This is a genomic window from Methylophaga thalassica MP (assembly GCF_000214595.1).
GTDB classification, from domain to species: domain Bacteria; phylum Pseudomonadota; class Gammaproteobacteria; order Nitrosococcales; family Methylophagaceae; genus Methylophaga; species Methylophaga thalassica.
Genome location: NZ_AFIG01000001.1, coordinates 690,403 through 805,745, shown reverse-complemented (window position 1 = coordinate 805,745; position 115,343 = coordinate 690,403). Strand labels below are relative to the sequence as shown.

General features: G+C 43.3%; 105 protein-coding genes and 4 tRNA genes (1 of these 109 running past the window's edge). 22 read left to right on the top strand and 87 right to left on the bottom strand.

Annotated features, from left to right (window positions below; all coding sequences use genetic code 11):
- The 13 genes from rpoC to MAMP_RS03750 form a co-directional block, all read right to left on the bottom strand.
- Positions 1-162 carry the 5' portion of a DNA-directed RNA polymerase subunit beta' gene (gene rpoC, locus MAMP_RS03810; protein WP_007144667.1) on the bottom strand. 4,038 nt of this gene lie to the left of the window's left edge, so the window shows 162 of its 4,200 coding nt (coding positions 1-162); it begins with the start codon at positions 160-162; the stop codon falls past the left edge of the window.
- Between the two features lie 63 nt (positions 163-225).
- Positions 226-4,302 (bottom strand): DNA-directed RNA polymerase subunit beta, encoded by a 4,077-nt coding sequence (gene rpoB / locus MAMP_RS03805; RefSeq protein WP_007144666.1) that lies wholly within the window; start codon positions 4,300-4,302, stop codon positions 226-228.
- Between the two features lie 172 nt (positions 4,303-4,474).
- Positions 4,475-4,846, bottom strand: a complete 372-nt coding sequence (gene rplL / locus MAMP_RS03800) for a 50S ribosomal protein L7/L12 (protein WP_007144665.1) — start codon at positions 4,844-4,846, stop codon at positions 4,475-4,477.
- A 58-nt stretch (positions 4,847-4,904) separates the two neighbouring features.
- A complete protein-coding gene (gene rplJ, locus MAMP_RS03795) occupies positions 4,905-5,432 on the bottom strand; it encodes a 50S ribosomal protein L10 (RefSeq protein WP_007144664.1) in 528 nt (175 codons plus the stop codon).
- A 211-nt stretch (positions 5,433-5,643) separates the two neighbouring features.
- The gene (rplA, locus tag MAMP_RS03790) at positions 5,644-6,336 is read right to left on the bottom strand and encodes a 50S ribosomal protein L1 (RefSeq protein WP_007144663.1); all 693 of its coding nucleotides are present in this window, start codon (positions 6,334-6,336) and stop codon (positions 5,644-5,646) included.
- On the bottom strand, positions 6,336-6,770 hold the full coding sequence (gene rplK / locus MAMP_RS03785) for a 50S ribosomal protein L11 (RefSeq protein ID WP_007144662.1): 435 nt from the start codon (positions 6,768-6,770) through the stop codon (positions 6,336-6,338). Before rplK ends, rplA begins: the two co-directional genes overlap by 1 nt.
- A gap of 80 nt (positions 6,771-6,850) precedes the next feature.
- On the bottom strand, positions 6,851-7,384 hold the full coding sequence (gene nusG / locus MAMP_RS03780) for a transcription termination/antitermination protein NusG (RefSeq protein WP_007144661.1): 534 nt from the start codon (positions 7,382-7,384) through the stop codon (positions 6,851-6,853).
- A 13-nt stretch (positions 7,385-7,397) separates the two neighbouring features.
- On the bottom strand, positions 7,398-7,736 hold the full coding sequence (secE, locus tag MAMP_RS03775) for a preprotein translocase subunit SecE (RefSeq protein WP_007144660.1): 339 nt from the start codon (positions 7,734-7,736) through the stop codon (positions 7,398-7,400).
- 36 nt (positions 7,737-7,772) lie between these two features.
- A tRNA-Trp gene (locus MAMP_RS03770) sits at positions 7,773-7,848 on the bottom strand.
- 59 nt (positions 7,849-7,907) lie between these two features.
- Complete coding sequence (gene tuf / locus MAMP_RS03765; protein ID WP_007144659.1) at positions 7,908-9,098, bottom strand: elongation factor Tu; 1,191 nt, start codon at positions 9,096-9,098, stop codon at positions 7,908-7,910.
- Positions 9,099-9,175: 77 nt separating this feature from the next.
- Positions 9,176-9,251: transfer RNA gene (locus tag MAMP_RS03760), tRNA-Thr, on the bottom strand.
- 21 nt (positions 9,252-9,272) lie between these two features.
- Positions 9,273-9,346 (bottom strand) — tRNA-Gly (locus MAMP_RS03755).
- Positions 9,347-9,370: 24 nt separating this feature from the next.
- Positions 9,371-9,455, bottom strand: a tRNA-Tyr gene (locus MAMP_RS03750).
- Between the two features lie 191 nt (positions 9,456-9,646).
- Here MAMP_RS03750 and hslV point away from each other — a divergent pair.
- From hslV to djlA, 7 genes are read left to right on the top strand one after another with little or no spacing between them, the layout of a single operon-like run.
- Positions 9,647-10,189 (top strand): ATP-dependent protease subunit HslV, encoded by a 543-nt coding sequence (gene hslV, locus MAMP_RS03745; protein WP_007144658.1) that lies wholly within the window; start codon positions 9,647-9,649, stop codon positions 10,187-10,189.
- Positions 10,190-10,197: 8 nt separating this feature from the next.
- Complete coding sequence (gene hslU, locus MAMP_RS03740; RefSeq protein ID WP_007144657.1) at positions 10,198-11,517, top strand: ATP-dependent protease ATPase subunit HslU; 1,320 nt, start codon at positions 10,198-10,200, stop codon at positions 11,515-11,517.
- Between the two features lie 10 nt (positions 11,518-11,527).
- Complete coding sequence (locus tag MAMP_RS03735) at positions 11,528-11,887, top strand: gamma-butyrobetaine hydroxylase family protein (protein WP_192807080.1); 360 nt, start codon at positions 11,528-11,530, stop codon at positions 11,885-11,887.
- An 11-nt stretch (positions 11,888-11,898) separates the two neighbouring features.
- Positions 11,899-12,645 carry a bifunctional demethylmenaquinone methyltransferase/2-methoxy-6-polyprenyl-1,4-benzoquinol methylase UbiE gene (gene ubiE / locus MAMP_RS03730; RefSeq protein WP_007144655.1) on the top strand — a complete coding sequence of 249 codons (747 nt, stop codon included), beginning with the start codon at positions 11,899-11,901 and terminating at the stop codon, positions 12,643-12,645.
- A 4-nt stretch (positions 12,646-12,649) separates the two neighbouring features.
- A complete protein-coding gene (locus tag MAMP_RS03725; protein ID WP_007144654.1) occupies positions 12,650-13,240 on the top strand; it encodes a ubiquinone biosynthesis accessory factor UbiJ in 591 nt (196 codons plus the stop codon).
- Between the two features lie 46 nt (positions 13,241-13,286).
- On the top strand, positions 13,287-14,957 hold the full coding sequence (gene ubiB, locus MAMP_RS03720; protein ID WP_007144653.1) for a ubiquinone biosynthesis regulatory protein kinase UbiB: 1,671 nt from the start codon (positions 13,287-13,289) through the stop codon (positions 14,955-14,957).
- A gap of 5 nt (positions 14,958-14,962) precedes the next feature.
- The gene (gene djlA, locus MAMP_RS03715; protein ID WP_007144652.1) at positions 14,963-15,796 is read left to right on the top strand and encodes a co-chaperone DjlA; all 834 of its coding nucleotides are present in this window, start codon (positions 14,963-14,965) and stop codon (positions 15,794-15,796) included.
- 130 nt (positions 15,797-15,926) lie between these two features.
- Here the strand turns inward: djlA and MAMP_RS03710 are convergent, their stop codons facing one another.
- The 6 genes from MAMP_RS03710 to MAMP_RS03685 form a co-directional block, all read right to left on the bottom strand.
- Positions 15,927-17,597: a formate--tetrahydrofolate ligase gene (locus tag MAMP_RS03710; protein ID WP_007144651.1), complete on the bottom strand. Its 1,671-nt coding sequence runs from the start codon at positions 17,595-17,597 to the stop codon at positions 15,927-15,929.
- 69 nt (positions 17,598-17,666) lie between these two features.
- A complete protein-coding gene (locus tag MAMP_RS03705; RefSeq protein WP_007144650.1) occupies positions 17,667-18,275 on the bottom strand; it encodes a UbiX family flavin prenyltransferase in 609 nt (202 codons plus the stop codon).
- 2 nt (positions 18,276-18,277) lie between these two features.
- Positions 18,278-19,621 (bottom strand): UDP-N-acetylmuramate:L-alanyl-gamma-D-glutamyl-meso-diaminopimelate ligase, encoded by a 1,344-nt coding sequence (gene mpl, locus MAMP_RS03700; protein WP_007144649.1) that lies wholly within the window; start codon positions 19,619-19,621, stop codon positions 18,278-18,280.
- Positions 19,621-20,157: a hypothetical protein gene (locus tag MAMP_RS03695; protein ID WP_007144648.1), complete on the bottom strand. Its 537-nt coding sequence runs from the start codon at positions 20,155-20,157 to the stop codon at positions 19,621-19,623. Before MAMP_RS03695 ends, mpl begins: the two co-directional genes overlap by 1 nt.
- A 95-nt stretch (positions 20,158-20,252) precedes the next feature.
- Positions 20,253-21,206 carry a glutaminyl-peptide cyclotransferase gene (locus tag MAMP_RS03690; protein ID WP_007144647.1) on the bottom strand — a complete coding sequence of 318 codons (954 nt, stop codon included), beginning with the start codon at positions 21,204-21,206 and terminating at the stop codon, positions 20,253-20,255.
- A 22-nt stretch (positions 21,207-21,228) separates the two neighbouring features.
- The gene (locus MAMP_RS03685) at positions 21,229-22,035 is read right to left on the bottom strand and encodes an ABC transporter substrate-binding protein (protein ID WP_007144646.1); all 807 of its coding nucleotides are present in this window, start codon (positions 22,033-22,035) and stop codon (positions 21,229-21,231) included.
- Positions 22,036-22,317: 282 nt separating this feature from the next.
- Here MAMP_RS03685 and MAMP_RS03680 point away from each other — a divergent pair, with 282 nt between their 5' ends.
- Positions 22,318-22,572, top strand: a complete 255-nt coding sequence (locus MAMP_RS03680; protein WP_007144645.1) for a hypothetical protein — start codon at positions 22,318-22,320, stop codon at positions 22,570-22,572.
- A gap of 28 nt (positions 22,573-22,600) precedes the next feature.
- On the opposite strand, the gene secF is transcribed toward MAMP_RS03680, so the two are convergent.
- The 4 genes from secF to tgt form a co-directional block, all read right to left on the bottom strand.
- Positions 22,601-23,551 carry a protein translocase subunit SecF gene (gene secF, locus MAMP_RS03675; protein ID WP_007144644.1) on the bottom strand — a complete coding sequence of 317 codons (951 nt, stop codon included), beginning with the start codon at positions 23,549-23,551 and terminating at the stop codon, positions 22,601-22,603.
- A gap of 11 nt (positions 23,552-23,562) precedes the next feature.
- On the bottom strand, positions 23,563-25,416 hold the full coding sequence (gene secD / locus MAMP_RS03670) for a protein translocase subunit SecD (protein WP_007144643.1): 1,854 nt from the start codon (positions 25,414-25,416) through the stop codon (positions 23,563-23,565).
- A gap of 48 nt (positions 25,417-25,464) precedes the next feature.
- Positions 25,465-25,800 carry a preprotein translocase subunit YajC gene (gene yajC, locus MAMP_RS03665; RefSeq protein ID WP_007144642.1) on the bottom strand — a complete coding sequence of 112 codons (336 nt, stop codon included), beginning with the start codon at positions 25,798-25,800 and terminating at the stop codon, positions 25,465-25,467.
- 79 nt (positions 25,801-25,879) lie between these two features.
- The gene (gene tgt / locus MAMP_RS03660; RefSeq protein ID WP_007144641.1) at positions 25,880-26,986 is read right to left on the bottom strand and encodes a tRNA guanosine(34) transglycosylase Tgt; all 1,107 of its coding nucleotides are present in this window, start codon (positions 26,984-26,986) and stop codon (positions 25,880-25,882) included.
- A gap of 110 nt (positions 26,987-27,096) precedes the next feature.
- Between tgt and pyrF the strand changes: the two genes are divergently transcribed.
- Positions 27,097-27,789, top strand: coding sequence for an orotidine-5'-phosphate decarboxylase (pyrF, locus tag MAMP_RS03655; protein ID WP_007144640.1), 693 nt, complete (start codon positions 27,097-27,099; stop codon positions 27,787-27,789).
- 55 nt (positions 27,790-27,844) lie between these two features.
- Here pyrF and MAMP_RS03650 read toward each other — a convergent pair whose 3' ends face one another.
- The 37 genes from MAMP_RS03650 to MAMP_RS03470 all read right to left on the bottom strand — a co-directional run bounded on the left by MAMP_RS03650 (position 27,845) and on the right by MAMP_RS03470 (position 69,841).
- A complete protein-coding gene (locus MAMP_RS03650; RefSeq protein ID WP_007144639.1) occupies positions 27,845-29,038 on the bottom strand; it encodes a methyl-accepting chemotaxis protein in 1,194 nt (397 codons plus the stop codon).
- A 43-nt stretch (positions 29,039-29,081) separates the two neighbouring features.
- Entirely contained in the window at positions 29,082-30,482 is a 1,401-nt protein-coding gene (locus tag MAMP_RS03645; protein WP_007144638.1) for a flagellar hook-length control protein FliK, read from the bottom strand.
- Positions 30,483-30,552: 70 nt separating this feature from the next.
- Entirely contained in the window at positions 30,553-31,725 is a 1,173-nt protein-coding gene (locus MAMP_RS03640; protein ID WP_007144637.1) for a methyl-accepting chemotaxis protein, read from the bottom strand.
- A gap of 39 nt (positions 31,726-31,764) precedes the next feature.
- The gene (locus MAMP_RS03635) at positions 31,765-32,832 is read right to left on the bottom strand and encodes a protein-glutamate methylesterase/protein-glutamine glutaminase (RefSeq protein ID WP_007144636.1); all 1,068 of its coding nucleotides are present in this window, start codon (positions 32,830-32,832) and stop codon (positions 31,765-31,767) included.
- Between the two features lie 7 nt (positions 32,833-32,839).
- On the bottom strand, positions 32,840-33,478 hold the full coding sequence (cheD, locus tag MAMP_RS03630) for a chemoreceptor glutamine deamidase CheD (RefSeq protein WP_007144635.1): 639 nt from the start codon (positions 33,476-33,478) through the stop codon (positions 32,840-32,842).
- A complete protein-coding gene (locus MAMP_RS03625) occupies positions 33,475-34,311 on the bottom strand; it encodes a CheR family methyltransferase (RefSeq protein ID WP_007144634.1) in 837 nt (278 codons plus the stop codon). The genes cheD and MAMP_RS03625 overlap by 4 nt, the downstream gene beginning before the upstream one ends.
- 33 nt (positions 34,312-34,344) lie before the next feature.
- A complete protein-coding gene (locus tag MAMP_RS16505) occupies positions 34,345-37,113 on the bottom strand; it encodes a methyl-accepting chemotaxis protein (protein ID WP_007144633.1) in 2,769 nt (922 codons plus the stop codon).
- Entirely contained in the window at positions 37,100-37,882 is a 783-nt protein-coding gene (locus tag MAMP_RS03615; RefSeq protein ID WP_007144632.1) for a ParA family protein, read from the bottom strand. The genes MAMP_RS16505 and MAMP_RS03615 overlap by 14 nt, the downstream gene beginning before the upstream one ends.
- Entirely contained in the window at positions 37,882-38,388 is a 507-nt protein-coding gene (locus tag MAMP_RS03610; protein ID WP_007144631.1) for a chemotaxis protein CheW, read from the bottom strand. The genes MAMP_RS03615 and MAMP_RS03610 overlap by 1 nt, the downstream gene beginning before the upstream one ends.
- Positions 38,389-38,391: 3 nt before the next feature.
- A complete protein-coding gene (locus MAMP_RS03605; RefSeq protein WP_040576169.1) occupies positions 38,392-40,548 on the bottom strand; it encodes a chemotaxis protein CheA in 2,157 nt (718 codons plus the stop codon).
- 4 nt (positions 40,549-40,552) lie between these two features.
- The gene (locus MAMP_RS03600; protein WP_007144629.1) at positions 40,553-40,915 is read right to left on the bottom strand and encodes a response regulator; all 363 of its coding nucleotides are present in this window, start codon (positions 40,913-40,915) and stop codon (positions 40,553-40,555) included.
- Positions 40,916-40,953: 38 nt separating this feature from the next.
- Entirely contained in the window at positions 40,954-41,232 is a 279-nt protein-coding gene (locus MAMP_RS03595) for an STAS domain-containing protein (RefSeq protein WP_007144628.1), read from the bottom strand.
- 153 nt (positions 41,233-41,385) lie between these two features.
- The gene (gene fliJ, locus MAMP_RS03590; RefSeq protein WP_007144627.1) at positions 41,386-41,832 is read right to left on the bottom strand and encodes a flagellar export protein FliJ; all 447 of its coding nucleotides are present in this window, start codon (positions 41,830-41,832) and stop codon (positions 41,386-41,388) included.
- Positions 41,833-41,859: 27 nt separating this feature from the next.
- A complete protein-coding gene (gene fliI, locus MAMP_RS03585; protein WP_007144626.1) occupies positions 41,860-43,284 on the bottom strand; it encodes a flagellar protein export ATPase FliI in 1,425 nt (474 codons plus the stop codon).
- A complete protein-coding gene (locus MAMP_RS03580) occupies positions 43,277-43,969 on the bottom strand; it encodes a flagellar assembly protein FliH (RefSeq protein WP_007144625.1) in 693 nt (230 codons plus the stop codon). Before MAMP_RS03580 ends, fliI begins: the two co-directional genes overlap by 8 nt.
- A complete protein-coding gene (gene fliG / locus MAMP_RS03575; RefSeq protein WP_007144624.1) occupies positions 43,956-44,966 on the bottom strand; it encodes a flagellar motor switch protein FliG in 1,011 nt (336 codons plus the stop codon). The genes MAMP_RS03580 and fliG overlap by 14 nt, the downstream gene beginning before the upstream one ends.
- Positions 44,966-46,654 (bottom strand): flagellar basal-body MS-ring/collar protein FliF, encoded by a 1,689-nt coding sequence (fliF, locus tag MAMP_RS03570; protein WP_007144623.1) that lies wholly within the window; start codon positions 46,652-46,654, stop codon positions 44,966-44,968. The genes fliG and fliF overlap by 1 nt, the downstream gene beginning before the upstream one ends.
- 30 nt (positions 46,655-46,684) lie before the next feature.
- Positions 46,685-47,020, bottom strand: coding sequence for a flagellar hook-basal body complex protein FliE (gene fliE / locus MAMP_RS03565; RefSeq protein WP_007144622.1), 336 nt, complete (start codon positions 47,018-47,020; stop codon positions 46,685-46,687).
- A 42-nt stretch (positions 47,021-47,062) separates the two neighbouring features.
- Positions 47,063-48,448 carry a sigma-54-dependent transcriptional regulator gene (locus MAMP_RS03560; protein ID WP_007144621.1) on the bottom strand — a complete coding sequence of 462 codons (1,386 nt, stop codon included), beginning with the start codon at positions 48,446-48,448 and terminating at the stop codon, positions 47,063-47,065.
- Positions 48,445-49,632, bottom strand: coding sequence for a sensor histidine kinase (locus MAMP_RS03555; RefSeq protein WP_007144620.1), 1,188 nt, complete (start codon positions 49,630-49,632; stop codon positions 48,445-48,447). The genes MAMP_RS03560 and MAMP_RS03555 overlap by 4 nt, the downstream gene beginning before the upstream one ends.
- 129 nt (positions 49,633-49,761) lie before the next feature.
- A complete protein-coding gene (locus MAMP_RS03550; protein ID WP_007144619.1) occupies positions 49,762-51,243 on the bottom strand; it encodes a sigma-54 dependent transcriptional regulator in 1,482 nt (493 codons plus the stop codon).
- Between the two features lie 121 nt (positions 51,244-51,364).
- On the bottom strand, positions 51,365-51,667 hold the full coding sequence (locus MAMP_RS03545) for a flagellar protein FliT (RefSeq protein WP_007144618.1): 303 nt from the start codon (positions 51,665-51,667) through the stop codon (positions 51,365-51,367).
- 2 nt (positions 51,668-51,669) lie between these two features.
- On the bottom strand, positions 51,670-52,068 hold the full coding sequence (gene fliS, locus MAMP_RS03540) for a flagellar export chaperone FliS (RefSeq protein ID WP_007144617.1): 399 nt from the start codon (positions 52,066-52,068) through the stop codon (positions 51,670-51,672).
- Positions 52,069-52,102: 34 nt separating this feature from the next.
- Positions 52,103-53,461, bottom strand: coding sequence for a flagellar filament capping protein FliD (fliD, locus tag MAMP_RS03535; protein WP_007144616.1), 1,359 nt, complete (start codon positions 53,459-53,461; stop codon positions 52,103-52,105).
- Between the two features lie 52 nt (positions 53,462-53,513).
- Positions 53,514-53,912, bottom strand: coding sequence for a flagellar protein FlaG (locus tag MAMP_RS03530; RefSeq protein WP_007144615.1), 399 nt, complete (start codon positions 53,910-53,912; stop codon positions 53,514-53,516).
- A 90-nt stretch (positions 53,913-54,002) separates the two neighbouring features.
- Positions 54,003-54,794, bottom strand: a complete 792-nt coding sequence (locus MAMP_RS03525) for a flagellin N-terminal helical domain-containing protein (protein WP_007144614.1) — start codon at positions 54,792-54,794, stop codon at positions 54,003-54,005.
- Positions 54,795-54,983: 189 nt separating this feature from the next.
- On the bottom strand, positions 54,984-55,778 hold the full coding sequence (locus tag MAMP_RS03520) for a flagellin N-terminal helical domain-containing protein (protein WP_007144613.1): 795 nt from the start codon (positions 55,776-55,778) through the stop codon (positions 54,984-54,986).
- Between the two features lie 116 nt (positions 55,779-55,894).
- The gene (locus tag MAMP_RS03515) at positions 55,895-59,551 is read right to left on the bottom strand and encodes a glycosyltransferase (RefSeq protein ID WP_007144612.1); all 3,657 of its coding nucleotides are present in this window, start codon (positions 59,549-59,551) and stop codon (positions 55,895-55,897) included.
- Positions 59,552-59,590: 39 nt separating this feature from the next.
- Positions 59,591-60,232 carry an HAD family hydrolase gene (locus MAMP_RS03510; protein WP_007144611.1) on the bottom strand — a complete coding sequence of 214 codons (642 nt, stop codon included), beginning with the start codon at positions 60,230-60,232 and terminating at the stop codon, positions 59,591-59,593.
- Positions 60,233-60,280: 48 nt separating this feature from the next.
- Entirely contained in the window at positions 60,281-61,060 is a 780-nt protein-coding gene (locus MAMP_RS03505) for a hypothetical protein (RefSeq protein WP_040576365.1), read from the bottom strand.
- 58 nt (positions 61,061-61,118) lie between these two features.
- Positions 61,119-62,234 carry a radical SAM/SPASM domain-containing protein gene (locus MAMP_RS03500; RefSeq protein WP_007144609.1) on the bottom strand — a complete coding sequence of 372 codons (1,116 nt, stop codon included), beginning with the start codon at positions 62,232-62,234 and terminating at the stop codon, positions 61,119-61,121.
- 39 nt (positions 62,235-62,273) lie between these two features.
- Positions 62,274-63,164 (bottom strand): NAD-dependent epimerase/dehydratase family protein, encoded by an 891-nt coding sequence (locus MAMP_RS03495; protein ID WP_007144608.1) that lies wholly within the window; start codon positions 63,162-63,164, stop codon positions 62,274-62,276.
- Between the two features lie 6 nt (positions 63,165-63,170).
- Positions 63,171-64,520 carry a radical SAM protein gene (locus MAMP_RS03490; RefSeq protein WP_007144607.1) on the bottom strand — a complete coding sequence of 450 codons (1,350 nt, stop codon included), beginning with the start codon at positions 64,518-64,520 and terminating at the stop codon, positions 63,171-63,173.
- A 5-nt stretch (positions 64,521-64,525) separates the two neighbouring features.
- A complete protein-coding gene (locus tag MAMP_RS03485; protein WP_007144606.1) occupies positions 64,526-65,719 on the bottom strand; it encodes a class I SAM-dependent methyltransferase in 1,194 nt (397 codons plus the stop codon).
- A gap of 4 nt (positions 65,720-65,723) precedes the next feature.
- Positions 65,724-67,103: a radical SAM protein gene (locus MAMP_RS03480; RefSeq protein WP_007144605.1), complete on the bottom strand. Its 1,380-nt coding sequence runs from the start codon at positions 67,101-67,103 to the stop codon at positions 65,724-65,726.
- Positions 67,090-68,670 carry a glycosyltransferase family 2 protein gene (locus MAMP_RS03475; protein ID WP_007144604.1) on the bottom strand — a complete coding sequence of 527 codons (1,581 nt, stop codon included), beginning with the start codon at positions 68,668-68,670 and terminating at the stop codon, positions 67,090-67,092. Before MAMP_RS03475 ends, MAMP_RS03480 begins: the two co-directional genes overlap by 14 nt.
- A 28-nt stretch (positions 68,671-68,698) precedes the next feature.
- Positions 68,699-69,841, bottom strand: coding sequence for a class I SAM-dependent methyltransferase (locus tag MAMP_RS03470; RefSeq protein ID WP_007144603.1), 1,143 nt, complete (start codon positions 69,839-69,841; stop codon positions 68,699-68,701).
- 31 nt (positions 69,842-69,872) lie between these two features.
- Here MAMP_RS03470 and MAMP_RS03465 point away from each other — a divergent pair, with 31 nt between their 5' ends.
- Positions 69,873-70,403 (top strand): NUDIX hydrolase, encoded by a 531-nt coding sequence (locus tag MAMP_RS03465; protein ID WP_007144602.1) that lies wholly within the window; start codon positions 69,873-69,875, stop codon positions 70,401-70,403.
- Here the strand turns inward: MAMP_RS03465 and MAMP_RS03460 are convergent.
- From MAMP_RS03460 to flgB, 16 genes are all read right to left on the bottom strand, one after another.
- On the bottom strand, positions 70,374-72,188 hold the full coding sequence (locus MAMP_RS03460; RefSeq protein WP_007144601.1) for a thiamine pyrophosphate-binding protein: 1,815 nt from the start codon (positions 72,186-72,188) through the stop codon (positions 70,374-70,376). The genes MAMP_RS03465 and MAMP_RS03460 overlap by 30 nt on opposite strands.
- A complete protein-coding gene (locus MAMP_RS03455) occupies positions 72,185-73,705 on the bottom strand; it encodes an N-acetylneuraminate synthase family protein (RefSeq protein WP_007144600.1) in 1,521 nt (506 codons plus the stop codon). Before MAMP_RS03455 ends, MAMP_RS03460 begins: the two co-directional genes overlap by 4 nt.
- A gap of 3 nt (positions 73,706-73,708) precedes the next feature.
- Positions 73,709-75,355, bottom strand: coding sequence for a lipopolysaccharide biosynthesis protein RfbH (rfbH, locus tag MAMP_RS03450; RefSeq protein WP_007144599.1), 1,647 nt, complete (start codon positions 75,353-75,355; stop codon positions 73,709-73,711).
- Positions 75,352-76,440: a CDP-glucose 4,6-dehydratase gene (rfbG, locus tag MAMP_RS03445; RefSeq protein ID WP_007144598.1), complete on the bottom strand. Its 1,089-nt coding sequence runs from the start codon at positions 76,438-76,440 to the stop codon at positions 75,352-75,354. The genes rfbH and rfbG overlap by 4 nt, the downstream gene beginning before the upstream one ends.
- Positions 76,425-77,195, bottom strand: a complete 771-nt coding sequence (gene rfbF, locus MAMP_RS03440) for a glucose-1-phosphate cytidylyltransferase (RefSeq protein WP_007144597.1) — start codon at positions 77,193-77,195, stop codon at positions 76,425-76,427. The genes rfbG and rfbF overlap by 16 nt, the downstream gene beginning before the upstream one ends.
- Before the next feature lie 38 nt (positions 77,196-77,233).
- Positions 77,234-78,139, bottom strand: coding sequence for a flagellar hook-associated protein FlgL (gene flgL, locus MAMP_RS03435; protein ID WP_007144596.1), 906 nt, complete (start codon positions 78,137-78,139; stop codon positions 77,234-77,236).
- A 9-nt stretch (positions 78,140-78,148) separates the two neighbouring features.
- Entirely contained in the window at positions 78,149-79,585 is a 1,437-nt protein-coding gene (gene flgK / locus MAMP_RS03430) for a flagellar hook-associated protein FlgK (RefSeq protein WP_007144595.1), read from the bottom strand.
- A gap of 27 nt (positions 79,586-79,612) precedes the next feature.
- Positions 79,613-80,587 (bottom strand): flagellar assembly peptidoglycan hydrolase FlgJ, encoded by a 975-nt coding sequence (flgJ, locus tag MAMP_RS03425; protein WP_007144594.1) that lies wholly within the window; start codon positions 80,585-80,587, stop codon positions 79,613-79,615.
- A gap of 2 nt (positions 80,588-80,589) precedes the next feature.
- The gene (locus MAMP_RS03420; protein WP_007144593.1) at positions 80,590-81,681 is read right to left on the bottom strand and encodes a flagellar basal body P-ring protein FlgI; all 1,092 of its coding nucleotides are present in this window, start codon (positions 81,679-81,681) and stop codon (positions 80,590-80,592) included.
- A 12-nt stretch (positions 81,682-81,693) separates the two neighbouring features.
- A complete protein-coding gene (locus tag MAMP_RS03415) occupies positions 81,694-82,401 on the bottom strand; it encodes a flagellar basal body L-ring protein FlgH (RefSeq protein WP_007144592.1) in 708 nt (235 codons plus the stop codon).
- 132 nt (positions 82,402-82,533) lie between these two features.
- Positions 82,534-83,319 carry a flagellar basal-body rod protein FlgG gene (flgG, locus tag MAMP_RS03410; RefSeq protein ID WP_007144591.1) on the bottom strand — a complete coding sequence of 262 codons (786 nt, stop codon included), beginning with the start codon at positions 83,317-83,319 and terminating at the stop codon, positions 82,534-82,536.
- Positions 83,320-83,366: 47 nt separating this feature from the next.
- Positions 83,367-84,110 (bottom strand): flagellar basal-body rod protein FlgF, encoded by a 744-nt coding sequence (flgF, locus tag MAMP_RS03405; RefSeq protein WP_007144590.1) that lies wholly within the window; start codon positions 84,108-84,110, stop codon positions 83,367-83,369.
- A gap of 52 nt (positions 84,111-84,162) precedes the next feature.
- A complete protein-coding gene (flgE, locus tag MAMP_RS03400) occupies positions 84,163-85,518 on the bottom strand; it encodes a flagellar hook protein FlgE (protein ID WP_007144589.1) in 1,356 nt (451 codons plus the stop codon).
- Between the two features lie 11 nt (positions 85,519-85,529).
- Entirely contained in the window at positions 85,530-86,207 is a 678-nt protein-coding gene (locus tag MAMP_RS03395; protein ID WP_007144588.1) for a flagellar hook assembly protein FlgD, read from the bottom strand.
- A gap of 13 nt (positions 86,208-86,220) precedes the next feature.
- Positions 86,221-86,634: a flagellar basal body rod protein FlgC gene (gene flgC / locus MAMP_RS03390; protein WP_007144587.1), complete on the bottom strand. Its 414-nt coding sequence runs from the start codon at positions 86,632-86,634 to the stop codon at positions 86,221-86,223.
- 5 nt (positions 86,635-86,639) lie between these two features.
- On the bottom strand, positions 86,640-87,044 hold the full coding sequence (flgB, locus tag MAMP_RS03385; protein ID WP_007144586.1) for a flagellar basal body rod protein FlgB: 405 nt from the start codon (positions 87,042-87,044) through the stop codon (positions 86,640-86,642).
- Between the two features lie 289 nt (positions 87,045-87,333).
- Here flgB and MAMP_RS15610 point away from each other — a divergent pair, with 289 nt between their 5' ends.
- The 7 genes from MAMP_RS15610 to MAMP_RS03350 are packed head-to-tail and all read left to right on the top strand — an operon-like array spanning position 87,334 to position 94,278.
- Positions 87,334-87,867, top strand: a complete 534-nt coding sequence (locus tag MAMP_RS15610) for a GspH/FimT family pseudopilin (RefSeq protein WP_007144584.1) — start codon at positions 87,334-87,336, stop codon at positions 87,865-87,867.
- Positions 87,864-88,325 carry a type IV pilus modification protein PilV gene (pilV, locus tag MAMP_RS03375; protein WP_007144583.1) on the top strand — a complete coding sequence of 154 codons (462 nt, stop codon included), beginning with the start codon at positions 87,864-87,866 and terminating at the stop codon, positions 88,323-88,325. The genes MAMP_RS15610 and pilV overlap by 4 nt, the downstream gene beginning before the upstream one ends.
- Positions 88,322-89,413 carry a PilW family protein gene (locus tag MAMP_RS03370; RefSeq protein ID WP_007144582.1) on the top strand — a complete coding sequence of 364 codons (1,092 nt, stop codon included), beginning with the start codon at positions 88,322-88,324 and terminating at the stop codon, positions 89,411-89,413. Before pilV ends, MAMP_RS03370 begins: the two co-directional genes overlap by 4 nt.
- Entirely contained in the window at positions 89,410-89,934 is a 525-nt protein-coding gene (locus MAMP_RS03365) for a pilus assembly PilX family protein (protein WP_007144581.1), read from the top strand. The genes MAMP_RS03370 and MAMP_RS03365 overlap by 4 nt, the downstream gene beginning before the upstream one ends.
- 4 nt (positions 89,935-89,938) lie before the next feature.
- On the top strand, positions 89,939-93,580 hold the full coding sequence (locus MAMP_RS03360; protein WP_007144580.1) for a pilus assembly protein: 3,642 nt from the start codon (positions 89,939-89,941) through the stop codon (positions 93,578-93,580).
- Between the two features lie 10 nt (positions 93,581-93,590).
- Entirely contained in the window at positions 93,591-93,884 is a 294-nt protein-coding gene (locus MAMP_RS03355; protein WP_007144579.1) for a hypothetical protein, read from the top strand.
- Positions 93,877-94,278 carry a type IV pilin protein gene (locus MAMP_RS03350; RefSeq protein ID WP_040576167.1) on the top strand — a complete coding sequence of 134 codons (402 nt, stop codon included), beginning with the start codon at positions 93,877-93,879 and terminating at the stop codon, positions 94,276-94,278. Before MAMP_RS03355 ends, MAMP_RS03350 begins: the two co-directional genes overlap by 8 nt.
- Positions 94,279-94,345: 67 nt before the next feature.
- On the opposite strand, the gene MAMP_RS03345 is transcribed toward MAMP_RS03350, so the two are convergent.
- From MAMP_RS03345 to MAMP_RS03305, 9 genes are all read right to left on the bottom strand, one after another.
- Complete coding sequence (locus MAMP_RS03345) at positions 94,346-97,669, bottom strand: retention module-containing protein (protein ID WP_007144577.1); 3,324 nt, start codon at positions 97,667-97,669, stop codon at positions 94,346-94,348.
- 213 nt (positions 97,670-97,882) lie between these two features.
- A complete protein-coding gene (locus MAMP_RS03340) occupies positions 97,883-98,323 on the bottom strand; it encodes a hypothetical protein (protein ID WP_040576166.1) in 441 nt (146 codons plus the stop codon).
- Positions 98,320-98,937, bottom strand: coding sequence for a nucleoid occlusion factor SlmA (slmA, locus tag MAMP_RS03335; RefSeq protein ID WP_007144575.1), 618 nt, complete (start codon positions 98,935-98,937; stop codon positions 98,320-98,322). The genes MAMP_RS03340 and slmA overlap by 4 nt, the downstream gene beginning before the upstream one ends.
- The gene (gene argB / locus MAMP_RS03330; RefSeq protein ID WP_007144574.1) at positions 98,934-99,833 is read right to left on the bottom strand and encodes an acetylglutamate kinase; all 900 of its coding nucleotides are present in this window, start codon (positions 99,831-99,833) and stop codon (positions 98,934-98,936) included. Before argB ends, slmA begins: the two co-directional genes overlap by 4 nt.
- Positions 99,834-99,848: 15 nt before the next feature.
- Positions 99,849-102,674: a phosphomannomutase/phosphoglucomutase gene (locus tag MAMP_RS15840; protein ID WP_007144573.1), complete on the bottom strand. Its 2,826-nt coding sequence runs from the start codon at positions 102,672-102,674 to the stop codon at positions 99,849-99,851.
- Positions 102,675-102,692: 18 nt separating this feature from the next.
- Positions 102,693-103,148 carry a dUTP diphosphatase gene (gene dut, locus MAMP_RS03320; RefSeq protein WP_007144572.1) on the bottom strand — a complete coding sequence of 152 codons (456 nt, stop codon included), beginning with the start codon at positions 103,146-103,148 and terminating at the stop codon, positions 102,693-102,695.
- Entirely contained in the window at positions 103,120-104,349 is a 1,230-nt protein-coding gene (gene coaBC / locus MAMP_RS03315) for a bifunctional phosphopantothenoylcysteine decarboxylase/phosphopantothenate--cysteine ligase CoaBC (protein WP_007144571.1), read from the bottom strand. The genes dut and coaBC overlap by 29 nt, the downstream gene beginning before the upstream one ends.
- Positions 104,346-105,704 carry a YihY/virulence factor BrkB family protein gene (locus MAMP_RS03310; protein ID WP_007144570.1) on the bottom strand — a complete coding sequence of 453 codons (1,359 nt, stop codon included), beginning with the start codon at positions 105,702-105,704 and terminating at the stop codon, positions 104,346-104,348. Before MAMP_RS03310 ends, coaBC begins: the two co-directional genes overlap by 4 nt.
- Before the next feature lie 6 nt (positions 105,705-105,710).
- Positions 105,711-106,469 carry a Nif3-like dinuclear metal center hexameric protein gene (locus tag MAMP_RS03305; RefSeq protein ID WP_007144569.1) on the bottom strand — a complete coding sequence of 253 codons (759 nt, stop codon included), beginning with the start codon at positions 106,467-106,469 and terminating at the stop codon, positions 105,711-105,713.
- A gap of 58 nt (positions 106,470-106,527) precedes the next feature.
- Between MAMP_RS03305 and MAMP_RS03300 the strand changes: the two genes are divergently transcribed.
- The gene (locus MAMP_RS03300; protein WP_007144568.1) at positions 106,528-107,205 is read left to right on the top strand and encodes a DUF4126 domain-containing protein; all 678 of its coding nucleotides are present in this window, start codon (positions 106,528-106,530) and stop codon (positions 107,203-107,205) included.
- On the opposite strand, the gene MAMP_RS03295 is transcribed toward MAMP_RS03300, so the two are convergent.
- The gene (locus MAMP_RS03295; protein ID WP_007144567.1) at positions 107,202-108,035 is read right to left on the bottom strand and encodes a CheR family methyltransferase; all 834 of its coding nucleotides are present in this window, start codon (positions 108,033-108,035) and stop codon (positions 107,202-107,204) included. The genes MAMP_RS03300 and MAMP_RS03295 overlap by 4 nt on opposite strands.
- Before the next feature lie 114 nt (positions 108,036-108,149).
- Here MAMP_RS03295 and MAMP_RS03290 point away from each other — a divergent pair, with 114 nt between their 5' ends.
- From MAMP_RS03290 to cynS, 4 genes are all read left to right on the top strand, one after another.
- Positions 108,150-108,980: an SDR family NAD(P)-dependent oxidoreductase gene (locus MAMP_RS03290; protein ID WP_007144566.1), complete on the top strand. Its 831-nt coding sequence runs from the start codon at positions 108,150-108,152 to the stop codon at positions 108,978-108,980.
- Positions 108,981-109,015: 35 nt separating this feature from the next.
- The gene (locus MAMP_RS03285; protein WP_007144565.1) at positions 109,016-111,121 is read left to right on the top strand and encodes a putative bifunctional diguanylate cyclase/phosphodiesterase; all 2,106 of its coding nucleotides are present in this window, start codon (positions 109,016-109,018) and stop codon (positions 111,119-111,121) included.
- Positions 111,122-111,312: 191 nt separating this feature from the next.
- Positions 111,313-112,155: a formate/nitrite transporter family protein gene (locus MAMP_RS03280; protein ID WP_007144564.1), complete on the top strand. Its 843-nt coding sequence runs from the start codon at positions 111,313-111,315 to the stop codon at positions 112,153-112,155.
- A gap of 47 nt (positions 112,156-112,202) precedes the next feature.
- Complete coding sequence (cynS, locus tag MAMP_RS03275) at positions 112,203-112,643, top strand: cyanase (RefSeq protein WP_007144563.1); 441 nt, start codon at positions 112,203-112,205, stop codon at positions 112,641-112,643.
- Positions 112,644-112,703: 60 nt separating this feature from the next.
- On the opposite strand, the gene clpB is transcribed toward cynS, so the two are convergent.
- Entirely contained in the window at positions 112,704-115,289 is a 2,586-nt protein-coding gene (clpB, locus tag MAMP_RS03270) for an ATP-dependent chaperone ClpB (RefSeq protein ID WP_007144562.1), read from the bottom strand.
- Positions 115,290-115,343 lie beyond the last annotated feature (54 nt).

Below are 115,343 nucleotides of genomic sequence, written 5' to 3'. Positions count from 1 at the left end.
TTCACGTTCCGGTTTAAAAGTACGGTAGTTGATGGTTTCTGGTTTTTTGACTTCGCCAAATGACCATGACCTCACCATTTTAGGTGAGGCAAGGCCGATGCGAATGGCGTCAAATTCTTCTGGCTGAGTTTGTTGCTTTAACAAATTAAGCAAGTCTTTCATCTTTCATTCTCCGCTGCCGTTAGACGGCTAATATCTTGATTATCTGTAACAACCCGGTATGTCTTATTCATCGACCAAGTCGACATCGATACCAAGTGAGCGAATCTCACGGGTTAATACTTTGAATGACTCAGGCATACCTGCGTCCATTCGATAATCACCATCAACGATGTTTTTATAAATCTTAGTACGACCGTTAACATCATCTGACTTCACAGTTAACATTTCTTGCAAGGTGTAAGCAGCACCATAAGCTTGTAGTGCCCAGACCTCCATCTCACCGAAACGTTGACCACCGAACTGTGCTTTACCACCCAGCGGTTGTTGTGTAACCAAGCTGTATGGGCCAGTAGAACGAGCATGCATTTTGTCATCAACCAAGTGATTCAGTTTCAGCATGTGCATGTAACCAATCGTCACTGGACGGTGGAAGAAATCACCTGTTCTACCGTCAATCAGTCTTGCCTGACCACTACGTGGCAGACCAGCCAGTTCCAGCATGTTTTTGATTTCTTCTTCGTCAGCACCATCAAATACGGGTGTTGCCATCGGCACACCACCTTTGAGGTTTTTCGCTAACTCAATAATTTCATCGTCGGTTAATGAGTCAAGATCTTCTTTGGTCCCGCTTGTGTTGTAGACCTTATCCAAGAAACCTCGCAGCTCAGCAATACCTTTTTGCTGTTCTAACATTTCTTCAATACGGTAGCCCAGTCCACGAGCAGCCCAGCCTAAATGCACCTCAAGAATCTGACCGATATTCATACGTGAAGGTACACCCAGTGGGTTCAACACGATGTCTACTGGACGACCATCTTCTGTGTATGGCATATCTTCAACAGGTACGATGTTAGAGATAACACCTTTGTTACCATGACGACCCGCCATTTTATCACCTGGCTGGATACGACGTTTAACAGCTAAGAAGACTTTAACCATACGTTGAACGCCTGGCGCTAAATCATGACCTGAAGTCAATTTCTCTTTCTTCAGTTCAAAAGCATCTTCCATTTCCTGACGGTACTGTTTCAGATGAGCATTAGCATGTTCAAGTTGCGTATTGAGGTCTTCTGACTCCATACGTAAATCAAACCACTTAGCATGCTCCAAACCGTCTAAATATTCTTTAGTCAGTTTAGTACCCGCTTTCAAGTTTGGACCACCTTCAGCAACTTTGCCAACCAAAGCACGTTCCAGACGCTCAAATACGTCTTCAACCATAATACGGTTCTGATCTTTTAAGTCAGCCCAAACTTTCTCAAGTTCCGCTTTCTCAATTTCACGTGTACGTTCATCTTTTTCTACACCATCACGTGTGAAGACTTGAACGTCAATAACCGTACCGTATGTGCCAGATGGAACACGTAAAGACGAATCTTTAACATCAGCCGCTTTTTCACCAAAGATCGCTCTTAACAGTTTTTCTTCTGGTGTTAATTGCGTTTCACCTTTTGGCGTGACTTTACCAACCAAAATGTCGCCAGGTTTGACTTCGGCACCCACATAGACAATGCCAGACTCATCCAGTTTTGCCAGGGCACTTTCACTGACGTTCGGAATATCACTAGTGATTTCTTCCGTACCCAGTTTGGTATCACGCGCTAAGCAGTTCAGTTCCTGAATATGAATAGTTGTGAAGCGATCTTCTTCAACCACACGCTCAGAAACAAGGATTGAATCCTCGAAGTTATAACCATTCCAAGGCATGAATGCGACCAGGATATTTTGTCCCAGTGCTAACTCACCTTTATCTGTAGATGGACCATCAGCAAGAACATCACCAGCACCTACCACATCACCCGGTTTCACAATAGGGCGTTGGTTAATACAGGTACTTTGGTTAGAACGTGCATATTTAATCAGGTTATAAATATCGACGCCTGATTCTGAACCTTCAGTTTCATCATCATTAACACGGATAACGATACGGCTGGCATCAACTGAATCCACGATACCACCACGTTTTGCTGTGACCATCACGCCTGAGTCTTGTGCTACAACACGTTCGATACCTGTACCAACTAATGGTTTATCTGCACGTAGTGTAGGAACAGCCTGACGTTGCATGTTCGAGCCCATCAAAGCACGGTTCGCGTCATCATGCTCAAGGAATGGAATCAACGAAGCAGCGACAGATACTACCTGACGAGGCGATACGTCCATCAATTGTACTTGTTCAGATGGCGTCAGTGATGACTCATTGCGGTAACGACAGTGAACCATGTTCTCTGCAATTGAATTATCTTCATTCAGTGCAATGGTTGCCTGAGCGATTTTATATTCGCCTTCGTCAATAGCTGATAGGTAAACAATTTCATCGGTCGCTTTACCATCAATCACTTTACGGTATGGCGTTTCGATGAAGCCATATTCGTTAGTACGTGCATAGGTAGCAAGAGAGTTAATCAAACCGATGTTTGGACCCTCAGGTGTCTCGATTGGACATACACGACCATAATGTGTCGGATGTACGTCACGCACCTCAAAGCCAGCGCGTTCACGAGTCAGACCACCTGGGCCTAAAGCAGATACACGGCGTTTGTGAGTCACTTCAGATAATGGATTGTTTTGATCCATAAACTGTGAAAGCTGGCTTGAGCCAAAGAACTCTTTAATTGCTGCAGCAACAGGTTTTGCATTAATCAGCTGTTGTGGCATTAAGCCTTCTGACTCAGCAATACTCAAGCGTTCACGTACAGCACGCTCAACACGAACCAGACCAACACGGAATTGGTTTTCGGCCATCTCACCTACGCTACGTACACGACGGTTGCCTAAGTGATCGATATCATCAACGACACCATTACCGTTACGGATAGCGATTAACTCTTTCAAGACATCCAGGATGTCTTCTTTTGACAGCGTACCTTCACCTTCCATCTCTTCACGACCAAGGCGACGGTTGAACTTCATGCGACCGACGTTAGAAAGATCATAGCGATCCAGTGTGAAGAATAGGCTGGTGAATAAATTCTCAGCAGCGTCTTCTGTAGGTGGTTCACCAGGACGCATCATGCGGTAGATTTCAACTTTCGCTTCTAATGGCGAGCGAGTTTCATCCAGACGCATAGTATCTGACATAAACGGACCATCATCGAGGTCGTTTGCGTAGATAGTTTCGATTTCATTGATATCAAAACGAGCCAAAGCTTCTAACAGATCTTCAGTGATTTCATCATTGGCAGAAGCAAGTAATTCACCCGTTTCAGGATCAATCATATCTTTGGCAATCACTTTACCAACAAGATAAGACGAAGGAACCGTTAGTGAAGAAATATCTGACTTCTCCATACGACGAATATGACGTCCAGTAATTTGACGCTCAGCTTCGACAATAACTTCACCATCAGTATCAACAATTTCGAAAGGCACTGATTGGCCCCTCAAACGTTGTGGTTCGAGTTTCATTTCGAAGTTATCGCCTTTTCTGACGAAACTATCTGTACTGAAGAAAATCTCCAGAATTTCCTGGTTGTTATATCCCAGGGCTCTTAATAGAACGGTCGCGGGTAATTTACGGCGACGGTCAATACGCACGAAAACAGCATCTTTAGGATCAAACTCGAAGTCGAGCCATGAACCACGATAGGGAATAACGCGTGCGTTAAATAAGATTTTACCGGAAGAGTGTGTTTTACCTCGATCGCTGTCGAAGAACACACCAGGTGAACGGTGTAGTTGCGACACGATAACGCGCTCTGTACCGTTAATGACAAAGTTACCTTTTTCTGTCATTAACGGGATCTCTCCCATATAGACTTCCTGCTCTTTAATGTCTTTGACAACTTTTGATTTTGCAGGGGCATCTTTGTCATAAATGACAAGACGCATTTTTACTCTCAAAGGTGCGGCATAGGTTACACCGCGCAATTGACATTCTTTGACGTCAAAAGATGGAGTGCCTAAACGATAGCTGACATATTGTAGCTCTGCCATGCCTGTATGGCTCTTGATAGGGAACACAGATTCAAAAGCGGCATGTAACCCTTTTGCTCCGCGCTCATCTGCAGCGACGCCCATCTGCAGGAAATCCTGATAGGAATTCACCTGGGTAGCTAGAAGGTTTGGAACTTTCAAGACACTTGGACGCTTGCCAAAATCTTTACGAATCCGTTTTTTCTCGGTAAACGTATAGGCCATTTATTACACCTCGAAGAACGTCCTGAGTTCACGCTTGTGGACTTCAGGAAAGATTGTTTTCTTAATGGTCAGTAATATGCACTGACCAGCAACGGAAAAAGGCCGGTGACCAAAGTCACCAGCCATTTTCTTTTTCGCAGTGGTCAGATGACCATTGCGATATATGAGACGCTTACTTAAGTTCAGCAGTCGCACCAGCTTCAGTAAGTTGTTTAACAACGTCTTCAGCTTCAGCTTTTTCAACGCCTTCTTTAACTGTAGCAGGTACGCCTTCAACCATGTCTTTAGCTTCTTTCAAGCCAAGACCTGTAATGCCACGAATAACTTTGATTACAGCAACTTTGTTGTCACCGAAGCTAGTCATTACAACGTTGAATTCGCTTTGCTCTTCAGCAGCCGCAGCAGCTGGAGCAGCAGCAACAGCCGCAACTGGAGCAGCAGCAGTTACACCAAATTTTTCTTCCATTGCTTCGATCAGATCAACGATCTCTACAACTGTCATATTGGAAATCGCTTCCAAAATATCGTCTTTAGATACAGCCATGATAATTTTCCTATTTCAAGCTTACAGAATTTATTAACTTGCCCAATCCAATAGTGGATTAAGCTGCGTCTTTCGCATCGCGAACAGCCGCGAACGTACGAACCATCTTGCTGGTAGGTGCTTGCAAAGTACGAACAAATTTCTCGATAGGGGCTTTGATGGTGCCCATGAACATGCTGATAGCTTGTTCTTTGGTTGGCATCTTCGCCAGTCTTTCAAGTTCGCTGGCAGGGAATAATTTTCCACCCAGAGAAACCATTTTGACTTCGAGTTGTTTTTTATCTTTCGCAAAATCACCCATGACCCGTGCTACTGCACCTGGATCTTCCATAGAGAAGCCAAGAATCAGAGGACCTGTCATTCCTTCCTGCATGCAGGCGAAATCAGTACCTTCTACAGCACGGCGAGCTAATGTGTTACGAACTACACGCAAGTAAACATTTTGTTTACGAGCTGCAACACGTAGCTCGGTCATTTCAGAAACTGTCAATCCACGATATTCTGCAGCAATTGCAGAATAAGCATTGGCAGCAACTTCAGCGACCTCAGCAACGACGGCCTTTTTACCTTCAAGATTTAAAGCCACCTAAGACCTCCTTAGGTTCATTCATTTTCATGAATGAATAGTTGCTAAAAAAGAGAGTGATAACACTCCCACCTTTACGGTATTCAACGTCAGAGATTCTGCAGCTGAACCCGTCTGCGCAGGCTCGCTCATAGTTAATGAGCCAATTAAAATTTCTTACCTGCGGTCTTAGACGACTCAGCCATAAGGCTGAGCGGTCCAAATTTTTAATCTATCCTAAGAAAGATTTGTCTACAGTGACACCAGCACCCATTGTGCTAGAGACACTGATACGTTTGATATAAACACCTTTTGCTGAGCTTGGTTTAAGCTTATTCAGGTCATCAATCAACGCTTGTAAGTTTTGACGTAATGCGTCTGTATCAAAGCTCGCATTACCAATTGGGCAATGGATGATACCAGCTTTATCAGTACGGTAACGAACCTGACCCGCTTTTGCATTTTTTACTGCTTCAGCAACATTCGGTGTCACAGTACCCACTTTAGGGTTAGGCATCAGACCACGTGGACCTAAAACCTGACCAAGTGTACCAACGATACGCATAGCATCAGGTGATGCAATAACGACATCAAAATCCATATTGCCTTTTTTGATGTCTTCAGCCAGATCTTCAAAACCAACGATATCAGCACCGGCTTCTTTTGCTGCATCTGCATTCGCGCCTTGTGCAAACACTGCAACGCGAACCGTTTTACCAGTACCGTTAGGTAAGACTGTTGAACTACGTACAACCTGGTCAGATTTACGTGGGTCAACACCTAAGTTAATTGAAACATCGATTGATTCAACAAATTTTGCTGAAGCGTTTTCTTTGACGAATGTTAAAGCATCATCAATTGAGAATACTTTGCCATTTTTTAATTTTTCGCGGATAGCGCGAGTTCTTTTACCTAAAGCAGCCATTACTCAACACCCTCCGTGTTCAGACCCATGCTACGTGCAGTACCTGCAATTGTTCTTACAGCAGCGTCTAAGTCAGCAGCTGACAAGTCAGGCATTTTAGTATTTGCAATTTCTTCTAATTGAGCGCGAGTCACTGTACCGACTTTGTCAGTATTTGGACGGCTGCTGCCGCTTTTCAAACCAGCTGCTTTTTTCAACAGAACTGAAGCAGGAGGTGTTTTAGTGATAAAAGTAAAACTTTTATCATTATAAACAGTGATCACGACCGGGATTGGCAGGCCGTTTTCCAGATTTTGTGTTTGCGCGTTGAAGGCTTTACAGAACTCCATGATGTTCACGCCTTTCTGACCTAACGCTGGACCAACTGGTGGGCTTGGATTCGCTCCGCCTGCTGGCACTTGTAGCTTGATGTAAGCTTCAATTTTCTTTGCCATGATTTCTCCTTATGGGTACAAACGCTTTTCAGCTCCCCGCTAAATATAGTCAACGCAATTAGGGTTGACCTTTGTCGAACTTAGCCTTTAGCTACCTGGCTAAATTCTAATTCCACTGGTGTTGAACGTCCGAAAATAACCACCTCAACACACAATTTACTTTTCTCGTAATTCACTTCTTCAACAACGCCTGTAAAGTCGTTGAATGGGCCATCAGTAACACGAACCACTTCACCGGGTTCAAACAAGACTTTAGGTCTTGGACTTTCAGCACCATCTTGAACGCGTTGTAAGATTTGATTAGCTTCTGCTTCACTAATTGGCGCCGGCCTGTCGCCTGTGCCACCAATAAAGCGAAGTACACGTGGTAGATCATTCACCACATGCCATGTTTCGTCATCCATTTCCATGTTGACGAGAACATAACCAGGGAAGAATTTACGTTCACTCTTCCGCTTTTGACCTTCTTTCATCTCAACGACTTCTTCAGTCGGAACGAGGATTTCACCGAACTTATCTTGCAGCTCAAGGCGATTAATACGCTCTTCAAGAGATCGTTTTACTTGTGCTTCAAAGCCTGAATAAGCCTGAATTACATACCAACGTTTACTCATTTGAAACCCTGTTTTATAGTGTCAGAGCGCGGACGCCCCAACCTAATAACGAATCAACGCCCCATAGCATCAATGCGACCATCATCACCATTAAGATAACGACCAAAGTCGTTTGGACTGTTTCTTGACGCGTAGGCCATACAACTTTTCTTACTTCAACATTGGTATCTCTAACATAAGATAAAACTGTTGAACCGATAGTTGTTTTTGAAGCGATAAACAATGATACACCTGCAACTACTAACAAGCCTAACACGCGTAACAATGTTGAATACTCTGCGTATGTATAAAACAAAGTAATCGCAGCCGCCATTAAGACAACTGCGATAATTAGTTTAATATTGTCTGCCATTTTATTCGTTATATCCGCTTTGAGGAAAACATATGATGGCAGGCCAGGAGGGAATCGAACCCCCAACCTACGGTTTTGGAGACCGTCGCTCTGCCAATTGAGCTACTGGCCTATCATATGCTCTCAAAAATTGCTGAGTGCCTATGCACTCAGCATCGTGGCATCCTTATACTATTCGACTATTTTACTAACGACACCGGCACCAACAGTGCGGCCGCCTTCACGAATAGCAAAACGTAACCCTTCTTCCATCGCAATCGGTGCAATTAAAGTTACGTCCATCTTAACGTTATCACCAGGCATAACCATTTCTACACCTGATGGTAATTCACATGCGCCTGTCACGTCAGTTGTACGGAAGTAGAACTGTGGACGGTAACCATTGAAGAATGGCGTGTGACGACCACCTTCATCTTTTGACAGCACATATACTTCTGCTTCAAAACGTGTGTGTGGTTTGATTGTGCCTGGGTGTGCCAGTACTTGACCACGGTCGACGTCTTCACGTTTTGTACCACGTAATAGAACACCTACGTTGTCGCCTGCTTGACCTTGATCTAACAGCTTGCGGAACATTTCAACACCAGTACAGGTGGTTTTTTGGGTGTCTTTGATACCAACGATTTCTAATTCGTCACCCACTTTAACAATACCGCGTTCAACACGACCAGTAACAACCGTACCACGACCTGAGATTGAGAATACGTCTTCAATCGGCATCAAAAACGCACCGTCAATTGCACGTTCTGGTTCTGGGAAGTAGGTATCCATTGCTTCAGCTAAACGAATGATTGATGGTGCACCAATTTCACTTGTGTCGCCTTCTAACGCTTTCAGTGCTGAACCAACGATGATTGGGGTGTCATCACCTGGGAAGTCATAGCTGTCTAACAACTCACGCACTTCCATTTCTACCAATTCAATCAGTTCTTCGTCGTCAACCATGTCAGCTTTGTTCAGGTAAACGATGATGTAAGGTACACCAACCTGACGTGATAACAAAATGTGTTCACGTGTTTGTGGCATCGGACCGTCAGCTGCGTTTACAACCAGAATCGCGCCGTCCATTTGTGCCGCACCGGTGATCATGTTTTTAACATAGTCAGCATGGCCTGGGCAGTCTACGTGTGCGTAGTGACGGTTGGCTGTTTCGTATTCCACGTGAGCGGTTGAGATTGTGATACCACGTTCTCTTTCTTCTGGTGCGTTATCAATATCCGCGTAATCTTTGAATTCACCACCACTTAATTCACCCAACACTTTGGTGATCGCCGCTGTCAGCGTAGTTTTACCATGGTCAACGTGACCTATGGTGCCCACGTTGACGTGGGGTTTAGAACGTTCAAATTTTGCTTTAGACATGAGTAGTATCCCCGGCACTAAATTTTATTGAGCCAAAAAATCAAAACAGGCAGGAACCCCCTGCCTAAGACAAATTGTGGAGCCCGCAATCAGAATCGAACTGATGACCTCATCCTTACCATGGATGCGCTCTACCGACTGAGCTATGCGGGCCTAAATTCTTCCAATCAAAAATGGAGCGGGTGATGGGAATCGAACCCACGTGATCAGCTTGGAAGGCTGGAGTTCTACCATTGAACTACACCCGCAATTCAGTCATCTTGTTTATTTAATGGTGGAGGGGGAAGGATTCGAACCTTCGAAGGTAGAACCGTCAGATTTACAGTCTGATCCCTTTGGCCGCTCGGGAACCCCTCCACTAAAGACGTGGCATTTTCCGTAAAACTCACACTAATGTCAACACTTAAATCAGTAATTCTCGATTAGCTGAGGTCTGAGTGATTAGCTTGGCTAAATCTGTAGTGTGATTAACTGAAGTATGAAAGCCGTAATAGTATATTATTAGCCGATATAAATCTGTATTAATTTTTACAAAACAGGAGACATTTATGGAGCAGTACCGCGGTACGACCATCCTTTCGTATCGCCGTGACGGTCAGGTCGTCATTGGTGGTGATGGGCAAGTCAGTCTTGGCAACACAATAATGAAAGGTAATGCGCGCAAAGTCCGACGGTTATATCACGGTAAAGTCATTGCTGGTTTCGCCGGTGGCACAGCGGATGCTTTCACACTATTTGAACGGTTTGAAGCAAAATTAGAAAAGCATCAGGGCAATCTGACGCGCAGTGCGCTTGAACTTGCCAAAGATTGGCGCACAGACAGAATGATGCGTCGACTTGAAGCCTTACTTGCTGTTGCAGATAGAGAAGCTTCCCTAATTATTTCTGGTAATGGTGACGTCATTGAACCAGAGCATGGCCTTATTGCTATTGGCTCTGGTGGCCCTTTTGCTCAGGCCGCAGCAACCGCTTTGTTACAAAATACGGCTCTCAGCGCCAGAGAAATTGTGGAAAAAGGCTTGAATATTGCCGCTGACATCTGCATCTATACCAATCACAACCTTACAATCGAAACTCTGGACTCAAACTGATATCTATCATGCAATCATTAACTCCGAAACAAATTGTTAACGAACTCGATAAACGCATCATTGGACAACAGGCAGCTAAAAAAGCCGTCGCCATTGCACTCCGTAACCGCTGGCGTCGTAAGCAGCTCGATGCTGCACTTCAACATGAAGTGACTCCTAAAAATATTCTTATGATTGGTCCCACTGGCGTCGGTAAAACAGAGATCGCCCGAAGACTCGCCGCTTTAGCTAATGCGCCATTCATTAAGGTAGAAGCCACCAAATTTACTGAAGTGGGTTATGTAGGCCGTGATGTCGAATCAATCATTCGTGATCTTGCTGAAACAGCCATGAAAATGCTGCGTGAAGAGGCGATATCATCGGTAAAGAACAAAGCAGAAGATGCCGCTGAAGAACGTATTCTGAATGCCCTGCTTCGCCCTGCCCGCGATGTTGAAACAGAAGATGAATCCACCACTCGGCAACGTTTCCGCAAAATGCTGCGTGAGGGAAAACTTGACGATCGTGAGATAGAACTGGAACTGAATGCCCCTAACGTCGGCGTTGAAATCATGTCGCCTCCAGGCATGGAAGAAATGACCAGCCAGTTACAAGAAATGTTTCAGAGTATGGGCTCACAACGTAAAAGTATGCGCAAAATTACTGTCGCTCATGCCATGCGACTGCTGTCTGAAGAAGAAGCACTGAAACTTATCAATGAAGAAGAATTGAAAGCCAAAGTGTTAGACAGTGTTGAACAAAATGGCATCGTTTTTCTGGATGAAATCGATAAGATTACCGGTCGAGGTGAAAGCAGTAACAATGCAGATGTATCTCGTGCTGGTGTGCAACGTGACCTTTTACCTCTGGTAGAGGGAAGCACTGTTTCGACCAAATATGGCATGATCAAAACCGACCATATTCTGTTTATCGCATCAGGTGCATTCCACTTAAGCAAACCCTCCGACTTAATACCTGAACTGCAAGGTCGCTTACCTATTCGCGTTGAACTGGATGCGCTTTCCTCTGCCGATTTTGTTCGCATTTTGACTGAGCCTGACGCTTCTCTGACGGAGCAATATATTGCGCTTCTGGCAACAGAAGGGGTTGAGTTGAGCTTCACCGACGACGGTATTGAGCGCATTGCTGAGCTGGCATGGGAAGTCAATGAAAAGACAGAAAACATTGGTGCCCGCCGTTTACATACCATGCTAGAAAAGTTGTTAGAACAGATTTCATATGAAGCTGGCAGCGAAGAAAATCTCTCTGTCACCGTCGATAAAGACTATGTCAATGAGCAACTTTCCGTGGTTGCTGAAGACGAAGATTTATCACGTTATATCCTATAAGGCATTCTTGATGGCAGAAATACCACTACCAACAGAGATTACGTTACACAAACAATCCAAGTGTCTATCTCTGAGCTATGGTGATAAGCAGTATCGTTTGTCAGCAGAATATCTCCGTGTCCACTCACCTTCAGCAGAGGTTCGTGGGCATGGTCCCGGACAGGAAGTTTTGCAGACACATAAAGAAAACGTCGGTCTCGATAAAATAGAGCCTGTTGGTCATTATGCACTCAAATTGTTTTTTGATGACGGACATGACAGTGGTCTTTTCACATGGGACTATTTGTACGAACTTGCCATCCATCAGGATTCTTTATGGCAAGACTACCTTAACCGACTTCAGAAAGCCGGTTATCAGCGCCAACAGTAATAGGTCAAGTTATGGAAGCCAAAGACACCACCCATTTCGGTTATAAAGAAGTACCCACGGCCGAAAAAGCCAAACATGTCGCCGAGGTTTTTCACTCGGTTGCAGGTAAATATGATCTGATGAACGACTTAATGTCGCTCGGTATTCATCGCTTCTGGAAGCACTTTACCATCATGAACAGTGGTGTTCGTCGTGGGGCAACCGTATTGGATATTGCCGGCGGTACAGGCGATCTGACCCGACAGTTTTCAAAACTGGTAGGTGATACAGGCAAAGTTGTATTAGCTGATATCAATGCGTCTATGCTTAATGTTGGTCGTGACCGCCTGACGGATGACGGCATTGTTGGGAATATTGAATACGTTCAGGCCAATGCTGAAGCCCTGCCGTTTCCTGACAACAGTTTCAACTGTATTACCATTGCTTTTGGTTTACGTAATGTCACGGATAAAGATAAAGCACTGGCATCAATGTTTCGTGTACTCAAGCCAGGCGGCCAACTGATGGTCTTAGAGTTTTCCAAGCCAGCTGAGTGGATGGCACCGATTTATGATGCTTATTCATTTAAGATTCTGCCGCAGCTGGGCAAAATTTTTACTGGGGACGAAGACAGCTATCGCTATCTGGCTGAATCCATCCGTATGCATCCGGATCAGGAAACCTTAAAACAGATGATGACGGATGTCGGTTTTGAACGTTGTGAATATCACAATATGACCGCCGGTATCGTCTCACTTCATCGCGGTTATAAATTCTAGACTCATGGCCATTTTATTACGTCCAATCGAATTGGCTGTTAATCAGGCATTGAAACAGGACCCTGAAACGCGCGAACGGCTTAATACTTTTGAAAATCGTGTGATCGTGATTCATATTCAGGACTGGCAGCAATATTTACACGTCTCATTTCATCAGTCAGCAATCAAGCTGACTCATAATGATGAAGAAAATGCGGATTTATTAATCACCGCTAATGCGATAAGTCTGCTGAAGCTGGCCAAACACCCAGAGCACTTGTTCTCCAATGAGATACATATCCATGGGAATGTACAATTTGCCAAACAGTTGCAAGACGTTCTCGACGGGTTTGACTTTGACTGGGAACAGCAAATTGCCAATGTCACAGGGGACGTGATTGCTCAGCCGCTAAATTATGCCATCAAACAAGGTTTTTCATGGCTAAATGCGACCCAACGCTCCTTATCGATGTCACTTTCTGAATACCTGAGAGAAGAAGCTCACATCTTGCCAGACAAGATTCAAATCGACGATTTCATGAGTGATGTAGATAAGATCAAGGCAGATATTGATAGGCTTGAGGCACGTATAAACCGCCTGGAAACACATCATTGACGCACTTGAGCATTGACCTCAGCTATATCCATGTAAGGAGCCATTAATGAAGGCTAATCAGTTATCCAGACTGATTCAAATCAATCATGTCCTGGCAAAACATCGCCTGGACGAAGTGATAAAAGCGATTCATCTGTTACGTCCACTTCGATATTTCAGTTTTTTATCTCCTCATCGCTGGCGCAATAAACAATCGACACTTCCCAGAGGCGAAAGATTAAGACTGGCGCTACAAGACTTAGGCCCTATTTTTGTCAAATTTGGTCAGGTGCTTTCCACTCGCCGGGATCTGCTGCCACCGGATATTGCCAACTCACTGGCCAAATTACAGGATCAGGTTGCCCCCTTTCCTGCGGAACAAGCCAAACAACTCATCGATAAAGCGTATGAAGCAGAATCACTGAATGAATTATTCGCTCATATTGAACCAGAGCCTCTTGCCTCAGCCTCTATTGCACAAGTCCATGCCGCGACCTTGAAAAATGGTGAACAAGTTGTAATAAAGCTGGTACGTCCCGGCATAGAACCTATTATTAAACGTGATATTGCCTTGTTATATACTCTGGCATCCTTCGCCGAACGATATTGGTCTGAAGGCAAACGCCTACGTCCGAGAGAAATCGTTGCTGAGCTGGAAAAGAACCTGTTTGATGAACTCGACATGCTGCGTGAAGCATCCTCGGCATCACAACTACAGCGTAATTTTGAAGGCACCACTTTACTCTACGTGCCGAAGATATATTGGAAACTGACAAAACCCAATATTCTGGTTCAAGAACGTATCTATGGCACCCCTATTAGCGATACTGAAGGTTTGATTGCCAAAGGGGTGGATATGGCTAAGCTCGCAGAAATGGGCGTTGAAATATTTTTCACCCAAGTCTTCAAACATAGTTTTTTCCATGCCGATATGCATCCCGGCAATATCATGGTGGATATTCATGATCCAAAAAAACCGAAATATGTGGCTGTCGATTTCGGCATTATGGGAACCTTGTCACCAGATGATCAGCGTTATCTCGCAGAAAACTTTCTTGCCTTTTTTAATCATGATTATCGTCGTGTGGCAGAGTTACATGTGCAATCTGGTTGGGTGCCAGCTGACACACGCTTGGATGAGTTTGAAGCCGCTATACGCAGTGTTTGTGAGCCTATTTTCGCAAGGCCACTAAAAGAAATTTCTTTCGGACAGTTGTTATTAAGACTGTTTCAAACAGCGCGTCGTTTCAATATGGAAGTCCAGCCACAACTGGTTTTACTACAAAAAACCCTACTCAATATTGAAGGCTTGGGCCGTGACCTCTATCCCGATCTGGATCTCTGGAAAACAGCCAAACCGATTTTAGAAACATGGATGAAAGAAAAAATGGGCTGGCAAGCCGCTTTAAGAACATTACAACAAGAAGCGCCACATTGGGCTGAAACCTTACCTGAAATGCCACGTCTATTATATGACTTGAGCAAACGTGCTCAGGAAGGTCAATTCAACGTAAATTTAGCATCAGCCGATATTCAGCAATTACGTAAAGAAATCAAGCAAGCCAGCTACCGTAGTGCCGCTGTTACAGCCGGCGCTGCTTTCCTGGTTGGTGCCGCAGTGATTACCGGGCTTGATGGTTATGCGACGACGATGTTTGCCGGCCTCCCAATTCTCAGCTGGGTGTTTGGTTTATGGGGGCTTGGCCTCATTTATTTTAGTATTTCAAAGAAAAGTTAATCGTTATGTTTAAGTGGATAGGCCTGATTTTAGGCTTCTTATTATTAAGCACCATGAGTGTTGGTTTACTGATTCTGGGTATTTTTGGTGCCCTGATAGGGCTTATATTTGGTGGTTTTGCTGATCGTGTACGGGCTTATGGACTTGGTGGCGCGAATCCTTTTACCAACCAAACTCGTCAAGCCGTCTTCCTGGAAACAGTCTTTGTATTGATGGGGAAATTAGCAAAAGCTGATGGCCGTATCAGTCAAATTGAAATCGACCATGTTGAAGCCTTTATCAAAAAAATGGGCATGTCTGGTGAGCACAGACAAGAAGCTATTCGTCAGTTCAAACGTGGCGCTGAACCCGACTTTGATATCAACGAAACAGTGACGAAATTTAAACAGCACTGCGGCAACACCTTTAATCTAAAACAAGTCTTACTGGTCTATCTGACAGTGATGGCTTTGGCTGATGGTAAACTCGACCCACAAGAAAGACAGATTCTGGAACAGGTTTCATCACAACTGGGTTATAGCCGAGCAGAGTTTAATCGAATCCTCGATATGGTGTTAAGTCAGGCTAATTTTTCAAGCGGCTATCAACAACAATATTCATCTGGCCAGCATCGCTCGTCAGTGAATGATCTTGCGGAAGCCTATAAGGCACTGGGCGTAACAGAACAGAGTTCCAATCAGGAAATTAAACGCGCTTATCGCAAATTAATGAGCCAATACCATCCTGATAAATTAATGGGTCAAGGTGTACCTGAAGATATGATTGCTGTTGCAACTGAGCAAGCAAAAGAAATTCAGCTGGCTTATGATCTCATCAAGAAATCTCGTGGATTGAACTGATTTTCCCAAGCCAGCTTTAACCTTTAATCTACTATTATTTCTATAGTCACACGCCACAGCGGGAGCGTGTGACTTTAAATCAAGAAACTATTTATTGGGTTCTTCTCTCTTACCCCAACCTAGAACTAAATTAGAATAAGCCAACGATTGAACCGTTCTCATCAATATCAATCCGCTCTGCTGCAGGATGTTTTGGTAATCCAGGCATCGTCATCACATCACCACAAAGCACCACCAGAAAACCTGCACCGTTTGACAGACGAACATCACGAATGGTTAGCGTATGGTTCTCAGCCGTGCCACGTAAGCTCGGATCACTGCTAAAAGAATACGGCGTTTTTGCCATACAAACCGGAATATCTCCGTGCTGCTCATTCAGCATGGCGATCTTATCCATCACTTTTTTATCAGCTACGACCTGACCTGTACCATATAAACGTTTAGCGACTTCGTTGATTTTGTCCCAAAGCGGCAAGCTATCCGGGTATAACAACTGACAAGGTTCGGCATCAGCATCCAGCATTTCAACCACACGCTGTGCTAATGTTTCAGCACCAGCACCACCTTCGGCCCAATGGCGAGCAAGAATAGCCTCTGCGCCCATCTCTTTCACTGCTGTTTTAATCAATTCAATCTCAGCATCGCTATCATTGACAAAATGATTGATGGCGACAACACAACGCAAGCCGAACTCGTTTTGCAGATTGCTTAGGTGACGTTTTAAATTAGCCAGTCCCGTATTCAGTGCATTAAGATTTTCAGCAGTCAGCTCTTTCAGCTCCAGACCACCGTGATATTTCAGGGCTTTTACTGTGGCGACAACCACAGCCATATCCGGTTTAATTCCCGCTTTACGGCACTTAATATTGATGAATTTTTCTGCACCTAAATCAGCACCAAAGCCGGCTTCAGTGACAACATAATCACCCAGTTTTAGTGCCATCTTGGTTGAGATGACAGAATTACAGCCATGCGCGATATTGGCAAAAGGCCCGCCGTGTACAAAAGCCGGGTTATTTTCTAAAGTCTGAACCAGGTTCGGCTTAATCGCTTCTTTCAATAAAGCCGCCATCGCACCATGCGCCATAATGTCACGGGCATAACGAGGCGTCCCATCTACCGAATAAGCGATTAAAATTTCGCCAAGACGTTGCTTCAATTCCTGTAAAGAATTGGACAAACAAAAAATGGCCATCACTTCTGAGGCCACCACAATATCAAAACGCTCTTCACGTAAATAACCGTTAGCAGGGCCCCCCATACCAACGACGATGTCCCGCAGCGCACGATCATTCATGTCCATCACTCGTTGCCAGACAATACGTCTAGCATCTAACTGCAGTGCATTGCCATGATGAATATGGTTATCAATCATTGCTGATAATAAATTATGCGCTGAGGCAATCGCATGTAGATCGCCGGTAAAGTGAAGATTAATATCTTCCATCGGCACGACCTGCGCATAACCGCCACCGGCGGCCCCACCTTTCATACCAAAACACGGTCCCATTGATGGTTCGCGCACACAGACAATCGATTTTTTGCCAATTCGGTTAAGCGCATCACTCAAGCCAATGGTTGTAGTGGTTTTGCCCTCACCTGCCGGCGTCGGGCTAATGGCTGTCACTAAAATCAACTTGCCATCCGCTTTCGATGCCATATCATCCATTACTTCCAAAGAGACTTTGGCTTTGAAACGTCCATACGGGTCAATATGATGTGAGGCAAGACCAAGCTTTTCCTCAGCGAGACTAGTGACTTCCTGCATTGAAGCTTGTTGGGCAATTTCAATATCTGACATGGTTTTCCTGAGTGGCGTTAAATTTGAGCCCTATTATACGTGAGTTACGAGGGAATCCCGAATAGCACATCAGTCTCCCCAACGAGGCATCAGATTATGTTCTATTTTCGCCTGATCCAGTATCCGAGCGACAACAAAGTCGACCAATTCATTCAAGGATGTAGGATTAAAATAAAAGCCGGGATTGGGGGGTAAAATACACACGCCAAGCTTAGCAAGCTTCAGCATATTTTCCAGATGAATCACTGAAAATGGTGCTTCCCTCGGCACTACGATCAATTTGCGATCTTCTTTGAGCATGACGTCGGCAGCGCGGTTTATCAAATTATCACTCTGCCCGCAGGCGATAGCCGATAAGCTCCCCATGGTACATGGACACACAATCATGGTTGGCACGCGATGAGATCCGCTTGCCAATGGTGATGACCATTGCTGTTCACCATACACCAGTAATTGTTCAGGGTGGCAGTTAAACTCTTGAACTAATTTCGTTTGAACATCACTGGCCCGCGCCGGTAATTTCCAATCAAGCTCATCAGCAAGCACGATTCTGCCTGCAGTGGAAATCATTAAATGCACAGTGAGACCTTGTTGTAACAGCACCTCCAGTAAACGCTTTGCATAAGGTGCACCTGAAGCGCCTGTAATGGCTAATGCGATCTGCTGATGATCTAACATAATTAGGCAATCGCCTCTAAAATCCGCTGATGAATACCACCAAAACCACCATTACTCATCACTAAAATTTCATCACCAGACTGTGCTTCATTGCTAATTGTTTTAACAATAGCGTCGACAGAATCAAATACACTGACATGATCGCCCAGTGTTTCTGTGACTTGTTTTAGTGACCATTTCAAATCAGCATCCTGAAGCAATAACACTCTGTCTGCCTGAATTAAAGACTGAGCCAATGTCTCCTGATGCACGCCCATTTTCATGGTATTCGAGCGAGGCTCAAGCACAGCAATCAGCCGACGGTTTCCTACTTTGGCTCTTAATCCAGCAATAGTGGTGGCAATGGCTGTTGGGTGATGAGCAAAATCATCATACACTCGAATATTATTAATTTCGCCTTTCAGCTCCAGCCGTCGTTTAACACCGGCAAACACTGATAAAGCTTCACAGGCATGTTCAAGCGTGACACCCACATGATGAGCTGCCGCTATTGCCGCAAGGGCATTACTCACATTATGCTGACCGAGCATATCCCATACAACGCGGCCAGTGGCTTCACCATGGCGTACTTCAAACTCGCTACCATCATTCTTCAATAATGTCGCTTGCCAATCCCCATCAGCGCCCAGTGTTTGGCGTGGCGTCCAACAGCCCATATTGAAGACATGCTCAATTGCTTTCTCTTGTGGCGAAAGAATCAAACCTTGCTCAGGCACAGTCCGAACTAAATGATGAAACTGCTTTTGAATAGCGGCCAAATCATCAAAAATATCAGCGTGGTCAAATTCAAGATTATTAATAATCAACGTTCTGGGCATGTAATGGACAAATTTAGAACGCTTATCAAAAAACGCCGTATCGTACTCATCTGCCTCAATTACAAAAAAGGGCGTTTTACCGAGTCTTGCTGTTTCCCCAAAATTATCAGGCACCCCGCCGATAAGGAAACCAGGCGCCATATCGGCATGCTCGAGAATCCAAGCTAATAAACTACTGGTGGTTGTTTTTCCATGTGTACCAGAAACAGCCAACACCCATTTCCCTTGCAGCACATGTTCATTCAGCCACTGTGGACCAGAAACATAGGGGAGACCTTTATTTAACACATACTCTACGGCCGGATTACCTCGTGACATGGCATTGCCCATCACCACTAAGTCAGGGGCAGGCTCTAAATGTTCAGGTTTGTATCCTTCCCTGACATCAATGCCTGCGGCAGCAAGCTGATCACTCATCGGTGGATACACATTGGCATCTGAACCACTCACTGTCATGCCAAGCTCTCTGGCTAAAATGGCCAGTCCGCCCATAAACGTGCCACAAATCCCCAGTATATGAATATGCATTACGCAACTCCTGAAATAGTGAGTCCAACCACAATCAACGAAGCAATGGTATAAACCGTCGTTATAACTGCTGCTAAACCGGGTCGGATATCAAGTGCATACCTGAAGATATGTGCAACAACAAATAAACTCCAGAAAATAACAATAAGTACCAGTAATAAGATAATACTGGTTAGCTGACTATGAGGCTCTACCTGTCGAAATAATACAAAGACTGGCCAGCTAATCATGCCAATTAATGCACCAGTCCCTGCCATAGCTGTTAAGGTTTGCTCGAAGCGAGAAGGCAATCCGCGGATAAATAATAAGCCTTTGGTAACGATAACCAGCATGGCAGTATCAGCCAGTGCTGCCACCAAGCTAATCGTCCAGCTATGATCAATATGGCTAACCAGTACGCCGACGATAAAATACGTGACAACACTAAAGTTCAGTAATATTGAAGATGCCGGAATATCGGCTGGACTTGCCTGAAATAAACAAACCTGGAAAAACCGCAGAATCACTTTAATCATCACGGCATAATAACGTGTCACTTAAACGGAACAAAGTATTTAATGATTTTTTTCGTAGAGATATAAAAAAACCCGGCAAAATAGCCGGGTTTTTTAGTCGAAATATCAATAAAATATTAATCGTCAACAACGACACCCCATGGGAATTTGCCCACTTCGATCGTTTTAATTGTTTTATTTGTAGCTGTGTCCACGACAGAAACGGTACTACTAACACCATCAGCTGTGTATAAACGTGAGCCATCACGCGTCATACCCAAGCCCCATACACGTTTACCAACAGGTACATTTGCTTTCATTTCCAGTGTTTTAGCATCTAAAACAGCGACGGAGTTACCACGCCCCGTTGTTACATAGATGGTTTTATCATCTGGGCTAACAGCAATATCCATAGGCTTGGAGTTAGGTAAGTCGATAGAAGCCTGTTTGATAATTGATAATGATTTTGTATCAATAATCGTCACTTCATTACCTACTTCACTGGTTGAGTAAGCCAACGAGCCGTCACTGTTAAATGCCAGACCACGAGGACGGGCAGCAACTAAAATGTTTTTTACCACTTTATGTTTAGCCGTATCAATCACATGAACCATATTAGTGGATTCACTAGTAACAAGTGCCAAGCTACCATCAGGTGAAACGGCAACACCTTCGGGTTCCAAACCAACAGGAATGACTTCAATGATTTTGCCTGTTTTCGGATCAATAACACTGGCTTGAGCATCATCCTCGTTAGATATATAAATATTGCCATTCGGTGCTACATCAAATGTTTCAGGATCGTCTCCCGCTTCCAACTTTTTCACCACTTTCAGCGTATCTAAATCAACAACGGCTATCGCACCTTCTTCACTAATAGCAACGTAGAGTTGTTTTTGATCCGGTGATAAACCAATCCCTCTTGGCCGCTCCCCAATATTAATGGTGTTTATCACTTCATTGGTTTTTGTATCAATGACGCTGACCGTATTGTCTTTTTCATTAGTGACAAAAACACGGTGTGATGGCTCAGCCCAAACGGTTGTACTGGCCATAATCAATGTGGCTAATAATATATTTTTTAATTTCATCATGTTTCCTTCTTCTCTCTAATTATTTTTTACAGGTAACCATTCCAAGACTATCTAAACCACCTTTTACACCTCTCAATGGTGCTTCGGCGACAATGTTATCGTCCTTGTCAATCAGTAAAACAATCTGACGTAATTGCCCTGTTTCTCTGAATGTCGCGGTATCCCCTTTCTGCCCATCAAATGACAAGTCATTCTTGAGGTAGTTCAACATTCCTGCAGCATCAATTTTTTGCGTTCTGGCAACAGTATCTGACAACATCTTCACCGCTGCCCAACCAGCCCAAGCATCATCATCCATTTGTGTTTTGTGATTTCTGGTGAATCGTTTATTCAATTGTGAAGCAGCAAACTTAACAAAATCATGATGCCATGCATGAGCCGTCACCAATGTATCAGGATGCTTTGCCTGCCATTGAGCAAGTGCATCGGCTTTCATTTGTTTACTCAAAGGGATATTCAATAAATTCGACAAACATGCCTGACGTAATCCATCAGCATCAGAGCTCAGGTTAAACACTGGTACATGGGCTAATTTTTTCATTTTGGCAACGTCGAGAATATGTTTAGCATCTGTTCCCACCAGTACCGCCGTTATTTCAGATTCTGGCAGAGCAGCAAGTTCTTGTTCGGTGACATTTTTGACTTGATAATTTTGTCCTAAAAACTGTCCCTGCAGATTAGCCTCTGTTAGTCCTTGCTGAACCCCAGCCCAAACCTGCCCATCTGTTGGACCAATATAATGAAGAGTGACATTAATTGGGTTGGCAAAGATAATTTGTGGCCAGATAAATAAAACCATAAGGCCCAGCTTTTTTAACTTACTCATAATCTCTCCATCTTTATTTTGCTTCTTATTTTCCACCATACAGAATCAGGAAGCTGATTAAATCAGCAAATTCCTCAATCTTGTAGAGCACTTCTCATTTAGAAAGTTCAACCATCCACACTATTGTGTCAGTAAAACAGGCCGTTACACCTTAGGAGTTTTTCCTGTTTTGTTGATGGCAGCCATTATTGGTTTAAATCAACCATTCTATGAGCAAAGCTTTATATTCAAGAAATCAAAATGAAGGTCGATAGCTTGATTATCACAACAGGTTAGTTTTTTATGAATAAGCAATATCGCCTTCAGGTTCAACAAACACAGGAAAGTCTTGAAGAGTTTGTCACCTTCATGAGTTTCCGTTGTGACTGTAGTGGTGTACGAATATTGTCTATCGAGACAAAAGAGCAAGCCGCCATACGAGATGAAGCAGAACAGTCAGGAAAAGTGGTGTCCATTCAATCACGACGGCGTTCTAAATCATCCACTGTAACGATTAGCAAAGAATTACGTTTTAACGACCAAAATCTTCACTCATAAAAAAAGCCCGATTTCTCGGGCTTTTTTGTTAGACCTGACTACCGTCTTCGCCAATTTCCTGATCGCTGTCTTTCACTGGCGGAAGTAAATCCTCTTTACTCACCCCCATAAACAGTACAGCAGAACTCGCCACATAGATTGAGGAGTAGGTACCAATCATGATGCCCAGCAATAATGCCTCAGCAAATGAATGAATCACCTCACCACCCAGGATAAATAAAGCAAACACCACTAATAACGTTGTGAATGATGTCATTAAGGTTCTGCTCAACGTCTCGTTCAGAGAGGTATCAATCACTTCTTCCGATGTCGCTTTTCGGATTTTAAGGAACCCTTCACGCACCCGGTCAAAAACAACAATCGTATCATTCAATGAATAACCAATAATGGCCAGAACGGCAGCCAACACCGTCAAATCAAATTCGACATGGGTAATTGAGAAGAAACCTAAGGTGATAATGACGTCATGCACCAAGGCAGCGACTGACGCAATCGCAAAGCGATATTCAAAACGGAATGCCACATAAATCAGAATACCAATTAAGGCATATAAAACCGCTAAGCCTCCCTGTTCTGTCAGATCATCTCCGACTTGAGGCCCAACGAACTCGACACGACGAACATCGATCGGACTACCAGAATCAACTTGTAATAAGGAAACGATATTATTACTCATCTCCGCCATGTTCTCGGTTTCAACGATAGGTAAACGAACGAGAACATCATGGATTGAACCAAAATTCTGCACGACTGCTTCTGGATAACCACCATTTTGGAGACTTGAACGAATCTTATCCAAGTTAGCTGGCTCCTGATAACCCAGCTCGATCATGGTGCCGCCAGTAAAATCAATACCAAAGGTCAAACCTTGCGTCACCAATGAGCCTATAGACACAATAAGTAATATGCTTGAAAACGCTATGGCAAACCAGCGTTTGGACATGAATTTGATATGCGTTTGTTTATTAAAAAACTGCATGAACATGATTCCTAAATTGATAGCTTAGGTTTATTTTTACGACCATAGAACAAGTTAACTAAAGCACGTGTTCCCATAATGGCCGTAAACATAGAAGTGATAATGCCGAGTGATAATGTCACAGCAAAACCTTTAATCGCCCCCGTTCCGAAGCCAAATAACACAATGGCTGCAATCAAGGTGGTGATATTCGCATCAGCGATGGTAGAGAACGCTTTATCATAACCGGCGCTGATACTGGCTTGAGGGCTATTACCATTTCGTAGCTCTTCACGAATACGTTCATAAATAAGTACGTTGGCATCAACCGCCATACCCACAGTCAGCACGATACCAGCAATACCGGGCAAGGTCAGTGTTGCCTGTAATAACGAGAGTAATGCCACAATGAAAATAAGGTTCGCGGCTAAAGCGACGTTGGCAAATAAACCAAATACGCGATACCAGACAAGCATAAATACCAGCACCAGTACAAAACCAATAATGACTGACTCAAAGCCTTGTTCGATATTCTGTTGCCCCATGCTTGGTCCAACAGTCCGTTCTTCGACAATTTCAATCGGAGCCGCTAAAGCACCCGCCCGTAACAGCAGCGACAAATCACGCGCTTCTGTTGTGCTGTCTAAACCAGTAATCTGGAATTTTTTACTGAGTTGATCGCGGATGGTGGCGACATTGATAATCTCAGGCACCTGACGTCTGACAGAAACCAATTCACCATCAATCTCTTTTGTTTCCATTTTTGACTCAATGAAAACCACCGCCATTGGATTACCGATATTATCGCGGGTCACATTACTAAATGCTCTCGCACCTTTACCATCCAAGGTGACAGAAACAGCTGGGGTACCAGATTGCGGATCTAAAGTTGATGCCGCATTGATCACATGCTCACCCGTCAGCATGACGCGCTTATCCAGCAAATAAGGGCGTCCATCACGGCTGTAATAAAGTTCTGAGTTCGGTGGAATGCGTCCATTCACCGCATCTTTAACATCATGCTCTGTATCAACCAGTCTGAACTCAAGGGTAGCTGTCGCTCCCAGGATCTTCTTCGCTTGCGCAGTATCCTGCACACCAGGCAGTTGAACGACGATTCGGTCATCACCCTGCTGCTGCACCGTTGGCTCTGCCACACCCAGCTCATTAATACGATTTCTTAATGTAGTGATGTTTTGTTGTAAGGCGAGTTGTTTGGTCTCACGAATACTCTTTTCAGACATATTCATGATGATTTCAGGGCTAGCCTCATTATCAGATACTGTGACCTGAAGATCATTGAAGTTTTTCAGAATCAAAGATTCAGCTTTGTCTCTGTCTTCGGTGTTGCGTAACACCAAAATCAGTTTCTGACCTTCTACTTTGATTTGTTTATAACGAATTTTTTCTTCGCGAAGTGATAAACGAATATCACTGCCATAAGTATCAAGGCTTTGCTTCACAGCGGCGTCCATATCCACTTGCATTAGAAAGTGAACACCACCACGCAAGTCTAGGCCAAGATTCATCGGTTCTGCGCCCAGAGACGCTAACCAATGCGGTGTAGTAGAAGCCAGATTCAAGGCAATAATGTAATCGCCTACTAAGGCTTTGCTTAAAGCGTCTTTAGCTTTTAATTGATTGTCTGCAGAGGTTAATCTGATAAGTAGCTTGTCATCTTCAAGCTGAGCACCTTTATATTCAATGCCAGCCGTTTTAAGTGCTTTTTCCGCTTTATCTGCTAAAGCCAAATCCACCGTGGCAGTTCTACCAGCAGAAATCTGCACTGCCGGGTCATCCCCGTATAAATTAGGGAGTGCATATAGTCCTGCGACTAATAACACAATAAGAACAAGTAAGTTTTTCCACAGTGGATATCGGTTCATAATTCATTCCTGACTTTTACTTCAAGCCATCCTTCAGATGGCAAGACCTTATAGTTTTTTCAATGTACCTTTGGGTAAAACAGCATTGACTGATTCACGACGTACTTTTACTTCAACATTTTCAGCAATTTGAACAGTGATAGCATTATCGGTAATTTCAATAATTTTCCCCATCAAACCACCGTCTGTTACCACTTCGTCGCCTTTTGATAAGGCAGATTGCATTGCTTTATGTTCTTTTGCACGTTTTTGCTGAGGTCTGATCAGCATGAAATAAAACAGCACTAACAGAATAATGGGAAAAGCAAAATCCATCAGGCCTGGAGAACCTGCTGTTGTCGTTGCTGCATCAGCAGCGGCAGCTGGAGAGATAAAAAAGTCCATCGTTAATCCTCAAAATCAACAAGAAAAAAGAAACCGATTATGCCACAGCTGACAGGGTGTTCGATAGCATTGAACCGTTTTAAACAATTTCAGTTTCTCTGAGGGCATAAAACTCCTCACGAAATTGCGTGAGTGTATTGTTTTCTATTGCCTGCCTCAGACCACTCATCAATGTCTGGTAGTAATGAAGGTTGTGAATGGTATTCAGTCTCGGCCCCAACATTTCCCCGGTTTTATCTAAATGATGCAAATAGGCCCGGCTATAGTTCTGACAGGTGTAACAATCACAATAGGGGTCTAATGGTTTAGTGTCCGACTTAAAGCGGCTATTACGAATCTTAATCACGCCCTGATGCACAAATAAATGGCCATTGCGTGCATTACGGGTAGGCATGACACAGTCGAACATATCTACGCCCCGCATCACACCTTCCACTAAATCTTCGGGACGTCCTACGCCCATAAGGTAATGGGGTTTATCCTGCGGCATCACCGGCGCCAGAAAGTCGAGTATCCGCAGCATATCTTCTTTCGGTTCACCCACTGATAAGCCACCAATGGCATAACCATCAAAACCAATCTCCATTAGTCCGTCTAAGGATATATGACGTAATTGCTCATGCATTCCTCCCTGCACAATGCCAAATAATGCTGAAGGATTATCGCCATGCGCTTCTTTACTGCGTTTTGCCCACCGAAGTGATAACTCCATGGATTTTGCTGCGGTATCCACATCAGCAGGATACGGTGTGCATTCATCAAATATCATGACGATATCACTGCCTAAAGCGCGCTGTACCGCCATTGACTCTTCTGGTCCGAGAAAGACCTTACTGCCATTCACTGGTGAACTGAAATGCACACCTTGCTCAGTAATTTTTCGCAGCTCTCCCAGACTAAACACTTGAAAACCGCCGGAGTCAGTCAGGATAGGTCCCTGCCACTGCATAAAGTCATGTAAATCACCATGGGCTGAGATAATCTCTGTCCCAGGGCGCAGCATTAAATGAAATGTATTGCCTAATATTATTTCAGCACCAGTCGCTTTCACCTCTTCGGGTGTCATCGACTTTACTGAACCATAGGTACCAACAGGCATAAACGCAGGGGTTTCTATTGTTCCCCGTTCAAACGTTAATCGTCCCCGACGGGCAAAGCCGTCCTGCGCAAGTAAATCAAATTTCATTCATTTAATCTCAGCAAAAAACGCCGGACAGAATAACATTTTCTTGATATTAACGGCGAAACTGACGCAATTGAGGTAGGATCCCGGTCATTGTCAGTTTGGAGAAATCAATGTCAGACCCGAGAATTATTGTTGCCCTTGACTATGCTACAGCCAATGATGCCCTGCAGATGGCCGATCAAATTGATCCAAAGCGTGCACGCGTAAAAGTAGGGAAAGAGTTATTTACCCGCTCTGGTCCAAGTGTAGTCACTGACCTAGTCTCCCGCGGTTTTGATGTATTTCTCGATCTGAAATATCACGATATTCCTCATACCGTTGCCAAAGCCTGTGCAGCCGCTGCTGATCTGGGTGTCTGGATGCTCAATGTACATACTTTAGGTGGTGCAGCAATGATGGAAGCAGCCAGAGAAGCTGTTGACAGCGCTTCTACTCAACCAATTCTGATTGGTGTTACCTTGCTTACCAGTATGGATCAAACTACGTTTGAGCAAATAGGTCTCAGCGGTAATATGTCTGATACGGTAATTCGTTTGGCAAAAATGGCTAAAAGCAGCGGCTTAGATGGCATCGTATGTTCTGCTCAGGAAGCTAGTGCGCTTCGTGAAAATCTAGGCGACGCTTTCCAATTAATCACGCCGGGTATTCGTCCTGCAGGTAGTGATGTTGGAGATCAACATCGGATTATGACACCAAAACAAGCAATAGAAGCTGGAAGCCATTATCTGGTGATTGGCAGACCAATTACCGCGGCAAGTGATCCAATGCAGGCGTTGGCAGATATTGAAAAAAGTCTTCTCTGAATAAAAAAAGCCCGGTAAACCGGGCTTTTTTTTATCTCTATATTTTAAAGCACATTTATACTTTAAATTTACTTGCCGCTTCTTGTAACTGCGTCGCCAGATTACTCAAGGTTTCTACTGCAATAGAAGACTCTCTCGCCCCCTCAGCGGTATGCTCAGCAACCTGACTGATATTCACAATACCACGGTTGATATCTTCAGCCACTGAAGACTGTTCATTCGCTGCACTAGAAATTTGTGCACTCATTTCATCCATGGTGGAAATCATCGCAGTGATTGAATCCAAAGCAGCACCAGCACTGGATGCTTTTTCAACACTGTGTTTTGCTCGCTCGCGACCTTCGTTCATGACTTTTACCGCAACCTGAGCACCTTGCTGCAGGCGTTCAACCATCTCTTCTATTTCATGAGTAGATGATTGTGTTCTGGCAGCCAGCGTGCGGACTTCATCGGCGACCACCGCAAAGCCTCGACCGTGTTCACCTGCACGGGCAGCTTCAATAGCTGCGTTCAGTGCAAGTAAGTTGGTTTGTTCAGTAATGCCGCGAATGACATCAACGATTGCACCGATATTGCCGATATCTGATTCCAGGCTGCTCAATTGTTCTGCCGCTTTTTCAACTTCGGTAGCTAGGGAGTCAATGGCCTGCATGGTTTCCATTACCACCTGCTTACCTGCTTTAGCTTCTGTATCTGCATTTCGAGCAGCTTCTGCCGCACTGGAAGCTGTTCGAGCCACTTCTTGAACTGAAGCGGTCATTTCATTCATAGCTGTCGCCACCTGTGTCGTTTCTGACTGTTGGCGTAATACGCCATCAACCGTTTCTTTACTGATAGCTTGCATATTCTGACTAGCTGACGTGAGCTGAGTTACACCACCAACTAAAGTGTGAACCAGGTTAGCAACATTTTTTCTGGCACTGTCCAGTTCAAATGCCATCCAGCTAAAATCACTTTTTCCAGAGATAGCTACTTTATGAGTCAAATCACCTTTTTTGATGTTCTGAATTGCACCAACTAAGGTCATCGCGCGCTTGTCACCGAATCGACCGATGTAGTGGGCAATAGCCACCACTAAAATACTTGCTACCACAACATACATTGCTGCAATGTACAGTGCTTCTATTTCCTTGATACCAGAGTGATACATATAGCCTTCAAGCAGCAGTAGTCCCAATAAGGCAACCACACCAAGACCACCAATGATATACATGCGTTTTCTCAAAGAGAAATTTTCAAGTTTGAACACGTCCGTCTCTCCCGGATTGAACTTAATATTATTATTTTATGCCTCAGACGTACAAACTAAGACCACTTTCTTCTCTAGCAGAACCTAGCGTTTCCTCGGCTTCAGTCATTATATCGTCACTTTGACCACGGGCTTGAGTAAAATTCTGAGAATTCTGTGTTTGCTGTGGCTGATCTTCTCGTTGCTGTTGATGCTGTTGCTGCCCCACCTCAGCATGCGTCAGCTGAATACCATTTTCTGCAAAGCTATCTCGTAATTTTGGCAAAGCCTGTTCCAACGCATCTCTTGTTGTGGAGTGTTGTGCGAGAAAAGTTACACTGGCCTGATCATTTTGTACATGGAGTTTTACTTCAACTGGACCTAAATTAGCCGGGTTCATTTTCAACTCAGCCTGCTGAATACCTTCTTTAGCCATCCAGATGACACGGCTATTCATCACTTGTGACCATGCTGAGCTTTGTATATTCGGCTGAACGGGCAGGCTGACCACAGACGTGCTTGGTGTTGAAGTGGATCCTGTCTGTGATGATGTTGCGCTAGTGTTCACAGAGGTCGCAGTAGCCGATGTACTTCCAACTATCCGCTCTTGAATTGTTTTATCAGCACGAATACCAAGCAGATCAACATCTGTTTTATCTTTGTTTTCGGCTTGTGCTGCCATCATATTCCTAACATTAGTAACCTGCTCACCATCACCTCTTTGGCGTTGTCGTTTAATGGCATCCATGATGTCGGCACGAATTTCACTGGTTTTGCCGTCAGCTTCATTCATCGACTGCAGTGCCTTAGCAAAATTGGGCACTTTTTCATCTGTCGAATTTTGAGTTTGTTTAATGACCGCTTTTTCTGTCTCCGTTACCGTAACCAGGCTGGCGTCAGCTTGTTTTTTATTAAGCGCATTGGTTTCTGAGTTAGTCTCAGTAGATGATGTTGATTGTTTTTGAGGTTCTAAAGTTGATGTGACAGACGGCGCAGTCACTGATTTTTTTACGGCAGCGTCACCTTCGGCCGCGACATTAACTTCATTGTTGCTGGTTACGGGTACTTTTGTTTCTGGCGATTGGACAACGACAAAAGTTGTTTGCGAATCTGCTGTGTCAGAATCCTCAGAAGGTGATTCCGCATCATTTTTAGGTTCAGTATCTTTATCACTGACCTTGTCCTCAGACGGCAATTTCTTGCCGTCATCGTTGTCGCTTTTTTCCGTCTTTTTGTCCGCTTCCGTTGTGACAGACTCATCCTTTTCCGTTTTATCGGTCGCCTTATTATCGCGGCTTTCAACTGATTTTGTTTGCGACTTATTTGACTCGGTAGACCTCTGTTCTGCTGTATTGATATGTTTATCAAGCGTTTCAGAGAAAGAGTTATCCTTCGATACTTCTTTGGTATGTGCTAGCTTAGTGCTGACAACACTATCGGTTTGTATAGAAACACTTTGTGGCATAACGCCTCTCCCTACTCTATCGTCGTTATCGACCTGTTCATGGAGTTAAGAGCAAGCAATGTGCCAGTATTTAGAAGAGTTCGATATCTCCGGCATCGACACTTTTTTGTGAGACCGATTTGTGTTTTGTTTCATCTATTTTATTCTGGAGTTCAGCTACTGTTTTTTTGACCTCTAGAAATTTCTGCTGACATGCTGCTAGATCACCATCGCTATCCGATGACAAGGGTATCTCACTAATTACATTGATAAGTGCTGACACTGTATTTAAACGCTTATCCATATGCTCGCTTAACTGATGACACATATCTTCAAACTGAAGTGATGTTACCGCCTGGTTTACCAAGCCAGATATCTGATGACTAATCTCACTCGTACCAGATATCACGGATTGCGTTTTATCATTCAGTGCTGACATGGTAGTGGTCATTTCTGCTACTTTGGCTTTACTGTTCATTACTAAATCTGTATCGGCAGAGACTAACTCAGAAATGACATCACTTGCCTCGTCAATGGTTGACTTAACCTGCATAGTGATTTTATTTATTTCATCACTAAAGTCATCAGATTTTTGTGATAGTTTTCTGACTTCATCAGCAACAACAGCAAATCCACGCCCGGCATCTCCTGCTCTTGCTGCTTCTATCGCCGCATTTAGGGCTAATAAGTTTGTTTGAGATGCGATATCTTTTACGTCGTCCAGCAAAGAAATTACGCCGTCAACTCTCTGATTAATTTCATCCAGTTTATCCATTACCAAACGGCTATCATCTGAGTTTTTTAGCAAGGTTTGCACAAGAAAGCTCATAACCGATTCGGTTTCTTTTATAAACTCAGACAGACCTTGCTGACCATCTCTATGATCAACCAAGCTATGAAGCATATCATCCTCATTTGAAGCTTGTTCATTCAAACCTTGGAAACTATCACCCAAAGATTGCACGGCATTTGTCAACAATGCAGAAATTTGCTCATTCTCTGCACGTTTATTTTCAATCTGAAGCGTGATATCACCGACTACTTCATTTTTTAAATCATCGATATCCGCCGAAGATAACTGTGTCGTAGCAACCGCTGTCTGCATTTGAACTGACACATTCTCACGCAATAAAAAAAATACTGAAACAGAGGCAAATAGAACCAATAACGCCGCCAGCCAGTTCACGAAAAATAAGGCGGCTATAACAAACCCTATGGACGATAGGAAAGCAATAATATGTTTTTTATCAAACGGATTTTTCATCATATCGTCCTTAATTAACTCTCGCGTATGTATCGAACATTATCGACCCTGTTTCATGATCTCTTGAGCAATTTTATCCAGCGGTAGCATCAATTCCGCCGCCCCCAGCTTGTAGGCCGCGCCGGGCATACCCCAGACAACACTGCTTTTTTCATCCTGAACAATGTTACTCGCCCCATTATCCTTCATCTCCATCATGCCCCTAGCGCCATCATCGCCCATTCCGGTCAACATAATACCAATCGCATTTGCTCCAACATTTTGAGCAACCGAACGAAAGAGAACATCAACTGAGGGTTTATGACGTGATACTGCGGGACCATCATTCAATCGACAATAGTAACGAGCTCCACTACGCTCAACTAAAAGATGTTTGTCTCCTGGGGCAATATATACATGTCCAGGCAGTATTTGCTCACCATCTTCTGCCTGACTGACATTCAACACCGACATTTTATTCACACGATCCGCAAAAGGCGCACTGAAGCTCGCAGGTATATGTTGTGTAATCACAATACCTGGCGCATTGGCTGGCAATGCACACAAGACTGTTTTTATTGCTTCTGTTCCGCCAGTGGAAGCCCCGATTGCAACAATTTTTTCAGTGGTTTTTAAAGGAATATTTTTTGAACTCTTAGCAATAATCGCATCGGCTGTTAAACGCTCATCTACTTGCAGCATCGCTTTTTGGTTCAATTGTTCAGGTTGAACGCCCGCCGCTGCTTTCACTTTACTGATAATTTCATCGGAGTAGGTGGCCAGAGTTTGAGATAAATCCAATTTGGGTTTTTCTACAAAATCAAATGCGCCCAAGGCCATAGCTTCAAGGGTGATTTGTGCGCCTTTTTCTGTCAGTGTTGACACCATAACTACAGGCATTGGCCTCAACCGCATCAGATTACGTAAAAATGTCACCCCATCCATTTTTGGCATTTCAACATCCAGCGTTAACACATCTGGATTAAACTGTTTAATCTTTTCTCTAGCCTGATAAGGGTCTCCAGCTGTCGCAACTACTTCCAGTTCAGGGTCGGAATTGAGGATCTCTGATAGTAGCTTTCTGACTAAAGCCGAATCATCAATGACAATAACAGAAATCTTTTTCATTCCTTCCCTACCTGTCGAATAACTCTACGCCACCACTCTGGGGCGCGGCTTTTAATTGTTCATGATACTGAGACTCCCGCTGGTAAACAGTATCATTGTGAAGTTGTTGAATACGTTTGACATACATCTGTCCGGTGCTGGGGTAATACATCAGTTTTCGAGGATGAATGTCTCCAAGATCATAAGCAATCAGAGGGATGCCCTCGGTTTGAGCGAAGCTAAGAATAAAGTCACTATTTTTACGTCCAATATCATTCGATATTCCGTTTATGATGCGAGCCCCACCACAAACCTTCATCTCTAAGTTACAGCGTTCGCCACCAGCCTTTAAAATCTCATTTATCAAAGACTCCATGGCAAAACTGCCATAACGTGTTGCCATGCCTTTCCATGTTTCACTTGGCGCATTTTCTGTCCATGGCAGCATAAAGTGATTTACGCCACCAATACCCTTTATTCGATCACGAATACAAGCCGCAACGCAAGACCCCAAGGTTGTTGAAATCACCTCATCATCACTACAACTCACATAGAGTTGTCCAGGTAGAATTTTTGCAACCCAGGCTTGAGCGTAGCTATCCCAGTAACGATTAACGTCTTCAAACCCCTTTATTGCATCTGGTAGAACAGGAAGTAAAGCCATCATGACTGTCGTCTGTATATTGTGTTTCCAACAGAAACGAACTGTTCACTAATGTTAAATAGCGTTTCTGAGTGCCCTATAAACATATAACCACCGGGCAGTATCTTTTCAGCAAATCGATGGAATAAATCTCTTTGAGTGGCTTTGTCAAAATAAATAATGACATTTCGACAAAATATCACATCAAATGGCCCACGCATTGGGAAGGTGTGTAACAGGTTTAATCTTTTAAAAACAATATATTTCTGTAAGAAACTCTTGACCTTCACTAAGTCAGTATTCACTTTGCCTCGGGTGAACCAAGATTTTTTTTCATTCTCTGAGAACTGGGTGAGACGTTCAATGGCATAGATACCCGACGCAGCTTGCTCTAGAACATTGGCATCTAAGTCGGTTGCCAGAACTTTTACATCCCAGTCTTTTTTGTCATTGAAAAACTCATGTAAGCATATAGCTAAACTGTAAGGCTCTTCTCCAGTCGAACATCCTGCAGACCAGATACGTATTCTTTTAGTCGTTTTATTTTTGAGCATTAGCTCTGGAAAAACATATTGTTTTAAATAATCAAAATGATGCTTTTCCCGAAAAAAAGCTGTCAGATTGGTTGTAATGGCATTGATTAATAGCTCTTTTATTTCATCATCACCATTTTCGATAGCATCGCAAAACGTGTCAAAGCTTCCCTGAAACAATTTCCGAACATGTTTCGATAACCGGCTATACACCATGTCTTTTTTTGCCGGTGGCAATAAAATTCCGGTGTGCGCGGTTACGAAAGCACTTATTTTAGAAAAATGCCTGTCCGAGAACTCAAATTCCCGCGCAGTTCTATCCATGAGAATACAGCTCCAGAACCTGACCCGCTGGCCTTAAAACTCTTCCCACTCATCACTTTCTTGATGATTTGACATGACCTGACGACTTGCTGTTTTTGCTGTCGCCATCGACTCTGGCCTTGCTTTGATGGCTTTTACTTCTTTTCTTGGTGCCGCGGCATCAGCTAATACAGCACGTTGTTTGGGGGATGCCACATCAGAATCTGTTTTGAAAAACATCATCATTTCTTCCAGATGCTTCCCTTGTTCATCTAAGGATTCACTCGCCGCCGCCGCTTGCTCTACTAGCGCTGCATTTTGCTGCGTCATTTCATCCATCTGAGTCACTGCCTGATTAACTTGCTCGATACCTGATGTTTGCTCTATACCGGCAGCGGCGATTTCAGAAATAATGTCCCCAACCTTTTTCGCTCCCTCGACAATTTCTTCTAAGGTTTTGCCAGATTCATTGACTAAAACAGAACCTTCCCTGACTTTTTCACCACTGTCATTAATCAACTCTTTAATTTCTTTTGCCGCAGCGGCTGAACGCTGTGCCAAGTTACGTACTTCTGACGCAACCACGGCAAATCCACGGCCTTGTTCACCTGCTCGAGCCGCTTCTACAGCGGCATTTAATGCGAGCAAGTTAGTTTGAAAGGCGATTTCATCAATAACACCAATAATATCTGCAACGCGCTTACTGGAAGTGCTGATTGCCGCCATCGCTTGAATGGCCTCTTGAATGACGCTTCCCCCTTTTTCAGCCTTACTCCTTGCATCCACGGCAAGCTGGTTAGCCTGACGAGCATTATCGGAGTTTTGTCTGACGGTACTGGTGAGCTCTTCCATACTCGCTGCGGTTTCTTGCAGTGAGGAAGCTTGTTCCTCTGTTCGCTGACTTAAATCAGTATTACCTTGTGAAATTTCACTCGCTGCAGAAGAAATGCTGATCGACGCTTCGATGATGTCCTGCACAATGGATGAAATTTTTGTAATTGAACCATTCACCGCTTGCTGAAGTAGCGCAAACTCGCCCTCAAACTCACCATCCATTAACTTGGTGAGGTCACCTTGCGCCAATGCATTCATCACGGTGGATGTCGCTGATAACGCTTGTTGAACGGCAAACTGCAAGTGTTTTTGATCAGTAATATCTGAAGCGTATTTAACCACTTTATAAGGCTTACCATTTAGATCAAAAATGGGGTTATAGCTGGCTTGTAACCAGATATCTTTTCCATCTTTTCCTACACGTTGATATTCCCCGGCGTCAAACTCTCCACGATTGAGTTTTGCCCAAAACTCTGCATACTCAGGACTTTTCGCTAACTCAGGTGTAGCAAACATACGGTGATGTTTACCCACAACCTCCTCACGCTGATAACCGACAGCATTGAGGAAATTATCATTCACGCTGCGAATGGTGCCGTCCATATCGAAACTGATTACACCCATTGCTTTGTTAATGGCAGAAATTTGACCTTCAAAATTGGCGCGCTGCAATTTTGTTTCTGTAATTTCCGTTGCAAATTTAACGACTTTAAAAGGTTTGCCATTAATATCCAGAATAGGATTGTAACTAGCTTGTAGCCAAATATCCTTGCCACCTCTGGCAACCCGTTTATATTCACCACTATCAAATTCGCCACGGTTTAATTTTGCCCAGAACTCAGCATATTCGACGCTTTGAGCAGATTCAGGCGAAACGAACATTCGATGATGCTTCCCTATGACATCCTCTCGACTATAGCCCACTACTTTGAGAAAATTATCATTGACATCGATGATGGTACCGTCCAATTCAAAACTGATGACGCCCATCACTTTATTCAAGGCATCAAACTGGCCATGAATATCAGCATTTCGCAGCTTCTCTGCAGTGACGTTATGCCATTCGAGCATATTACCAATGTAGTTGCCTTCTTCATCCATCATTGCCGTGACATTCAGTCTAAAAGCCAGTGGTCCCACTTTAATGTCAGCCTGATGTGGCAGATTATCAGGATTACTAAGCATCTGCCTTTGATGAGCTGGATTTTTATGAAAAAGATCAATGTTGCTGCCAACCAGACCTTTGACAGAGAATCCAGGATAGACCGATTTTAGGGTTTCTTCATGCTCACCCAACATGTTTAGTGTTGATTGGTTGGCGTACGTAATAGTGAAATCTCTATCAATCATCATCACAGCCGTTACCGCATTATCAAGCGCATTGGCTCTATTTAGGATTTCTTTATCAGCTTTTTGATTAACAGCCATGTCTCTCTCCTCCACGGACTCTTCGTCCGTCGTCATTTTTTTAATAACGCTATCCAGTGTTTCATTCCAGGCTGAAGCAACAGCTTGTGACCAAGCAGATACAGCATATTTTTCCAGCACAGTGAGCAGGCAATTTTTAACGGCTTGGTAATCCGCCTCTTTCACGCCATATGAAACATGGCGTTTACCTAATTCTGTCAAATAACTGTCCAGTAAAGCTGGATGACGCAGGTTTTGTACCAACAGTACTATCGCTGCTAATAATTTTTTCTGTTGCCCCTGTTGTGACACACCACTAAACAAGCGCTGTAACTGTGGTTGTGATGCAAAAAGTTCACTATAAAAATCAGCAACCAATAGTTCACCTTTAGCGGCGATGAAAGTAAAACTCTCCTCCACTAACTCAATAGGTGTTTTTTCAGGAAGTTCAGTCTCAGTAGATGAATCAACCTCAGCCGCCTGTTCAGTTTCATCAGCATGCACACTTTGAGTCGACGTTTTACTATCAACCGTTAACCAGGCGAGCGGGTCGTTACCCATGACGTTTTTACTCTTGGCCATCAGCCGCTCTCCTGTTTAATACATCGCTGGCCAGAGTGAAGTAATCCTCCGCACCAGCACTTTTTTTCCGATAATCAAAAATTGTTTTACCAAAACTGGGACACTCTGCTAGTGCAACGTTTTCACGAATAGGGGTAAATAACACCCTGCCTGGGAAATATTTAAGCACTCGCTTGCGGACCTCAGCAGTCAAATTCCGACGCAATTGCATACGGGTCGAAACCAGCCAAAGTCGAATGCGATGTCCTGAAATTTCCTCTGACCGTTTTAAAATTTGCATCATACGAGATAAGCCTTGTAGTGACAGGTAATCCCCTGACACTGGAACGATAAGTTCGCTGGAAGCAAACATGGCATTGACACCAAGTAACCCTGAAGAGGGTGGGCAATCTATTAAGACAAAATCATAAGCCGATAACGAGGACTCTTCGATTGCTTTTCGTAGTCGGTGACCACGTTCAACACCACCCTCGTTGATATGTTCAAACTCATTCAAGCGCGGTCCCGCTGGTACTAGATCCAACTTATCTCGTGCCTGGTGCTTGACGACATCAATCGCTTCACCCTCAAGTAAAACAACATCAATTCCTAGTTGCTGATTATCCAGGCCCAGGCTTGTCGCCACTTGTCCCTGAGGATCCATATCGATCAACGCCACTTGTTTGCCTTGCAAAGCAAGTGCGTGCCCAAGATTAACGGTGGTAGTGGTTTTCCCCACCCCGCCTTTTTGGTTCATAATGGCAATTACACGAACATGGCCAGTAGTCATCAGCCTACCTGCTCTACACTGAGTAATTTATCGATATCCAATAACATCAGCATATATTCATCGTTACTGGTGATGCCTTTTATAAAACTGGTGTCGACGACAGTGCCTAAGTCAGGTGCGTTTGAAATCATTTGAGGGTCCACGTTCTGCGCCTCTGATACCGCATCAACCACAATACCGACAACACGATCAGTGATACCTTCTACTTTCAAAACGACAACCACTGTTGTTTTTGTGTATGGATTAAAAGGCATTTGGAATAACAATCTCAGATCAACAATTGGCACAATCACGCCACGAAGATTCAACACTCCGCAAACATGAGCAGGCGTATTTGGAATCGGCGTCACATTATCCCAGCCTTTAATTTCCTGAACCCGCAGAATTTCGACGCCATAGTGTTCATCTGCAAGTTCAAATGTCAGGTATTGCTGCGCACCATCATCGACACTATCGACAACATCAAGAATATCGAGTATTTCGTTTTCTGTAGTGATTTCAGACATCGCTCAAGCCACCTTTCCTGATGAGTTCTTTCTGACCTGAGAAGGTTCTCTATGCATTGCCATTAATCCTGGAATATCCAGAATCAAAGCGACGGCACCATCGCCTAGAATCGTTGCACCAGCGATACCTTTAACTTTGCGGAAATTGGTCTCCAGGCTTTTGATAACCACTTGTTGCTGTGCCAACAACTCGTCGACAAATAACCCCACCTTATAATCTTCACAGTCAACAATCACCAGTAAGCCAGCCTGCAAATCCTCTATGCCACCCTCTACATTGAAAACATTCGTCAGCCTGATTATTGGCACATACTCATCACGTATTTTATAGAGCTCGCCTTTACCCGTTACTCTGTTGACTCTACCCGCTTCGACTTCAACTGACTCAATAATCGAAATCAATGGAATAATGTACCGTTGATCGGCAACTTGGATAATTTGACCATCCATAATGGCTAAGGTTAATGGCAATCGAATAGTAAATGTAGAACCAATACCAGATTCCGATTTGACCTCAACAGCACCACCTAAGCTATTAATATTTTTTCTAACCACATCCATTCCAACCCCACGACCAGATAAGTCGCTGACTTGGTCTGCTGTAGAAAATCCTGGTAAGAAAATGAGTTCGTGTATTTTTTCTGGGGGGAGTGTTTCGTTCGGATCAACTAAACCTTTCTCGATCGCTTTATTTAAAATTTTGTCTTCGTTTAGACCGGCCCCATCATCACTTATTTCAATGACAATATTGCCACCCTGATGATAGGCATTAAGTTTTAGCGTGCCGGTTTCAGATTTATTAGCAGCTCGACGTTTTTCGGGTGTCTCCAAGCCGTGATCTAATGAATTACGCACCAGATGAACCAAAGGATCACCTATTTTCTCCATCACTGTTTTATCAAGTTCAGTTTGCTCTCCGCTCAGAACTAACTCGACTTGTTTTCCCAACTTACTGGTCATATCGTGCACCAGCCGAGGGAAACGGTTAAAAACAAAACTAATGGGCAACATGCGAATTCGCATGATACTTTCTTGTAGCTCACGGGTATTACGTTCTAACTGTTCAAGACCATCAATCAACTGAGGTAGCATGTTGATATCAAAATTCTCACCAATCTGTCCCAGCATTGACTGAGTAATCACTAACTCACCGACAAGATTAACCAGTGAGTCAACTTTATCTGTGCCAACACGAATAGAAGCATCCGGAGTCACGGCTTTCTTTTTAGGCGAAACTTCATTTTTTTTCGGTGTGAGATGATCAATCTCAGCTGATGTTTTGAGTTGGGCTTCAGTTGCACTTGGCGATGGAGCTTCGGGTTCGGCTGTTTCACCCTCCGTCAGTGAACTAGGAGGAATCATGGGCTCATGGATATCGATCTGTTCAGATTCATGTGCCGACAGAGCTGGCTCGATATCAGGCACATTTTGTTCAAGCCGCTCAATACTCAGCTCACAATCGCCATCCACCCACTCAAAAACTTCGTTTATTGCTGCTTCATCAACGTCACCCGATAAAGTCAGTTGCCAACTCAAATAACAGATTTCAGGATCAAGATCGGTAAACGGAGGTAGCTCCTCCTCATTCACCTCAACAGATAACGCCCCTAACTCCGCTAATTCACGGAACATCCGAATAGGTTCATTTCCCGTCTGGAGCATATGAGATAGAGGTTTAAACTTAATCAGCCATGTTTGAGTTAATGGCTCTGATGCGCTCACATCCGCATCAGAAACCTCATCCATTACCTTGTCGACATCATCAGACGTTGAACCTAGTAAAATTTGCTCAAGTGCCTTTGATACTTGTTTGACTTTTTCTGTATCTACCTCTGAACTATCTTGAACAGCTGTTAACATTTCACGTAGTGTATCTACAGCTGAAAGTAATGTTTCAATCACATCATCCGTTGCTTCGCGTTCGCCATTACGAATTTGATCAAGGAGCGTCTCTAATCCATGTGTAAACTCAGAAATATTGCTAAAGCCAAAGGTGCCAGCCCCTCCTTTGATGGAGTGTGCGGCACGAAAGATACCATTGACCGTATCATCATCGATTTCTCCCTGCGACATGCTAAGCAAGCCACTTTCCATAATATCGAGACCTTCGAAGCTTTCTTCGAAGAATATGCTATGAAACTGGGAGACGTCGATGCTCATATGATTAACCCAAGACTTTTTTCACCGTCGCTAACAGCTGTTCAGGATTAAACGGTTTAATCAGCCAGCCTGTTGCACCAGCAGCACGACCCTCTTGTTTCTTTTCTGGTCCGGCTTCAGTTGTTAGTACGAGTATAGGAATAAACTTAAACGTGGATAATTGGCGTAATTGACGGGTTAAAGTCAAGCCATCCATTACCGGCATATTGACGTCAGTAATGACCAAATCAAAAGACTGTTTTTGAGCTATATCCAGGGCCTGTTTACCATCATCTGCTACGGTGACTTTATGTCCGGCACCTTGCAAAGTGAAGGTGACCATTTGCCGCATTGAGGCAGAATCATCGACTGCGAGAATATTAGCCATAACAAAAAAGCTCCTTCTTTAATATTAGTTTTTATATTTTATTGTGCGTAAAATGCTTTGATACCCAATCTATCGACAGCATCACAAAAAAGTTGACTGGGATTTGACCAAATGACAACCAGCCCCTGAAGTTGAGCATCACGATAGAACGCATAGAAAAGTTGAATGACCGCTGTATCGATACGTTCAATTTGACCTAAATTAATTTGAATAGCCTGGCCTTCAGCCATCGCCATTAACAGCTGCGCATAAATATCTGCAACCTGTGCGATCGTGACCGATTCAGCACAGTTTATTTCGGAAATCGAGTCAGCCATTTTTCTATTCCTTCTATTTCCCTCGGCTATAGCGTCTCAGCTTTATCTTGGCTGATTCATCTTTACTATGCCTTTTACATGTTTTACTGGTATCGGCCTCTTTTCAAAAAAAATTATCTTAATTTTGCAACTATTCAAAATTAGGTATTCATTTTATTTATTTCGGTTTCTCAGCCATACACCGTTTGTATGCTCATCCGTTTCAACTTGTTCTCTTTTTAATTGTTTTTTGAGCTCTGTGGCTTCATACCGTGCCATTAAGGCATCAATAGCCTGCTCCTTATTTCTGGCCTGCAACCACATTTTTTGCTGACGCTGGACTTTTTCATTGGCTGATTTGACTTGTGATTCCTGACTAAGAATTGCTTGGTCTAATTTAGCTAAAAAGCTTCTCAGATCGAGTGCTTTTTTTGCGGTCATCACCATGGGATCTGCTTGTCGAAAGCGCGAGAGATACTCGGCCCGATATTGAAGGAGATCAGCCAACTGGAATTGCTCCTGTTGAAGTAAGGCATTTTGTTGACCAAGTTTTTGTAACTCGGACTCTGTTGCTTTCCGAGCCATTTCGATAACAGGATCAAGTTTTCGACTACGACTCATTTATCAACTCCACGCTGAGCAATAATATTAAAAACGGCGAGTATTACCATCCATTAGCATCGGTGTCTGTGCCACATTCTGCTGTTGGTTTTGTAATTGATTTCTTAACTCAAGTACTTGCTTCAATCGCTGATCACTTTGTTGCCAGTTAACCGCTTCATTCATGCCTTGTCTCAACAATTGCCTTAACGCTGGAAACATGGCAATGGATTCATCAATGGCAGGATCACTACCCTTACTATAGGCGCCTACACTAATAAGATCTTGGTTTTGTCTATAAGTTGAGTAAATCTGCTTGAATTGCTGTGCTTGTTTTAAGTGTTCTTCACTTACAATATGAGGCATGACACGACTTATTGATGCTTCTACGTCAATCGCTGGGTAGTGCCCAGACTCGGCTAGCTGCCTAGATAAAACAATATGCCCATCTAATATGGCCCGAGCCGCGTCTGCCACAGGATCCTGCTGATCGTCACCTTCCGTTAATACCGTATAGATAGCCGTAATAGCTCCACCGTCAACAGCTCCATTGCCAGCGCGTTCAACCAATTGTGGTAATAATGAGAATACTGATGGTGGATAGCCTTTCGTTGCGGGTGGCTCACCAATCGCCAAGGCAATTTCACGCTGCGCCTGAGCAAAACGAGTCAAGGAATCCATTAATAATAAAACCTGTTTACCTTGATCCCGGAAGTATTCAGCAATGCTGGTTGCCAGCATGGCACCATGCAGTCGCATTAAGGGGGAATGGTCAGCGGGTGAAGCGACAACAACGGATCTTGCCATGCCTTGTTCACCGAGAATATCTTCAATAAACTCTTTTACTTCTCGGCCACGTTCACCAATCAAGCCAACTACGATAACATCGGCCTCAGTAAATCGTGTCATCATACCTAACAACACACTTTTACCAACACCACTCCCTGCAAACAGCCCCATACGTTGACCTCGGCCAATACTAAGCAAGGCATTAATACTCTGTACCCCAACATCGAGGTGTTGACGAATAGGCGATCGCGCCAACGGATTAACCGGTTCACCGTGTAAAGGCACCTTGTCATGAACTCTTAAAGGACCTTTACCATCGAGTGGTTTACCTGCACCATCCACTACCCGGCCCAGCATGGCTTCACCTACAGGTACTTGTGAATCACTTCGTACAGGTCTGACTTTAGCGTTAGGCACTAATCCACGCATATCGCCTGTGGGCATCAAAAAGGTCGTTTCACCTGAAAATCCGACCACTTCTGCTTCGATGGGCTTTTGTCCTTTGCCAATAATCTCACAGCGGCTGCCAATGGGCACCTGAAAGCCAACGGCTTCGAGCGTTAATCCAACCATCCTGGTCAAACGTCCTTCAATTAAAACACTCTGCTCATCATCCGAATCCAATCGTTGTTGATATTGCATCAACTTATTTTGTAATCGGGACTGACGCTCAATATTACTCATTGTCAGCATCTCTTTCATCACCAAGCACTTTATTGATGATGCTGTTCAGCCTGGACTCAACCGTGGCGTCGACGCTGGTATCAGGGGTTTCTAAGCGCAGACCACCGCGAGTGAGTAAAGGATCTTCTATCCATTGGTATTTGTCTGAATCGTGTTCTAAAGATAACCCTTTCTGGATGATATGCAGATCGTCAGGATGAACATAAATTTTGAGTTGACGATCACTGATCGGTAAGGCTTCAAGCGCCGCTCGCATTGCGCCAATAACGTGTTCTGGTTGATGCTTTAACTCCCGACGAACTAGCTGCCGCGTCATGGTAATAGCCAGGTTAACTAAATCTTTTTCCAGAATCTCATCCAATTCTGTCAGTGGCTGTTGTAAGGTATTAAGCATCTGCTGAAGCTTTTCGACTTGCAACTGAATATCTTTCAGTCCTGCTTGCTGACCATCGGCAAAACCAGCCTGGTGGCCTTCTTCATAGCCAACTTTGTAGCCTTCTTCCTGTGCTTGTTGTTGTAATGCCTCAATGGCTTTCACATCAAGCACTTGCGGAGCATCCTTATCATCCACATCCGTGACCGCCACCATTCTTGGCGCTTCCCAGCGTTTTATAGCATCAGCAATTTCATCCGCAGATAAGACATCAGCTTGTTTGGTAACAAGCGTGTCATCAGACGAAGTCATCACCTGCACCTCCGCCTAGCATAATTTCGCCTTTATCAGACAAGCTTCGTGCTGTAGCAAGAATGGCTTTTTGCGCTGCTTCTACATCGCTTAAACGAACAGGCCCCATCGCTTCTAAATCATCACGCATCATTTCACCTGCACGTTGTGACATATTGCGTAGGAATTTCTCTTTCAATGCGTCATCAGCACCTTTTAGTGCCAGCTGCAATTGATCAGTCTGAATTTCACGCATCAATGTTTGCATGCCACGATCATCGACATCGATAAGATTTTCAAAGACAAACATAAGATCTTCGATGTTTTGTCCAAGATCGGGCTCGCTCTCTTTGATTTTTTCCATGATGGCCGCTTCAGAAGTACCATCAACAAAGTTAAGGATATCTGCCGCTGTTTTCAGACCTCCCACCATCGTTGATTGTGCGCCTGCTGCACCACTGAATTGTTTTTCCAGAATCTCATTGAGCTCTGTCAACGCAGAAGGCTGAACACCATCAAGCGTGGCAATACGCAATATCACATTCGCCTGATCCCTTGCAGGAAATAAAGACAAGACACCCGCTGCCTGATCCGCATCCAGAAAAGAACATACAATGGCAATGATCTGCGGATGCTCAAGACGAATGATTTCATAAATCCCTCTGGCATCCATCCATTTGAGCTGTTCCAGACCATTGGTGTTACTGCCAGATAAAATACGATCTAATAAACTGCCAGCACGGTCTTCACCTAATGCACCCACCAGCATTTTACGAACATAATCATGAGAACCAATACCAAGGCCAGTTTCTTGTTCGACAGTGGTCACAAAACTGTTTAAGACTGATTGGACTTCTTCGCGCGTCACGTTTTGTAACGTCGCCATGGCCTGACCGACTTTCTGTACCTCTTTCGGCCCCATATGCTTGAGTATTGCTGCCGCTTCCTCTTCACCTATAGAGCGAAGAAAAACAGCTGCTTTTTCCGTGCCTGTTAGTTTTCTGACTTCTTCTGCCATTAGGCATCACCCGCCGTCCAGTTTTTGACTACTTGCGCTACGAGCGCAGGGTCTTGTTGCACTAAACTTCGGACATTAGATAGTTGTTCTTCCATCTTCTCCGAACCAGTGGTCAGTTTAGCAATCTCTTCACCACTCTTGCTACTTCTGGCTAAAACTTCTTCCGGCGATAAGTTTTCGTCATCATTTTCAGAGACAGGCACTTTGGTCATATCTCTGAATGCAGGACGGATCACACCAAAGATAAGGAACAGAACCACCAGTGCACCACCGACTTGTTTTGCTAAATTCCAAACCCAAGGTTCTTCCCAGATAGGTTTTTCTGGCAAGGCTTCAACCGCTTCAGGAGCCATGAATGGGGCATTCACTACATTTAAACTGTCGCCACGTGCTTTACTAAACCCAATGGCATCCATCACCAGCGCGTTAATGCGTGTCATTTCTGACTCTGACAGCGGCTGAGAGGTCACATTGCCTTCCGCATCAACGCTGCGTTTTTCATCAACGAGTACAGCCACGCTTAACTTTCTAACATTGCCCGGCGCCATGCGGGTATGGCTGATCGTTCTGTCTAGTTCAAAATTACGTGTTGTACTTTTTCTGCTTGAACCAGGTGTTGTGGTTGTCGTTGTTGCCTCTTCACCATTTGCCGCATTATCTGGGGCCGTTTGTTCCGGTGCAACACCACCACCAGGTGGTTGATTACTGAGCGCTCCTGGCACACCAAACGGGCCACCATTGCCAACACGTTCTTCTTCCTGAAGCTGTTCACTTCTGACGGCTGTCATATCTGGATTATAACTTTCATGCGTTTGTTCAGACATTGTAAAGTCAATATCTGCAACGACTTGAGCACGAACACCGCTCATCCCGACAATGGGAGACAGAATATTCTCGATACGGTCAATATAGATCTGCTCAACTTTACGGGTATATTCAAGCTGAGTATCACTCATCGCAACACCGGCAGCCCGTTCTGGTTGCGTTAACAAATTACCGCGCTGGTCAACAATCGTCACATCGGCATTTTTCATATCTGGCACACTGGATGCGACCATATGTGTGATGGCAGCGACCTGAGATTGATCCAGTGTTCTGCCTGCATATAGATGTACTACAACGGAGGCGGTGGGATCTTTACGATCACGCACAAAAACAGACTGTTTGGGAATCGCTAAATGCACACGCGCACTTCTGACATTATTCAGTTCAGCGATAGAGCGGGATAACTCTTCTTCCATGGCACGTTGATAACGAGCCCGCTCAATAAACTGGCTGGTACCAAAACCCTGATCCTGATTAAGCATTTCCATGCCTAATGCCGCACTTCTGGGCAACCCTTCTGCAGCCAACTTCATACGCAACGTCTGCAGGTCAGCCGCCGGTACTAACACCGCCCCGGTGGTTGGATCTAATTTGTAATCCACATTCATTTGCTGCAAAACATCGACAACTTCAGAAGACTCCGCCGGCGCCATATTGCCAAACAGCACTTGATAAGACGGCGTTTGTGACCACATCAGCACATAACCACCGACAGCAATACTGGCAGCAATAGCTAATAAAAATAGAACCTGCTTAACTACAGGTTGTCGTGAAATATTAGCTTGCATGGCGCCCAAAGCCGTCGTTGGTCGGGCTGCCGGCATATTAGCTTGAGGGCCGGTAGTAGCAGGTGCGTTTTCCATATATTGTCTCTACTCAGAAATGTTCGCCGACTAAATCGACATACGCATAACTTCTTGATAAGCCTCAATCAGCTTGTTTCTGACTTGTAAGGTAGCTTCAAAAGCCACACTGGCTTTTTCTGATGCAATCATGACGTCAGCCAGGTTGACATTCGGATCGCCAAGTTCAAACGACGTTTTTAAGTCGCCTGATGTTTTTTGTAAATTATTGACTTCACCTATCGCTTGTTTCATCACATTGCCAAAATCAACCCGACCATTGCTTTCAGCATTATCGGCAGAAAGTGGTTGAGTTGCAGGTGATGCCTGGGCTTGCAAAGCTCGCATTTGGGTAAGTAATTGATTCGGATCGATAGCTTTGATCATGATTCTCTGAACTCCGCTTAAAAAATGACGCTGTTAGTTGCTCTATGCAGACTTCTTGCCAAGTTTTTCCGGGATTTCCACCCCCTGCTCACGGAATTTGGCAATCTTATAGCGTAAAGTCCGTTCACTGATTCCCAGCTCTTTAGCTGTAAGTCTTCGGCTACCTTGATATTTTTCCAGCATGTCGAGAATATGACGCTGCTCCTGTGAACGAAGATCATAACCTTCTAGCACGGGCTTATTATCTCCCTGAACAGGCAAAACGTCTGATTCCACCGTAGTATGATCCAACTCCTGACCAGAGACTGCCTCGAAGATAATATCTTTCGCCGTAATTGACTGGCCTGATTGCAGTATTAAGGCACGCTGAAGCACATTATCCAATTCACGGACATTGCCTGGCCATGAGTGAGACAACAATCGGGATTGTGCTGCCTCGTCCAACAAGGGCGCTACGCGTCGACTGTGACTGGCATGGCGAGCCAGTAATCGATTAGATAGTGGCAAAATGTCATCTATACGTTTTCTAAGTGGTGAAATTTCAAGTGGGAACACATTAAGACGATAAAATAAGTCTTCTCGAAAACGACCCGCTTTTACCTCATCGCGTAATGTTCTGTTGGTAGTGGCGAGTACCCGGACATCAAGTGGGATAACTTTTCTACCACCAATCCGTTCAACTTCACGTTCCTGTAATACACGCAATAACTTCGCTTGCAGAGATAAATCCATTTCTGAAATTTCATCTAACAAAATCGTGCCATGGTTTGCTTGCTCAAATTTACCAGCATAGGCTTGACTGGCACCGGTAAAGGCCCCTTTTTCATAACCAAACAAGGTGGCTTCCAGCATATTTTCAGGGATAGCGGCGCAGTTGATGGCAACAAAGGGGGCAGAAGCTCTTGCTGAATGTATATGAAGATAACGGGCTAGTACTTCTTTACCTGTGCCACTTTCCCCGTTAATTAAGACCGTAGCATCACTGTCCGCCACCCGTTTGGCGATAGCTTGCAGCTCTTTAGATGCCTGAGCGTGAGCCACCATATCATCTTCTTCTGTTCCAAGATCACTAATATAGCGTTGCACCCGCTGCAATAACTCATCTGCTTCGAATGGCTTTAATAGATAGTCAGAAGCGCCTTGATGCATAGCATCTACTGCACTTTGTACGGTGCCATAAGCTGTCATCATGACCACGGGTAAATCCGGCATCATGGCTTTTGCCCGCTTTAATAAGGTATGCCCATCCATAGGTGACATTTGCAAGTCGCTTAACAATAAACCGACAGGTTCACTGGCGATTTTATCTAATGCTGATTGCCCATGCTCCATTCCGGTCACACGGTATCCTGCTAACTCAAGTGTGTCACATAATGCTCTACGAAGATTCGCATCGTCCTCAACCACTAAAATATTAGATGGATTCATAACGCAACCTCCTGCGTGACTTCATCTGATGATGAACTTGATGATGTATAAAGAGGGAAAAACATGGTCACCGAACTGCCTTTTTTAGGCTCGCTTTCAATTGTTAAGTGACCTCTATGGGCCTTCACTATTGACTGAACGACAGCCAAACCGAGGCCTGTGCCATTCGAACGAGTGGTATAAAAGGGAGTCAGTACCTGGTTCAGCACTGAAGCAGACATGCCCTCACCATTATCATTAACGCTAATGCTGATACATTGCTCATCGTCTTCGTTGATGGCGTAATCTGCTTTTACTTCAATATGTCCATGCGGCTCACATGCCTGACGTGCATTGTTAAGAAGATTAGTAATTGCACTAATTAATGCAGATTGGCTGCCATAGATATAGCCATCATTAACATGATTCGAAATGGTCAGTCTGACATCACTGCTTTCCACATCATTTTGAGCGGAGAACTGCTGCTCAAGTTGGCTCAATAACTCTTGCAGAGCTACTGGTGAGGGGGCAGCCATATTTCCACGTGAAAAAGATAAGAGATCACGAATCAATTGCTCCATATGAGAGAGGCTCTCTTTCACCCGTGATGCAAACCGCTGTTTTACTTGTTCGTCAGCCCCTTCTTTGAGTAATGGAGACAGATAAAGCATCGCAGAAGATAATGGCGTTCTGATTTGATGAGCAAGTCTTGCAGTGACTTCGCCAATGGTGGATAGTCGCTGTAAATGTGACACTTTGCTTTGTAAAGTTCGAGTATCAGTCACATCCTGCAATAAAATGATTTGTCCCGGTTCATGACCCAGCGGGTTGGTTGAGATATGAACTAAACGGCCATCTTTCAGTGAAACATCGTGACCATCGCTGGGCTTGGGATCAAAAGTGCGTTCAATCACATTGACCCAGCGTTCACCTGAGAGCGGTTCGCCTAGTAAGGATACAGCCGCTTCGTTCGCTTCCTGAATAAAGCCAGAGCCATCCAATACAACGACACCAGCAGGAAGAACCGCGAGTAAACGACTATGGCGATTTGCTAATTGGTCAGCCTGAGATGAGACTTTTTTAGTCTGTTCAGCCGATATATGGCTGACATTAGAAATAGTGCTGAGATCAATGTCTCTTGAAAAGGGTTGTTTTTGGTAATGCGATTTTTGTAAATCATCACCCACCGATAATTTCAGATTCATGTTTCTTGCTCCTACATGCACTATTGCATCGTATTAGAGCTTGAGCAATTACCATGCCCAAATTAAATCTAATTAATTATCAATAAGTTAAACAAATAAACGTCAAAAGTCCGACATTCAGCAATAACACTATTCCGTATCTCTCTGGATACCGTATTTACGCATTTTTTCTACCAAGGTAGTTCTTCGCATTTTTAATTTATTAGCCGCGTGGGCAACCACACCTTCAGCATCATCTATCGCTTGTTTAATCAATAAATACTCGAGGTTTGCCAGGTGCTCTTTCAGGTCAATCCCATCCTCTGGCAGCACCATGTCATCTGAGAGGCTATGCAGGCTATCTGTTTGAGAAGATAGCTTAGACGGCTGTTTATCCTCAATACTGACCTCAGGCATATTTCTTGGTATATCTTGTTTCGGACTAGCGGTGATGATCGCTGTGATTTCTTCTGGGAGGTCATCCCCTTCCAACCGGTATTTATCAGGTAGATCATCAAAATCCACCGTCCCATAAGGATAGAGAATAACTAAACGTTCAACGACATTGGCTAATTCACGTACATTGCCAGGCCAGGGATAGCGACACAAGGAGGTAATGGCAGCAGGAGTAAGATGGATTGTACCTCTGTTCTCATGCTCAATACGTTTAATCAATTCATTGATAAGTAAAGGTATATCCTCGGGCCTATCGCGTAATGCCGGCATTTCAATCGGGAAAACATTGAGACGATAAAATAAATCTTCACGGAAACGCCCATCAGCAATATGCTCTTCAAGATTACGATGTGTTGCAGCGATCACACGCACGTTGGCTGTTTGTGTTTTATTGCTTCCCACTTTTTCATAGGTTCGCTCTTGTAACACACGAAGCAGCTTTACCTGCATAGGTAATGGCATATCACCTATTTCATCCAGAAATAAGGTGCCGCCCTCAGCCATTTCAAAGCGCCCTTTTCTTGATGTTATTGCCCCGGTAAAGGCGCCTTTCTCATGACCGAATAACTCACTCTCTAATAATTCTCCAGGAATCGCACCACAATTTACTGGCACAAATGGTTTATCTCTTCTAGATGAAAAGTGATGTAGGTTACGGGCAACGACTTCTTTTCCTGTACCAGATTCGCCCAGAATGAGTACATTCGCTTCAGAATCAGATACTTGGTCAATCATCCGCTGAACATTTTTTATTAAACGACTATTGCCAACAAGTGATCTGAATAAATTAGTATCGGCAGAGACTTCCGTTGTCATACCACGATAAATGGTGGCCTGTTGCAGGGCATTACTCAACTGTGGATATTTTAGCGGATAACGAATCGCGCCAATGGTGCCAGGAAAGCTTATTGATTCGCCTGCAATAGACTCGAGAGTGAATACGGGCACACGCGCTTCATGATTGACAAGTTCCCTAAGCAACTGTTTGGTTTGATTGTGACCACCACAGTCTCCGACGATAGCCATAACCACATCATCTAAAGCATCCACATGCTCAAACCAAAGATCAGGTTCACGTATTACTATCGGTTGGCAGTTTATAAACTCAATGAGTGTGCTCAACATCTCGCATCGGTCATTATCACTTTCTACGACCAATACATTATTTGCACTCATACGCACTCCATCATATCGCTTGATTCTGAACAGGCCATAAGCCATAGGTAATTGGAGTTAAGCATTTTCTAGCAGGTATTGTCAAAATTATGACGGTATAAAATAAATACGAATTCTGTTGCTAACTTGATTGATAGGCTGCCGCCACTTTTTTATTTTTATTAAACTGACCTAATTCTGCTTGAATTGATTGCCTTGCATCACGACAACGTTTTTCAATATTTTGATTTAATAAGATGATTTTTTCGATCAAAGCCTCTGCTTCTGGCTGTTCATCTGAATTATCAAAAGGAAAGATTTGCTCTAATAATTCTGCACGTTGCTGGGTCAGTGTAGACAACTCAGACCATTTTTCAGCTTCTACTGCTGAGCTCATCGCCTCAGTCAATGTTAAGAGCTGTTTGACTTGTGTTATCTCAGCCATGACTAATGAAATTCAGGTGGGATACCATCCCAGCCTGCTTTGATCTCTTCAAGTAACTTGGTGACTTCATCCAAAATAGCTACGTCATTACTCACATTGGCTTCAAGTAAACGCCTTGTAATATAGTCGTACAAAGAGTCTAAATTGACAGCAATCTCCCCACCCTTTTCAGCATCCAAGCTGGTTTTCAATCCTTCAACAATCCGAATACACCATGAAATCTGATGTCCTTTTTCAGCAATTTCATTGCGGGCAATACAGCCTTTTGCAGTCGCGACGCGAGCTAGTGCTCCTTCCATCAGCATCTGAATAATTCGATAGGGTGAAGCGTAATTTACTTCAGACTCTATGGCACCACGACCATACCCTTCCATCGCTTTTTTATTCACCATTACCTGCATACTCCAATCCTTAATACCTAGGGATCATACTACTTTATTTTGAATTCAAGGCGGATAGCTGTGAAATCAAATAATTACCTTGCGATTGTAAACTACTCACTAATGTGTCCATGGCTGCATATTGAGCTCGTAAGCGTGTTTCCGTCATTTCAAGACGTGATTCCATTTGCTCTTGTTGCGAGTCCATTCTTTTTAAACGCGAATTGAGCCCTTCTTCTTTTGAGTCAATCAGACCATCTGTTTGCAACCATGTGTCAGCTAAAGACTCTAAACGATTAGCAACCCCTTCGCCTTCAGCTGAGAACAAATTAGCAAATGAGTTAAAGTCAGAGCTCAGTACCTCTTTCACTTTTGACTCATCTACACTCATCACACCTTCTTTATTAATCGAAATTCCGGCTTCAATTAAATAGCTAAAACTCGACCCTGTAATACTGGCGCCAGAGTTAAATACGTCTCGAACTTGCTTCTCAATGGTTAACAGAGTGCTGTCCGCTTCCAGTTGACCGTTTCGCTGAGACTTTATTTCTGTCATCAAAGCATTGTAAGCCGACGCAAATTCATTAACTGACTTCAGGATGGCTTCATCATTACGGGTAATATCTAAGGTCGAACTACCTACATCTTTCACGTTCAAGGTAACACCATCAATAGCATTTGTGATGGAGTTTGAACTACTGGTGGTGGTGAAGCCGTCAATCTTAACGATCGCATCTTGTGCAGTTGAAATTGACGAAAGGTTTTGTGTGCCACCAGCGCTATAAACAAAAGATGATAATCCGGATGTGTCAGCATCATTACCATCACTGTCACCACTCACAGAAACACTGATAGCATTCTCTGTACCGGTCTCATTAGAAGTGAGCACAAGTCTGGCACCACTATCGTCTGTAATGATTGATGCAGTCACACCAGTGTTATCAGAAGCATTATTAATAGCAGTACGAATACCAGCAAGAGAACTATTGCTGGAATCTATTGCAACATCAAAGCTCTCAGCTCCGACACTAATCGTTAGCGTACCTTCACCCACAGTGCTGTTGTAATCAGTAAATGCGGATGAAGCCAGTTTATCTCGTGTCGCTATCTGGGTCACATCGATATTATAAGAACCTGAGGCTGCTGAACTGGTTGCAGTGGCAGTAAATAAGTCTTCATCTTGCGAGTTAGCTTGAAAGACCTTAAAGCTTGATGCGCTTCCCAGTGATGCCATTGCTGTCTGGAAGGTATCAAGTTTGCTCTTGAAAGAACCATAAGCACTGATTTGTGCATTAATGATATTTTGCTTACTTTTGAGCCTATCGAGCGGTTGACGTTCAATATCCATTAAGCCACTGACAATACTCTCAAGATCGAGCCCTGTTCCAACACCTAATGATGATACTGTCGCCATGTCAATTCTCCGCTTAAACTTGATTACAAAATTGCAGCAAGTTTTGAGCCAATCAAGCCTTTGTTTCTAACAATATACCGCGATACTTTTCCGCAGCATGTCTCGCCTCAAGAATCTCTTCTGAAGGGATCTGTCTGACCACTTCTTCGGTTTCTGAGTCAATCACTTTAATCACCGTATCCCCACTACTGTCATCGACACTAAACTGCAGGTTTCGGTTCATGTTCTGCATATAATCGTTGAGTTGAGCCACCTTATCACGCAAATCGTCTGTACGTTGTTGCTGCTGGCTATTCTGCTTCTCAGCTTGGTTCTGGAAAGCTTGAGATTGAACAGATGATTCAGTAACAGTCTCAGTCTGAACAGATTGCGTAACCGGTTTAGACTGACTAGTAACATTGTTTTGCACTGATTGAAGGGCAGATTGCACTAACAGATCATTATTAGCCATTGTCTTCCTCCTAATCTAAATACTTTGTAAACGGCATAAAGCCTGGAGAGTAGTTTACCCACCAGGCCCATGCGTTTCATCTTTTTGTTATTATCCCAACAGTGATAATGCTGACTGAGGAATAACGTTAGCTTGCGATACGATTGACACACCAGCCTGCTGCAGGATTTGCGCTTTGGTTAAAGCGGCAGTTTCAGCAGCAAAGTCGGCGTCAACAATACGGCTGCGAGCAGCAGAAGTATTTTCTGAGAAGCTTTGTAAGTTTGAAATTACAGCTTCAAACCTGTTTTGAATCGAACCGAATGTTGCACGCAATGTACTTACGGTATTGATGTCACTATCTAATGTACCGAGTGCTGTTGATGCTGCAGTAGAAGTCGAAACATCCGCTGTAGTGTTGCTCAATGCAGACGCAGTAACAGATACAACATCACCACTATCTTGACCGACTTGAATTGAAATGCTTAAGCCACTTAAAACTGCTGTACCGTTAAATTTTGTACTTGAAACAATACGAGTATTTTCTGCTTCTAACTGAGTCACCTCAGCAGATAAACCGGTACGATCTGTTACAGTACCGTTAGCAGACTGCACAGCGATTTCACGAATACGTTGTAAGTTGTTACTGATTTCAGCTAAAGCACCTTCTGCCACCTGAGCTAAAGAAATACCATCTGCCGCATTTCTTGCTGCTTGATTTGCACCACGAATATCCGCGGTCATTTGTTGGGCTGTGTAAAGACCAGCGGCATCATCTTTCGCACTGTTGATACGTAAGCCTGAAGACAAACGTTGCAAAGATGTATTCAGAGTGCTTTGAGATTTACTTAAATTACGTTGTGCATTTAATGATGCAATATTTGTGTTGACTACTAATGCCATGAGATTTACTCCCTCATAGGGTCGAGCTATGCTCGCTTTATACATGGCGGACAAACTATGAATTTTCTAGTTTTTACCGCCTCCGAAAACATTAGCGGCAGGGAGTGAGATTTTCTTTAAGACAATTTACAAAAAAATAGGTCAGACTTTGCAAAAGTCTGACCCAGTTCACATTTTACTTTTTTCAGCTTAACCCTGAAGCAGCGATAAAGCGTTCTGTGGCAGTGTATTTGCCTGAGCAAGGATAGATGTACCCGCTTGTTGTAAAATTTGAGCTCTTGTTAATTTCGCCGTTTCTTCAGCAAAGTCGGCATCCATTATTCGGCTGCGAGCAGCACTTGTATTTTCAGCTAGACTTTGTAAGTTAGATATAACGGCTTCAAAGCGGTTTTGAATTGACCCGAATGTTGCGCGTAATTGACTAAGATTATCAATATCGGTGTCTAATGTACCAAGTGCGGTAGAAGCCCCGGTTGAAGTAGAGACATCTGCAGTCGTAGTAGTTGCTGCAGTAGCGGCTACAGTCACTGTATCGGCAGCATCAGCACCAACCTGAAATGTCAATGAGACACCAGATAGAACGAGAGTTCCATTGAATTGTGTGCTAGAGATGATACGAGCATTTTCACTTTCTAACTGCGTCACCTCTGCTTGCAAACCATTTCTATCAGTCACCGTACCGTTAGCAGACTGTACCGCTATTTCACGAATACGCTGCAGGTTATTAGTAATCTCAGCTAGAGCTCCTTCCGCGACCTGGGCAAATGAGATGCCGTCAGCGGCATTTCTCGCTGCTTGATTCGCACCGCGAATATCAGCAGTCATTTGTTCAGCTGTATATAGGCCTGCGGCATCATCTTTGGCACTATTGACACGAAGACCAGAAGAAAGACGTTGTAAAGCGGTATTAAGATCACCTTGCGATTTGGTTAAGTTCCGCTGCGCATTAAGCGACGCAAGGTTAGTATTTACGATTAATGGCATTTGAATTCTCCCATTTCAAATATTATTTGCCTGTGACCACAAGGGGTTATCAGACTCGATGGGAGTAAAGCAGTTTGCGTACCAGTTTTTTAATCAGACAACACAAAAACCTTTAACTAATTGTTTTTACTTAACTTAAATACATTCAACCACTCATCCAAGTGATCTTCAAGGATAAATTTTTGACATACCCAGTTTTGAAGATGCCGTCCTTGAGCGGCAATTTTCTCCGGTTCAGCTAAAGCGGCAAGAATGGTTTCTATCCATACCGCCTCATCATTTGGAATCAATGTCACTGGCGCGCCATCTTGCTGATATGGATAGATATCACTGGCAATGACTGGCCAGCCCATAACACCATACTCAAGCAGCCGTAAATTACTTTTCGCTTCATTAAAAGGGTGTTCCTCTAAAGGAGCTAGAGCCAGATCCAAATCAAGATCAGCTAAAGCCTGGGGGTATTGATTAAAGGATACGAATTGGTGGAACTCTTTCACATAAGGTCTAAGTTCAAGTGGGCACATCCCCATAAAAACCCAATCAACTCTATCTGCCAATGATTGAACCACATTAGACATTAAAGCCAAATCGCCAGCATGTTGATGCGCGCCAGCCCAACCTACTCGGGGCTGTTTATGAGTCTTTTTCTCTGATGACGCTAGGTTTAACCAGCGCTGTTTCTCAAGCCGATTAGGAATAACTGTGACATTGTCCGTATATTGACGACATAAATCCGCTAATGGTTGAGTCGAGACAATGGTGTGATCACATAAGGCAAGTGTTTTTCTGAGCCTTGAACGCATATCCCGGAAAACCAGTTTTTTTCTATCACTCATTTTTGGCAAGTTGGTGACCAAGTCGTCTAAGGAAAAAACAATTTTGATTTGCGTGTGCGCTTTGACTTGTTTTAGAAATTCGTAGGTCACGTCACTCAACATTTGTTGCACATAAAGCACATCTGGCTCTAGCCGCATTAGCTCGTTTAATGTCGGTAATAAGGGCTGTTCTTTGAACTCATGAAATGGCATCCATGTTAATTCAACATCACCTCGTTCTGCCAAAGCCTGCATTGGCGCAATCATTCGGTAGATACCCGATCCTGAACCATTGATAGAAAATACAACTACACGTGTTTTGTCATGAAATCGTGGGTCCCACTGCCGTTGAATATCTACCTCAGGTGCAAAAAAATGGGAACGTAAACTCAGGTTGTCATTGTAGAAAGGATCATGAGTGAATAAATGAGACCACTTCTCGACCAATACCTCTTCTCTAAGTGGATGGTAATCAGCCACCCCATTTGACTGTTCAGCCAACTTTTTATCCTGAAACAGAGTGACATAAGGTGACCAGATAACTTTTTTACCCTGCTGCTGAATTGTGAGGCATAAATCCATTACCGAGTAACGCGTATCTGAAAATACGTTTTCACACAGGCCACCAGCTTCAATAAATGCCTGTTTTTCAATACCGAAACAAGCTGATGACACCGAGGAATATTGCTGAATACAATGCGCTCGTTCCATATAGCCCGGTTCAGTAATATCCAGACCTTGAAATAGACCTGTCACATCGTCAGTGATACCGAACACGCCACCTGCATGAATAATCTTGTTTTCATGATCAAGAACACGAGCACCAACAATGCCCACATCCTCTCTTGTCATTAATGGCATCATTTCGTTCAACCAATTGCCATTCACAGCCATAGCAAAACATGACATCACAACAACAAAATCACCACTCGCTATATTCACACCATGATTAATGGCTGCTGAGTAGTTTTTCTGATCGAAACGTGTTGCTACAAAACGCTCGCCCCACGCTTCCGACATCTCAGCATAAACATCCTCAAGATCTTCGATATCACTCATGACATCTACAACAACCACTTCATAGTTGATATAGGTCGTGTTGAGCTCTAACTCTTCCAAACAACGGGCAAGGAAGGAAACGTGATTATGATGAGCAATGATGATAGAAACTTTCGGCTGGTTTTTCGTGCTGTAGACCGTCTGGAATCGCGGTTTATTTTTAGGGTTCGATATCGTTGCAGAAACACCAAGCCTGTTTAGATGTGCATGGCGAGTCAACCATTCATTTTCGGCCAATAGCTCTTTATTAACGTCTAATGGAACTGATGTGAGCAATACATCGGGAATGTGAGAAAACGCTGATTGCTGATTCTGCTCATACACCTTAAATGCCATATCCGTGGTGTGCACATAAGCCAAGTTTGAATAACCACCGACCTGTTCAAAGGCTTCCCTACTAACAATAAATGAACGCCCTAAGTATGAATAGGCCCTTAAATAATCAAGATTGAACTCAGGTTTGAACCAGATATCAGCTTTAGACTCATCGACTACTTCATCGCTGTAAATAAAGTGTGCATTAGTCTCTAAGTTAATTGTATCAGCAAAGCTCAATAAAGCATGTGGCGCTAATTTATCACCGGGAATTAACTGCATAATCCAATCAAGCTGAGCGGCTGAAACAGCATGTTCAATATCTTCATTGAGACTTGCACCGGTGATCTGAACCCACTCAATATTCTCAGGCACATCGGAAAAAGCATCGGGAGCAGGAATATTACTTAGGATGGTCAAACCCCAGGCCTGATAAAGCTGCTGTTCAAGAGACTCAATCGTGTTAGAGAGTGCTTGTAATTCAGTAGGATTAACAATGAGCAGTAAATGAAAACTAGGCTGCTGCATCCAGGAACTAACCATTCTCTCAGCCATACCCGTGACAGAGGTTTCACTGAGTGTGTTTAGTGACAGCCAGGTATTTCGGTGAAATCTTGGCGAGTATAGTGAAATATTTTTTGTCTCTTTTTTAGCTTGGCCATCAAGTAAACTTTGTAACCGTGCATAAAAACGTTCCGAAGAATTAGATTTGCTATTGATGAACTGTTGCTGTGTCACATCAATAAATCTTCTAATATCCGACCAGCTATCCTTTATAACCCGCTCATAAATTTCAGATTCTTTGTGTACCGTTCTTTTTGCCTCTTGAATGTCATTCGGTGCTGTACCTAATGAAATACCATCTCCTTTAATATCAACTTCTATTTCAGGCCTTAGATATGGGGTATTAATCATAACAACGGGACAACCACATAACTTTGCTTCAGTTATTAATGCAGTAGGTTCATAACAGTACATTAGCTCTGACTTACGTAAAATAGCTGCTATTTCTGTTCGTGTGAGCTTTACATCCTGACAAAGACTTACTGAGTTTTTAACATCCTCTGTCAGTTCGTAACCAGCCAGAAGATATTTATTGGCATAGAAGCATGTCCCTTCTCTTTTCTCATCATTAGGATTATTTATGTTATTGAAAATAGATTGGTCTATAACAGGAACCCGTAAATTCAGAGCAGACATTTCTACTGGCACGAAGTCTTGTGAATAACAAAACAGAAGTTCACTGGGAGCAAAATATTTATCGCCCCCAAGATGTCCCGGAGTATTAAGAATCCAGCGAACAACTGATGTTGATTCAAGTGGGTTACCATGAACAACTTCGGGATAAACAACGATGGGGCTTATATCCCGTTCCATCATTCGAATAAAATCCTGATGGTTCAGTATAGGCGTTTGTAATTTATTATTAGTTACTGTGCAACCAATGACGTAGGCTTCTTGACCTAATTGATTCAGCGCATGACACAAATGATGGAGAGCTCTGACACCAGCATATTTCTGCTCATAATCTCCAGTGTAAATAACATAAGGAACATTGATATTCTCAAACAAATTGAGTGCCATTACACCTACCCACAAGGTAAAGTTGAAATAAAATTAGAATCAATTTAAAGAATTAATTCGGTTCAAATATCTCAGAAGCTCAGAAGATGAAGTAACATACTCCTCACCATCCTCGATCTGAAATTCATATCCCCAAGACACCATAACAAACTTAAGCCCGTTAGCCAGCGCAGCAGTTTTATCCGGAACAGTATCGCCAATATAAACGGAATGATGTACATCTAACTCATGTTGTTTCAACACATAGGAAATTAAATCTGATTTATTAGAGGCTTCCTTACATACATCTAAGGCATAAACTCCATCAAATAGATCAGACCAATTAAAGAATTCCAAAATTTTTTGTGTTGGAAGCATACGCTTGTTTGTGGCAATGAATAGATTAAAGCCCTGCTGCTTGAGGCTTTTCAACATATCCTCTACCCCATCAAAGATACTGGTCTCTTTATAACCTTCAGTGTCATAACTACTCTTAAAAGCAGCAGCCAATTCAGAAATTAATACTTCATCACTGGCTCCTGAGAGCATAACGAGTAATTCAGTCAGAGGTGGACCGACTAATTCATTATTTAATGGTAACTGCATATCAACTTCACAGGACTTAAAAGCTAGTTCTATAGCTTTTAATATCCCAGATGATGAATTAATCAATGTTCCATCTAAGTCAAAAATAATATTCAAAAATACCTCTTAGATTTTGAGAGAATTAATTCGATTATTTCATACCACTTAATTTATTACAGTTAAGCCACTTGCCCAATATTCGGCTACTTGGCCAAGATGAACACGACGGTTGAAAGTCAGATCATAGCCGTAAGCTTCAAAGTGATAAGCCACATTTTCTTCTGTAGAGGCTAATCCAGATAACCACAATAATGGCGGATAACCTTCTTTTCTAAGCAGCAAATCGGGCATGCTGACAAAGGCGGCAGAGGTATCAAAACCACCTGCCAATGAAAACTGTTCAGGTAACGTCGCCGTTCTTTCTATGGCAGCTGGCACTGAGTACTCTAATAAACAGGGGAAGTACACACCCACTACGACTTCATCTGCCATCTTTTCCAGTACTTGTTGATGTCGAGAGCCCGACGCCACTGATAGTTGTCCATCTAACGATTTAGGGGAATGATTTTTAAAGTCATACTCAGGAAAAACAGAGTTAAACGCCGATTGAACGGCGGGTAAGAAAGTCGACTCCATTGCCTTTCCGATATCGTCATAAATAGCTTTAGGCAGAATAAATGGCACCATAACGCCATTCAAAATGGGTTTCATCAATTCATCGTCAGCAATATCAGCCAATATTGCTCTCACTCTGGACTCATACTGTGCTTGAGATATAACACCACTAATTGAGAAAGCCTTATTTAAACGCTCATAACTGGCTGAATAATTTATATCCGGTTTATCAATCAGAAAGTAACGGCGTGTCTTCTGATGGGCTGGCTCATTGAGGCTGGTTGGCAAGCAGCGGCCAAATTCATCAAACAACGGGCTTATCTCTGGCATTACATTTTCCTGTGATTTTATTTTTGCTTCTTGGCTCATCAGTTAGTCTTTATATTTATTAATCAGTGAGAGAGTCATTGTCAGAAAACCCTTCACCCCATGGTAGCGGAAGGTGAGTGGCGCCTGCTGTTTTCTCAGTATGAATTTTGATAAATTTAGGATCTTCACCAATCAAACAGTCGGGGCGATGAGGACCAAGCCAGGGATTACGCATTCCACGATCAAGCACCTCTTTAAGTGATGTTTCAAACAGGTTGCCGATAGAAAAATCGATATAAGGGCAAGGGGTGACTTCACCGGTAGATGTCACCGTTATAATACCTTTCACAGTGATACAACCTTTATGAGAACCATATGAAGGCGTCATATGCGTAAAGACTTTATAGTCTTTTTCTAACTGACGAAGTACGTCTGCATCTTCTTTTTCAATAACAAATTCAGGGTGGTCTGTACAAGAGCCCGTTGGTTTCGCATAGGAAACATACAATCCGACGTTTTTATCGGTGCAGTACTGACACATTTCCAAAAATTCTTTGGTTTTAGCCCGACCTTTAACAAGTACGGTAGATAAAATCAGATTTAAACCTGCATCTAGGGCTGCATCAATAGCACGCATAACACGTTTGTATGAGCCTTTTTTATTACGGAAATTATCATGGTCTTCTTCGATAAAGCTATCAAGGGATAACTGTATCTTTTCAACACCAATCTCTTTCAGATGTTTAGCTTTTTCATCATCGAGAAACCAGCCATTGGTATCAAGAATAACGTAGTGCTTTTCCGGATCGATAGCAGCCACAACCTCATCCAGATCACGCATAACCAATGGCTCACCACCTGTGATAACAAAACGAGCCAAACCAAGCTCGTCCGCTTCTTTTGATAGTTTGCGAATATCTTCCAAATCAATTTTTTTACGCTCATCTTTCACATGCAGCACTTTTTCCATGTGACGATCCATGTAGTATTCAGCTGAGCAATGAGTACATTGAAAGTTACATAAATAACTTTTTTCCAAACGAATAATTGGACTGATTTCACCACGCTCTTCCATAGCATGAATATTGGCAAGCTTCTCAGCCACATAAGGCTTTCTGGCCCTGAGTCCCTCACGCTTTGCCAGTTCATCGGCTGAGAGCACACTATCACTTTGTTCTACAGCTAGATTTAACATAGCTTTATCCTCTTCGTTTGTTCGCTTATTCAGTTCACACTAAAAGTGGAGCTGATTTGCATCTAAAATGTCTTTATTATTCTGATACCACATCAACATATTCCTCAAGGAATCGTCTAAAGATGTGAAATGAAAGTCAGGTAACTCTTGAAGTAATCGAGCGTTATTACCGCTATAACGTTTATTGATATCTGAATGGTTAACGACCAAATCAACGTTAACATTAGCCATCGCCTGTACTCGCTCAGCTAAATCAATAAACTCATAAGCTTTGCCACGGCAGACGTTGTAGACCTGATGTGCAGGCTGATTATCAATAAACCAGCTGACAATTTGGGCTAAATCATCTGCATAGAGAAAATCCATAAGACTATTTTGATGCACATGTATAGGTAAGCCTAACACGGCGTGAGCACAGATATTTGAGATAAAACGATAACGCCAATTATCGAACTCGCCAAATACACCGAATAACCGAAGATTAAAAACGTTATCGGTCTGCATTGCATAATGGGTCATCAGGTATTTTGAATAGCCATATTGATCGGTCGGAACACAGCGGTCATACCATGACTCATCCATATTTTCTGACCAATTCTCTCTTCCAAATTCTGCCCCTGAACCGAAATAGAGCATTTTGCCAAAGTGGTGTCTACATCGGGCTAGATTAAAAAACATTCTTAAATTAGATTCTAGTACTTTTTCTGGATTATTTTTTGTATCTCTAGGAGCAGCATCATAGGTAGCTGAATGAATTACTACATCAAACTTTTGTTTATGTATGTACCTTTCTACATTTTCTACATCATTAAGATCTAAACTTTCTCTGTCACAGACAATGAGAGTGTATTTATCGGATAGTTGTTGGAAAAGTGTTTTAGCTAGAAAACCATTACCGCCAGTAATGAGAACTTTCTTCAGAGTCTCCATGAGAGTCTACGTAGAACTTTTTTTGCGTTTAATCGCATCAATGTGAATATATCTCTCACTCACCCCTTGCTCACCAGAGATGGCTAACTCATCTCCACCTTCTCCACAATGGTCGCAGCTCTCATAAAATGGTTGTTCATCAACCTGAAGAATCTTTTTTCGAAGCTCTTCAGCTGAGCTAGCGCTACCCAATTCAACCCAATCATTTTGAAAGTTGGCAAGCTGGTGTGAGCCCATTGCAGCAGTCGTCGAGCAAGGATAATAAACTCCATTCTGGATAGTTTTACATGTCACTCTAGAATTACAATTAGCTTTTTTATGAATTTTCTCACTTTCAGAAAGGTTCAATTTCCGCAGTGATGCGGGGGTTGCCCAGATAGGCTGTCCCACTGTGAAACTGATACCACTACTCGCCACCTTATTAACATTCTTTTTAAATAACTTTATCTGATTTTCATTTAGCGCAGCGGTGTAATCAGAAAATATAATTCTAGTCTTGCCATTATTTAACTTTTCTAAAAGACTATCTTCGATATCACAAATACCATTTGTTGTGATCCCAATTACGCCAAAGTTTGTTTTTGTTAACACATGCTCAATGATTTTATCCAGTTCTGGATGTACAAAAGGCTCTCCTCCAATAATTGACACATAACCAATACCATCAATGGATTCAAAAATATTATCAATGTCACTTTTCACTTTATCTAATGAGAAGTTAATCCTCTCTTCCTTTGAGTAATGATTAATGTACTGGCCGCAATGAGAACAACTCAATGTGCATTTTTGATTGATAACAAATGTAGCTAATGAGTAAACAAAAGGTGATTGTTGTTCTCTCATATTTTTTGGCATCATTGCTGACAAACGCTTGCAGGAACACCAATTACAAAAAGTTGTGTCAAGACAAACCTTAGCATCGAATCCTGTTTGCGGCTTGATACCACACATTAAAGCTTCAAATAATGCCATCCCTGAAAGATAATGCGAGTACCCTCTACTTATAAATTCCTCTCTTCCAACACTTCCTGAGAGACTTCCATTCGGTATGCAATTAATGATGAGGATATTCCCTTTGTCAGGGGTATATGAGAATGGTTTTTCTACATTAAGTCCATTAACTTGTCGCAGTTCAGTATAACGCTTATCCCAATATGAAATATTGGCAGCAGGAATGTTCTCCTTGGTTAGAAACAATCCAAATGCGGAACCAAAATTTCCTGCACCTCTAAGAACTATCTTGTCAAAACTTTTAATGTAAGCCAATAAGACATCAGTATGATTTCCAATACCTCGTCGAGCCTGTTCTAGGATATTTTCAACTTCTTCAGGAGTTTTTGAATTCGACTCAGCCATTAGAACTAATCACCCATTAGACAGATAACATTATTTTTTATATTCATAGAGCTTACTGAACGCTTGATGCTCTCTGCCGAATTCTCTCCACAAATTAATATATCACCATCAAAATCTCTGAGCACATCTGGCTTTTGTATTTCAAGGCCAAGGATTTTTGCTCCCTGCAACGATGAATTCCCATCAACTAAACGCTGAATATTAATATCTCTAAGAGCCGTATGAGTTAACAGTCTATATACAAATATTGACACTCCCCACAGAGCAATCTTTCTTCCATCATTAAGCTCTTCTATTTTTTCTATCACTTTTTTTGATTGAGGATTGAGTTCAGAAAAACTTGATTCAACAAAAATAGAATCAGCCGAGAATGAGACTTCCTTTTTCTTTTCCGATACATCGAACAGTGCCCTCATACAAGGATAAATATCTTTCGTTGCCTCATAATTAGTCAATGAATAAGAGTCCATCATGTTAAGTAAGGCATTCAGACTAAAGTGGTTAATGTGCTCGAATTCAAAAAAATATCCAGGGAATGGGCCTGTTTCCTGATATAGGGAGAGAGCTGGGAGCTCTATGTAGATTTTACCGCCGGGCTTTAACCACTTTTTAACATTGTTTAATGCTTTACGAGGCTCATAAAGATGCTCGAGCACGTGCCGTAGGATTATAAGGTCAAACTTACTTTCAAGCTCTCTTCGCTCTGTTTCCGCGTCACCGACTACACCCTCTATACCTGATTCTGATAAATATTTTACGGCGGATTTGTCAGGGTCAATAGCATAGAGATTACGATATCCCCTACGCTTTAATTCAGTAAGAGTTAGTCCAAATGAGCAACCGATGTCAGCAATGACTAAATCTTTTGATGATAAATATGCATGCTCTAAGAAGTTAATGGTCAAATCATTAAGATACAGCTGTTCAGAAGTTACGACATAGCTATTAGTGTCTGAACCAGTGTACGCACCATAATAATTGCTTCTATCAAGACCAGGATCTACATTATGAAAAACAGCCCCACAATTGTCGCACTGGTTTATCATGTATTGACACTGAAGAGACAATGTCGTTGGCACGACCATATCTACAAACCTAAAAGGCTTGGATTCCTTACATTCGCATACCGGACATTGTCTGACATATGGTGATATATCAATGTTTGTTAGCACACTGTTTACTTCTGTTTTGCTAGTCATAGCCTTATCCTTCTGAGACAGATAACTCTGAAACAATAGGGATATCAATTAACTTTCTTGTTTTTTTAGGCAGCGCATAACGTTCATCATATCCTTGTTCAGCTGCGACATTGGTTAGAGCTGGTGAACCAAACGTCTCACAGTGACTGCAAGAATGGTAGAAAGGTCTCGACACCATTTCGATAATTTCTTTTCTCAACTGTTCGGGAGTTTTATCAGGGTCTAGTTCAACATAATCCGTGTTGTAATCAGCAACTTCAAGATCATAGAGTGACAGACTAAACGCACAAGGAAATATCTTCCCATCAAACACATATAAAAACTTTACACCACATGCTTCCTTTTTATTTATCATAACTTGCTCATCATCGTTTTTATCTTCGAGAGTTGATGAGATATTCCATGTTGGCAAAGAGTTTTGATACTTGGTGTTTACCCCAGAAGCCCTTGCTTTTTCAATATTATCGAAAAACAACTTTTGCGCCTTTTCATCTGTCACTTCCAGATAATTTGAAAAGGCTAACCTGACACGCTTATCTTTCAGAGGCTCTAGTTGATGAGGTTTCATCTTGATTAAGCCGTTTGTATTGACGATCACAGAACCAAAATTCTGGTAGCCCAAGACACCGGAAACAATCTGATGTAAATCTTTATGTAAAAAAGGTTCACCACCAAAAATATTCACAACGCCCAGTGAGTGAATAGCTGTCATTGATAATTGAATATCTTGTAATACTTGCTTTGTACTGACATTTTTCTTTAATGCTTTGGGATAACTATTGATATACATAAAGCAATGCGTACACTTCAGATTACAAATGTTATTTGTGATGAAATGAATACGGTCAAAAGATAAAGTCTCGTTTTTTTTGATCCCCTGTTTCCTTGCTACATCAGCATTAACAATATTATGCAACCGTTGACAAGAGCAGACACTACAGATGTCAAAGCTGTTACATACCTCAGCCTTTGGTGGTTGCTTATTGTCTAATGGACATAGTAAGCCTTGTAACAAATCATTCCCATGAATAACATTCTGCCATCCATTCTTTTCTAACTGTCGAAAAACATTTGGACCAACTGCCACATTTCCAATACAGAAAATAACTAACGAGTCCGAACTTTTACCTGAAGAAAAAGGAGCTACAACCTCCACATCATGACACTCTTTTATTGAATCATGATTTGTATCCCAATAATTTGATATAGGGATATCAAGCTCTTTAAATTTAAGGCCTAATGCGTTACCCAGATTCCCCGCGCCCCACAATATGACACTATTAAATCGTCGACAATACCGAACAAATACGCTCGGGTCTTGTTTATCACCTTCACGAGCACCTACTAAGAATTCCTGGATTTCTGTTGGGCTAATTTGATGCATAATAATCACCGTCATCAAAATACTGGATACTATCTTCAGGAGGAGAATAAGATACTTTTCTGCTCAATACGTCAGATGACTCACCTTTTATGCAGGACAATATCTGCTCTTTACGCGTATTATCTGCAGCCCAGTACTCAGTCAATAGAGAAAAAAATGGATGTTGTTCTATATTTAAATCCGCAGTCAATGCAAAGTAGAAATACCTTTTAGCACCACTCTCATCACCATAAAATAATCGTCTCAAACAATATCTGATAGACAAATTAGATAGCTTCTCTAGAGCTTCAGGCAACCTTTTCTCTGCTTTTTTCACGCCTTCATAGTTAGCTGCAATATCAGCCAATTGATGCACTAGAACATACTCCCCGATGCATTGTAGTAAGTTTGAGTCCATCTTAGCACTATCATTTTCTTGATGAATACGATTAAGGAGCAATGGTTCTTTAAGATAGACAATCGGATATTCACAGCAAATATGGAAATCCATCAAACGGTCACCAAACCACCTGTCATTCAGATTGCCAGACATTCGCTTATCCTGCATACGTCTCACATCGTACATGATTTGTGAAATACTTGGATTTACTGATGACATCATATAAACAGCGGCTTGCTCATGCCCAGGTATGTAGCATGAATTATTATAAAAAGGTGCTTCTGGTGTAATGTTGCCAGCTTCGTCCATGATATCTCGATGAACCATCGTATAGGCAATGTCGGGAAACTGACGAAACGCTTTTAAACATTTCTCAATAAAATCAGGTTTAATCGCATCATCAGAACATAGTTTCAATAAATATTTGCCTCTCATGTTGACGACGCAGTTCCACATATTCGCTACAGGACCCAAATTAATACGATTAAGGCTTAAGCTAAACAACCCTGGATTTTTTTCTGCATACTCTAAAGCAATATTCCATGAGTCATCTTGCGAGGCGTTATCAGAAAAACAAATCTCTATATTTTGATATGTTTGTTCTAAAACACTTTCTATACATTGCCTGAGATACCTACCATAGTTGAAATTGTAGATACATACTGTGACTAAAGGGGTGTCTGATCTATCCTCATTTGAAGCTTCTAATATTGGGTTATAGAGTGGCTGGAAAATACTATGCGTTTTGAGCCTGCAGATATATCTGTGTTTGAAAAATGCGTCTTGATTAAGCCTGTTTATTACTTCGATAATATATTCAGGTTCAAATTGCATACCATCAGTGAGACTGACACAGTACTCACCTTTACACATGAGCAAGCCTCTTCGCCTGTTTTTTTTCTCACCGATGCTTCTTTTATTTCTATTTAAGCTAATAAGTCCTTTATACTCTCTCGCATATTTAACAGCTATATCCCAGGCACCATCTTGCGAGGCATCATCCATGATAAGCACTTCAAACTTAGGGAAGCTTGCTTGTTCAAAAATACTATCTAAGCATCTAGCAAGGCTAGTAGTCCGATAGTTATATATAACTATGCTGATAACTCCTTTGACCTGCATTTCCGATGGGGTAACACTATTTCCACCAGTATGATTTATGCTTACAACATTATCTTGGATATCCAACTATAACTCCAAATATTTGAACTAATCCCTAAATACCAGCAAATTCCAGGCCACTACCCTTGAGTATGGCGATTTCTTTGACATTGGGGTAACGTTCCTTGATGATATTCACAACTTCACCAGTATAACTTGCAGCCATCACAATCACTGCTTCAATGGGTTCTTTAGTAAGGTTATCGGGTGAAACAACGGGAATATGAGTCGCTGGAGTAAATTTATTTTGTTTAAAGGGCGCACTATCGACTACATATTTAATTTTATCTGCTAATTCTGTCAATGAAAGAACCGCTAAAGATTGATGCCCAGCTCCCCAGACAACTACACTTTTCATTGGAAACTTTTCGATATAAGAGTACAAAGATTTTTTCAATTCAGTTCTGTGCGAATCAAAGACACTAAGATCAAATGTGTTACGCTTACGCACTACAGCCGATAGGCTATAGTCATGCCATGTTTCTTCGCACTTTAAAACATCAAAGCCGCTCAAGTTTAGAGTAGAAACAAAGGTGTCAGATGTGAAATAAAACAAATGATCACTAATAAACTCTGTAAATAGACTTTCACGAAGAATCATATCGAAGTTAGGTACTTCAATTAACCCGATCCCATCTTTCTTAAGGTTCTCAGCAATACCAAGAAGTGTACTGACAGGATCTGGCAAATGCTCAAGGAAGTTCAACATAACAAAAGCATCAAATGGACCATCACTCAGCTTAGAGTCAACGCTATCTATATAAGCTTTTTCTACATTAAGTTGCATTTGCCGGCATACAGAAACCGACTTTTCGCCGAACTCAATACCATACGCATCAATATCCAGCTCGTTTAATAGTGCTAGATATTCTCCTTGTCCACAGCCGATTTCTAAAACGCGTTTATGATTCAAGTTATATCGATTTACCCAGTCTGAGAATTGTTCCTGTCGAAACGCCCTCATTTCATTTGAAATGCCAACCGCACGAATCACTTCACGGTAATAATCAACAGGAGGGTTACTGAGTTGAACCAAACCACAACCTCGACACTGATTGACGCTGAGGTTGCTGCCATATTCTTGAGAAAGCTCATCTTTGACTGGAAAAAACTGCGCCGACTTAGGCATATTTTCATACACCAACAATGGTGTCGGATAAAAGTCTTGATGACAAACGCGACAAGTTTCTCTTAACATAATTATTCGAACTCTTTCATTGTGGTAGCAGATGAACTTATTTGAGGCTATTTCTTTTCTCGATCAATCCGTCGAAAACCCTGAAACGGGACTTCCATTAGAAGTATTTCATCTCATCAGTCGCCTCACGCCTCTCGTCAATGTGGATTTATTGATTAAAGATAACAACAATCGTACCCTTCTTGCATGGCGAGATGATCAGTTCGCAGGTGCAGGCTGGCATATTCCTGGAGGAATTGTTCGTTATAAAGAAACGCTGGAGCAGCGTATCGAACAAGTTGCACTCACAGAAATTGGTCAAAAAGTTGACTTCGATCCCACCCCAGTCACGATGAATGAAATCATTCGACCACACGCAACACGCGGTCATTTTATTTCTTTTCTTTATGCCTGCTCAGCTAAAAGTGACTTTGAACCTGACAACAAGCAATTATTGCCCAATGATGCTGGTTATCTGGCATGGTATTCCACCTGCCCAGACAATCTTATTCCTGTCCATGAAATGTATCGTCCGTTTATTGAAGAACATAAACTACTTACGAGATTGTTTGGACGCCTCTGAAACACCAACCAACATTTCTCGTTCTAACATCTCCAATTCTAATAAAGGCGACATATCCTCCAATGGCATCGATATCATCGAGCCATTTGGCTGAGGAATAGCTGATACTTTTGGCCATAAAGCTTCGTCTTTGATAATCGTGACATCACAAAGAATCGGGCCTGGATGATTCAATACATATTGGATTTTTTCATCGAGTTCGCTGGCATCATCAATACGAACAGCGTCAAGGCCAATCGCTTCCGCGAGTTTGACCAAATCAGGTATCAATAAACCAGCTTCTTGTCCTGTCGCAACATAGCGTTCATCAAAATAATTGCGCTGAGTATTTCGAATGGAGGCATAGCCATTATTGTTCATCACAAACATTCGAATAGGCAGGTTGAGTGACTTCAAGGTACTTAGTTCTTGTAGATTGAGCTGCAAGCTCCCGTCACCTTCAACCGAAACAACGGGCTTTCTGCCTGACGCGAGACAACCACCAATCGCCGCGGGTAAACCATAGCCCATTGACCCTAAACCGGAAGTGAGAAAAATACGTTGGCCGGGTTTATTCACAAAGGTAGAATAGAAGACTTCCACCGACAGCCCTGAGCTGCCAGTAATAATAAGCTCATTGGCTTTAGTGAGAGCAGATAAACGATCGATAAAATGATAATGACTAATTTCACCTTGCTCTGGAAACATTTCACCATCGCAGCGTGGATAGCGTTGTTTCCAATCGGCTATTTTATTAATCCAATCCGAATAGTCAGTTTTAAGCTCTGGTAGTTCAGTATTCAGTTGTTCGATAAAAGTTTTGGCATTGCCCTGAATCAATCTTGCTTTTGGCAACTGATGTTTTTTTAATTCAGCCGCATCAATATCGACAATCACTTTGTCGGCATATTGAGCAAAATTTTGCGGATTGTGAGCCGTGACCACATTATCCAAACGCGCGCCAATACTGATTAATAAATCACAATTCTGGGCGGCAAAGTTTGCCGGTCTGAGTGCCACGGAACCTGGACGGCCGGCACATAATGGGTGTTCATAAGGAATCAGATCCAGTGAATTCCAGGTGGTTAATACCGGAATACCGGTTTTTTCGTAGAGCTGTTTGAATACGTCGGCGGCACCTGACAGACGGATACCGTGTCCTGCTAGAATAATAGGACGCTGTGCCTGCTGAATGAGTTGAATAACTTCATCCAGCTCAAGTGAACAGTCTGATTCGGAATCAGTATTCGATTCATCCCGAGCTAGATTTTCTGGCTCAATTAAACTGGCTTGCACATCCAAAGGCACATCCAGCCATACAGGGCCTTTTCGTCCTGTCATCGCCTCATGTAAAGCCTTATCAAGATAAAGGCCAATGTTCTCAGGCTCATCAACCGTTACTGCGTATTTAGTAACGGGTTTAACCATCGATACGATGTCGACTTCCTGAGGCCCCATTTGACGCACGCCGCTATCAGCTTTCATATCGGCCCGTTTCACCTGCCCTGAGATTATCAACAAAGGTACAGACTCAATCCAAGCACCCGCTACAGCAGTCAAAGCATTGGTCGCACCCGGCCCGGTAGTAACTAACGCCACTCCAAGTGTTTCATTCACACGAGAGTAGGCTTCAGCCGCAATCGCGGCCGCTTGTTCGTGATGAGTCGGTATAAAGTTAATATCAGGATTCTGTCCGAGCGCGTCCACCAGATGCATGGCCCCACCACCTGGCAATAAAAAAACCTCTTTAACACCTAATTCGGCAACTCGGGCAAAGATATAATCAGCAACGCGTTGTTTGCTCATGCCCACTCCGTAGTTAGCCAGTCAGCACGAAAGATCAGATTAGTTTTGCGGCGACTGTTTTGGTTAATGGTTTTATCATCGTAATAAGAATCATCGGTAAAGTGTGTCGTCGACAATTCTTCAAATATCGCCCCGGTTTCACTACTGAAAGCATGTTTAACTCCGCGTTCAACAGTTACCATCTCACCCGCTTTAATCGTTTTTAATTCATCACCTAGTTGCAGCTGAATTTCACCCGCCAGCACATTAAAGGTTTCTTCTTTCTTGTGATGGGCATGCACCGGATGATTTTGTCCAGGCAGTAATACCAGAATCTTTTTACAATACTCACGATTGACCACATCAATAATAGTCGCGCCCGTTTCTTCAAATTTTTCAATGCCATAATGATGTGATAGCTGACAGTTCACACCGTCAGCAATGGCAATGCCGGCTCCACGTAATAAAGCACATACTTTAGATAATGAAGCGGAAACCATGTCACGTGTATCGGTGATTTCAAGCTTTTCCAATAACAACGGCTCATTAGCTTTAACAGCTGTTTTTAACTCAAACTGTTTGTACTTGGATAAATCATTGGCTAATAGTTGACCAGGTTGACTTGGAATCGCTAGATAAAAATCTTCTGTTTGTAATGCTTTACCTGCGACAAGATCATGTTTGGCAAATACGGCACGTCGTAGTGAATTGAGCGTGGTTAACTCTGTCTCGGTGACGGCAACACGTTCACCCTCAAGACCAAGCATGGCATAAGCTTCTTGCGCTGAGAGTAACCATTGTCTGACTTGTTCAGGATTGGCTGAATAAGCATTGAGTTCACCTACCCCAACATGCTTTTCGAACAATTGTGCTCCCATCGCCACCGCCATTTTGACCGCTTCGGTTTCATTAGGATCTTCATGAGTTGAGTAACCTACAGTCACCTCAGGGAAACGTTGTTTTAATAAGGCAATTTGACCTAATTGTAGATTTTGTCGTGGCGTTGGATATTCACCAACACAATGCATCACCGCTAATTGTTTATGGCGATGCAGGAAAAACTGCACGACATTTTCAACCTCTTCCATCGTGGCACCGGCTGTAGACATCACCAATGGCAAAGAGGATTGGGCAACGCGTTCTAGTAACGGCCAGTCTGTCAGAGAGCAGGACGCGATTTTTAATATGTCGAAACCATGTTGCTCAATCCAATCAACAGAATCTTCATCAAAAGGCGTACACATGGAAATAAAACCCGCATCATCAATCGCTTGTTTTAGTTCTAGTAACTGGGTTTCATCCAGTTCCGTATCACGAAACCGTTTAACATATTTAATGTCTTGTCTATCGCGATAATCGGGATGAATAAAGGTTTTCAGGTTACGGTACTGCAGTTTAAAGGCAAACTGGAAAGGGAAATCATCACACACCTGTTTCATCTGCTGAATGACTTGTTTGCCATGGGCTATATCACCTTGGTGATTGTTGGCCATTTCCAGCACGAATAACTTTTGATACATGGATGTTTTGTCAGTCATTGCTCACACTTTGAAATAAGATTGGATGGTATCAATCATGTAATCAATCATCTCATCAGATAGTCCTGGGAAAACGCCAATCCATAAAGAATCATTCATGACCTGATCGGTGACTGTTAATTCTCCAACTTTACGATAGCTTTGCTGTTCGAAATAAGGCTGTTTGATGAGATTACCGCCAAATACTAATCGATTGGCGATCTTATGTTGTTCAAGATACTGAATAAAGTCCGCTCGATTACTCTGCTTTAAGGTAATAGCGAAACCAAACCACGACGGATCAGCATTGTTCTCTGCTTCAGGCAGTAGCAAATAATCCTGTAGCGAAGATAAGCCTGCGTAAAGACGTTGGAAGTTGGCTTTTCTTTTTTCAATAAACCCGGTGACTTTAGCTAACTGTGACAAACCCACAGCCGCCTGCATATCAGTGATTTTTAAGTTATAACCAAGGTGAGAATAGGTATATTTATGGTCATAACCACAAGGCAACTGCCCTAGTTGATAGCTAAAGCGCTTTTTGCAGGTATTGTCCTGGCCCGGCTCACAAAAACAGTCTCTGCCCCAGTCACGAAATGACTCCAGAATCAATTTCAGTTGGCCATTATTGGTATAGACCGCACCACCTTCTCCCATCGTTATATGATGAGCCGGATAAAAACTCAACGTCGCAATATCACCAAAGGTGCCTACATGACGAGGCTCATCTAACGCAATTGCTTGTCCACGATAATCAGTCAGTTCAGTATCTGGTGAATAGGTGGTACCTAAAGCATCGCAACAATCTTCGATTAACCACAGATTATGTTCGCGAGCAAAAGCTACAACGGCATCAATATTGAAAGTATTGCCTAAGGTGTGCGCCATCATAATGGCTCGTGTTTTATCTGATAACGCTGCCTCAAGCTGACTGACATCGATATTGTAGGAAGGCAGAGTAATATCAACAAAAACAGGCACTAAACCATTTTGTAAAATGGGATTCACCGTAGTCGGGAAACCTGCCGCCACAGTAATCACTTCATCGCCTTTTTGTAATGCTTTATCACCTAACTTAGGTGAAGTCAGTGCAGTTAATGCCAACAAGTTGGCTGATGAACCTGAGTTCACTGTCAGCACATGTTTGACACCAATAAATTCAGCAAGCGCTTTTTCAAACTGGGCATTAAACCGACCGGTAGTCAGCCAGCCATCCAATGAGGCATCAACCAGATGCTCGATATCATCAGAATCCATAACCTTGCCAGACACTGGAACAGTACTGCTTCCAGGCAGAAAGTCTTTGTGCAGAAATTTCGTTTGACTGTAACGTTTTACCTGGCGTTGCACCAAAGCCCGCAAAAGTCTTTCGAGATTTAATGTTGAAATTTTGCCCTGATAGCTAGCCACATCAAGTGAACCGGCAAATAGTGGAAAGCGTAAGTCCACATATTGCGCTGAACCATTAACACTGTCATCGTCAAAAACAAATATATCAAGGTCTGAGACATCATCGTTGAATGCCAGTATTTCATAACATTCAATAATGGCATTTTCTATAGCCACCACAACACATAACGTCGGTGACATTCCCGTTTTATTAACGACACAAATATCGCCACTAGTTAAGGCGATCGATGAGGATTCAGTGTGAGGTGTATGTAATGGATTCATGCTTTGAATAACTGAGGATTGGCTGCCTGAACAAATTGCTGAATCTGTTGCAAACTGAATTCACGCATCTCTTTTCCGGAATAAAAGGCATCATACCAGTCAAACGTTTTTGATAAAGCGTCATCGATTCGCCAGACAGGTTGCCATCCCAGTTTTTGTCGTGCTTTAGAACAATCCAGCATGAGTATATTGGCTTCATGATGTTCATTCTGTGACGGACTATACCATTCAAAGCTGGACCACTTTTTCTGTGCTTGTTCAACAAGATAATGGACCGGTTTAATATCTTCCTGTACCGGACCAAAGTTCCAGGCTTCTGCCACATCGACGCCGCTTTCACACAACTGCTGTGCCAATTGCAGATACCCTGATAATGGCTCTAAAACATGTTGCCAAGGACGAATCGCGGCGGGATGCCGGATTTCTAATGGCTGTGTGTTTTGTTTTGCCTTAATCAAATCTGGCAATAATCGATAGTCAGACCAGTCACCACCGCCAATGACATTACCTGCACGTGCCGTTGCAATGGCCGTTTTATTATCGGCAAAAAAGGATTTACGGTATGAATCCGTGACCAGCTCTGCACAGCCTTTACTATTACTGTATGGATCATGCCCACCCAGTCGGTCGTTTTCACGATAAGGCCATGACCACTCATAATTTTCGTAACATTTATCAGAGGTGACGATCACCACAGCTTTCACAGAAGGACAATGTCGTACTGCGTCCAGCACATTAACTGTGCCCATCACATTCGTCTGATAGGTATTTACGGGATCATCATAGGAAGGTTTAACCAATGATTGTGCAGCCAGATGAAAGACAATGTCTGGCTGTAATGTCTTGATGGTCACAGATAAAGTAGCCAGATCACTGATATCGGCAACTATCGAATCCAACTCGTCATCTAGAGCAAGTGAGTCATACATGGAAGGATTTGTCGCCGGAGCTAAAGCATAACCCGTGACGTTAGCCCCCAGTTCATTTAACCATAGACTGAGCCAACTTCCTTTAAACCCAGTATGCCCGGTAACCAGAACAGATTTTCCTTGCCAGAAAGAGGGATCAATCACCAGACTTTCCATGGTGCCTGACCTGACTGCCAGAGTTGTTCAAGGTGTTGCTTATCACGAAGCGTATCCATGGGTTGCCAGAAGCCTTCGTGGCGAAAAACACGTAGCTGTTGCTCTGCGACCAATTTTTCCAGTGGACGCCCCTCCCAACTAGTTCGATCATCACTAATGTAATCAATCACTTTGGGCGATAACACAAAAAAACCACCACTGACCATCCCATTGTCACCTTTCGGTTTTTCCTGAAAGTTCACTACCCGATCATCATGTATATCCAATGCACCAAATTTTGCTTGAGGATAGGCTGCTGTGACTGTAGCCAAGTTTCCATGTTGTTGATGGAACTGTATGCTCGCCGTAATATCAATGTTGCCAACTCCATCACCATAAGTCAGACAGAAGGCGTCTTCATCTTTTACATAGTCAGCAACCCGACGGATACGACCACCTGTCATACTATCATCACCGGTGTCGACCAACGTCACTTTCCAGGGTTCAGCATGGGCTTCATGTACATGCATTTTATTATTTTGCATATCAAAGGTGACGTCCGACATATGCAAAAAGTAATTCGCAAAATACTCTTTAATCAAATAGCCCTTGTAACCGCAACAGATAATAAAATCATTCACACCATGATGTGAATAGATTTTCATAATATGCCAGAGAATAGGCTTTCCACCTATTTCTATCATTGGTTTTGGCTTATTTATAGACTCTTCGCTAATACGAGTACCTAAGCCACCAGCCAGAATCACTGCCTTCATATTTTATAACTGATAATAGTTAGAGTTATGTCAGTGTTTCATAAAAAGTTAAACAGGGACAGCCCTTGCACTTTGACATAGGCTTGTTGAGCCGCTTGCAAGCCTGTCGTTTGCGAGTTTAAACGTGAAATCGCTTCCGCATAATCCAAGTCTTTTAATTTAGTCAGACTCGTTTCAAGGCTGGTCAGACTGTCTTCATTAATGCTGCGTTGCTGGTCAATAGAATTGATTCGAGCACCAACAGCGGTTCTTGCTGTAGTTAATGAATCAATGGCTGTCGACATATTATCTAAGAATTCACCATTATTAGGTGCTGTACCGATAGTATTAGCTTTTAGCGCGGTTGAAAATTCATCGATCGTCTGAAAAATAGCTTGTGTTGAACTATCAGCATTAGTGATAACAAATAGCTCATCTCCGGGAAAAGTTGCTTCGACTGAGTAATCACTTCCTACACGCATACTGCGTTGACCGCTATCGCCACCATAGGCAAATGTTGTGGTATCGAATGCTTGTGTGAAAGATTGATAACCAGAAAATAAAAACTCGCCGTTAGCATCGGTCGTGTTCGCCAGACTGACCAACGATTTATTCAACTCATCAATTTCTTCCGCAATACCTGTTCTGGCATTAGCATCATTGGTATCGTTCAGCGCCTGAACTGCGAGTTCGCGAATCCGTTGAACAATATCCGTCGCACTGGTTAAGGCATTTTCAGCCGCATTGAGCTTATTGTTCGCCACATCCGCATTCGCCTGATACTGCTCATTAATGCTGACTTCACGCTCGTAATTGAGTGACTTTACCGCGGCTACCGGGTCATCAGAAGGCCTTAGAATTCGCTGGCCGGTGGAGACTTGTAACTGCGTATCGGCCAGCTGTTTCTGCTGGGCAAGCATCGTGTCCACACTTTGCTGTTGAATATAGGATGTCGAAATTCTCATGATAATCTCCTAAACAGCATTAATCAGCGAATCAAAAATCGTGTTGGACACGATAATAATCTGAGAAGCCGCCTGATAGGCTTGCTGAAATTTGATGAGCTGTGCGGCTTCTTCATCCAGATTAACCCCACCAACCGCATCAAAACGCTGTTCTGTTTGTTGTAACAACGCAAGTTGTGTTTCCTGACTGGCTTCCGCTTGCTGTGTACGTGTGGCCACATCTGAAACCAACACGGCATACCCTTCTGATAGGGAACGAGTTACCCCAGGTGCGATAGTTACTAATGTTTTATCTGTCTCTAAGTTAGCCAAAGCTAATGCGTTTTCATTATTACCTGAGCCAGAAATATTCACGGTGCCTGTTGCCGCATCAAACTTTGATGAGGCGGCAATGGCACGAGGATCGCTTATTGCCACTGAAATAGTGGCGGCGGTAATATTTGCCGGGTCAAAGAAGTCTCCGCCATCATTACCATCTAAATCAACCGATCCCTGCCCACCATTGGCAATATTGGTTGTATTGTTATGGACAGCATTAAAACCTTCCACCACCGCTTGAGCCAACACATCAAGTTCAGCTCTGACATCATCGATAATCGTGTCACGAAACTCCAAAGCCCCGCCTAAGGTGCCACCTGATAACTGACTAGTGATATTAGTACTGCTATCGCCATAGCCAATGCCTAATCTTGGTGGCGTCGTGGAGGTATCGGTCACCGTAGTCAGAGTCATACTTTTCGTACCAGCGACTAAGGCTTGCCCATTACCAATCAAAATATTTGTTGTACCATTCGACTGTTCGATCACGTTCACTGAGACGATCTCTGAAAGATCCGTAATCAGTTTGTCACGCTTATCCATTAGATCATTTGGCGTGCCACCAGCACCACTAGCGGCAGTGATCGCAGCATTTAGCTCGGCAATACTTTTCGATAAATTATTGATGTCATCTACAGCAACAGTAATATCGTAATCCACTTGCTCATCCAGCTGAGTCAGCTGCGAATCCATGGTATTAAAACGATTTGCTAGCAACTCACCACGAGTCAGCATTAATTGTCTGGCAGCAATCGATGTCGGATCGTTTGCTACCTCATTCACCGCATTGAAGAATTGACTGATACCTGTACTCAAGCCCAAGTCTTCTGAGCCAAGCAGATCATCCACCTGTTGAGAATAACTGAGATAGCTTCTCTGGGCGGCTTCCTGCGCTGTATAAGTTCTGACCTGACTCGCGAGAAAAGTGTCATATACACGTTCGACGGACGTTATCTGAACACCCGTACCAAAATAGATATCGCCTTTATAATCAGGCGTACGTGTCGCTTGGTCAGCACGCTGGCGTGTGTAACCCTCAGTATTAACATTACTAATGTTATGACTGGTCGTCGATAAATTACCTTGGGCCGTTAATAATGCCGATGTCCCAATCCCTAGCAGACTCATGGCATGCTCCTTAACTCGTCAGCGTGATTATGCATGGTCTGACTCCAGCGAAATTCGTGCCAGAATGTCACTATTCATAATACGTTTAATTTTGTCGGAATAATTAGGGTCGGTTGCAAAGCCGGCTTTTTGCAATTGTTCAACAAAGGCATCAGCATTACCCGTGTGTTTTAATGCATCACGGTAGCGAGGCTGAGTTTGCAGAAACTCAATATAGTCATTGAAACTATCCTGATATGACTCATAAGAGCGGAACTGAGACGCTTCGTTATAAGCCTTACCATCACGATATTCGAGTGCCACTTTACTGACACTATCACCAGTCCAACTTTTACCAGCCTTGATATTGAACAGATTGAAACTTGTTTCTCCAGCCTTATCTTTGAGAACATACTTGCCCCAGCCTGTTTCTAAAGCGGCTTGAGATAAAATTACCTCAGGTGCAACACCAATTTTATCTGCAGCCTGTTGTGCATAAGGCCAGAGTGTTTTTACAAAATCTTGAGGTGAGTCAAAGACCACGGCACCAATATCTTTCAATTCTGTTGTCGAATCTGTGTCGATGTTTTCAGCGTGAATATCACGTATCTGCTTTAACATCAGCTCGTTTACTTTTTTAGCAAGAGCAGGTCTTATCGTTACTGTGTCGTAACTATAGCTCTGGCCCGTTTTGGCTGGCTGAGCTGACTGGAGCTGATAACTCCCCAATTGTTGGATAATTGCTTCCTGTAGTCCGAGCCCACCACGCATAGACAAATCAGAAGCCAGTTGTTGGTCAGCCATATCCTGATACATTTTGCTTTGGGATGAGTCAAATACCCCGTCACCTAGACTTGCCTGACGCATCGACTTCAGCATCATATTGATAAATAGTGACTCAAACTGACCAGCAACCTGCTTCAACGTTTGCTGACTATCCACCTCTTTTACAGCTTGTTCGCGTAGTTGGTTCAGGCCGTGAAAGTCAACTGCTGACCGGGCAATATTAGACTCATAAGCCATCGCTAAATAACCACTAAGTCAGCCTTAAGTGCGCCGGCCTGTTTCAATGCTTCGAGGATAGCCACTAAATCACCAGGCGCCGCACCGACCTGATTAACCGCACGTACAATTTCATCGAGCGATACCCCAGGATTAAAGACAAACATCCGGCTATTTTCTTCGGTAATATTAATATTATAGTTAGGCGTTACAACCGTCTGTCCTTGCGAAAAAGGTTCTGGCTGACTGACTTCTGGGTTAGCCGAGATAGTGACCGATAAATTACCATGCGTCACTGCAGCAGGGCTCACCCGCACATGCTGCCCAATTACAATCGTGCCACTACGTGAGTTGACCACAACTCTGGCGGGCGCTTCACCTGGATTCAACTCTAAATTCTCGATTAAGGACATAAATGGAACACGCTGATTAGGATCGCGCGGCGCGTTCACTTTGACCGAAGACGCATCCATCGAAAACGCCGTATTTTTGCCTAATGTATGGTTAATGGCATCACTTAATCGACTGGCCGTAGTGAAATCGGGACTGTGTAGATTAAGAATAATAGAATCCCCAACATTCAATGCATTTCTGACGGCTCGCTCAACTGTTGCCCCATTCGGTACCCGCCCGGCACTGGGAATATTGACCGTTAACCTTGAACCATCAGCAGCATCAGCGCCAAAACCGCCGACAATTAAATTGCCTTGTGCCATGGCATAAATTTGTCCATCAGCCCCTTTTAATGGCGTCATTAATAAACTGCCACCGCGAAGACTCTTGGCATCACCCAATGAGGAAACAGTAATATCAATGGTTTGACCGGGCTTAACAAACGGCGGTAAATCGGCATGTACAGACACGGCCGCCACGTTTTTACTTTTAGGGTCAGTGCCCGGTGGGATATTAATCCCCATTTCCACTAACATGTTTCTTAGGCTTTGTCCGGTGAACTTTGTCTTATCGCCCGTGCCATTGAGACCCACCACCAATCCATAACCAATTAATTGGTTACTACGCACGCCAGCAATGGAGGCCAGATCTTTAACCCGTTCGGCGCAGGCAAGGCCTGAACTCACTAATAATGCGAATGCAATAAATACTCTGAACTTCATAACTTTTACCCTTTAAAAAGGCATCAATGCGCTAACAAAGAATCGACTTAACCAGCCCATCACATTGGCATCATTAGTCGGGCCATCCCCCACATAAGAAATCTGAGCATCGGCAATGCGAATAGACGAAATAGAATTATCTGCCTCGATATCTCTTGGACTAATCATCCCTGACAAACGTATGTATTCATTACCTTGATTTATGGTAATCACTCGCTCACCTCGAATGACCATGTTGCCATTGGGTAATACTTCAACCACCGACACACTAATATTGCCGGTCAACTTATTATTCTGATCACTATCGCCGGCACCTTTAAATTTACTGGTTGAATTTACGCCAAAGGCTAAATTGTTGTCTTTTGTATTAGCTAACGGTAGTTGGCCGGGGAGATTAAATTGTGGTGTTGTTCCAAACAGCGTTGGATTATCAATGGAATTATTATTCGACTTATCGACCGTTGTTTCTGTCTCTTTCTCAGCGTCAGTTTTTTCTTCTAGTTTGACTGTCAAAATATCGCCTACCCGTCTCGCACGATAATCCTCAAATAGTGAAATATTATTGCGTGCGTCAAAAATGGCACCGTCATAATTATCTTGCGGCTCAATCGGAGCTGGACGTACCGCAGCAAAGGCTGGGTCTCGTTTAACCTCATTGTTGTAGCAGCCGGTTAACATTGCCACAGCAATAAACACTAAAAATGGGGCAATTGTCTTCATTTTGACACTCCGAAAAAATACGTACTTCACCTAGAAAGTGAAGCAGAGTTCATGCCAAAAAAATGAAAAACCAAGAAGGTGAAAAAGAAAAGGGCTACTTGGTGGGGGACAACAAGTAGCCCGAAGCTATGACTAAAGGTTCTGACTGGCGTACTGCAGCATTTGATCAGATGTAGAAATGGCTTTTGAATTCATTTCATACGCACGCTGAGTTTCAATCATATTGATCAGCTCTGTTACTACATTAACATTCGATGTTTCCAGCGCTCCGCCAACGGTCTGACCAAACCCATCCAACCCAGGTGTACCGGTAATCGGGGTGCCACTTGCTCCGGTTTCCTGAAACAAATTTTCACCTATTGGTTGCAAACCCGTCGGATTCACAAAGTCGGCTAACTCAATATTGCCGACAATCGTTGGGGTCGCCGTACCAGGCTGAGTCACACTTACCGTACCATCAGACCCTACCGTAATACTTTGTGCATCTGCTGGAATCGTAATAGCTGGCTCTAAGGGGTTACCATTCGACATCACAACCTGACCATCAGAGTTAAGTTGAAACGTACCATCACGTGTATAAGACAGCGTTCCATCTGGCATTAAAATCTGAAAAAAGCCTCGGCCATTAATGGCAATGTCCAATGCTTGTTCAGTTTGGATAATATTACCTTGAGTATGTAATTTTTCCGTCGCAACCGTTCTGACACCTGTACCAATCATCAAGCCTGATGGCAGTTGTGTACTTGTTGAAGATTGTGCCCCTGGCTGTCTTATTGTTTGATATAACAAATCTTCAAACACCGCTCGGTCTTGTTTAAACCCGGTTGTATTAACGTTAGCCAGATTATTGGAAATAACTGACATACGTGTTTGCTGGGCATCTAGGCCAGTTTTGGCAATCCACAAAGCCTGATTCATAATCGTCTCCTGAAGTCTTATGCAATCGTCGTGTTAACGCTAATTGCTTAAGTACTTATCTGCATTAAACGTGCCGATGCTGCACTATTTTCTTGTGTTGTATCCATCATTTTGACTTGCATTTCATACTGTCGCTGCAACTCGATCATATTAACCAGAGCACCTACCGCATTGACATTACTGCCCTCTAAAGTACCGGAGGCAACTGTGACCGTCGCATCTAAAGGTGCTTCAGAACCATCCTGCATCCGCATAAGGCCATCTGAATCCTTAAACACTTGTTGCAAATCTGGTTTGACTAATTTAATCCGGTCTAATACGGCAAGTGCATTTGCCGCTTCGCCTATAGGGCGGATAGAAATCGTTCCATCACTGCCGACATCGATTGTCTGGGCTGGGGGAATAGCTATCGGTCCCCCCTCCCCCATCACGGCAAGTCCGGTACCTGTAACCAATTGTCCCGCTTCCGTCACATGAAGATCACCAGCACGCGTGTAACCCTCACGACCATCTTTACCCTGAACAGCAATAAAGCCTTCACCTTGAACAGAAATATCCAGATCACGTCCAGTAGATTGAATAGACCCTGTTTGATAATCGGTTTGTGGTCGCTCCAGCATTGAATAAACACGGCTAGGTAAACCTTCGCCAAATACCGGCATACTTCTAAACTGTTCAAAGTCCGCCCGAAAACCAGTGGTATTCACATTTGCCAAATTATTGGCGTTAGCTGCTTGGGCCAACATGGTCTGTTGAGCCCCGTTCATGGCGATATATAAGCTACGGTCCATTATTTCTGCCCTCAATGCGCTGCCAGAGACAGCGCACTTTTAAAGAAAAACGTTATCGCAGGTTGATAATGGTCTGAGTAATGGCATTATTTGTCTCGATCGCTTTTGAGTTAGCCTGGAAGTTACGTTGTGCAGTAATCAGTCCCACTAGCTCAGCCGTCAAATCGACATTGGATGTTTCTAATGCACCCGCCTGAATTTGACCAAAACTACCTGTTGCAGCTTCTCCTGCAATGACCGGGCCAGAATCTGTGGTTTCTTTCCAGGCAGTACTACCAATTTTGTTCAGCGCCTGAGGATTAGCAAAGTTGCCCATAGCAATTTTTCCAATAGGAATGGCTTGCCCATTACTATAGTTAGCTCTGATCAGGCCTTCTTCACTCACATCCACCCCAGTCAGACGACCAGTTGGGAAACCATTAACAGTGAGAGCCCCCACATTAAAACTGCCAGAGTTCTGGGTTGAGCCGTTAAGCGATAATGTAATTGTTTGCGTTTCGGCACCACTCATCCACTCAGTCGCCCCACCATCAGTGAAGGTGAGAGCAATGGGATCAATACCTGCAGTACTTGGATCAGCATCAACCTGATTCAATGTGCCATCAGCATTAAAACTAATACGGGCATCCGTTTCTAGAGCATAGGGAACTCCATCCGTACCACCTTTGACTTCACCACCATCAACGTAAACAGCCATTTGCCATTGGTTATCACCCACAGGGACACCGCCATCTAATGCCGCCTCATCGATATGCTGGTAATAGGTAGTCACGATATGTTCATTACCGAGTGAATCATAAATTGTTGCTGAGGTTGTATAACTGTAGGTTGTATCGTCGGTTGGGTCGATGGCCAAAATCCCCCCAGTACCACTATCAATAATCCCATCAGATGTAGAGGGTAAATTGGTGGCGATTTTCAACTCTGTAGTCGCTTCAGGTGCACCAACAGATGCCGGTAATTGAATAGGCGATGTCGCATTCATACTGGTTGCTGAAATGTTACCTTGCTCATCCACAGGGAAAGTTCTTAGATACCAACCTTCATTTGAGACAATATATCCATCTTTATCAACACCGAACTCACCTGCCCGAGTGTAAATAACCTCACCACTGTCGAGTTCGGGAGCTAAGGCAAAAAAGCCTTGTCCACTTATCGCCAAATCTAACGAATTGTCCGTGAACTCAAGATTGCCTTGGTTAAACTGCTGAGCCACATTTTGCAATACGGCACCACTACCAATGGCTGTTTGATTGGTTGATCCAAAGGCTGAAACGGCAAAAACGTCACCAAACTCTGCACGAGACATCTTAAAGCCGGTCGTGTTGACGTTAGCAATATTGTTTGATTTGACGTTTAGATCGGCTGTTGCCGCATTCAAACCACTTAAAGCTGTGCTAAATGACATAAGATATTCTCCTAAAGAATTTCAACAACTTCACTAAATGACGCCGAACCAATTCCGGCCAGATTCACTATCAATCCATCGGTCGAACTGATTGAAACACTCGACACCTGAGCTAAAACACCGGTAGCAAAAGCTGTATTCGAGCCATCAACCGTACCCGAGGCTTTGAATTGATAAACACCTTCCGGCATAGCTTCGCCATTATCATCAAAGCCATCCCAGGTGAAATCGGTATAACCTGAGGCTGAGCCCATGTCGATAGTACGTACTACAACACCCGCCTCGTCATAAATTTTCACTTTCAAATCTGTAACAGGATCGGCAACATTTATCCGACCGGATAAACCATCTGTTGCTGTTAAGTTACCTATTGATGAGGGGATTAGCACTGTTCGCCCAACTAATGATGATCCCTGCAATGCCTGATTAGATTGCATCGAATTGGCAAAAGTAGAAAAAGAATCCTGCAAGTCAGATAAGCCTGTTACCTGAGCAAAAGACGCTATTTGCCCAAGAAAATCACCATTTTCCATGGGATTCATCGGGTCCTGATACTTTAACTGCGTTGTCATCAGGGACATAAAATCTTCCATCCCCAGTGTGCCAGCATCTTTATTTTTTTCTTCTGTTGAACTAGTCGAGTTCAAGAATGCATACGGGTTGTTATCGTTAATTCCGCTCACAGCCATCTCTCACCCCTCCTTATTGCCCTAACTGTAATGTTCTTAACAGCAATTGTTTTGAGGTATTCGCGATTTCAACGTTGTTTTGATAGGAACGTGACGCGGACATCATATTTGCCATTTCGGTAATCGGATCCACATTTGAGTGGAAAATATAGCCATCTTCATTTGCCATTGGGTGGCTCGGGTTATATTCCTGCCTGACAGGAGCCTGACTTTCGACAATGCCCTGAACTTGAACAGCGCCCTGCTTATAACCTTCTTGAGCATTATCCAACACGGTTGCAAACACAGGTTGTCTGGCTTTATACGTCTGATTAATGCTACTGCTGACACTATCGACGTTGGCGAGATTACTTGCCGTTGTATTCAGACGTAGAGACTGAGCACTCATACCGCTTCCGGCAATATCAAAAATATTAAATAACGACATAGTGCCTATTCTCCTTTCAGTGCCCGTGTCAGCGAGTTGAACTTACCACCCAAAAATTGCAGGCTGGCCTGATACTGAACAGCATTCTGCATAAATTGTGCCTGCTCCACTTCTTCATCGACACTATTGCCATCTAAAGAATCCTGTGTTGCTACCCGGTATTGAATCGGTCCCATCAAACCATTAGATTCCGGGTTTGTGGAATAGTGTTTTTGATTAGTCGTGTTTAATTGACCAGGCGCTGACCCCGTCATCGCATTATTCAAAGCTTCCCTAAAATCAATATCTTGGGCTTTATAATTAGGCGTATCGGCATTGGCCATATTGGTGGCAAGTAGCTCAGCACGCTGTGAACGCACGCGTAATGCATCAGCATGAATTCCAATTGCACTATCAAAATTAATCGGCATTTATACGCCTCCATCCTCATTTACAATTGTCATTCAGCATTTAACGTGCCAACTAAACTAACTGTATGAATTGCCGATAAGTCACCATGAGTTCGGCAATGTAGTGGTCGAAATTAGCGGCAAAGATTTCCCCCTATTGCCGCCTTGTTGTTACACTAAAAACGACGATATGACTGATATTCACAGTTTTTTTTCAAATATGAGACAAGCCCCACAAAGTCTATTGATTGAAACTTGACTGAGAAAATAAATAAGGCTAAAACCGATCCCATGGAGAGGGCTGAATAAAGTGGTAAAAGACAAATTTAATCAAGGATTTACTCTAGTTGAATTGATGGTAACTCTCGCGGTCGCCGCCATCATATTAGCTATTGCTGCGCCGAGTTTTTCACAGATGATTCGAGACCACCGCCTTATCACCACAGCAAATGACTTTATGGGCACTATGCAACTGGCACGCAGCGAAGCCATCAGAAGAGGCATTCAAGTCACCATGCTACCTATTACGAATGGTGACTGGAGTAGTGGCTGGAATGTATTTACTGACTGGGATGCTGATGAGTCGCTTGGAGATGTTGGGGCCGTTTGTGCAGAGAATCAAGACTGCTTTCTTTCCCAACAAAATGCCTTGGACAATGTTACGTCAGTCACTGCCGGAAATACAGGCAGTGGATTTCGGTTTATGCCGACAGGTGAAATTCTATCCACACTAGGTTTCCCAAATGGCAATATCACTTTTTGCTCGACAGGCAGCAATGAAAGAATTATTACCGTGAACCAGTCAGGTAGTAGCAGAATTTCTATCGGGAATGTTTGCCCATGATGAGACGTCAACAAACCGGCTTTACCTTACTGGAAGTTATGGTGGCAGTATTTGTCTTAGCTATAGGTTTACTTGGTATGGCACATTTACAAGTCACCACCCTCAAGGCCAACTCAACCGCAGGCCTCAAAACCCAAGCTAATATTCTTGCTGGCAGCATACTAGAGCGCATGAAAGCCAATACCACGGCAGCCTATGCAAAAAACTATGACATCCTTTTTAATGGGGCAACGCCAGCTGGCAATAGTGTTTCTGATACGGATGTTCGAGAATGGCGAGCGGCTTTAGCAGCCTATCTTCCTGCAGGTGAAGGACAAATTGTGTGTGGCAACTTTCTTGTGAACCAGCCCTTCATTTGTACGATCACGGTGAGATGGTCAGATATTCAAATTGGTGATGAGAATACTAATTATGGTGACTATGCGACCTCGACAATGGTTCTGGAAAGTGCGATATGAATAAAGAAAAAGGGTTTTCTCTCGTCGAATTGATGGTGGCACTCGTCATAGGCCTTTTACTGATTGCTGGGGTAATAGAGTTATTCGTTAGTACGCGTCAAACCTATCGTGTACAAGATATGAAAGCGCGCATGCAAGAAGATGGACGCTATGCAATTCATCACATTTCATCGCTTTTAGACCGCGCCGGTTACGTCGGTTGTAACTCTATCCCTACAGGGAATAGAGGGGCTACAGGAAGAAATTCAGGGGGTACAGGTAGAAGCCTAGTCAATAATCTGAACACGGCAAATAATTATTTCTGGGACATAGGTGGTGCCCCAGTCTTAGGCCACGAAGCAGATAACAACGGTGGCTGGTCTCCCGCATTACCTGCTGGAATCAATCAAGCGATAGCAGGTAGTGATGTATTTACCTTACGTACAGTGAGCAATGTCTTTATTGAAGTGAGTCATTTCGATAGCAGTTTAGGCCCCTCTGCTCCGGTTAAAATTCCACAGGATAATCCTCTGGATGACTGCGATCCGGCGACAGAAGCAAAGCCTGGTGAGTGTGCTAACATCGTGATTGCTTCTGACTGCAATAATAGCGTGATTTTTCAGGTGACCAATGATCCCTCAGTAGACGGCAATCTTCAACATGAAACAGGTATCGGTACACCTGGAAATAGTAGAGTTGACTTGGGACTATCTGGCCTAAGTCAGGGCTGGTTAAATACCATCACTACACATACTTTTTTTATTCGAAATGGCCCCAGTAATTACCCTTCTCTTTATCAGATGGTGCTGGGAAAAAATCCAGATGTACTTATCGAAGGTGTCGAACAGATGCAGGTGGAGTATGGTGTCGATACCAGCAATAACGGTAGTGTAGACCAATATGTCAAAGCAAATGCAGTGGCTGACTGGGAGCAGATTATCAGTGTTCGCATATCCTTAGTCATGATCAATATTGACCCTCAACAAAATGATAATGTGGCATTAGGGGATGGCACCTATACCCTCGAGGGCAATGTCATCACCCCAGATGACGGCAGGTTGAGGCAAGTCTTTACCAAAACAATAACGCTCAGGAACCGTATATTATGAAAACTCAACAATCAGGTGCGGCCTTGATTGTCAGTCTCATTATGCTGTTATTGCTGACCATGATAGGAATCTTTGCCATGCGTACAGGTGTCATGGAAGAAAAAATGGCATCTAATCAAATTGACAGAGATATAGCGTTTAAAGCAGCTGAAGTGGCGTTACGAGCTGGTGAAGGTACCGTCTTAAACTGGGTTAATCTGCCAATTTGTTCCGATACTGGTGCCCCCGGGTGTTGGACCAAACAATCAATGGATCCTGTCGGCACAGATGCGACCCCTTGGTGGCTTCAACGTAACGCCGCCTGGTGGACTGCAAATGGCACAGCCGCCACCCAACCACAAGGTGCTGTCAGCCCACCACGTTATGTCATTGAAGAAATTATAAAACCCGGAAATAGTAACGGTAATAAGCCTCGAGACCAGCAACAAGGTGGTGCTAAGTTCTACCGCGTTACTGCCCGCGGTGTGGGTGGCTCAGTGCAATCCGTGGTCCTTTTACAGTCTGTCGTTCGTATGAGGTAAAAATATGAATAAATTATCCTCTTTCACAGCGCTCGTATTATTGGGTATTTACTCGCTGACATCTTCAGCAGCTAATCTCAACATCAGTAATGTGCCACTCTATCTCGGTGGTGTGGTTGCACCGAATATCATGTTTACACTTGATGATTCAGGTTCAATGCAATGGGAGGTCATGCCTGATGAGAATTTACATTATGCGAATTACCTGTTCCCTAGACCGTCCAGTCTTTATGGTGGTGTTACCTACAGTAACCAGGTACCAAACTTTGATGACGATAATGTCCATAACTTCTTTTCACGCTCATCTGTCAATAACGCAGTCTTCTACAATCCAGATGTGACTTATGTGCCTTGGAGTAAGGCTGACGGCACGAGTATGGGGAATGCGAATCCATCAGCTGCGCTATATAATCCGGCCGATCCTTCACGTGGAAGTATCAACTTAAAAACTCAACAAACACAATACTCATGCTGGTTCAAACATGGCAGTAGCCTCAGTAGTGCTTATGGTGACCCATGCAATGGTAACCATAGTTTTTGGCCCATCACATACTACAAATACAATGGCAGCGCTTCTGACTCAGAGGCATTGCGATTAGATCGCTCTCGCTATACACGAGTAAGAATTACCGACTCCACTTCAGCCAGTGCAACATTCACCAGTCCAAACGGTACGACTCGAACACGTGATGAAGAAATACAAAACTTTGCTAACTGGTTTCAATATTACCGCTCACGAATTTTGACAGCTCGTGCTGGTGTAGGCCGAGCATTTGCCACCCAATCTGAAAATTCCCGTGTCGGTTTTGCTGCAATAAACGAGGGTAGTCGCACTATCGATGGTGTCAGCAGTAACAGAGCCCTGATCAGAGGCGTCAGAAAATTTAGCGGTGCAAACAGGACCGCATTTTACGATAACCTCTACGATCATGTGATTAACAATTACGGGACACCTCTCAGATCAGCTGCGGCCAGTGTAGGCCAATATTACGAAAGAACCGACAACAGAGGACCATGGGGAGCTAACCCAGGTACTGATGACTCCTCTGCTCACCTGACTTGTCGTCAGAGCTATCATATTCTTACTACAGATGGCTACTGGAATGGCGGCAGCCCTGGGCTTGGAAATGTCGATAATAGCAACGGCACCACCATCAGTGGTCCCAATGATGACGATTATACGTACATTGCATCTCCCCCTTTCTCTGATTCATGGTCAAATACACTGGCTGATACAGCCATGCACTACTGGAAACGGGATCTTCGGACAGACTTAGAAAATGAAGTACCAACCAACACGGAAGATCCAGCATTTTGGCAACACATGGTCACATTCACTGTGGGGCTCGGGGTCAAAGGCTCACTCGACCCAGAGAATGATTTAGCCGCGCTTTCAGCCACCCCTCCGACCAAATCATGGCCTGACCCGGGAAGTTCAAACCCAGCAAAAATAGATGACTTATGGCATGCTGCAGTCAATAGTCATGGTAATTTTTTCAGTGCTGCTGATCCTGATGAGTTTGCCGAATCACTTGCTGGCATTTTACAAAATATCACATCGAGAACTTCGTCCTCCGCTGCTGTTGCCGTTAACTCGGGTGCCATAACTAGTGACAGTAAAGTCTATCAAGCCCGTTTTAACAGTGGCGACTGGACAGGACGACTACTAGCGTTTGGCTTTGATGACGATGGACAATTATTACCTTCAGCATTGTGGGATGCTGCTAATAAAATTCCAAGCGCTAATCAACGTGTGATATTCACCTCTGATGGTAATAATGGTTATGCATTTGACTGGAATGCATTGAATTCTAGTCAAAAATTATCATTAGGCAGCGAAGATGTATTGAATTATCTGCGTGGTAACCAATCGAAAGAACAGAGTAAATCTGAGGGTATCTATAGAACACGAACTAAATTACTTGGCGATATTATTAATTCCTCTCCTGTGTTACTTGGTCCTCCTAGATCAGATTATTACGATCAATGGGGCAATAGATCAGAAGATGATGAGCCAGAAGATTCTGTCCTATATTCTGAGTTTGTCAGCACCTATCTGAACCGAACCGCTATGATTTATGTAGGGGCGAATGATGGGATGTTGCATGCGTTTGATGCTGATTCTGGAGTAGAAAAGTTTGCCTATGTCCCGAATAGTGTCTATGACAACTTGAAAGAATTATCATCCCCCAGCTACTCACACAAATATTACGTTGATGCCAGTCCAACTGTGGTAGATGCCTTTTTTGATGGCAGTTGGCATACAGTACTTGTTTCAGGTCTTGGCGCGGGAGGTCAAGGTTACTTTGCCTTAGATATTACGGATCCTTCAGCATTTTCAAACGAAACAGAATCAGCTAAAAAAGTGTTGTGGGAATTTACCGATAAGAATGATCCCGATATGGGATACACCATGGGACAAGCAAATATTGTTCGTTTGAACAACGGTAAATGGGCGGCCTTATTTAGTGGTGGGTACAACAATACTTTTGATAATGACGCTGATGGCAGTGCAAATAATGCAAGCCATGACAGTGATGATGGCAATGGTTATATCTATATCGTAGATTTAGAAACCGGTAGCCTGATTCGTAAGTTTGATACACAAACAGGCAAAAATGAGGATCCAACCGAACAGTTTAGACCAAATGGAATCGCCACGCCGACAGCTATCGACACAAACCAGGATGGCACCACCGATCTGATTTATGCCGGTGATATGTTTGGTAATGTTTGGAGCATTGAAATTGGTAGCAATAATAAGAATGACTGGGACTTTACATACAGAGATGCGGATACCAATAAGCCACTGCCCTTATACTCGGCGTGTTTCGGGACAAGCTGTAACAAAGACAACATTCAACCAATTACAACACCAATTAAAGTAGAGCTTCATAGCGAAAAAAATGGCTATTTACTTTTATTTGGTACCGGTAAATATTTTGAAGTTGGCGACAATACTCCAGTTGATCAAGTTACACAGAGTTTTTATGCTATTTGGGATCCGAGAGTATATGATACTGATACATCCTCCTATACACGTTATGCATTTTCTCGGGCTCAACTCAATAAACGAGCAATGGCTGAATTTACGATTCTAGGCACGAATTATCGGACAATATCGGCCTCAGAATCAGATAAAATCATTAACTGGGGTACAGCTAACACTGATGACCGAGGCTGGTATGTTGACTTAGTCAGTGCATCATCAGGTGAAAATAGTGGTGAAAGACAAGTTTCTGAAGCCATTATCCGAGATGAAAAAGTGATCTTTACGTCACTTGTTCCATCAGAAGATGCATGTGATTTTGGTGGTAGTAGTTGGTTAATGGAATTAGACTATTACACGGGACTACCTCTGAACTATCAGCCGCTGGATATCAATGGCGATGGTGTGATTGATGCAAATGATCTCTATGTAGATACTGATGGTGACGGTGAGCCAGATACCGAGGTGCCAGTTGTCGCAGGTAAAGGCTATGATAGTATCATTTCGCCACCTAAAATCAGCAGACGTGTTCCTGGTTCTGGCTCCACTGAAGTGAAATTTATGAGTGATGCCGAGACAGGTGAGCTTATTTTAGAAGAAGAGTCTTCAAGTGAGGATGCGATAGGAAGGCGATCTTGGATTCAACTGACTGATTAAGGACATATGTATGTTAAAAAAAAATTATTTAACCATCCTCTCTGTGTTATTAATACCAATGTCAGTATTTGCACAGACTTTTAGTCAGAGTGGAACAGTAACGGACTCATCGCTATCCTCAGATAGATTAGTGATTTCTAATCAAGAGTATCTTATCGACCATAATACGGTTGTGCATGGTCTTGCGCCACAAGGGGAAAAAGGCCCTATTGTGAATGAAGACACAGCTATAGGTTTTAACACGAGTCGTGGTGCTGATGGCGAGCCCCCCTATATCACTGAAATATGGTTATTAAATGAATAACATAAAATATAGAGAAAATGGATTTACACTCATCGAGTTGATGATTGTTGTTGTCATTCTAGGCATCCTTGCTGCCATTGCTTATCCGTCTTACCAAGAGCAAGTCAGACAAACACGACGAGCTAATGCTCAAGCTGACTTAATGGAATTGGCGAGTTATATGGAGCGCTATTACACAGAAAACTTCACTTATGCAGGTGCTGATAACACTCTACCTTTTAATCAATCGCCTAAGACGGGAACAGCGTATTACATTATTGCAGCTAACCCTGCTCCAACAGCGACAGCTTATACCTTAGTTGCAACGGCTCAGGGATCTCAAGCTAATGATGCTAACTGCACACCTCTAACAATTACTCAAACAGGTGCTACTGGTCCTGTCGGTTGTTGGTAACTGTTATTCAGTATGCAAATAAAAAAGCCGACTAATGTCGGCTTTTTTATTCTTCTCAAATCCTAACTTAACTTTGATCTACTTGAATCTGACCGCTAGTAATCAAAGAGTTGATAATGTCGGCATTAGACATACCAGAAGCATCACTTCCAACCAGTTGATCAATACTGGTATTTTGTAAGGTGATTGTCTGCGTCATATCACCACCATCACCATTAGGTGTTAGAGACAGTACGACGTTGTTACCTTGTTCAGCAACAGAAATATAGTCGGTAATATCATTGCTTTCTTCTCCCTGAAGAATATCAGAAAGATCTAAGCTATCACCTTCAGTACCATTGAAGTCAGTCACAATATCATTAGCAGGTGTAGCTGCAGTTCCTTGACCACCATTGTGCCAAACAAATAAATCAGCACCCTCACCACCGGTTAAGATGTCATTGCCACCACCGCCAACTAGCGTATCGTTACCTTCACCACCGAGGAGAATATGCTCACCGTCACCACCAACGAGGATGTCATCACCAGCTCCGCCATCTAATGTTTCCGTAACCGTGGGATTGTCTTGAACTGTACCTGAGCTACCACCATTAGTCGTATCAGGCTCATATGTACCATCTAGGCTTGTGCCATCATTAAAAGAGACGGTAAAAGGTACTTCCTGTCTGCCAAAATCATCGCCAGTGGTCATGCCTCGACCATCAGTATCAATACCAAAAGTCAGAGTATCTTCATGGGTAAAAGTACCAGGCTTAAACTGGATCACTAATTCATTAGTGTCACCATCGGTAACCATCTGAATATCATCGCTAGAGATAGTCGAACCATCACCTAAAGTAAATTTATAACTATCCTGACCAACCTGATCAAAAATAGCATTGTAGTCAGCAAGCGAGATACGAATTTCAGTTACATATAATCCGGCAGCAGCTGCAATTGCTGACGCAGTTAAAGCAAATGAAAATTGATTATTACCCGTACCAGTGGCTCCTGACTCAACAGTAGCTGTCACTGTTCTTGAGCCAGCGTCATAGCTACCACCAATTCCACCAATCAGTACATCATTTCCAGCGCCGCCAGAAATAAAATCAACATCATTGCCACCGATCAGAATTTCATCCCTAAATGAACCTTCAAGGATACTGCCATTGACGTGTGTAACAGAAACATTCGCAGAGTCTGTCTGACCACCAGCTTGGTTCTGATAACTAAAGCTACCGCCATTACTGTCTGTATCATTGAAAGTAACACTGTTGCCATTCACAGAGGCAGTATCTGTAGTCGATGTCGCGTCTGTCAGGGTATACGTTTCACCATCGGCACCACTGTCATTGGCAAATAAAGCCCAGTCAGGGATATCAACAGAATCCTGATTAGTAATGACCAAATCATCACTCACCACCAATGTTGATAAATCAACATCAACATCGACTGTAAATGTATTACTGGCAGTATCACCATCGCCATCCGTAACGGTGTAGGTTATCTCTTCTGTGAAGGTACCACTGGCAGAATCACCAACATTATATGTATATTCACCACTGTCCATATCTACCGTAAAGATACTACCATTAGTGGTAGTAATGGTCCAAACATGAGTTGAAGCATCAAAGCTTGCTATAGCACTGCCAGCTGAGGCTGTATTAGTTTGTTGATTGAATGTGTAGTCCACACCATCAATAGAAATCTGACTAATCCAACCTCCATCAGCTCCGGCACTTGAAGGAAAGCCACCATCCAGTAGGTCACCTGAGACACTGTTGCCAGTTACAGTCTTCACTAATGTATCTGCAAGCTGAGAAAAATCGGTGACGGTAATGACGGGAACATCTGCTTCTTTAACACCATCATAAGCAATGGGCGCAAGCTCATTAGCTACAGCATCAGCGCCCATTCCTAAAGCATAAGATGTCACATCATTGTCAGCTAGAAACTGTTCCCACGCCTGTTGTTCACTGCTGTCAATACCAACACCGATATAATTCCCATCAGCATCTGTTTGATTACTCTCATTAGGCGCACCATCAGACATAAAATAGGCGATGTTCTGTGCACCATCTATCTTACCTGGGTCTTTGAAGGCTTCAACGGCTTCCGCTAAGGCAGCGTCATAGTTGGTTTCTCCACTCGCAGAGAGTGAGTTGATGATGTCTTTCGCGGTAGCTGTGTCGACCCAAATATTTGTTGGATTCTCAGCACCATTGTTAAATGTCACTAGATTCACCATGACATCGCCCAGCGCTTCATATTGTTCAATTAAATTCAGGCTAGACTTGATCATGACTTCCAGTTTTGTCATCCCCTGAAAATCAGTGGTCTCATTCATACTGTTTGAGACGTCAAGAACTAAAAGAAGGTTTGTATTAACCGCCTGACCGACAGATATGGATTCCTGAGCAGGATTAGCAACAGGATTATCATCTTGAACGGTTACATCAAAACTTGCAGAAGATGACTCGCCAGCATTATTGCTGACATTGACATTAATATTAATATTTTCAGTAACCCCATCAACATCACGAATAGGTTTAAGAAGCTCTACTGTATATGAAGCTTGATTATTCGAGATGTCACTTAGTGTGACTGTAAAAATCTGGTTACTTGCATCAGTTGAGTCTGTGCCACTTATGTAGCCAATCAATGTGCCGGTAGAACTATCCCATGCAGTGTCAATGGCTTGACCGTCCAGGGTTAACAAGGTTGTCGTATTTCCGGATGTCGATAACGAAATACTGCTTAAATCACTTCCGCCTAAATCCAGGCTGATAGTTTGGGTTGATGATGCAGAACCACCAGATTGTCCTTCAGGCAGACCACCTTCAGAAACCAAGCTAGATGGGACTTCAATAACAATATCGCCAGAAGGAGGCGTAACGGGAGGTATACCCGATTGTTCAGGATCACCATTATCAACAAAAAGTAAATCCGCCTCAGGGAAGTCGAAAGTATTACTAACACCAATAGTGTCGAAACCTGCTTCAGGAATTTGTTCAGGATTTAGATAATCAATAAACACCGCATCATGGCCTTCGTTGCCATTAGCGGTACCTGCACCAGCAGCAGTCTCCTGACCCACTTGAGTAGGATCTTGACCTTCTAAAATCGCTTGCTGTATGGCATCAACATCGTCAGTAACGGCTTGTTGATTATCCTCGACATCCGTATTTGTTGGATCAAATACTTCAGCATCTAAAAGTGCTTGAGAACTGCGACCCAGATCCATTACGCTGCCATCAGCAAATTCAATCTCAATAGCACCTTCGGCACCGGTTGAAATTAAATCATTGGCATAAACCACATCACCCACTTGTAATGTTCTCACAGAGCCATCCGTGGAGGTGACTGTTACAGCGCCGATAAGCGCTTTTACAACACCAATTTCTGTAGCCATATTTATTCCCCTAATCGCTGAACTGGGAAGACCAGAACGCGTAACTTATTCATCATGGCGTAATATTGCCGTGAGAGCCTCATTTGATCTACTGTACTTTGGTACTAACACATCAGTAAATGTGAATGAGTTCACATTTTTGTGATACTCATTTCGTTAGCAAGTTCCTCAACTAAGCAAATTTAGTACCATGATGCAGGGAGAATTAAAGAATTAGTTATTAATGCGGTTATGTCGCTTTTCTTCTTTGGCCAGTTTATCAAGCACATCTGTCACTAATTTCCTCGGAATCCAGGCTTCCCCATCATGAACGACTCTTACTGCTCTGACAATTGCGTGTCTTTGTTCGAATGCAACAAAGCCTCGGCATGTAAAGCCTGATAGCTTTAATTGTTCGTATGTGGCAGGCTTGTCAGTAATGATGATGGTCTTTGTTTTCGATAGCCTTAAACTGACGTAAAAACATAACTCATCGGCTGAAAGCTGGTTAGTTTGATCGGAGATCACTAATACATCTGGACTCAATTTTTCAATAGCATCCAGTAATGCTTCAAACGAGGTTTCGTAAAGTGCATTTGTCGTAATGTTATGCTGGCTCTGCAATATAGCAAGTTCCTTCTTTATATCAGAACCGACCAGACAAACATTTATCATGCATAAACCTCAAGCATTTTTGTTAATAACTGCCATTTTTGTTCCCAGCCAATCAGAGGAGATTGTCTGTAGCTGCTTCTTACATATTGTTGCATTTGCCCCTCAACAACAGCGAGTAGTAAATTCGCAGTTTCATTGACAGGTCGACCTCCGGCCTGTGTCAAAGTCAGCTCACGCTCTCTCAAGATCTGTCTGAATTGCGTTTCCAGACGGTCAAAAAATTGACTCACGCGTTGTCTTAAACGTTCTGTCTCACCAGTTAAAGCCGTTCCCATTAAAACACTAGTAATTCCTGGATTTTTTGTAGAAAAGCCAAGCATAAGCGTCATAATTTTTTCAATCCGATTCAACGCATTTTGTTCATCTTGTAAAATTCGTTGAATCAGACCAAAAACTGTTTCTTCAGCAAAACCAATTAAACCTTCAAACATTCTCGCTTTGCTCGGGAAATGCCTGTACAAAGCAGCTTCTGATACTCCTAAGCTTGCAGCGAGTTTAGCGGTTGTAATCCGCTCTCCCGGTCTTTGTTCTAACTCAGAAGCAAGTGCTTCTAGAATATCCTGACGACGTGAACGTTTGGTTTCAGCTCTACTGGTAGGTACTGCTTCAGTCATCGACCACCTCCACGAATCAACGTACCTACGCCCTCGTCAGTAAACATTTCAAGCAATACTGCGTGTTGGACACGTCCATCGATAATATGTGCAGTTGTCACACCCGACTGAACAGCATCTAGAGCACAGCCAATTTTTGGCAGCATACCACCATATATAACACCCTCGTCAATTAAGTCATTGACTTGTTTAGCATTTAGACCAGTTAACAACTGACCATCAGCATCGAGTAAGCCAGCGGTATTCGTTAACAAAATCAATTTCTCTGCTTGGAGCACCTCAGCAATTTTACCCGCCACTAAATCAGCGTTTATGTTGTATGACTCACCGTCTTTGCCAACGCCAATTGGCGCAATAACAGGAATAAAGTCACTATGAATCAACATATCAATGACGCTGGTATCAATACTGGCTACTTTACCAACATGGCCCAAATCAATTAATTCCGATGCTTTGATATCAGAAGAACTTGAAACATGCAGTTTTTCAGCAAAAATTAAACTGCCATCTTTACCGGTCAATCCGACGGCCCTGCCACCATGGTTATTAATTAAGTTAACGATACTTTTGTTAACTTGACCGCCTAATACCATTTCAACAATATCCATGGTTTCACGATCTGTGACACGCATGCCGTTAACAAATTCACTTTGCTTACCAACACGTTGTAGTAATTCACCTATTTGCGGACCACCGCCATGAACAATAACAGGATTAATTCCTACCGCCTTGAGTAAAACCACGTCCCTGGCAAAACTATTTTTTAATGCCTCATCCACCATGGCATTACCGCCATATTTAATGACCAGTGTCTTGCCAGAAAAGCGCTGGATATACGGCAGCGCTTCAGTTAATACCTGAGCAATATGGGTAGCACGTTGTGTGTTTAAACTCATTCTATCCGTCTTAAATTATAGTTTTAATGTTAGGGTGGGTTTCACTTGTTGCATTTGTTCAATGAACAACTGTTTAATTCTTTCTAATTCAACGTCATTTGTCGCTTCAAACCTCAAGGTTAGAGCAGGAAGTGTATTTGAGATTCGCACTAGTCCCCAACCATCAGCATAATCCACGCGGATACCATCCACTGTAGAAATATCACCACCTTCGGCATTGAAATTACTGAGAAGTGTGGTCATGAAACGTTTTGCTTCAGGATATGGCATATTCACCATAATTTCTGGAGTAGAAACACGTTGACTAATCTCAGCAAACAACTGAGTAGGCGTTCGAGTCATGGGATCTGCCGATAATAACTCAACCAGCCTTGCAGCTGCATAAGTCGCATCATCAAAGCCATACCAGCGGTCATTGAAGAAGAAATGTCCACTCATTTCAGCAGCCAGTGCAGCATTATACTGCTGCATTTTGTTTTTGATAACAGAATGTCCGGATGGCACCATCATTGGCTCACCACCAGCAAAGCGTATCACGCCCTCAAGCAAACTCGTACTTTTTACATCATAAAGGATTGTGGCGCCAGGTGATTTATCCAGAACAGCTCGTGAAAACAATATCATCAACTGATCTGGCCAAATAATATTTCCTTCTGTATCCACCACACCGAGACGATCCCCATCCCCATCTACAGCAATGCCAAGTTCCGCTCCAGTAGACTTCACTTCTGAGATCAAGGATTTAAGGTTTTCGGGTTCCCCCGGGTTCGGATGATGATTTGGGAAACGACCATCCACCTCACAGAATAACTCGATGACATTACAACCAATTTCTTTTAGTACTTTTGGTAATACTTTACCGGCGACACCGTTACCACAATCTACGACAACTTTTAGTTTGCGTTCGAGTTTAATGTCCGACTTGATCCGTTGAACATAAGCTTCCGTCACATCATTCGCCGTAATATTCCCACGGCCGGTCTCAAATGCACCTTGTTTAATACGCCGATAGAGTGCGTGAACTTCATCGCCTTCGAGCGTCTTACCTGCAATGACCAATTTAATGCCATTGTAATTAGCGGGGTTATGACTACCAGTGATCATCGCTCCTGAACGCGTTTTTAAATACTCACAAGCAAAATAAACAACCGGAGTGGGAACTTGACCAAGATCGATAACGTTACAGCCGGTATTGGTCACCCCACGCATAAAGGCTTTTGCCAGCGGCTGGCTACTTAACCGGCCGTCATGCCCCACCACTAACTCTGTGACACCTTGAGCGATCATCTGACTACCAACCGCTCGGCCAATCAATGTCATCACCGGCACGGTTAACTGTTCACCCACAATCCCGCGGATGTCATAAGCTCGGAAAATAGCTTCATCTGGCAGGTGTTGTGCTGAGGGTGGATTTAATTCCAGTTTCTTTTCTGTTGCCGGGAGACTCTGTTGAGTATCTTCGTGAAAAATTTCTTTTGTTTCTTCATCAAGCTCTGAAGACAGATCGATTTCAGGTTCAAGTGACAATTTTTCTGTTTCTGAATATTCAGGATCAATAAAAACTGAAGACTCTACATCTTCTGTTGGTGTGTCATCATCCGTCAGCTTAAGCTCAAGTAAATCTGAATTATTCGCCACGGTTTCATCCAGACTTAGACTCGATACGTGTTGTTCAGAGGCGGTAGAGTCCTCATCAACCAAGGATTCTTCTCGCTCATCCACTGCATCCTGCTCATATGGCTTGTCGTAATCAATCACGTCACTATCGTATGGTTCACTCTCTTCCTGAACCTCTTGTAGCGTTTCAGCAGGCGTTTCACTTCGTTCCAACGTCTCAGTTTCATCAATGATAAATGTGTTAAGCGATTCTTCAACAGGTAAAGCCCGTTTCTTCTCTGGTATAGCAAGTTGTTGGATCAGCTCTCTGACGCCATACAACTCACTGAAGACTAATGGATACTTTGTTTTTAGCTTAACCTCTTGCAGGTCTCTGAGCTGTTCTTCTAATGTATTGGCATCAGAATGTAATAATTTCGTTTGCCACCAATCTCTGAGCATCCATATTAGTACGATCAAAATCATAACAGGTGCGAGAAACAACCATAATGGTGTTCCGGCACTCGTGGTCACAGACCACAGCTTCACTTTCCAGTAAGAGTTGGGTATGGGTTGGGATATAACGGGTTCGGCTTGTTTATATTGACCGTCACCTATTGTGGTAAGAAGACCTGTTGGTAAATCCCCTTGGCTGATCTCAATATATGCGTCAGGAACCAGCCCTGGGTTAATCAGTTGAATATCTGTTGGTTTCAAAGCAACCACAACAGCTGCATATTGCTGCTTATCATCAAGAGGCACTCTCGCCGCCAGCAAAATATGATCGGCTTTTCCATCTTGCATAATCATCGCAACATCAGCTTGCGTCTGTGTAGTCAGTTGCCTCAAACTTTTCAGTGATACGTAAGAAATGGGCAAACACCCTTCATTTGTTGGCGCATCATATTCTCTGGTGATTAAACAAATGGCCTTAGCTGAAGGAAAAAAACGGTTGGCGAGATTTTTCCAATCATCGACATCGTAAATATTCTTGGTTTTAGCGAGCTGCTTTGTTTCGGCTAACTCGGCAAGACTAAGTGAGGTTTGCTGCCATTCTTTAATTTGTTGCTGATAACTTGCTATGACAGCATTAACAATTTGTTGACTCTTCTCACGCTGATTATTTTGCTGAGTGGTATTGGCCTGCGTATTGATGAAGACAACTGCAGCACTAACACCCAAAAGCATAACCAATAGCAAAAGAACACTAACAAACTTGCTTCCCAGCTTTTCCATCATGGCCATGCCAATCCCCTTTGACTACTACTGACGTCCAGTATGTCCAAAACCACCTGCTCCACGCTCCGACGAGGTGAACTCATCGACCTTCTCAAACCCCACCTGTACCACGGGAACAAAAACCATTTGCGCAATACGTTCTCCCACACTGATTTCAAATTTATCTGTGCCGCGGTTCCAGCATGAAACAAACACTTGGCCTTGGTAGTCGCTGTCTATCAATCCAACCAGGTTTCCCAACACAATCCCGTGCTTATGGCCTAATCCTGATCGTGGCAGCAGCACAGCAGCCAGCGTGGCATCGTCAATGTGAATAGCAAGGCCAGTAGGAATTAAAACGGTTTCACCAGGCGCCAGTGTTACGGGCTCATCAAGGCATGCTCGCAAATCTAACCCGGCAGAACCTGACGTTGCGTAATCAGGAAGAGCAATGCTGTCACCCAGTCTTGGATCAAGAATTTTTAATTGAATTTTTTGCATAGAATCTTTTTATTATTAATGTCATTAGTTCTCTTGCCAGCTGTGTTTTAGGCATCAGTGGCAATGTTTGCTCGCCGTCGGTCCAGATAATATGCAGCGCATTATCATCAACAGCAAACCCCTGATTTTCTCCGACCAAATTAGCCGCAATCATATCGAGTTTTTTTCGCGCCAACTTGGATTTTGCATATTCCGTTAAATTGTGTGTTTCTGCTGCAAATCCTACGACAAATGATGGCTTATTGTGTCGATTTGTCACAGTAGACACAATGTCTATCGTAGGTTCAAGTTCTATCTGTATCGACTGCTCTGAGGTTTTTTTAATTTTTTCTTGCTGAACCTGAATGGCACGATAATCAGAAACCGCCGCACAACTGATAAAAATATCACACGCTTCGAGACTATCCTCAACCGCTAAGGCCATTTCTTCTGTCGTTTCAACATTGATACGCCTTACCGCCGTAGGTGTAGCTAATTGAACTGGCCCGGCGATAATAGTCACTTTTGCCCCGGCTTCTTTAGCAGCTTGCGCAATAGCAAAGCCCATTTTTCCAGAGCTACGGTTACCAATAAATCTCACAGGGTCAATCGGCTCATAGGTTGGGCCGGCAGTAATTACCACCTGTTTTCCAGACAACAGTCCCGGTACCATTAAGCGGTCTAATTCATAGACAATTTCTAATGGTTCCAACAGCCGGCCCTCGCCTTGTTCGCCACAAGCTTGATCACCACTGGCTGGACCAATCACACTGACGCCACGTTGTTTTAATGATGCTAAATTAGTCTGCGTTGCTGGGTTTGACCACATTTTGTTATTCATTGCCGGAGCGACGGCAATCGGCGCTTCGGTTGCCAGGCAAACGGCTGCAAGAATGTCATCAGCACGACCAGAAACCAGTCTGGAAAGACAATCCGCCGTGGCAGGGGCAATCAGAATCCAATCAGCCCAACGAGCCAATGCAATATGTCCCATCGCTGATTCTTCATCGGCATCTAACAAGGTCATCGCCACGGGGTGACCACTTAAGGTCTGTAATGTCAGTGGAGTAATAAATTCAGCGGCGCCAGTTGTCATCATGACACGCACCTCGGCGCCATAATCTTTTAGACGTCGAATTAAATCTGCTGCTTTGTAAGCCGCAATGCTACCGGTTACACCAATAACAATCTTCTTACCGTTTAATGATGAGACGTCGCTCATTCCCCATCTTTCCTCATAGCAAGCTCACGCAACGTTAAATCACCTAATACCTCAGCCTGGGCATCACCAATATCTTTCAGTAACTTGTTCACATCTTTATCCAGCACACCTTTAACATGATAGGCACTGTTCTCTTCCGCTGTGCGTAAACAGTTTAATAAAGCGGCCACTCTAATGGTGGCGACATCGGATGAAGGTACATATCGGGTTTCATCACCAGCCACTTCAATAAGAAACCCTCCTTTTTCAAGACTACTGAGTAAGTCCTGTAAGGCATTATTGGTCAGTCCCGTTTGCTCTTCCAGATGCTGTATGGTGAGCGGTGGCAAGTTTTGGCAAAATCGTCTTGCAATCACCGTCATCAACCACAAACCTTCACGCTCACGTAAACGTGGACTTAACGTTAATGGTTTCCCCGCCAACCTGACTAACTTAGGATGCTGCAGATAAAATGCGACCTGAGAACCTGTTAACAAAATAAACCAAGCCAGATACAGCCAAATCATAAAGAAAAACAAAATAGCAAAACTGGAATAGATCGCCGTGTAGTTAGACGAGGAAGCCACAAATTTTGCAAACACCGTGCCCACACCAATCCACAAGGCACCAGCAACCGATGCCCCAATCAATGCCGGGCTGAATTTTACCTTTGTATTTGGAATAAATTTATATAAAAACGTAAATGCCGTAATAATCATTAAATAAGGTAATAACTTAGTACCGATGACCAGCAAGGTCCCAAATGGCTCAATACTGCTCAATTGTTTGACGAATTCATGATTAACCACGGTTGCCACGAGTCCAAGTGCTGAAAAAATCAACACTGGTCCAATCATCACAACACTTAGATAGTCAGTAAAACGTCGAGCTAATGAGCGTGAACGCTTTACGCGCCAAACAAAATTAAACGCATTCTCAATTTTCTGAACCAGTGCGATGATGGTGTAGAACAACATAGCGACACCGATAGATCCCAGAACGCCGACCTTCACATTCTGGACAAAACCAATAATATTTTCGGTAATTTCCGGACCTCGGTCACCCAATGGTTCCAGCAGGCTTAACAGCATGGGTTCCATTTGATTATGCACACCAAAAGCTTTTAAAACGGAAAATGCAACGGCAATGAGAGGCACCAAAGAAAGAATGGTTGTAAACACCAAGCTCATAGCGCGCAAATTCAGCTCACCCGTCGCCAACTCTCGAACCATAATGAAAGTCACGCGAATCGCATTAACCCAGAACCGCCATAATGGTGAAGCATCCTCAGGCAGGTCTTCCCATAATGTGCTGTCAAAAAAGCGTTGAACACGATGGCGCTGTTGCTGATAAGTATTTAAGACGGAATTCAACATGAGTACCTAAACCGGATTATCTATATCAATAAAATGATGAACGATATCAAACTGTTCTGCCAGCATTTCTCCCATGGCTTTCACCCCATATCGCTCTGTCGCGTGATGGCCGGCAGCCATGTAGTTAATGCCTAATTCACGTGCCATATGTACAGTTGGTTCAGAAATCTCACCGCTAATGTACAAATCCAGCCCAAGCTCAGCAGCATACTGTAGATACCCCTGAGCGGCGCCCGTGCACCAACCAACCGTGGTAATCGGTCGGTCATGCCCTTGTATCACTAAAGGATCGCGTTTTAATTTTTGCCGAACATGACTGCTGAATGCAGATAACGATAAGGGCTCCGGCAAACTACCACATAAGCCAATTGCCGGCTCTCCCATGCCAGAAATACGTCCATCGACTTCGATGCCTAACAACTCAGCCAATTGTGCATTATTGCCCAGCGTCGGATGCGCATCCAATGGCAGGTGATAGGCAATTAAATTAATATCATTCTCAAGCAACAGCCTTAATCTGCGCTGTTTCATGCCGATTATACGGGCATCCTCTCCCCGCCAGAAATAACCATGATGAACCAATATCGCATCGGCATTTAACTCAATCGCTTCTTCAAGCAAGGCTTCTGATGCTGTCACGCCAGTAACCAGCGTCGTAATCTCTTCCCGACCTTCAACCTGAAGACCATTGGGACAGTAATCATTAAAACGCTCAGGTTCCAAAACATGATTGATATAGGCGAGAAATTCAGTTCGGGTTATCATCAACTCAAATCCCTATGGCTTAAGTAAGTCATCACTATAACAAAATGGAGAGCAATCAATGGAAGCAGTCAATATTATTGCACTCAGTATGGGAGCAGCATGGGCTAGCGGGATCAATCTCTACGCGACCATATTTATGCTCGGCTATATGGGCACGACCGGCAATATTGTATTGCCTGATGAACTGCAGATCCTTACCGATCCTATGGTTATGGCAGCTGCAGGCTTTATGTACTGTGTTGAATTTTTTGCTGATAAGATTCCGGGCGTCGATTCCGGCTGGGATACCATGCATACCTTCATCAGAATCCCAGCAGGGGCGATGTTAGCTGCAGGCGCGGTTGGCGATGTTAGCCCTGCGGTGGAACTAACCGCAGCGTTGTTAGGAGGTACACTGGCCGCCGGCAGCCATGCGACTAAGGCAGGCAGTCGCTTATTGATTAATACCTCTCCTGAGCCTGTTACAAACTGGGCAGCATCCATCAGCGAAGACTTATTAGTTATTGCTGGATTATGGACGGCACTTCACCATCCGGTATTATTTTTGATTGCACTGGTGGTGTTTGTTGTTTTGATGATTTGGCTTTTACCAAGATTGTGGCGCTTACTGAAAGCGATTTTTCAGAAAGTTGGCGCATGGCTGGGACTAACAAAACCGACTGAGAGCAATCCTGTTGAGCCAATTCCAACTGAGACGACCCCACCGGTCAAGAAAATTGAACATGATCCGCACTAATCTTTTTTGCGATAAACCGTACTATGTGGTGTGCGAACAAGATCAAAGGCATCGGTATAACCACTGATCGTTTCTGATGCCCCCAGGAATAAATAGCCACCTTTATTTAACGATTGTGCCATCCGTTGCAGAATGTCTTTTTTTCGATCAGCAGAAAAATAAATCAGTACATTTCGGCAAAAAATAATATCGAATTTGCCTAATGTACCAAAGCTTTGCAGCAGGTTCTGAGGTCTGAAACTAACCCGTTGTTTAACCTCATCTATTACACGCCAACGATCACCCTGTTTAGTGAAAAATTGCTGACGACGCTGATCGGATAAGCCCCGGCCAACCGCCACATCTTCATATTCAGCTTTTTTAACCTGCACCAGCATTGAGCTTGAAATATCTGTTGCGATAATCTGACTGGAAGCGATTCTGTTAGATGGGAATTTACGACAGTACTCACTTAACATCATGCTGATAGTGTAAGGTTCCTGACCGGATGAACATGCCGCCGACCAGATTCTGAGTGAGCTACTACGCAGTTTGTCTAATTCTGGGAAAATGACCTGACCTAATGTTTCAAATGGCTGAACATCACGAAACCACGAGGTTTCGTTAGTAGTCATCGCATCAATAACGGCATCACGCAGATGATGAGGCTGTCCTCGCTCAACAGCCGAAATTAAATTCGACAGACTAGCGATATTTTCATCACGGAGCAGTCGTGTCAGCCTGCTAACAATGAGATATTGCTTGCCATCCCCGAGAAGAATGCCGCAGGCATCTTCCAAGAAACGCTTAAAGCGTTGGTAATCAATATCCGTTATTTCTTGCGTCTGCATAGTGTCCCAGGGTTAAGTATCAAAGGAATATATAGCATATCGGACAATATACTTAAACATTTACCCCTACATCCGATAAAGTGACAAATCGTTTAGGAAAGATAAATTAATCAAATGAAAACATGTCTTATCACAGGTTGCTCAAGTGGCATTGGTTTATGTGCTGCAATCACATTACATCAGCGTGGTTATAAAGTCGTCGCCACCGTCCGTAATGACAGCGATAAAACATCACTTGAGCAACATGGTATTTATACCATCATCATGGATTTGGCGAATGAAAACAGCGTTAGCTCAGGTTTTCAGCAAGCATTAATCTATCTCAATAATCAATTAGACGGACTGTTTAATAATGCCGCTTTTGGACAGCCTGGTGCTGTTGAGGACTTATCGCGAACGGCCTTAAAAGAACAGTTTGAAACGAATGTATTTGGTACACAACAGCTTACTAACCTCGCTATCACACATATGCGGAGACAAGGTTATGGACGCATTATTTATAACAGCTCGGTATTGGGACTAGTTGCTTTGGCTTACCGTGGTGCATACAACGCCAGTAAATTCGCTATAGAAGGCTTGGCCGATACGCTAAGGATAGAGCTTCATGGCACGAATATCGATGTCAGTTTGATTGAACCTGGCCCGATAACCAGCCGGTTTCGTGATAACGCCTACGCGAAGTATCTTCAGCATATTGATAAAACAAACAGTGCCCATCAAGAAACCTATCAAGCGATGGAAGCCAGGCTCAAGAAAAAAGGCCCAGCAGCGCCTTTTACTCTACCTGCAGATGCCGTTGTTAAAAAATGTATCCATGCACTAGAGGCAAAAAAACCCAAAAGGCGTTACTACGTCACTTTTCCTACTTATCTTTTTGCATATAGTAAGAGACTGCTACCGGCTGCTGTATTAGACTGGTTGTGCCGAAAGGTTTCAGATAGCTAGCCTGAAAGGATGCGCATGATGAATAAGCTGTCACTATGAGAGATACCTCACATTCAAACACGGTTATAATCACCAGAAACCGCATTCTGGCAGGCAGTGTTTTATCCGCTGTTATGACTGTTAGCGCATTCTTTTTGATACCCTATCTTTTCCCGACTGTCTCACATATCAAATGGATTGCAGCGACAATAAGCTCTGTTTGTTATTTATTCCTTATCCTATTTCTATCACGTCACCTCACTCGTTCTATTCAATCGAGCTTCGATGACATAGGTCAACTCACCCTCTCCGTTCCTTTGGTTGCCAGTAAAAAATTTATTGAGGCACGCGAACAATGCGAGTCTGTTAATGAAAATAATTCAGATCATGCCATTGTCAACCTGAAACAGGAGCTATGTAATCTGGCAACGATGCTCGAGGCTCTGGAAGACAAAGTTTCTCAGCGTAATAAAGCTGTTTTTAGAGCACATCAAGCACTAAAAAACGAACGCGACTTCATCACTCAACTTGTTGATACGGCACAGATGATCGTAATGACATCCGATGATAAGCAGGTGATTCACTTGTTCAACCATTATGGTGAGCAGTTAACGGGGTTTAGTCGTGAAGAAGTGGAAGGATCGGATGTGGCTCGCTTCTTCCCTCCTGGTCACTGGTCTGAAACCAATAATATTTTGAAAGAACTATTAATTGGTAATATTCAGATCGCCCAGCAAGAAGCCGAACTTGTTGATAAAGCAGGTAGCTTAAAACAAATTTCCTGGTTTCATTCACGCGTAGAAAGGAATAATGAAGAAACCATGATCCTCTCAGTAGGACTGGATAACACTCAAACTCGAGCAGCAGAAAAACGTATCGTGTGGATGGCTGAACATGATCCTCTAACCGATTTATGTAATAGAAGAAAATTTACTGAAGAGTTTGAAAAATCATTGCAAACGGCGATTCGTTATCAGCACAACAGCACACTTTTGTTATTGGATCTCGACCGCTTTAAAGATATTAATGATACCAGCGGTCACCGAGCTGGTGATGAAGCACTCAAGCTAGTTGCAAAAGCGCTCAATAGAATCACCCGTTTTACTGACTTTGTTGCACGTTTAAGTGGTGATGAGTTCGCCGTCATCATGCCAGAAAGTGACGAGGCCGGTGCGATTACACTCTCGGAAAAGATACTGGCTGAGCTTTCAACCATTCATCTGAACTATGCATCTGTGCGTCATACAATCTCCGCCAGCATCGGTATCGTCAATTATCCTCTACAAGATGCCACAACCAACGAGCTGATGGGGTTTGCGGATTTAGCCATGTATCGGGCTAAAGCTAACGGCAAAGGTCGTTATCATATTTTTTCGCTGGATGATCAAAGCCGTGAACAGCTACAAAAAAGGGTTTACTGGAAACAGAAAATCGAAGAAGCCTTGGAGAATCATCTATTTGTTTTATATTTCCAACCCATTCTTAACCTGAGTAATAATGAAATCCAGCACTATGAAGTGTTGGTCAGAATGCGAAATCCTGAAACCCAGGAAATCACCTTACCAGGTAAGTTTATCGAGATTGCTGAAGAAGTTGGACTAATCCAAAGTATCGATCATTACGTACTGCACCACAGCATAAAAAAATTAGGTGAATTACAGAAACAAGGCTCAAAAGTGGAGTTTGCTATCAACCTGTCCGGCGCGGTTGTTGATACACCCGTTTTATTGCCATACCTTAAAAAGTTAATTAAGCGCTTTGATGTCGATCCTAGTGCCTTGATTTTCGAGGTCACTGAAACTGTTGCGGTTGCCAATCTGTATCAGGCAAAACTGATGATGACAGCAATAAAAGCGCTGGGCTGTCGTTTTTCATTGGATGATTTTGGTGTTGGTTTTGCTTCATTCAACTATATGCGTGAATTACCCATCGACATTATCAAGATTGATGGTATTTTCATCAAAAATCTGGATATCAATGCGGATGATCAGCTGTTTGTTAAGGCACTGATAGATGTCGCCAAAGGCTTAGGGCGTAAGACCATTGCTGAATTTGTCGAAAACGAAGCCATTCTTACTATCCTGCAGAACTACGGCGTCGACTTTGCACAAGGTTTTTATATCGGCAAACCTCAACAAGACTTGTTATCCGGAACACATTAAACGGCATCACGACTAGATGTCTTCCTGCACCATGCAGGATCAAAACATTCAATATGGTGCAAAAACATATCACCCTCGCTCCCAAAAAAATCAATAACCCATTGATACATAATTAATTTTAAAATTGGCATAATAAATGCCAATTTAGTCTTATCTTTTTATCATCGTGATTGTGTGGAGAAATAGCGGTTATGTCTTATATAAGCCCAGGTGAGTTTGTAAAAACAATGGTAGATGCGGGTGAGTCAAAATTATTTATGGCCACCCGTGATGTATTAATACGTTCATTTATGGCTGGCGCCATTTTAGCTATTGCTGTGGCTCTTGCCGTTACGGCTGCCGTCCAAACCGGTATACCCATTGTCGGCGCCTTAATATTCCCCGTCGGGTTTTGCATACTTAATTTATTAGGCTTTGATTTATTAACCGGTGTATTTGCTCTGGTGCCTCTGGCCTTATTTGATAAACGTCCAGGGGCGACATTCAATGGCTTACTAAAAAACTGGGGACTGGTTGCTTTGGGTAATTTACTAGGCGCTTTAACAACAGCAGTGTTGATCGGCATTGCCTGGACTTTTGCATTTACCACGGAGCCCGGTGCGGCTGGACAAGCCATTGCCAAAGCAGCTGAAGCCAGAACCCTCGGCTTTGCTGAACATGGTGCCGCAGGTTGGTTAACGGTATTTGTTAAAGGCATTTTATGTAACTGGATGGTATCTGTCGGTGTGGTCGGTGCCATGTTGTCAAAAGATGTGATCGGTAAAGTTATCGCGATGTGGATGCCTATTCTTATCTTCTTCGGCCTGGTTTTTGAGCATGCTGTGGTCAATATGTATTTATTCCCACTTGGCATGATGATGGGCGCCCCTATCACCATTGCTGACTGGTTAATCTGGAATGAAATCCCCGTTATTTTAGGCAATTTAGTTGGCGGTCTGCTGTTAACTGGCATGGTGCTCTATGCCACCCATCTAAAACCAGGCCCAACCCGTAGCCGTGTGATTAAGCCCGATAACAAAGTGACGGCAAATTAACCTTCATCTACTGAAAATGAATTAATATCAAAAACGCGAGGAACATAATGAATAAGCTGGAAATGACACAAGCCATTATGGTGGCGAAAGAAAATAAGCAGTTACAGTGGGAAAAGATTGCCGAAGTCATCGGCATGTCTACAGTCTGGACCACCTCCGCTTGCTTGGGAATGAATAGCATGCCAGCAGAAAAAGCACGTGCTTTATGCGAACTTCTGGAGTTGCCAGCAGAAGTCAAAACAGCTCTTGAGGCCTACCCAATCAAAAATTGGGATGAGAGTGTGCCTAAAGATCCGTTGATTTATCGTCTTTATGAAATTGTTGGGGTATATGGCCCCACCCTGAAAGAAGTCATTCAGGAAAAGTTTGGTGATGGCATTATGAGTGCCATTGATTTTAATATGTCTGTAGAACGAGAACACGACCCCAAAGGTGATCGTGTTGTCGTGACAATGAATGGTAAATTTTTACCCTACAAAGCCTGGTAGATTACCCCTTGGTGAAGGGAGATAAACTACGGTTTTCTCCCTTCTTTTTTTGCCCAGGTTTTAGTGAAGTTTGAGCTCTTTGAACACCAGCTTATCCGCTTCAACTTCAATGTTGACAGTATCACCAGCAGAAAACTTACCTGACAATAAATCCTGCGCCAGTGGATTTTCAATCTCATGCTGAATCACCCGTTTCAGCGGTCTTGCCCCATACACAGGGTCAAAGCCTTCCGAGGCAATCAAGTCCAATGCCTCATCGGATAACATCAGTTTCATATCTCGCTCTGCTAATCTTGCTCGCAGATGTGATAACTGAATCTCGGCAATCGCACGGATTTGTGCTTGTTGTAATGGGTGGAACACCACCACATCATCCACACGGTTAATAAACTCCGGACGAAAATGCTGTGACACAATCTCCATCACCGCGGCTTTCATCGCGTCATAATTTTCTTCACCCGCCATTTCCTGAATAACACTCGACCCCAGATTCGAAGTCATCACAATCACCGTATTACGGAAATCCACAGTGCGACCTTGTCCATCCGTCAAACGGCCATCATCCAGTACCTGAAGCAGAATATTAAAGACATCCGGATGGGCTTTTTCCACTTCGTCTAATAAGATCACTGAATAAGGTTTGCGTCTGACGGCTTCTGTCAGATAACCACCTTCCTCATAACCCACATAACCAGGCGGCGCGCCTACCAAACGTGCAACCGAGTGTTTTTCCATAAATTCCGACATATCAATGCGAATCATCGCATCCTGTGTATCAAACAAGAAGTTAGCCAGAGATTTACACAACTCCGTTTTACCGACCCCGGTTGGCCCTAAAAACAAGAATGATCCATTAGGACGGTGAGGATCAGACAAGCCTGCCCGGCTTCGACGAATCGCATTAGCGACTGAACTGACTGCTTCATCCTGACCAATAACGGTTTCGTGTAAAGCGTCGTCCATTTTCAACAGTTTGTCGCGCTCACCTTCCAGCATTTTTGATACAGGAATACCCGTCCATTTAGAGACGACTTCAGCAATTTCTTCTTCACCGACTTTATTACGCAGTAAAGTGAATTCCTGCATTTCGGCTTCTGTTGCTAGTTTCAACTGTTTTTCCAACTCTGGAATACGTCCATACTGTAGTTTGGCCATTTTTTCATAATCGGCACTACGATTGGCAGCATCCAGTTCCAGACGCGCTTTTTCCAGCTCTTCTTTCACGTGCTGACTACCATGTAACGACGCTTTTTCAGACTTCCAGACTTCTTCCAGATCGGTATATTCTCTGGCCAGTTTTTTCATCTCAGTTTCGAGCGTTTCAAGCCGTTTTTTGGAGGCATCATCACTTTGTTTTTTCAGTGCCATGCGTTCAATTTTTAATTGAATCAAACGACGCTCAAGCCGATCCAGTACCTCTGGCTTGGAGTCAATTTCCATACGAATACGACTCGCTGCTTCATCGATAAGATCAATCGCTTTATCAGGCAGTTTTCTGTCTGTGATGTAACGGTTAGACAACGTCGCTGCGGCAACAATCGCCGGATCCGTAATATCCACCCCATGATGCACTTCATAACGCTCTGCCAGACCACGTAAGATCGCAATCGTCGACTCCACCGTAGGCTCGCCGACAATCACTTTTTGGAAACGACGTTCCAGCGCAGCATCTTTTTCTACATATTGACGATACTCATTTAACGTTGTCGCACCGATACAGTGAAGCTCACCACGAGCCAGCGCAGGTTTGAGCATATTTCCCGCATCCATTGCGCCTTCAGCCTTCCCAGCACCGACCATGGTATGAATTTCATCAATAAACAGAATGATCTGACCTTCTTGTTTCGATAGATCATTCAAAACCGCTTTCAAGCGCTCTTCAAACTCACCACGGAATTTGGCACCAGCAATCAACGAGCCCATGTCCAATGCTAAAACCCGTTTGTTTTTCATACCATCAGGTACTTCGCCATTGACGATACGCTGTGCTAACCCTTCAACAATCGCGGTTTTACCTACCCCAGGTTCACCAATAAGGACAGGGTTATTTTTGGTACGACGCTGCAAGACCTGAATAGTGCGACGAATTTCATCATCACGACCAATCACCGGGTCTAATTTGCCCGCTTCAGCTCTTGCCGTTAGATCAATCGTGTATTTTTCCAGAGCCTGACGTTGCTCTTCTGCGTTTGGATCGGTCACTCGCTCCCCTCCACGAATTTTATCAATAGCGGTATTAATCGCTGTTTTGTTACCGCCATGTTTGCGAAGTAATTCACCATGCTGGTTTTTATCTTCCGCCAGCGCCAATACAAACAGTTCACTGGAAATGTATTGATCCTGACGTTGCTGTGCCAGCTTATCCGTTTGATTCAATAATCGGCTTAAATCTTGTGAAACATGGATATCACCATTACCACCTTCAACCTGAGCCAGTCGTGATAACTGCTGTTCTAAATCAGCTTGATAAGCCGCAACATTAACACCACTCTGAGCTAGAATAGGTTTCACACTGCCATTTTGTTGTTGCAGTAAAGCCAGCATTAAATGCACGGGTTCGATGAACTGATTATCTTGCCCCACTGCCATACTTTGGGCAGCCGCGAGCGCTTCCTGGAATTTACTGGTTAATTTATCTATTTGCATACGAGGTATTTCCCCTGAAAAAGTAAGTTAATACAGAAATGGGGGAAGCCTCGA

Excerpts from the sequence above, each read along its gene's own strand:
- secF (WP_007144644.1), bottom strand. The coding sequence starts at position 23,551 with ATGCAGTTTTTTAATAAACAAACGCATATCAAATTCATGTCCAAACGC.
- MAMP_RS03560 (WP_007144621.1), bottom strand. The coding sequence starts at position 48,448 with ATGAATCCATCTAATATTTTAGTGGTTGAGGACGATGCGAATCTTCGT.
- secE (WP_007144660.1), bottom strand. The coding sequence starts at position 7,736 with ATGGCAGACAATATTAAACTAATTATCGCAGTTGTCTTAATGGCGGCT.
- MAMP_RS03365 (WP_007144581.1), top strand. The coding sequence starts at position 89,410 with ATGAAAACTCAACAATCAGGTGCGGCCTTGATTGTCAGTCTCATTATG.
- MAMP_RS03635 (WP_007144636.1), bottom strand. The coding sequence starts at position 32,832 with ATGAAAAAGATTTCTGTTATTGTCATTGATGATTCGGCTTTAGTCAGA.
- MAMP_RS03520 (WP_007144613.1), bottom strand. The coding sequence starts at position 55,778 with ATGCCATTAATCGTAAATACTAACCTTGCGTCGCTTAATGCGCAGCGG.
- hslU (WP_007144657.1), top strand. The coding sequence starts at position 10,198 with ATGCAATCATTAACTCCGAAACAAATTGTTAACGAACTCGATAAACGC.
- MAMP_RS03290 (WP_007144566.1), top strand. The coding sequence starts at position 108,150 with ATGAAAACATGTCTTATCACAGGTTGCTCAAGTGGCATTGGTTTATGT.
- MAMP_RS03725 (WP_007144654.1), top strand. The coding sequence starts at position 12,650 with ATGGCCATTTTATTACGTCCAATCGAATTGGCTGTTAATCAGGCATTG.
- MAMP_RS03295 (WP_007144567.1), bottom strand. The coding sequence starts at position 108,035 with ATGCAGACGCAAGAAATAACGGATATTGATTACCAACGCTTTAAGCGT.
- MAMP_RS03310 (WP_007144570.1), bottom strand. The coding sequence starts at position 105,704 with ATGTTGAATTCCGTCTTAAATACTTATCAGCAACAGCGCCATCGTGTT.
- MAMP_RS03305 (WP_007144569.1), bottom strand. The coding sequence starts at position 106,469 with ATGATAACCCGAACTGAATTTCTCGCCTATATCAATCATGTTTTGGAA.
- mpl (WP_007144649.1), bottom strand. The coding sequence starts at position 19,621 with ATGCATATTCATATACTGGGGATTTGTGGCACGTTTATGGGCGGACTG.
- pilV (WP_007144583.1), top strand. The coding sequence starts at position 87,864 with ATGATGAGACGTCAACAAACCGGCTTTACCTTACTGGAAGTTATGGTG.
- pyrF (WP_007144640.1), top strand. The coding sequence starts at position 27,097 with ATGTCAGACCCGAGAATTATTGTTGCCCTTGACTATGCTACAGCCAAT.
- MAMP_RS03600 (WP_007144629.1), bottom strand. The coding sequence starts at position 40,915 with ATGGCTAATATTCTCGCAGTCGATGATTCTGCCTCAATGCGGCAAATG.
- MAMP_RS03685 (WP_007144646.1), bottom strand. The coding sequence starts at position 22,035 with ATGAGTAAGTTAAAAAAGCTGGGCCTTATGGTTTTATTTATCTGGCCA.
- MAMP_RS03300 (WP_007144568.1), top strand. The coding sequence starts at position 106,528 with ATGGAAGCAGTCAATATTATTGCACTCAGTATGGGAGCAGCATGGGCT.
- fliI (WP_007144626.1), bottom strand. The coding sequence starts at position 43,284 with ATGAGTAATATTGAGCGTCAGTCCCGATTACAAAATAAGTTGATGCAA.
- yajC (WP_007144642.1), bottom strand. The coding sequence starts at position 25,800 with ATGGACTTTTTTATCTCTCCAGCTGCCGCTGCTGATGCAGCAACGACA.
- MAMP_RS03280 (WP_007144564.1), top strand. The coding sequence starts at position 111,313 with ATGTCTTATATAAGCCCAGGTGAGTTTGTAAAAACAATGGTAGATGCG.
- MAMP_RS15840 (WP_007144573.1), bottom strand. The coding sequence starts at position 102,674 with ATGGCCATGATGGAAAAGCTGGGAAGCAAGTTTGTTAGTGTTCTTTTG.
- fliD (WP_007144616.1), bottom strand. The coding sequence starts at position 53,461 with ATGGCGACAGTATCATCATTAGGTGTTGGAACAGGGCTCGATCTTGAG.
- MAMP_RS03710 (WP_007144651.1), bottom strand. The coding sequence starts at position 17,597 with ATGTCAGATATTGAAATTGCCCAACAAGCTTCAATGCAGGAAGTCACT.
- MAMP_RS03285 (WP_007144565.1), top strand. The coding sequence starts at position 109,016 with ATGAGAGATACCTCACATTCAAACACGGTTATAATCACCAGAAACCGC.
- MAMP_RS03690 (WP_007144647.1), bottom strand. The coding sequence starts at position 21,206 with ATGAAATTAAAAAATATATTATTAGCCACATTGATTATGGCCAGTACA.
- rfbG (WP_007144598.1), bottom strand. The coding sequence starts at position 76,440 with ATGGAAAGTCTGGTGATTGATCCCTCTTTCTGGCAAGGAAAATCTGTT.
- rpoB (WP_007144666.1), bottom strand. The coding sequence starts at position 4,302 with ATGGCCTATACGTTTACCGAGAAAAAACGGATTCGTAAAGATTTTGGC.
- rfbH (WP_007144599.1), bottom strand. The coding sequence starts at position 75,355 with ATGAATCCATTACATACACCTCACACTGAATCCTCATCGATCGCCTTA.
- MAMP_RS03530 (WP_007144615.1), bottom strand. The coding sequence starts at position 53,912 with ATGGCTAATAATGATCTGTTAGTGCAATCTGCCCTTCAATCAGTGCAA.
- MAMP_RS03500 (WP_007144609.1), bottom strand. The coding sequence starts at position 62,234 with ATGTTAAATCTAGCTGTAGAACAAAGTGATAGTGTGCTCTCAGCCGAT.
- fliE (WP_007144622.1), bottom strand. The coding sequence starts at position 47,020 with ATGATCAAAGCTATCGATCCGAATCAATTACTTACCCAAATGCGAGCT.
- flgE (WP_007144589.1), bottom strand. The coding sequence starts at position 85,518 with ATGTCATTTAGCACAGCTTTAAGTGGTTTGAATGCGGCAACAGCCGAT.
- fliS (WP_007144617.1), bottom strand. The coding sequence starts at position 52,068 with ATGCAGGTAATGGTGAATAAAAAAGCGATGGAAGGGTATGGTCGTGGT.
- djlA (WP_007144652.1), top strand. The coding sequence starts at position 14,963 with ATGTTTAAGTGGATAGGCCTGATTTTAGGCTTCTTATTATTAAGCACC.
- MAMP_RS03490 (WP_007144607.1), bottom strand. The coding sequence starts at position 64,520 with ATGGCTGAGTCGAATTCAAAAACTCCTGAAGAAGTTGAAAATATCCTA.
- fliJ (WP_007144627.1), bottom strand. The coding sequence starts at position 41,832 with ATGAGTCGTAGTCGAAAACTTGATCCTGTTATCGAAATGGCTCGGAAA.
- fliF (WP_007144623.1), bottom strand. The coding sequence starts at position 46,654 with ATGGAAAACGCACCTGCTACTACCGGCCCTCAAGCTAATATGCCGGCA.
- MAMP_RS03455 (WP_007144600.1), bottom strand. The coding sequence starts at position 73,705 with ATGACTGACAAAACATCCATGTATCAAAAGTTATTCGTGCTGGAAATG.
- flgL (WP_007144596.1), bottom strand. The coding sequence starts at position 78,139 with ATGAGAATTTCGACATCCTATATTCAACAGCAAAGTGTGGACACGATG.
- MAMP_RS03580 (WP_007144625.1), bottom strand. The coding sequence starts at position 43,969 with ATGACTTCGTCTGATGACACGCTTGTTACCAAACAAGCTGATGTCTTA.
- MAMP_RS03485 (WP_007144606.1), bottom strand. The coding sequence starts at position 65,719 with ATGACTAGCAAAACAGAAGTAAACAGTGTGCTAACAAACATTGATATA.
- MAMP_RS03495 (WP_007144608.1), bottom strand. The coding sequence starts at position 63,164 with ATGGAGACTCTGAAGAAAGTTCTCATTACTGGCGGTAATGGTTTTCTA.
- MAMP_RS03515 (WP_007144612.1), bottom strand. The coding sequence starts at position 59,551 with ATGGCACTCAATTTGTTTGAGAATATCAATGTTCCTTATGTTATTTAC.
- MAMP_RS03465 (WP_007144602.1), top strand. The coding sequence starts at position 69,873 with ATGAACTTATTTGAGGCTATTTCTTTTCTCGATCAATCCGTCGAAAAC.
- flgJ (WP_007144594.1), bottom strand. The coding sequence starts at position 80,587 with ATGGCTTATGAGTCTAATATTGCCCGGTCAGCAGTTGACTTTCACGGC.
- flgF (WP_007144590.1), bottom strand. The coding sequence starts at position 84,110 with ATGGACCGTAGCTTATATATCGCCATGAACGGGGCTCAACAGACCATG.
- MAMP_RS03680 (WP_007144645.1), top strand. The coding sequence starts at position 22,318 with ATGAATAAGCAATATCGCCTTCAGGTTCAACAAACACAGGAAAGTCTT.
- rplL (WP_007144665.1), bottom strand. The coding sequence starts at position 4,846 with ATGGCTGTATCTAAAGACGATATTTTGGAAGCGATTTCCAATATGACA.
- MAMP_RS03350 (WP_040576167.1), top strand. The coding sequence starts at position 93,877 with ATGAATAACATAAAATATAGAGAAAATGGATTTACACTCATCGAGTTG.
- MAMP_RS03415 (WP_007144592.1), bottom strand. The coding sequence starts at position 82,401 with ATGAAGACAATTGCCCCATTTTTAGTGTTTATTGCTGTGGCAATGTTA.
- MAMP_RS03625 (WP_007144634.1), bottom strand. The coding sequence starts at position 34,311 with ATGGATAGAACTGCGCGGGAATTTGAGTTCTCGGACAGGCATTTTTCT.
- MAMP_RS03420 (WP_007144593.1), bottom strand. The coding sequence starts at position 81,681 with ATGAAGTTCAGAGTATTTATTGCATTCGCATTATTAGTGAGTTCAGGC.
- rplK (WP_007144662.1), bottom strand. The coding sequence starts at position 6,770 with ATGGCAAAGAAAATTGAAGCTTACATCAAGCTACAAGTGCCAGCAGGC.
- hslV (WP_007144658.1), top strand. The coding sequence starts at position 9,647 with ATGGAGCAGTACCGCGGTACGACCATCCTTTCGTATCGCCGTGACGGT.
- secD (WP_007144643.1), bottom strand. The coding sequence starts at position 25,416 with ATGAACCGATATCCACTGTGGAAAAACTTACTTGTTCTTATTGTGTTA.
- nusG (WP_007144661.1), bottom strand. The coding sequence starts at position 7,384 with ATGAGTAAACGTTGGTATGTAATTCAGGCTTATTCAGGCTTTGAAGCA.
- dut (WP_007144572.1), bottom strand. The coding sequence starts at position 103,148 with ATGCAAAAAATTCAATTAAAAATTCTTGATCCAAGACTGGGTGACAGC.
- MAMP_RS16505 (WP_007144633.1), bottom strand. The coding sequence starts at position 37,113 with ATGGCCAAGAGTAAAAACGTCATGGGTAACGACCCGCTCGCCTGGTTA.
- argB (WP_007144574.1), bottom strand. The coding sequence starts at position 99,833 with ATGAGTTTAAACACACAACGTGCTACCCATATTGCTCAGGTATTAACT.
- cynS (WP_007144563.1), top strand. The coding sequence starts at position 112,203 with ATGAATAAGCTGGAAATGACACAAGCCATTATGGTGGCGAAAGAAAAT.
- MAMP_RS03505 (WP_040576365.1), bottom strand. The coding sequence starts at position 61,060 with ATGCCAGAGATAAGCCCGTTGTTTGATGAATTTGGCCGCTGCTTGCCA.
- rplA (WP_007144663.1), bottom strand. The coding sequence starts at position 6,336 with ATGGCTGCTTTAGGTAAAAGAACTCGCGCTATCCGCGAAAAATTAAAA.
- MAMP_RS03595 (WP_007144628.1), bottom strand. The coding sequence starts at position 41,232 with ATGGCTGACTCGATTTCCGAAATAAACTGTGCTGAATCGGTCACGATC.
- MAMP_RS03555 (WP_007144620.1), bottom strand. The coding sequence starts at position 49,632 with ATGAATCTGAAATTATCGGTGGGTGATGATTTACAAAAATCGCATTAC.
- MAMP_RS03605 (WP_040576169.1), bottom strand. The coding sequence starts at position 40,548 with ATGAGCATCGACGTCTCCCAGTTTCATAGCATATTCTTCGAAGAAAGC.
- MAMP_RS03355 (WP_007144579.1), top strand. The coding sequence starts at position 93,591 with ATGTTAAAAAAAAATTATTTAACCATCCTCTCTGTGTTATTAATACCA.
- MAMP_RS03480 (WP_007144605.1), bottom strand. The coding sequence starts at position 67,103 with ATGCATCAAATTAGCCCAACAGAAATCCAGGAATTCTTAGTAGGTGCT.
- coaBC (WP_007144571.1), bottom strand. The coding sequence starts at position 104,349 with ATGAGCGACGTCTCATCATTAAACGGTAAGAAGATTGTTATTGGTGTA.
- cheD (WP_007144635.1), bottom strand. The coding sequence starts at position 33,478 with ATGATGGCTTTACTTCCTGTTCTACCAGATGCAATAAAGGGGTTTGAA.
- MAMP_RS03735 (WP_192807080.1), top strand. The coding sequence starts at position 11,528 with ATGGCAGAAATACCACTACCAACAGAGATTACGTTACACAAACAATCC.
- MAMP_RS03645 (WP_007144638.1), bottom strand. The coding sequence starts at position 30,482 with ATGCCACAAAGTGTTTCTATACAAACCGATAGTGTTGTCAGCACTAAG.
- ubiE (WP_007144655.1), top strand. The coding sequence starts at position 11,899 with ATGGAAGCCAAAGACACCACCCATTTCGGTTATAAAGAAGTACCCACG.
- MAMP_RS03545 (WP_007144618.1), bottom strand. The coding sequence starts at position 51,667 with ATGGCTGAGATAACACAAGTCAAACAGCTCTTAACATTGACTGAGGCG.
- MAMP_RS03610 (WP_007144631.1), bottom strand. The coding sequence starts at position 38,388 with ATGTCTGAAATCACTACAGAAAACGAAATACTCGATATTCTTGATGTT.
- MAMP_RS03395 (WP_007144588.1), bottom strand. The coding sequence starts at position 86,207 with ATGGCTGTGAGCGGAATTAACGATAACAACCCGTATGCATTCTTGAAC.
- MAMP_RS03550 (WP_007144619.1), bottom strand. The coding sequence starts at position 51,243 with ATGAGTGCAAATAATGTATTGGTCGTAGAAAGTGATAATGACCGATGC.
- fliG (WP_007144624.1), bottom strand. The coding sequence starts at position 44,966 with ATGGCAGAAGAAGTCAGAAAACTAACAGGCACGGAAAAAGCAGCTGTT.
- MAMP_RS03370 (WP_007144582.1), top strand. The coding sequence starts at position 88,322 with ATGAATAAAGAAAAAGGGTTTTCTCTCGTCGAATTGATGGTGGCACTC.
- flgB (WP_007144586.1), bottom strand. The coding sequence starts at position 87,044 with ATGCCGATTAATTTTGATAGTGCAATTGGAATTCATGCTGATGCATTA.
- rfbF (WP_007144597.1), bottom strand. The coding sequence starts at position 77,195 with ATGAAGGCAGTGATTCTGGCTGGTGGCTTAGGTACTCGTATTAGCGAA.
- ubiB (WP_007144653.1), top strand. The coding sequence starts at position 13,287 with ATGAAGGCTAATCAGTTATCCAGACTGATTCAAATCAATCATGTCCTG.
- tgt (WP_007144641.1), bottom strand. The coding sequence starts at position 26,986 with ATGAAATTTGATTTACTTGCGCAGGACGGCTTTGCCCGTCGGGGACGA.
- clpB (WP_007144562.1), bottom strand. The coding sequence starts at position 115,289 with ATGCAAATAGATAAATTAACCAGTAAATTCCAGGAAGCGCTCGCGGCT.
- tuf (WP_007144659.1), bottom strand. The coding sequence starts at position 9,098 with ATGTCTAAAGCAAAATTTGAACGTTCTAAACCCCACGTCAACGTGGGC.
- MAMP_RS03640 (WP_007144637.1), bottom strand. The coding sequence starts at position 31,725 with ATGAAAAATCCGTTTGATAAAAAACATATTATTGCTTTCCTATCGTCC.
- flgG (WP_007144591.1), bottom strand. The coding sequence starts at position 83,319 with ATGAATCAGGCTTTGTGGATTGCCAAAACTGGCCTAGATGCCCAGCAA.
- flgC (WP_007144587.1), bottom strand. The coding sequence starts at position 86,634 with ATGTCGTTATTTAATATTTTTGATATTGCCGGAAGCGGTATGAGTGCT.
- MAMP_RS03470 (WP_007144603.1), bottom strand. The coding sequence starts at position 69,841 with ATGTTAAGAGAAACTTGTCGCGTTTGTCATCAAGACTTTTATCCGACA.
- MAMP_RS03705 (WP_007144650.1), bottom strand. The coding sequence starts at position 18,275 with ATGTTAGATCATCAGCAGATCGCATTAGCCATTACAGGCGCTTCAGGT.
- MAMP_RS03340 (WP_040576166.1), bottom strand. The coding sequence starts at position 98,323 with ATGATAAATGTTTGTCTGGTCGGTTCTGATATAAAGAAGGAACTTGCT.
- MAMP_RS03525 (WP_007144614.1), bottom strand. The coding sequence starts at position 54,794 with ATGGCATTAGTAGTCAACACAAATATTGCATCATTAAATGCACAACGT.
- MAMP_RS03360 (WP_007144580.1), top strand. The coding sequence starts at position 89,939 with ATGAATAAATTATCCTCTTTCACAGCGCTCGTATTATTGGGTATTTAC.
- MAMP_RS03615 (WP_007144632.1), bottom strand. The coding sequence starts at position 37,882 with ATGACTACTGGCCATGTTCGTGTAATTGCCATTATGAACCAAAAAGGC.
- slmA (WP_007144575.1), bottom strand. The coding sequence starts at position 98,937 with ATGACTGAAGCAGTACCTACCAGTAGAGCTGAAACCAAACGTTCACGT.
- MAMP_RS03345 (WP_007144577.1), bottom strand. The coding sequence starts at position 97,669 with ATGGCTACAGAAATTGGTGTTGTAAAAGCGCTTATCGGCGCTGTAACA.
- flgK (WP_007144595.1), bottom strand. The coding sequence starts at position 79,585 with ATGAGTCTGCTAGGGATTGGGACATCGGCATTATTAACGGCCCAAGGT.
- MAMP_RS03460 (WP_007144601.1), bottom strand. The coding sequence starts at position 72,188 with ATGAGCAAACAACGCGTTGCTGATTATATCTTTGCCCGAGTTGCCGAA.